Annotated in this window: 105 protein-coding genes, 1 tRNA gene and 3 pseudogenes (1 of these 109 running past the window's edge); 47 read left to right on the top strand and 62 right to left on the bottom strand. The window is 43.5% G+C overall.

Annotated features, from left to right (window positions below; translation table 11 throughout):
* From VHA01S_RS07150 to VHA01S_RS07140, 3 genes are all read right to left on the bottom strand, one after another.
* Positions 1 to 47, bottom strand: the 5' end (the start) of a protein-coding gene (locus VHA01S_RS07150; RefSeq protein WP_023403684.1) for a 4Fe-4S dicluster domain-containing protein. The gene continues 1,624 nt to the left of window position 1, outside the view; the window shows 47 of its 1,671 coding nt (coding positions 1–47); the start codon lies at positions 45 to 47; its stop codon lies beyond the left edge, outside the window.
* Positions 48 to 246: 199 nt separating this feature from the next.
* A complete protein-coding gene (locus VHA01S_RS07145) occupies positions 247 to 1,014 on the bottom strand; it encodes a DUF3306 domain-containing protein (RefSeq protein WP_023403683.1) in 768 nt (255 codons plus the stop codon).
* Positions 1,015 to 1,050: 36 nt separating this feature from the next.
* On the bottom strand, positions 1,051 to 1,476 hold the full coding sequence (locus VHA01S_RS07140; RefSeq protein ID WP_023403682.1) for a DUF3305 domain-containing protein: 426 nt from the start codon (positions 1,474 to 1,476) through the stop codon (positions 1,051 to 1,053).
* 130 nt (positions 1,477 to 1,606) lie between these two features.
* Between VHA01S_RS07140 and VHA01S_RS07135 the strand changes: the two genes are divergently transcribed.
* From VHA01S_RS07135 to VHA01S_RS07105, 7 genes are all read left to right on the top strand, one after another.
* Positions 1,607 to 2,458 carry a formate dehydrogenase accessory sulfurtransferase FdhD gene (locus tag VHA01S_RS07135; RefSeq protein ID WP_023403681.1) on the top strand — a complete coding sequence of 284 codons (852 nt, stop codon included), beginning with the start codon at positions 1,607 to 1,609 and terminating at the stop codon, positions 2,456 to 2,458.
* 3 nt (positions 2,459 to 2,461) lie between these two features.
* Positions 2,462 to 3,298 (top strand): ABC transporter substrate-binding protein, encoded by an 837-nt coding sequence (locus VHA01S_RS07130; protein WP_023403680.1) that lies wholly within the window; start codon positions 2,462 to 2,464, stop codon positions 3,296 to 3,298.
* Positions 3,298 to 3,996 (top strand): ABC transporter permease, encoded by a 699-nt coding sequence (locus VHA01S_RS07125; protein WP_023403679.1) that lies wholly within the window; start codon positions 3,298 to 3,300, stop codon positions 3,994 to 3,996. Before VHA01S_RS07130 ends, VHA01S_RS07125 begins: the two co-directional genes overlap by 1 nt.
* 12 nt (positions 3,997 to 4,008) lie before the next feature.
* Complete coding sequence (locus tag VHA01S_RS07120) at positions 4,009 to 4,737, top strand: ABC transporter ATP-binding protein (protein WP_023403678.1); 729 nt, start codon at positions 4,009 to 4,011, stop codon at positions 4,735 to 4,737.
* On the top strand, positions 4,734 to 5,303 hold the full coding sequence (mobA, locus tag VHA01S_RS07115; protein ID WP_023403677.1) for a molybdenum cofactor guanylyltransferase MobA: 570 nt from the start codon (positions 4,734 to 4,736) through the stop codon (positions 5,301 to 5,303). The genes VHA01S_RS07120 and mobA overlap by 4 nt, the downstream gene beginning before the upstream one ends.
* A gap of 3 nt (positions 5,304 to 5,306) precedes the next feature.
* Positions 5,307 to 7,115 (top strand): bifunctional molybdopterin-guanine dinucleotide biosynthesis adaptor protein MobB/molybdopterin molybdotransferase MoeA, encoded by a 1,809-nt coding sequence (locus VHA01S_RS07110; RefSeq protein ID WP_023403676.1) that lies wholly within the window; start codon positions 5,307 to 5,309, stop codon positions 7,113 to 7,115.
* 204 nt (positions 7,116 to 7,319) lie between these two features.
* The gene (locus tag VHA01S_RS07105; RefSeq protein ID WP_023403675.1) at positions 7,320 to 9,017 is read left to right on the top strand and encodes an RluA family pseudouridine synthase; all 1,698 of its coding nucleotides are present in this window, start codon (positions 7,320 to 7,322) and stop codon (positions 9,015 to 9,017) included.
* A gap of 30 nt (positions 9,018 to 9,047) precedes the next feature.
* Here VHA01S_RS07105 and recQ read toward each other — a convergent pair whose 3' ends face one another.
* The 3 genes from recQ to VHA01S_RS07090 form a co-directional block, all read right to left on the bottom strand.
* Entirely contained in the window at positions 9,048 to 11,267 is a 2,220-nt protein-coding gene (gene recQ / locus VHA01S_RS07100) for a DNA helicase RecQ (protein WP_023403674.1), read from the bottom strand.
* 163 nt (positions 11,268 to 11,430) lie between these two features.
* The gene (locus VHA01S_RS07095) at positions 11,431 to 11,775 is read right to left on the bottom strand and encodes a rhodanese-like domain-containing protein (RefSeq protein ID WP_023403673.1); all 345 of its coding nucleotides are present in this window, start codon (positions 11,773 to 11,775) and stop codon (positions 11,431 to 11,433) included.
* A gap of 20 nt (positions 11,776 to 11,795) precedes the next feature.
* Positions 11,796 to 12,089, bottom strand: coding sequence for a hypothetical protein (locus VHA01S_RS07090; RefSeq protein WP_023403672.1), 294 nt, complete (start codon positions 12,087 to 12,089; stop codon positions 11,796 to 11,798).
* A 381-nt stretch (positions 12,090 to 12,470) separates the two neighbouring features.
* Here VHA01S_RS07090 and artP point away from each other — a divergent pair, with 381 nt between their 5' ends.
* From artP to VHA01S_RS07045, 9 genes are all read left to right on the top strand, one after another.
* A complete protein-coding gene (gene artP, locus VHA01S_RS07085) occupies positions 12,471 to 13,199 on the top strand; it encodes an arginine ABC transporter ATP-binding protein ArtP (protein WP_023403671.1) in 729 nt (242 codons plus the stop codon).
* Positions 13,200 to 13,256: 57 nt separating this feature from the next.
* Complete coding sequence (locus tag VHA01S_RS07080) at positions 13,257 to 13,991, top strand: arginine ABC transporter substrate-binding protein (protein WP_023403670.1); 735 nt, start codon at positions 13,257 to 13,259, stop codon at positions 13,989 to 13,991.
* Between the two features lies 1 nt (position 13,992).
* A complete protein-coding gene (gene artQ, locus VHA01S_RS07075; RefSeq protein WP_023403669.1) occupies positions 13,993 to 14,682 on the top strand; it encodes an arginine ABC transporter permease ArtQ in 690 nt (229 codons plus the stop codon).
* Positions 14,679 to 15,350 carry an arginine ABC transporter permease ArtM gene (artM, locus tag VHA01S_RS07070; protein WP_023403668.1) on the top strand — a complete coding sequence of 224 codons (672 nt, stop codon included), beginning with the start codon at positions 14,679 to 14,681 and terminating at the stop codon, positions 15,348 to 15,350. Before artQ ends, artM begins: the two co-directional genes overlap by 4 nt.
* 183 nt (positions 15,351 to 15,533) lie before the next feature.
* Entirely contained in the window at positions 15,534 to 17,198 is a 1,665-nt protein-coding gene (locus VHA01S_RS07065) for a long-chain-fatty-acid--CoA ligase (RefSeq protein ID WP_023403667.1), read from the top strand.
* 248 nt (positions 17,199 to 17,446) lie between these two features.
* The gene (locus VHA01S_RS07060; protein ID WP_205530074.1) at positions 17,447 to 18,346 is read left to right on the top strand and encodes a MipA/OmpV family protein; all 900 of its coding nucleotides are present in this window, start codon (positions 17,447 to 17,449) and stop codon (positions 18,344 to 18,346) included.
* Between the two features lie 8 nt (positions 18,347 to 18,354).
* Positions 18,355 to 18,741, top strand: a complete 387-nt coding sequence (locus tag VHA01S_RS07055; protein WP_023403665.1) for a DUF3019 domain-containing protein — start codon at positions 18,355 to 18,357, stop codon at positions 18,739 to 18,741.
* Complete coding sequence (locus VHA01S_RS07050; RefSeq protein ID WP_023403664.1) at positions 18,738 to 19,430, top strand: response regulator; 693 nt, start codon at positions 18,738 to 18,740, stop codon at positions 19,428 to 19,430. Before VHA01S_RS07055 ends, VHA01S_RS07050 begins: the two co-directional genes overlap by 4 nt.
* An 18-nt stretch (positions 19,431 to 19,448) precedes the next feature.
* A complete protein-coding gene (locus VHA01S_RS07045; RefSeq protein WP_023403663.1) occupies positions 19,449 to 20,750 on the top strand; it encodes an ATP-binding protein in 1,302 nt (433 codons plus the stop codon).
* 471 nt (positions 20,751 to 21,221) lie between these two features.
* Here the strand turns inward: VHA01S_RS07045 and VHA01S_RS07040 are convergent, their stop codons facing one another.
* The 3 genes from VHA01S_RS07040 to VHA01S_RS07030 all read right to left on the bottom strand — a co-directional run bounded on the left by VHA01S_RS07040 (position 21,222) and on the right by VHA01S_RS07030 (position 23,148).
* On the bottom strand, positions 21,222 to 21,680 hold the full coding sequence (locus tag VHA01S_RS07040; RefSeq protein WP_039970348.1) for a CC0125/CC1285 family lipoprotein: 459 nt from the start codon (positions 21,678 to 21,680) through the stop codon (positions 21,222 to 21,224).
* A 14-nt stretch (positions 21,681 to 21,694) separates the two neighbouring features.
* A complete protein-coding gene (gene ompV, locus VHA01S_RS07035) occupies positions 21,695 to 22,471 on the bottom strand; it encodes an outer membrane protein OmpV (protein ID WP_023403661.1) in 777 nt (258 codons plus the stop codon).
* A 422-nt stretch (positions 22,472 to 22,893) separates the two neighbouring features.
* On the bottom strand, positions 22,894 to 23,148 hold the full coding sequence (locus VHA01S_RS07030; protein WP_023403660.1) for an HP1242/YdcH family protein: 255 nt from the start codon (positions 23,146 to 23,148) through the stop codon (positions 22,894 to 22,896).
* Between the two features lie 202 nt (positions 23,149 to 23,350).
* Here VHA01S_RS07030 and VHA01S_RS07025 point away from each other — a divergent pair, with 202 nt between their 5' ends.
* From VHA01S_RS07025 to VHA01S_RS06965, 13 genes are all read left to right on the top strand, one after another.
* A complete protein-coding gene (locus tag VHA01S_RS07025) occupies positions 23,351 to 23,701 on the top strand; it encodes a hypothetical protein (protein WP_023403659.1) in 351 nt (116 codons plus the stop codon).
* A 103-nt stretch (positions 23,702 to 23,804) separates the two neighbouring features.
* Positions 23,805 to 24,395, top strand: a complete 591-nt coding sequence (locus tag VHA01S_RS07020) for a hypothetical protein (RefSeq protein WP_023403658.1) — start codon at positions 23,805 to 23,807, stop codon at positions 24,393 to 24,395.
* A 96-nt stretch (positions 24,396 to 24,491) separates the two neighbouring features.
* On the top strand, positions 24,492 to 25,181 hold the full coding sequence (locus tag VHA01S_RS07015) for a pseudouridine synthase (protein ID WP_023403657.1): 690 nt from the start codon (positions 24,492 to 24,494) through the stop codon (positions 25,179 to 25,181).
* A gap of 596 nt (positions 25,182 to 25,777) precedes the next feature.
* Positions 25,778 to 26,659 (top strand): hypothetical protein, encoded by an 882-nt coding sequence (locus tag VHA01S_RS07010; RefSeq protein WP_023403656.1) that lies wholly within the window; start codon positions 25,778 to 25,780, stop codon positions 26,657 to 26,659.
* Between the two features lie 28 nt (positions 26,660 to 26,687).
* Positions 26,688 to 27,692, top strand: coding sequence for an ABC transporter permease subunit (locus VHA01S_RS07005; RefSeq protein ID WP_023403655.1), 1,005 nt, complete (start codon positions 26,688 to 26,690; stop codon positions 27,690 to 27,692).
* Positions 27,692 to 28,735: an ABC transporter permease gene (locus VHA01S_RS07000; protein WP_023403654.1), complete on the top strand. Its 1,044-nt coding sequence runs from the start codon at positions 27,692 to 27,694 to the stop codon at positions 28,733 to 28,735. The genes VHA01S_RS07005 and VHA01S_RS07000 overlap by 1 nt, the downstream gene beginning before the upstream one ends.
* 4 nt (positions 28,736 to 28,739) lie before the next feature.
* Entirely contained in the window at positions 28,740 to 30,611 is a 1,872-nt protein-coding gene (locus VHA01S_RS06995; RefSeq protein ID WP_023403653.1) for an extracellular solute-binding protein, read from the top strand.
* 9 nt (positions 30,612 to 30,620) lie between these two features.
* The gene (locus VHA01S_RS06990) at positions 30,621 to 31,610 is read left to right on the top strand and encodes an ABC transporter ATP-binding protein (protein WP_023403652.1); all 990 of its coding nucleotides are present in this window, start codon (positions 30,621 to 30,623) and stop codon (positions 31,608 to 31,610) included.
* Positions 31,610 to 32,572: an ABC transporter ATP-binding protein gene (locus VHA01S_RS06985; RefSeq protein WP_023403651.1), complete on the top strand. Its 963-nt coding sequence runs from the start codon at positions 31,610 to 31,612 to the stop codon at positions 32,570 to 32,572. The genes VHA01S_RS06990 and VHA01S_RS06985 overlap by 1 nt, the downstream gene beginning before the upstream one ends.
* A gap of 19 nt (positions 32,573 to 32,591) precedes the next feature.
* Entirely contained in the window at positions 32,592 to 36,482 is a 3,891-nt protein-coding gene (locus VHA01S_RS17805; protein ID WP_023403650.1) for a zinc-dependent metalloprotease, read from the top strand.
* Positions 36,483 to 36,554: 72 nt separating this feature from the next.
* Positions 36,555 to 37,625 (top strand): M42 family metallopeptidase, encoded by a 1,071-nt coding sequence (locus VHA01S_RS06975; RefSeq protein ID WP_023403649.1) that lies wholly within the window; start codon positions 36,555 to 36,557, stop codon positions 37,623 to 37,625.
* A gap of 547 nt (positions 37,626 to 38,172) precedes the next feature.
* On the top strand, positions 38,173 to 42,273 hold the full coding sequence (locus tag VHA01S_RS06970) for a zinc-dependent metalloprotease (RefSeq protein WP_023403648.1): 4,101 nt from the start codon (positions 38,173 to 38,175) through the stop codon (positions 42,271 to 42,273).
* A 208-nt stretch (positions 42,274 to 42,481) separates the two neighbouring features.
* On the top strand, positions 42,482 to 42,865 hold the full coding sequence (locus VHA01S_RS06965; RefSeq protein WP_023403647.1) for a hypothetical protein: 384 nt from the start codon (positions 42,482 to 42,484) through the stop codon (positions 42,863 to 42,865).
* Positions 42,866 to 43,018: 153 nt separating this feature from the next.
* Here VHA01S_RS06965 and VHA01S_RS06960 read toward each other — a convergent pair whose 3' ends face one another.
* Positions 43,019 to 44,986 carry an ORC-CDC6 family AAA ATPase gene (locus tag VHA01S_RS06960; RefSeq protein ID WP_023403646.1) on the bottom strand — a complete coding sequence of 656 codons (1,968 nt, stop codon included), beginning with the start codon at positions 44,984 to 44,986 and terminating at the stop codon, positions 43,019 to 43,021.
* A gap of 531 nt (positions 44,987 to 45,517) precedes the next feature.
* Positions 45,518 to 45,605, bottom strand: a tRNA-Ser gene (locus tag VHA01S_RS06955).
* Positions 45,606 to 45,792: 187 nt separating this feature from the next.
* Between VHA01S_RS06955 and VHA01S_RS06950 the strand changes: the two genes are divergently transcribed.
* Positions 45,793 to 46,392 (top strand): UPF0149 family protein, encoded by a 600-nt coding sequence (locus VHA01S_RS06950; protein WP_023403645.1) that lies wholly within the window; start codon positions 45,793 to 45,795, stop codon positions 46,390 to 46,392.
* A 95-nt stretch (positions 46,393 to 46,487) separates the two neighbouring features.
* Here VHA01S_RS06950 and nadA read toward each other — a convergent pair whose 3' ends face one another.
* The 15 genes from nadA to aspS all read right to left on the bottom strand — a co-directional run bounded on the left by nadA (position 46,488) and on the right by aspS (position 60,925).
* Positions 46,488 to 47,549 (bottom strand): quinolinate synthase NadA, encoded by a 1,062-nt coding sequence (gene nadA, locus VHA01S_RS06945; protein ID WP_023403644.1) that lies wholly within the window; start codon positions 47,547 to 47,549, stop codon positions 46,488 to 46,490.
* A gap of 114 nt (positions 47,550 to 47,663) precedes the next feature.
* Positions 47,664 to 48,443 (bottom strand): tol-pal system protein YbgF, encoded by a 780-nt coding sequence (gene ybgF / locus VHA01S_RS06940; protein WP_023403643.1) that lies wholly within the window; start codon positions 48,441 to 48,443, stop codon positions 47,664 to 47,666.
* Between the two features lie 18 nt (positions 48,444 to 48,461).
* Positions 48,462 to 49,016: a peptidoglycan-associated lipoprotein Pal gene (gene pal / locus VHA01S_RS06935; protein ID WP_023403642.1), complete on the bottom strand. Its 555-nt coding sequence runs from the start codon at positions 49,014 to 49,016 to the stop codon at positions 48,462 to 48,464.
* A gap of 46 nt (positions 49,017 to 49,062) precedes the next feature.
* On the bottom strand, positions 49,063 to 50,412 hold the full coding sequence (gene tolB, locus VHA01S_RS06930; protein ID WP_023403641.1) for a Tol-Pal system beta propeller repeat protein TolB: 1,350 nt from the start codon (positions 50,410 to 50,412) through the stop codon (positions 49,063 to 49,065).
* Between the two features lie 10 nt (positions 50,413 to 50,422).
* Positions 50,423 to 51,457 (bottom strand): cell envelope integrity protein TolA, encoded by a 1,035-nt coding sequence (gene tolA, locus VHA01S_RS06925; protein ID WP_023403640.1) that lies wholly within the window; start codon positions 51,455 to 51,457, stop codon positions 50,423 to 50,425.
* A 13-nt stretch (positions 51,458 to 51,470) separates the two neighbouring features.
* Positions 51,471 to 51,914, bottom strand: coding sequence for a protein TolR (tolR, locus tag VHA01S_RS06920; RefSeq protein WP_023403639.1), 444 nt, complete (start codon positions 51,912 to 51,914; stop codon positions 51,471 to 51,473).
* Positions 51,915 to 51,917: 3 nt separating this feature from the next.
* Complete coding sequence (tolQ, locus tag VHA01S_RS06915; protein ID WP_023403638.1) at positions 51,918 to 52,601, bottom strand: protein TolQ; 684 nt, start codon at positions 52,599 to 52,601, stop codon at positions 51,918 to 51,920.
* A gap of 1 nt (position 52,602) precedes the next feature.
* Positions 52,603 to 53,013 carry a tol-pal system-associated acyl-CoA thioesterase gene (ybgC, locus tag VHA01S_RS06910; protein ID WP_023403637.1) on the bottom strand — a complete coding sequence of 137 codons (411 nt, stop codon included), beginning with the start codon at positions 53,011 to 53,013 and terminating at the stop codon, positions 52,603 to 52,605.
* 337 nt (positions 53,014 to 53,350) lie between these two features.
* Positions 53,351 to 53,461 carry a cytochrome bd-I oxidase subunit CydX gene (gene cydX / locus VHA01S_RS18050; protein ID WP_017032438.1) on the bottom strand — a complete coding sequence of 37 codons (111 nt, stop codon included), beginning with the start codon at positions 53,459 to 53,461 and terminating at the stop codon, positions 53,351 to 53,353.
* A 13-nt stretch (positions 53,462 to 53,474) separates the two neighbouring features.
* Complete coding sequence (gene cydB, locus VHA01S_RS06900) at positions 53,475 to 54,611, bottom strand: cytochrome d ubiquinol oxidase subunit II (RefSeq protein WP_023403636.1); 1,137 nt, start codon at positions 54,609 to 54,611, stop codon at positions 53,475 to 53,477.
* A gap of 15 nt (positions 54,612 to 54,626) precedes the next feature.
* A complete protein-coding gene (gene cydA / locus VHA01S_RS06895; RefSeq protein ID WP_023403635.1) occupies positions 54,627 to 56,216 on the bottom strand; it encodes a cytochrome ubiquinol oxidase subunit I in 1,590 nt (529 codons plus the stop codon).
* A gap of 542 nt (positions 56,217 to 56,758) precedes the next feature.
* Positions 56,759 to 57,769, bottom strand: coding sequence for a Holliday junction branch migration DNA helicase RuvB (ruvB, locus tag VHA01S_RS06890; protein ID WP_023403634.1), 1,011 nt, complete (start codon positions 57,767 to 57,769; stop codon positions 56,759 to 56,761).
* Between the two features lie 3 nt (positions 57,770 to 57,772).
* Positions 57,773 to 58,387 carry a Holliday junction branch migration protein RuvA gene (gene ruvA, locus VHA01S_RS06885; protein ID WP_023403633.1) on the bottom strand — a complete coding sequence of 205 codons (615 nt, stop codon included), beginning with the start codon at positions 58,385 to 58,387 and terminating at the stop codon, positions 57,773 to 57,775.
* 170 nt (positions 58,388 to 58,557) lie between these two features.
* Positions 58,558 to 59,079, bottom strand: coding sequence for a crossover junction endodeoxyribonuclease RuvC (gene ruvC, locus VHA01S_RS06880; protein WP_021712729.1), 522 nt, complete (start codon positions 59,077 to 59,079; stop codon positions 58,558 to 58,560).
* A 70-nt stretch (positions 59,080 to 59,149) separates the two neighbouring features.
* Positions 59,150 to 60,925: an aspartate--tRNA ligase gene (gene aspS, locus VHA01S_RS06875; RefSeq protein ID WP_023403632.1), complete on the bottom strand. Its 1,776-nt coding sequence runs from the start codon at positions 60,923 to 60,925 to the stop codon at positions 59,150 to 59,152.
* 300 nt (positions 60,926 to 61,225) lie between these two features.
* Here aspS and cmoA point away from each other — a divergent pair, with 300 nt between their 5' ends.
* Positions 61,226 to 61,951, top strand: coding sequence for a carboxy-S-adenosyl-L-methionine synthase CmoA (cmoA, locus tag VHA01S_RS06870; RefSeq protein ID WP_023403631.1), 726 nt, complete (start codon positions 61,226 to 61,228; stop codon positions 61,949 to 61,951).
* 519 nt (positions 61,952 to 62,470) lie between these two features.
* On the opposite strand, the gene VHA01S_RS06865 is transcribed toward cmoA, so the two are convergent.
* Positions 62,471 to 63,364, bottom strand: a complete 894-nt coding sequence (locus VHA01S_RS06865) for an AraC family transcriptional regulator (RefSeq protein WP_039970364.1) — start codon at positions 63,362 to 63,364, stop codon at positions 62,471 to 62,473.
* 193 nt (positions 63,365 to 63,557) lie between these two features.
* On the opposite strand from VHA01S_RS06865, the gene VHA01S_RS06860 reads away from it, so the two are divergent.
* Positions 63,558 to 64,505 (top strand): SDR family oxidoreductase, encoded by a 948-nt coding sequence (locus tag VHA01S_RS06860; RefSeq protein ID WP_023403629.1) that lies wholly within the window; start codon positions 63,558 to 63,560, stop codon positions 64,503 to 64,505.
* Positions 64,506 to 64,603: 98 nt separating this feature from the next.
* Here the strand turns inward: VHA01S_RS06860 and torA are convergent, their stop codons facing one another.
* Genes torA through torE form a run of 3 tightly spaced genes read right to left on the bottom strand, consistent with a single transcriptional unit; the run spans position 64,604 to position 68,491 of the window.
* The gene (torA, locus tag VHA01S_RS06855) at positions 64,604 to 67,069 is read right to left on the bottom strand and encodes a trimethylamine-N-oxide reductase TorA (protein WP_023403628.1); all 2,466 of its coding nucleotides are present in this window, start codon (positions 67,067 to 67,069) and stop codon (positions 64,604 to 64,606) included.
* Between the two features lie 19 nt (positions 67,070 to 67,088).
* On the bottom strand, positions 67,089 to 68,273 hold the full coding sequence (gene torC, locus VHA01S_RS06850; protein WP_023403627.1) for a pentaheme c-type cytochrome TorC: 1,185 nt from the start codon (positions 68,271 to 68,273) through the stop codon (positions 67,089 to 67,091).
* Positions 68,274 to 68,314: 41 nt separating this feature from the next.
* Entirely contained in the window at positions 68,315 to 68,491 is a 177-nt protein-coding gene (torE, locus tag VHA01S_RS06845) for a trimethylamine N-oxide reductase system protein TorE (RefSeq protein ID WP_023403626.1), read from the bottom strand.
* A gap of 498 nt (positions 68,492 to 68,989) precedes the next feature.
* Here torE and VHA01S_RS06840 point away from each other — a divergent pair, with 498 nt between their 5' ends.
* Together VHA01S_RS06840 and VHA01S_RS06835 are read left to right on the top strand one after the other, a co-directional pair.
* Positions 68,990 to 69,223: a TIGR02647 family protein gene (locus tag VHA01S_RS06840; RefSeq protein ID WP_023403625.1), complete on the top strand. Its 234-nt coding sequence runs from the start codon at positions 68,990 to 68,992 to the stop codon at positions 69,221 to 69,223.
* 1 nt (position 69,224) lies between these two features.
* A complete protein-coding gene (locus VHA01S_RS06835) occupies positions 69,225 to 70,058 on the top strand; it encodes an NAD(P)H-binding protein (protein ID WP_023403624.1) in 834 nt (277 codons plus the stop codon).
* Positions 70,059 to 70,153: 95 nt separating this feature from the next.
* Here the strand turns inward: VHA01S_RS06835 and mukB are convergent, their stop codons facing one another.
* The 4 genes from mukB to cmoM are packed head-to-tail and all read right to left on the bottom strand — an operon-like array spanning position 70,154 to position 77,470.
* The gene (gene mukB, locus VHA01S_RS06830; RefSeq protein WP_023403623.1) at positions 70,154 to 74,608 is read right to left on the bottom strand and encodes a chromosome partition protein MukB; all 4,455 of its coding nucleotides are present in this window, start codon (positions 74,606 to 74,608) and stop codon (positions 70,154 to 70,156) included.
* Positions 74,605 to 75,342, bottom strand: coding sequence for a chromosome partition protein MukE (gene mukE / locus VHA01S_RS06825; RefSeq protein WP_023403622.1), 738 nt, complete (start codon positions 75,340 to 75,342; stop codon positions 74,605 to 74,607). Before mukE ends, mukB begins: the two co-directional genes overlap by 4 nt.
* Positions 75,323 to 76,675 (bottom strand): chromosome partition protein MukF, encoded by a 1,353-nt coding sequence (gene mukF, locus VHA01S_RS06820; RefSeq protein WP_023403621.1) that lies wholly within the window; start codon positions 76,673 to 76,675, stop codon positions 75,323 to 75,325. The genes mukE and mukF overlap by 20 nt, the downstream gene beginning before the upstream one ends.
* Entirely contained in the window at positions 76,676 to 77,470 is a 795-nt protein-coding gene (cmoM, locus tag VHA01S_RS06815) for a tRNA uridine 5-oxyacetic acid(34) methyltransferase CmoM (protein ID WP_023403620.1), read from the bottom strand.
* A 178-nt stretch (positions 77,471 to 77,648) separates the two neighbouring features.
* On the opposite strand from cmoM, the gene elyC reads away from it, so the two are divergent.
* The 5 genes from elyC to VHA01S_RS06790 all read left to right on the top strand — a co-directional run bounded on the left by elyC (position 77,649) and on the right by VHA01S_RS06790 (position 81,552).
* A complete protein-coding gene (gene elyC / locus VHA01S_RS06810) occupies positions 77,649 to 78,416 on the top strand; it encodes an envelope biogenesis factor ElyC (RefSeq protein WP_023403619.1) in 768 nt (255 codons plus the stop codon).
* Between the two features lie 105 nt (positions 78,417 to 78,521).
* Positions 78,522 to 79,172, top strand: a complete 651-nt coding sequence (torD, locus tag VHA01S_RS06805; RefSeq protein WP_023403618.1) for a molecular chaperone TorD — start codon at positions 78,522 to 78,524, stop codon at positions 79,170 to 79,172.
* Between the two features lie 164 nt (positions 79,173 to 79,336).
* Positions 79,337 to 80,353: an HTH-type transcriptional repressor PurR gene (purR, locus tag VHA01S_RS06800; protein WP_023403617.1), complete on the top strand. Its 1,017-nt coding sequence runs from the start codon at positions 79,337 to 79,339 to the stop codon at positions 80,351 to 80,353.
* Between the two features lie 157 nt (positions 80,354 to 80,510).
* A complete protein-coding gene (locus VHA01S_RS06795) occupies positions 80,511 to 81,197 on the top strand; it encodes a TVP38/TMEM64 family protein (protein ID WP_023403616.1) in 687 nt (228 codons plus the stop codon).
* Positions 81,198 to 81,225: 28 nt separating this feature from the next.
* Positions 81,226 to 81,552 carry a putative signal transducing protein gene (locus VHA01S_RS06790; RefSeq protein WP_023403615.1) on the top strand — a complete coding sequence of 109 codons (327 nt, stop codon included), beginning with the start codon at positions 81,226 to 81,228 and terminating at the stop codon, positions 81,550 to 81,552.
* Between the two features lie 24 nt (positions 81,553 to 81,576).
* Here the strand turns inward: VHA01S_RS06790 and VHA01S_RS06785 are convergent, their stop codons facing one another.
* The 10 genes from VHA01S_RS06785 to htpX form a co-directional block, all read right to left on the bottom strand.
* Positions 81,577 to 82,386 (bottom strand): alpha/beta fold hydrolase, encoded by an 810-nt coding sequence (locus VHA01S_RS06785; RefSeq protein ID WP_023403614.1) that lies wholly within the window; start codon positions 82,384 to 82,386, stop codon positions 81,577 to 81,579.
* 166 nt (positions 82,387 to 82,552) lie between these two features.
* The gene (locus tag VHA01S_RS06780; protein WP_023403613.1) at positions 82,553 to 83,089 is read right to left on the bottom strand and encodes a DUF3833 domain-containing protein; all 537 of its coding nucleotides are present in this window, start codon (positions 83,087 to 83,089) and stop codon (positions 82,553 to 82,555) included.
* Positions 83,090 to 83,091: 2 nt separating this feature from the next.
* Complete coding sequence (locus VHA01S_RS06775; protein WP_023403612.1) at positions 83,092 to 83,691, bottom strand: hypothetical protein; 600 nt, start codon at positions 83,689 to 83,691, stop codon at positions 83,092 to 83,094.
* Positions 83,672 to 84,214, bottom strand: a complete 543-nt coding sequence (locus tag VHA01S_RS06770; protein ID WP_240432733.1) for a DUF2878 domain-containing protein — start codon at positions 84,212 to 84,214, stop codon at positions 83,672 to 83,674. Before VHA01S_RS06770 ends, VHA01S_RS06775 begins: the two co-directional genes overlap by 20 nt.
* A gap of 20 nt (positions 84,215 to 84,234) precedes the next feature.
* Positions 84,235 to 85,473, bottom strand: coding sequence for an SAM-dependent methyltransferase (locus tag VHA01S_RS06765; RefSeq protein WP_023403610.1), 1,239 nt, complete (start codon positions 85,471 to 85,473; stop codon positions 84,235 to 84,237).
* Between the two features lie 25 nt (positions 85,474 to 85,498).
* A complete protein-coding gene (locus VHA01S_RS06760; RefSeq protein ID WP_023403609.1) occupies positions 85,499 to 86,275 on the bottom strand; it encodes a DUF1365 domain-containing protein in 777 nt (258 codons plus the stop codon).
* Complete coding sequence (locus VHA01S_RS06755) at positions 86,272 to 87,567, bottom strand: NAD(P)/FAD-dependent oxidoreductase (protein WP_023403608.1); 1,296 nt, start codon at positions 87,565 to 87,567, stop codon at positions 86,272 to 86,274. Before VHA01S_RS06755 ends, VHA01S_RS06760 begins: the two co-directional genes overlap by 4 nt.
* Positions 87,564 to 88,334: an SDR family NAD(P)-dependent oxidoreductase gene (locus VHA01S_RS06750; protein ID WP_023403607.1), complete on the bottom strand. Its 771-nt coding sequence runs from the start codon at positions 88,332 to 88,334 to the stop codon at positions 87,564 to 87,566. Before VHA01S_RS06750 ends, VHA01S_RS06755 begins: the two co-directional genes overlap by 4 nt.
* Entirely contained in the window at positions 88,331 to 88,753 is a 423-nt protein-coding gene (locus VHA01S_RS06745; protein WP_023403606.1) for a nuclear transport factor 2 family protein, read from the bottom strand. Before VHA01S_RS06745 ends, VHA01S_RS06750 begins: the two co-directional genes overlap by 4 nt.
* Positions 88,754 to 88,950: 197 nt before the next feature.
* On the bottom strand, positions 88,951 to 89,826 hold the full coding sequence (htpX, locus tag VHA01S_RS06740) for a protease HtpX (RefSeq protein ID WP_023403605.1): 876 nt from the start codon (positions 89,824 to 89,826) through the stop codon (positions 88,951 to 88,953).
* A 320-nt stretch (positions 89,827 to 90,146) separates the two neighbouring features.
* Between htpX and VHA01S_RS18465 the strand changes: the two genes are divergently transcribed.
* The gene (locus VHA01S_RS18465; RefSeq protein ID WP_023403604.1) at positions 90,147 to 90,305 is read left to right on the top strand and encodes a hypothetical protein; all 159 of its coding nucleotides are present in this window, start codon (positions 90,147 to 90,149) and stop codon (positions 90,303 to 90,305) included.
* 61 nt (positions 90,306 to 90,366) lie between these two features.
* Here the strand turns inward: VHA01S_RS18465 and bioD are convergent, their stop codons facing one another.
* From bioD to bioB, 4 genes are read right to left on the bottom strand one after another with little or no spacing between them, the layout of a single operon-like run.
* On the bottom strand, positions 90,367 to 91,044 hold the full coding sequence (bioD, locus tag VHA01S_RS06735) for a dethiobiotin synthase (protein WP_023403603.1): 678 nt from the start codon (positions 91,042 to 91,044) through the stop codon (positions 90,367 to 90,369).
* Complete coding sequence (gene bioC / locus VHA01S_RS06730) at positions 91,041 to 91,835, bottom strand: malonyl-ACP O-methyltransferase BioC (protein WP_039970357.1); 795 nt, start codon at positions 91,833 to 91,835, stop codon at positions 91,041 to 91,043. Before bioC ends, bioD begins: the two co-directional genes overlap by 4 nt.
* Entirely contained in the window at positions 91,835 to 93,019 is a 1,185-nt protein-coding gene (gene bioF / locus VHA01S_RS06725) for an 8-amino-7-oxononanoate synthase (RefSeq protein WP_373277885.1), read from the bottom strand. The genes bioC and bioF overlap by 1 nt, the downstream gene beginning before the upstream one ends.
* Positions 92,991 to 94,043, bottom strand: a complete 1,053-nt coding sequence (gene bioB, locus VHA01S_RS06720; RefSeq protein ID WP_023403600.1) for a biotin synthase BioB — start codon at positions 94,041 to 94,043, stop codon at positions 92,991 to 92,993. Before bioB ends, bioF begins: the two co-directional genes overlap by 29 nt.
* 121 nt (positions 94,044 to 94,164) lie before the next feature.
* On the opposite strand from bioB, the gene bioA reads away from it, so the two are divergent.
* The 4 genes and pseudogenes from bioA (at position 94,165) to VHA01S_RS06705 (ending at position 97,543) form a co-directional block, all read left to right on the top strand.
* Positions 94,165 to 95,445, top strand: a complete 1,281-nt coding sequence (bioA, locus tag VHA01S_RS06715) for an adenosylmethionine--8-amino-7-oxononanoate transaminase (RefSeq protein ID WP_023403599.1) — start codon at positions 94,165 to 94,167, stop codon at positions 95,443 to 95,445.
* Between the two features lie 437 nt (positions 95,446 to 95,882).
* Positions 95,883 to 96,776, top strand: coding sequence for a DUF2971 domain-containing protein (locus tag VHA01S_RS06710; protein ID WP_023403598.1), 894 nt, complete (start codon positions 95,883 to 95,885; stop codon positions 96,774 to 96,776).
* A 273-nt stretch (positions 96,777 to 97,049) separates the two neighbouring features.
* A pseudogene (locus VHA01S_RS18340) lies at positions 97,050 to 97,249 on the top strand (type II toxin-antitoxin system RelE/ParE family toxin); the annotation flags it as partial.
* Complete coding sequence (locus VHA01S_RS06705) at positions 97,229 to 97,543, top strand: helix-turn-helix domain-containing protein (protein ID WP_023403597.1); 315 nt, start codon at positions 97,229 to 97,231, stop codon at positions 97,541 to 97,543. The pseudogene VHA01S_RS18340 and the gene VHA01S_RS06705, both read left to right, overlap by 21 nt.
* Positions 97,544 to 97,615: 72 nt before the next feature.
* On the opposite strand, the gene serS is transcribed toward VHA01S_RS06705, so the two are convergent.
* The 6 genes and pseudogenes from serS to lrp all read right to left on the bottom strand — a co-directional run bounded on the left by serS (position 97,616) and on the right by lrp (position 104,838).
* Complete coding sequence (serS, locus tag VHA01S_RS06700) at positions 97,616 to 98,923, bottom strand: serine--tRNA ligase (protein ID WP_023403596.1); 1,308 nt, start codon at positions 98,921 to 98,923, stop codon at positions 97,616 to 97,618.
* 85 nt (positions 98,924 to 99,008) lie between these two features.
* Entirely contained in the window at positions 99,009 to 100,355 is a 1,347-nt protein-coding gene (locus VHA01S_RS06695) for a replication-associated recombination protein A (RefSeq protein ID WP_023403595.1), read from the bottom strand.
* A gap of 9 nt (positions 100,356 to 100,364) precedes the next feature.
* Entirely contained in the window at positions 100,365 to 100,967 is a 603-nt protein-coding gene (gene lolA, locus VHA01S_RS06690; RefSeq protein ID WP_023403594.1) for an outer membrane lipoprotein periplasmic chaperone LolA, read from the bottom strand.
* A gap of 32 nt (positions 100,968 to 100,999) precedes the next feature.
* Positions 101,000 to 102,628, bottom strand: a pseudogene (locus VHA01S_RS18830) (DNA translocase FtsK); the annotation flags it as partial.
* Between the two features lie 1,014 nt (positions 102,629 to 103,642).
* A pseudogene (locus tag VHA01S_RS18825) lies at positions 103,643 to 104,224 on the bottom strand (DNA translocase FtsK 4TM domain-containing protein); the annotation flags it as partial.
* Positions 104,225 to 104,346: 122 nt separating this feature from the next.
* On the bottom strand, positions 104,347 to 104,838 hold the full coding sequence (lrp, locus tag VHA01S_RS06680) for a leucine-responsive transcriptional regulator Lrp (RefSeq protein ID WP_021712683.1): 492 nt from the start codon (positions 104,836 to 104,838) through the stop codon (positions 104,347 to 104,349).
* 156 nt (positions 104,839 to 104,994) lie between these two features.
* On the opposite strand from lrp, the gene ald reads away from it, so the two are divergent.
* Positions 104,995 to 106,119, top strand: a complete 1,125-nt coding sequence (gene ald / locus VHA01S_RS06675) for an alanine dehydrogenase (RefSeq protein ID WP_023403592.1) — start codon at positions 104,995 to 104,997, stop codon at positions 106,117 to 106,119.
* A 6-nt stretch (positions 106,120 to 106,125) separates the two neighbouring features.
* Here the strand turns inward: ald and VHA01S_RS06670 are convergent, their stop codons facing one another.
* Positions 106,126 to 107,316, bottom strand: coding sequence for a methyltransferase (locus VHA01S_RS06670; protein ID WP_023403591.1), 1,191 nt, complete (start codon positions 107,314 to 107,316; stop codon positions 106,126 to 106,128).
* A 50-nt stretch (positions 107,317 to 107,366) separates the two neighbouring features.
* Positions 107,367 to 108,341 carry an HTH-type transcriptional regulator CysB gene (gene cysB / locus VHA01S_RS06665; RefSeq protein ID WP_023403590.1) on the bottom strand — a complete coding sequence of 325 codons (975 nt, stop codon included), beginning with the start codon at positions 108,339 to 108,341 and terminating at the stop codon, positions 107,367 to 107,369.
* Between the two features lie 158 nt (positions 108,342 to 108,499).
* Here cysB and miaE point away from each other — a divergent pair, with 158 nt between their 5' ends.
* Positions 108,500 to 109,270, top strand: a complete 771-nt coding sequence (miaE, locus tag VHA01S_RS06660; protein WP_023403589.1) for a tRNA isopentenyl-2-thiomethyl-A-37 hydroxylase MiaE — start codon at positions 108,500 to 108,502, stop codon at positions 109,268 to 109,270.
* 93 nt (positions 109,271 to 109,363) lie between these two features.
* On the opposite strand, the gene pyrF is transcribed toward miaE, so the two are convergent.
* The 6 genes from pyrF to cmk form a co-directional block, all read right to left on the bottom strand.
* Positions 109,364 to 110,056 carry an orotidine-5'-phosphate decarboxylase gene (pyrF, locus tag VHA01S_RS06655; protein WP_023403588.1) on the bottom strand — a complete coding sequence of 231 codons (693 nt, stop codon included), beginning with the start codon at positions 110,054 to 110,056 and terminating at the stop codon, positions 109,364 to 109,366.
* A 90-nt stretch (positions 110,057 to 110,146) separates the two neighbouring features.
* Complete coding sequence (gene lapB, locus VHA01S_RS06650; RefSeq protein ID WP_023403587.1) at positions 110,147 to 111,316, bottom strand: lipopolysaccharide assembly protein LapB; 1,170 nt, start codon at positions 111,314 to 111,316, stop codon at positions 110,147 to 110,149.
* An 8-nt stretch (positions 111,317 to 111,324) separates the two neighbouring features.
* Complete coding sequence (locus tag VHA01S_RS06645) at positions 111,325 to 111,630, bottom strand: lipopolysaccharide assembly protein LapA domain-containing protein (RefSeq protein ID WP_023403586.1); 306 nt, start codon at positions 111,628 to 111,630, stop codon at positions 111,325 to 111,327.
* Between the two features lie 201 nt (positions 111,631 to 111,831).
* Positions 111,832 to 112,116: an integration host factor subunit beta gene (gene ihfB / locus VHA01S_RS06640; protein ID WP_023403585.1), complete on the bottom strand. Its 285-nt coding sequence runs from the start codon at positions 112,114 to 112,116 to the stop codon at positions 111,832 to 111,834.
* An 80-nt stretch (positions 112,117 to 112,196) separates the two neighbouring features.
* The gene (gene rpsA / locus VHA01S_RS06635; protein ID WP_021712674.1) at positions 112,197 to 113,867 is read right to left on the bottom strand and encodes a 30S ribosomal protein S1; all 1,671 of its coding nucleotides are present in this window, start codon (positions 113,865 to 113,867) and stop codon (positions 112,197 to 112,199) included.
* 121 nt (positions 113,868 to 113,988) lie between these two features.
* Positions 113,989 to 114,666, bottom strand: coding sequence for a (d)CMP kinase (cmk, locus tag VHA01S_RS06630; protein ID WP_023403584.1), 678 nt, complete (start codon positions 114,664 to 114,666; stop codon positions 113,989 to 113,991).
* A gap of 346 nt (positions 114,667 to 115,012) precedes the next feature.
* Between cmk and VHA01S_RS18335 the strand changes: the two genes are divergently transcribed.
* Positions 115,013 to 115,180 carry a hypothetical protein gene (locus VHA01S_RS18335; protein ID WP_023403583.1) on the top strand — a complete coding sequence of 56 codons (168 nt, stop codon included), beginning with the start codon at positions 115,013 to 115,015 and terminating at the stop codon, positions 115,178 to 115,180.
* Positions 115,181 to 115,343: the final 163 nt, after the last annotated feature.

Genomic DNA, 115,343 nt, shown 5'->3' with positions numbered 1-115,343 from the left:
GCTTGACCGTTGCTTGACGTTGATTGGGCCAAAAATTCCTTTAGCATTCTGATTCCGTAATTTAATGAAATAAGCGTGCCTAATATAAGCGCATCGTTTCATTAAGAATTGCAGATTTTTTGCATAAGGTTGTTAAATCCTTAATAAATTTGAGGTGTTAAACGGATAAAATTGTTAACTATGTGATTTCATAAGCATTTTAATTTAAAAAAATTTATTATTATAGATAATAATTCTCATTTAGATTTAATGCTTATTTTGTTTAGTCATAGGCTCGTTATCCGCGATTTCATCCGAAGCATCTTGCTCTTGGTACTCCTCTTTGACTAACTGTGACGATGACGCCTCGTCCTCAAGGGTAAGTTCTACTTCTCGCTCTTCGCTAAGCGATGGTTCTTTGTCTACGTTCGGTTGATTATCTTCAGTTAAAACGCCATTGCTCGCGTCAGCTGTTGACGGCTCAATCAGGTCTTCACTTAATTGATTGGCTTTTTCAGTCGTCCAGTGCCTTAACTTACTGGCAACCTCTGAGCTTAACGGTTTGATTTGACTAAAGTCTTGGTGATAATCATTTAGCTCATCTACTTCACTAAACTGCCCACTAAAGAATAAACTGCGTAACGCGCGCTTTTTAATTTCTGGCGCTGAATCTGAAGCAAGTAGCGCAGACATCGCATTGCCTTGCTTACGTTCTTCATCTTCAACATCTTCGCTTGCTAATTCATTATCAATGCCTTCACTTGCAATGACTTCACTTGCAATGGCTTCTTCTGTATCCATCGTTTCTAATGAAGCCTGCTCTGCAGGAGCAGTCACTTCTGAAGGATCAACAAAGTGCTCAATTTCATCTGTGGCTGAATTATCGAGAGCAAGACTGTCAAGCGGCCGTTCATCATCAGTCGCAAGCTCAACTTGCATGGCAGGTTCGATATCGTCACTTGTTTGCTGTTGCTCTTCGATATCGACGGGCGAAGCATGCTTATGTAGCAATCTTTCAAACAGACCTCTACTCATCGTAACTCTCCAAAGATAAACGGGTTTGATAACAAATTATTGACTGGCACGCCCTGCTCCCTTGCGTTTTTTACGCTTATGTTCGATTAGCTCGCCATGGCGAGCTAAATAGGCTTCCATCCACACCTGCACAGGCAAAGGAAGATCAACCGATAACACGAGATAATCACCGTCCAAATAGCTGCCCGCAACACTTTGTGAAACCGTGACGCTGACCAGACTTAACGTTTCGATGTCATTTTCCAGTACCACAAACAACTTGGGGTTGTCGGAATTAAGGTTAAAACGGTAATCCGTGCGTTCGTCTTTGAACAATTGGATCTCAGACTCTACTCCAAGGTCGCTAGCACAAGGGTCTAAAAATATCTCATCAACCTGCCAATTACTGGTTTGCCATTTAGAATTTTGTGTCTGATGTAGAATAATCTGACATCGAACAGGCCAATTATCTTCCGTTTTCATTACTACCTCGTTAAGCTAACTTATTATTATTTATATAGTTCTACATGAGTCACCGTGATTGTGTGCAAGCCGATTTCCCTTCCTTGCCACATTTCTTCAATCACTATTCAGTATAGAAAAGGATATTCCAATGCCCCAAGCTCCTAACATCGTAGCGGTTGGCCAGCCCCCCTCGCAGACTCAAACTGTGACTGTTTTTGATGAATACGGAGAGCCTTTAAGTAAAGACATTGCGTGTGAATGTCCTCTTACTGTGCTGCTAAACTGGCGCGAAATTGTCACTCTGATGACTTTAGGTTCCCACCCCGGCCAATTGGTTCTGGGATATCTCAAAAACCAAAGCTTCTTAACAGACCCTACCCAACTTGATTCCGTGTTGATAGATTGGGAAACAAACAGTGTGGCAGTGGTCACCAAAGAAAACACAGATTTTCTGGAAAAAGCCTTAAAAAAGAAAACCGTCACCTCTGGTTGTGGTCAAGGCACCATGTACGGCAACGTCATGAAAAGCTTAGAAAACTACCAAGTTCCTCAAACTAACATTAAACAAAGTGGCTTATATTCGACACTGATGGCTCTCACTCACTACAACGACACCTACAAAAAAGCTGGTGCTGTGCATGGCTGTGCAATTTGTAAGGAAGGTGAAGTGATCTCTTTTGTGGAAGACGTTGGTCGGCATAACGCAGTAGATACCTTAGCCGGTGAAATGTGGCTCAACCAAGAGTCAGGACACGATAAGATTTTCTACACCACTGGCCGTTTAACCTCAGAGATGGTGATTAAAGTGGCGCAAATGGGTATCCCTACTTTGCTGTCTCGCTCAGGGGTCACACAAATGGGTTTAGAGCTTGCTGAACGTTTTGGTATCACCATCATAGCTCGCGCTAAAGGACTTCGTTTTCAGGTTTATCACGGCATTGAAAAAATAGAATTTGACGGCAAATCTGCCACTAACGACACACTCAACAAGGATCAATAAGCTATGTCTTTACATGCTCTTCTGCAACGCAGTAAAACCATCACGCTCACCTTAGCCTGTGCATTATTTTTTACTCTGCCAGCGCATGCCGACTCAAAAACACTGAAAATGGCTACCACTACCAGCACCTATCATTCTGGATTGCTCGATTACCTATTACCTAAATTTAAACAACAAACGGGTTATGAAGTGCAATTGTTGGTTACCGGTTCTGGAAAAGCGTTAAAAATGGGCGAAATGGGCGATGTCGATATTGTACTGACCCACTCACCAAAAGCTGAAAAAGCCTTTTTAGACTCACATTTTGGTGTAGATCCTCATGGGGTAATGTATAACGACTTCATTATTGTGGGCCCAAAAAATAATCCCGCCAAGTTAACCGATGCTGACAATGCCGCGCAGGCTTTACAGAAAATCGCTGACAGTAAGTCCGTGTTTATTTCTCGTGGTGATGATTCTGGCACCAATAAAAAAGAACTGGCTCTATGGGCAATCAATAATACCGCACACGACTGGTCTAATTACCGCTCAATTGGTCAAGGTATGGGGCCAACTCTTAACATGAGCTCTGAATTACAAGGCTATACTCTTACCGATAGAGGTACTTGGCTTGCGTATCAAGAGAAACTTGACCTTGCGATTTGGGTACAAGGTGATCCGGCTTTGTTCAATCAATATCAAATCATTCGCGTTAATCCTGAACGCTACACTGGGTTAAATGTTGCGGGTGCTAAAGCATTAAGCCAATGGTTTATTAGCGACAAAGCACAAAAGCTTATCAATGACTTCCAAGTAAAAGGACAAAAACTGTTTACGGCTAACGCTAAAACATCTCAATAATGGATATTGGTGAAACAAGTATAGAAGCAGTCAGGCTGCTTCTAAATTTTGACCCTACACTGTGGAAGGTAGTTTCTATCTCCTTCAGTGTGTCTTTGTTTGCGTTGAGTTTATCGCTATTGCCCGCTATTGGACTGGCATTGGTGCTCGCTTATGTACCTTTCCCTGGCCGAAATTTTGTCACCTCAATCATTAATACACTGCAAGCCGTACCTACCGTAGTGATAGGGCTGCTACTGTATATGACCTTATCTCGCTCTGGGCCTGTTGGTGATTGGCAATGGCTATTTACACAAAAAGCGATGATTCTTGGGCAGATACTTATCGCAATGCCTATTCTTATTTCTATGCTTCAAGCTGGATTTCAAAGTGTCGACATGCGCAATGTTGAAACCTCTATCACGCTTGGGAAATCTTATCCGCAAATTTTTAGAGCATTGATGTGGGAAACCCGTTTTGCATTAATTGCCGCTGTGGTTACTGCATTTTCACGCATTGTCACAGAGGTTGGCTGTTCTATGATGGTGGGAGGGAATATTCTGGGTCATACACGTAATATTCCAACCGCCATTGCATTAGAGAGTCAACGTGGTGCGTTTGCACAAGGGGTTGCTTTGGGCATCGTGCTTTTGTTGCTTGCATTGATATTAAATTTTGTCTTAACCGCAATGCGCGGACAAAGTCATCTACGAGTCTAGAGGCAAGAATCAATGACCATACAGTTAAGAACTCAAGACTTATCCAAACGTTATGAAGACCGCGTATTATTTCACATTCCTCATTTGCAAATTGGCCCGAGTAACGCCATTTACTTAAAAGGACAAAACGGTGTGGGGAAAACCACTCTGCTGAAAATTTTGGCAGGCTTAACCACGCCCAGTACAGGAACAATCAACGGCATTGAGATCTCGACCTTTTATCGGCTTTTTTCCCGTAAATTATTCCGAGATGTGGTCTATTTGCACCAATCCCCCTATATGTTTGATGCCACTTTACTGGAGAATATTCGCTATGCACTGCCCTTTGCCTCAAAACGTGGCTTACACAGTCGCAGTCAAGCAATTAATGCGCTTAGAATGGTAGGGCTTGAATCCCTTGCCGATGAACATTGCTCGGTATTATCGGGCGGCGAAAAACAACGTTTGGCGATGGCGAGAGCTTGGATAGTCAATCCTTCTATTTTACTCATGGATGAGCCTAGCGCCTCGTTAGATCTTGAGTCAACGCAAGGGATCATAACTCTGGCAAAAGATCTATTAGACCGAGGCGCAAGTATCGTGATCACTAGCCACCAGCAAAATGGGCTGACTAATCTTTGTGACACTCAATGGACTATTGAAAATCAAGGTCTAACGGTAACGCCTCACCTTAGAGTCATCGATGAAGAAACTAAAAAAATAAAATCAATAACAAATAATAAATTAGGTAACGAAACATGAAGTCAATAAGTTGGGTCGTTTTGGCCGGTGGTCAAGCCACACGAATGCAGGGACAAGACAAAGGGTTGGTCGAATTAAATCAAAAACCCCTTATCGAATATGTTCTAGAAGTTTTAAAATCGCACACTGATTCTATCTACATCAACGCCAATCGTTCACAAGAACGTTATCAAGAATACGCACCGGTATTTGCCGATCATTATCAGGGCTTTGTCGGCCCAATGGGTGGTATTCACGCCGGCTTAACCCATGTTGACAGTGAATGGGTGGGATTTGTGCCTTGTGATTGTCCGCAAATTTCGCCAACGCTTATCCAGCGCATGCAACAAGAAATCAGTGATGACGATGAGATCCTTGTCGCCCACGATGGTGACTTTGTTCAGCCCGTATTCACCGTTTTCCACCGTCGCGTGCTGGAGCGTTTACAGCAATTTTTAGACGATGGTGAACGCAAAATCATTCTCTTTTACGACCGCTGTAACACGCGCCAAATCGATTTTAGTGACATCAAAGGCAGCTTCGTAAACCTTAATTCTCAACAAGAACTCCAACAATTTAAGCAGTAATCTATGAAGACGATTCGTAATACTCCCATCCTTGGCTTTGCTGCTTTTAGTGGCACCGGAAAAACCACCTTACTTGAGCAGATCATTCCTAAATTGACTCAAGCAGGGCTAAAACTCGGCGTACTAAAACACGCGCATCATAATTTTGATATCGACCAACAAGGCAAAGACAGTTATCGCTTGCGTAAAGCGGGCGCAACACAAATGTATATTAGCTCGCGCTACCGTCATGCCATGATCAGCGAAACCCCTAACGAAGAAGCGACATTTGAAGAGTTGCTAGAGCAATTTGATCACAAAAACCTGGATATGATTTTAATCGAAGGTTTTAAAAGTCAGTCATTTCCCAAAATTGAACTGCGCCGTCAAGCGCTAGACAATCCATGGATGCACCCTAACGACGACAATATCATTGCCGTTGCCACCGATATTGATACCGAAAAAGAACTCAGTAAAGGCTTTAATGCCGCGCTACCTCAGTTTGATATCAACGATCTTGATGCAATAGCGAGCTTTATCATCCAAACCGTAGCGCCTTCCAAACAAAGTAACGCTGACGCCAGTGCTGCTGCGCAATGCTGCGATACCCTGTCACCGGCTTTTCTGTCGGTAGAACAAGGGATTGAGCGCATCTTAAATGCGGTATCGCCACTGACCCAAAGTACTACCGTAACAATCGACCACGCCTTACATCACGTATTAGCGCAAGACATTGTTTCGAGTATCAATGTGCCTCAGCACACCAACTCCGCAATGGATGGCTACGCGATTCGTGACCAAGATGTGGCGCTGGAAAGCTTTAAACTGGTTGGTGAAGTGATGGCAGGCCAAAGCTATCCATCTGAACTTAATGCCGGTGAAGCGGTAAAAATCATGACTGGCGCACCAGTGCCAAGCAACGGCACCACCGTCATCATGCGCGAGCAATCCGATACCTTTGAAAAAGACGGGCAACACTTTGTCACTTTTAACAGCGCATTAGTGAAAGCGGGACAAAATGTACGCTTAGCCGGAGAAGATCTTACCATTGGGCAAGCCGTATTTAGCCAAGGCCAAAAAATTGGCGCCGCCGAAATGGGCATGATTGCCTCTCTTGGCATCAATGAATGTGCGGTGATACGCAAGCTAAAAGTGGCGATTTTCTCCACCGGAGATGAAGTGCAGCACCCAAGCCAGCCGCAACAACAAAACTGTATCTATGATTCAAATCGTTACGCTTTGATGGGACTACTCAGCCAACTTAATTGTGAAATTATCGATTTAGGCATTTTAGAAGATGATCATTTAGCGATTGAACATGCAGTCTCTAAAGCCGCGGTAAGCGCCGATATGGTGCTGACTACCGGCGGCGTGTCTGTAGGGGATGCCGACTACATCAAAGATGTTTTAGAGCAAAACGGCAATATCGATTTTTGGCGCATCAATATGCGACCGGGTCGCCCTCTCGCTTTTGGCACGATTGGCGATACCCCTTTCTTCGGATTGCCGGGAAATCCTGTTGCCACTATGGTGTCCTTTATTAATTTCGTGCGCCCCGCTATCCATAAAATGCAAGGTGAAAGCAACTGGCAACCGACCAAATTGCGCGCTATTGCCAGCGAAGCTTTGCGCTCTCGCCATGGCCGCACCGAGTTTACTCGCGGTATCTATCAATTGAATGAGTTTGGGCAATTGGTGGTATCGAGCACAGGAAAACAAGGCTCTGGAATTTTACGCTCGATGAGTGAAGCGAACTGTTTGATTGAAATTGATCCGCTATACGCCAAAGTTGAGCCGGGTGAATTAGTCACCATCATTCCGCTTAATATCTAATCCATTTGCTAAAGGTTTATGGGGCTCTATTGATAGAGCCCTTTTTTATGCCGCTCAATTTCTAATATCTTAAGGAATATCAACATAGAGAATATCAACATGGGAATCATCAACATACACTGGCGGTTCTCGATTGGATTCAATACAATCAGCTAAAACCGCATCTTCACGTGCCAACGTACATAAATAGGTAGACCTTATCCCATGAGCAGCGACCCGCTTTTCACTCCATTTGAGCAATCCATCGCAGGAGTTGCGCTGCCAAAGCGATTCACATTCCCCTTTTATTATGAGCCTCACCCGCTAAGCGTGTTAGCTTCCGAGCAATTGCAAAAACAGCTGCACTCGGCTTTTGACTGCCAATTTGATTTAGAGCCAAGCTCGGCATCAAGCTCCCCCCAAAAACAAGGCAAAATGTTTGGCGTGCTAGTGGTAAAAAATCGCGACGGTGAGCTGGGTTTTTTAAGCGCTTTTTCGGGCAAGATTGATGATTCCAATCATCATCAGGGCTTTGTGCCACCTGTGTATGACATGCTCAACAGTGAAGGCTTTGTGAGACACGAATTTGACAAGATCAATGCCGTATCAAGTGAGCTAAACGCATTTACAAGCAGCGTCGATATAGCTCAGTTAAAAGCGCAGCTTGCCGAGATTAACCGCCAAGCCAGCGCGCAAATTCAAGCTCAGCAAGCGCAAATGGCAGACAGCCGAAAGCTGAGAAAGCAGCAGCGCTCACAAGCCAAGCAAGATTTAAGCTTTGATGATTACCAACAGCTAGAGCAGCAACTTGCCAAACAAAGTGTGTTTGAGAAAAATCAGCTCAAAGCAACTAAATCGCAGTGGGCGGAAAAACAAGCCAAGTTAACATCAGAGATAGAAGATGTTGAGCGTCAAATCAGTGAGCTTCGCTCACGCAGAGCGCATCTTTCTAACCAGATGCAACATAAGCTGTTCACTCAATATTCGTTTTTAAATGCCGATAATGAGCGCCAAGATCTCAATCAAATCTTTGCTCAAACGGCGTCTAAAGTGCCACCCGCAGGTGCCGGTGAATGCGCCGCGCCAAAGCTGTTGCAATACGCCTATTTAAATCGCTACGCCCCGATTTCACTGGCGGAATTTTGGTGGGGACAATCCCCAAAATCTGAGATACGTCAGCATAAACAGTTTTATCCCTCGTGCATGAGTAAGTGCCACCCTATTTTGTCGCATATGCTAAAAGGGTTACTGGTGGATGATAATCCGCTATTGGAAAACCCAGCCAAAGACAAGCCTCTGCCTATCATTTATGAAGATGAGCATATTGTGGTGGTCAACAAACCGGAAGGCTTTTTATCTGTTCCGGGACGCCATATCCAAGATTCGGCGTGGCATCGTCTGCAGCAGATCTATACCGATGCAGAAGGCCCGTTTGCCCTGCACCGCTTAGACATGGCGACCTCTGGGTTATTGGTGTTTGCACTGACCAAACGTGCCAACAAACATCTACAAAAACAGTTTATTGCCCGTGAAGTGACCAAGCGCTACGCGGCGCTCATTGATGGCGTAATCGATGGCACTCACATCAAAAATGAGGGAGATATTGAATTGCCAATGTGTCCCGACCTATTAGATAGACCAAGACAAAGGGTGAGCGTTGAACATGGAAAGCCCGCACATACTCATTATCAATTAATCGAGGTTGTGGACGGGAAATCAAAGGTATTTTTATACCCAAAAACCGGACGCACTCACCAACTTCGCGTTCACTGCGCACACAAAGATGGTCTTAACATGCCCATCATTGGCGATAGCTTATACGGCAAAAAAGACCTTAGACTGTATTTACATGCTCAACAATTAAGCTTCACCCACCCCGTCACTAAGGAGTGGATGACATTTACTGCGGATATTCCGTTCTAGCTTTTTCTTCGTTTTCTATTTATTTGCTTTCTATTTATTTGCTTTCTGCTCAGCAGACTGCTCGGATAATTGCGTCAATTGTTGCTGATAGGAAAAGTGCGCAACGATGCAGCGCAATACGCCGTAGTCGTATTTGCCTTCAAAGTGCTCAAATAACGGCTTTAGCTTTTGCTCGCTCAAGATATTAAGCAAAACAATCGCAGAATCTAACTGCTCAAGGGTTGAGTCATCCAGCTCAATCACTTGTTGTAGTGGGCACAAACCAAGCTCTATCGCACTTGCCAGATGACTCAGCACCGTATTAGCCGCAATAGCGCGCTCTGCGGCAACCTGTTCAACGCTTTGATATTGATTGAACAGCGACAAACTGCTTTGCTCAGTGGCGCTTAACGTAGGCGCAGGTTTAGGCTGCTCATTAATAAGCTGCACAATTGCCTCACCATATTTCGCCAGTTTTGCCTCACCAAAACCAGAAATTTGCCCTAATGCGTCTAGGCTATCTGGGCGCTGCAGTGCAATTTCGGCAAGGCTAGCATCGTGACAGATAATATAGGCCGGTACATTCTGCGTTTTTGCCAAACTGGCTCTAAGCTCACGCAATTTTTCAAACACGCCTGAATCTTGTTCAGACAAAGCAGTGCTTTTCTTCGTGCTACTGGCTTTTTTCTTTTTGCTCTTACGCAATTCACGAAATTCGATGCTTTGCTCACCACGCAGCACGGCGCGACAAAGCTCAGTCAGTTTTAGGTTGTTGTACATGCCTTCAACTTTTAGATAATTCATCGCAATGAGCTGGCGGAACACACCTCGCCACTGCTCAGCAGTCAGTTCAGTACCGATACCAAAGGTGGATAAATTGTCATGCCCAAAGCGTTTAATTTTGTCATCGGATTTGCCTAGCAAAACATTCACTAAATGGGTCACGCCAAATCGTTGCTCAGAGCGATACACGGTTGAAAGGGCTTTTTGCGCCGCTTGAGTGCCGTCCCAGGTTTTTGGCGGATGCAAACAGTTATCGCAATTGCCACACGGCTGCGCAAGAGTTTCACCAAAGTAACCAAGCAATGTCTGGCGACGACAAGTACTCAGCTCACAATAACCAAGCAATGCATTAAGCTTACCCACCTGCACTTGCTTGTATTGCGCACTGCCATCGGAGCTTTCTAGCATTTGCTTTTGCATCACTAAGTCTTGTAAGCCATACGCCATCCACGCATTAGCAGGTGCGCCATCACGCCCTGCACGACCGGTTTCTTGATAGTAGGACTCGATACTTTTTGGCAAACTTAGATGACCAACAAAGCGTACATCGGGCTTATCTATCCCCATCCCAAAGGCAATCGTCGCAACGATAATCACCCCATCTTCACGTAAAAAGCGTTGCTGATTTTGATTTTTTTGTTCAATGGACATGCCCGCATGATAAGGCAAGGCCACTCGGCCTTTTTCGGCCAGCCAAGCGGCGGTTTCTTCAACTTTCTTTCTCGATAAGCAGTAAATAACCCCTGCGTCTTGCGGATGGTTGTGTTCAATAAAATCCCATAACTCATGCTTAGCATTGGATTTTTCGCTGACGTGGTAACGGATATTGGGTCTATCAAAGCTGTGTACAAACACCTTTGCATTACCAAGTTGCAGCTGACTGATGATCTCTTGTCTGGTGCGCTCATCGGCGGTGGCGGTTAAGGCAATGCGCGGCACATTAGGAAAGCGTTGCGGCAAGATAGACAGCTGTTGGTATTCAGGTCTAAAGTCGTGTCCCCATTGGCTTACACAGTGCGCTTCATCAATAGCAAATAGGGAGAGATTCGATTGCTCCAATAAATTTAACGTGCGCTCCATCAAGAGACGCTCAGGAGAAACATACAGCAGTTGTATCTCGCCACGGGTGACTAAGGCTTCCACTTCCATTTGCTCATATCTGTCTTGAGTGGAATTTAAAAACGCGCACGACACGCCCACTTGTCTTAATGCATCGACCTGATCTTTCATCAGAGCAATCAGCGGGGATACCACTACCCCAACGCCTGAGCGCACAATGGCCGGAATTTGATAACAAATCGATTTACCACCACCGGTTGGCATTAAGGTTAGAACGTCTTGCCCACTGACTACACTATCCACAATCTCTTGTTGCTGATGACGAAAACTGTCATAACCAAACACGTTTTTCAACACGTCTAACGGTTGCAAAGAGTTTGGCTGTGAAGAGTGGCTGTATTCGGTATTAGTGTGTTCAAAGTGGCTCAAAGCGCGTCATCCTAATCGATGTGATAGAAAGGTAAGCATACCAATCGCAATTATTAACTGATCATTCTAGCGAGTTAGAATGATCAGTTAAACACTGTCTTGGTACAAGAAAAGATAGCAATGAGACACTATTGCCAAGACTGGCAATAGTGTGAATTTAGGGTTATTCAGGCTTTACTGACAACATTTCTTGCAATCCGCCGCCATTATGCACTTGTTTATAGCCTTGCGTAAGCAACAGTTGCTGCGCTTTTGCAGAGCGATTGCCACTTCGGCAATACACCACCAGCTGATCGCGACTTTTAATGAACGAAAGATCGGCGTGTGCCAGATTTTGCACCGGAATGTTAATCGCATTCTCTAAATGCCCGGCGGCAAATTCCTGCGGCGTTCTGACATCAATCACTACTGCCCCAGAATCAATCCAATCCCAAGCCATTTGCGCTCGTTCACTGGCGAGCGCAAATGTGGAAAACAATAGCGCGCACAATCCTAAAAATTTAAACATATTTGACTAATTAACCGTTATTAGTAAATTTCCATAACCCAAGAGCCTAGCTTCTTCTCTTGCCATAGCTGGATAATAATCGGCTCTAACGCCACGATCACCCGTTGAAAATCTTCTGCGGTTTTATTGGAATTAAACCAGCCATTAATCGAGTCTAAATTAAACGCGAGTTGTTTTAAGTTGCCAGAGTTGGTCAACAGCTCTTCACCATTGGTGGCTTGCTCTTGCTCCGTTAATTGAATGCTCGACTCAAAATACTGGTCTCCAGCACGGTATAGATTCCAATCGTCGTTACGGGTTGCGATAAGGCGCATGTTCATTTCCCTGTAAAAAGTGGTGATTGGTTTAATAACACCATAGACACGCATCTAAGCAAAGGATGTATCTCACATTTACTTCCGTGCACAGATAAATTTAAAATAAAGGGGTAAACAAGATCCTGCAAAGTTGCTATTTACAGCACTGTAAAGAGTGCGACTTTTGTAGAAATTGGATAAAAACCTTAGTGTTTTATTATGAAATAAATCACACACACAACAGACTAAGTTATTGGCTAATATATAACCACATATACTAGCTTTTTATTCATAAGTAGTTAATGAAACCAAATTTTTCGTTTTTTTATACATTTTATTTGCATAAACAAGCGAAATTGGTAAGATGCTGACTGAAGAGATATAGGACAGTTTTTTAGCATGAGTATTCAAGTCAATCAGGTCAATAAATTCTACGGTGATACACAAGTACTGCACGACGTAAGCTTTACGTGCAATAAAGGTGACACTCTAGTATTACTCGGTCCAAGTGGAGCTGGTAAAAGCTCACTGCTCCGTATACTGAATCTGTTAGAAAGTGCTAACAGTGGCGATATGTCAGTAGCAAGTATGTCTTTTGATTTTGCAAAAGGCGTGACCGAAAAACAAGGTCTGCAACTAAGACACAAAGTGGGCATGGTATTTCAACAATACAACCTATGGCCGCATATGACCGTCATTGAAAACCTGATTGAAGCGCCAGTGCGCGTAACAGGTCTTTCTAAAACCGCTGCCAAAGAAGAAGCCAAAAGAATTTTAGACATGCTGCAATTGGGTGATAAATCCGATGCATGGCCACTGCAATTATCCGGTGGTCAACAGCAGCGTGTCGCTATTGCTAGGGCCTTGATGATGAAACCCGATGTACTGCTGTTTGATGAGCCTACGGCAGCACTCGATCCAGAAATTACATCTCAAGTCGCCAAGGTTATCAATGACCTTAGCAAAACCGGAATTACACAAGTTGTTGTTACTCATGAGGTCGAATTTGCCCGTAAAGTAGCGAGTCATGTGTTGTATTTAGAAGATGGAAAAGTTGTGGAAAATGGCACTAACGAAGTGTTTAATAAGCCAACGACACAAAATTTCGCAGATTACCTTACCCACTAATTATACGCCTACAGACGCTGACAAGTTTTAGGCAGCGCAATGATTGGAGAAATACAAATGAAAAAAATCTTATTAGCATCCTTGATTGGTCTTACGTCAGCACATGCGATGGCAGCTCAACAAGAAATTAAATTTGTAATGGAAGCGACTTACGCACCATTTGAATACGTAGATGCAAACAACGAAATCCAAGGTTTCGACGTTGATCTTGCAAATGCTCTATGTAAGCAGATTGAAGCGAAATGTACGTTCCACAACCAATCTTTTGATAGCTTGATCCCTGCCCTTAAGTTCAAACGTTATGATGCAGCTATCTCTGGTATGGATATTACTGAAGCGCGTCAACAACAAGTGAACTTCACTCAACCTTACTACGATAACTCAGCGGCTTTCATCGCGGTTAAAGGTAAAGTTGAAAACCAAGCTGCACTGAAAGGCAAACGCGTTGGTGTACAAAATGGTTCTACGCACCAATCATACCTAATTGAACAAAAACCAGGTGTGACTGCGGTTCCTTACGCAAGCTACCAAGACGCATTCATCGACATGCAAAATGGTCGTATTGATTCTGTATTCGGTGACACTGCAGTTGTGGCTGAATGGTTTAAGAAAAACGATAAACTTAGCTATGTTGGCGAGCAAGTAACCAACAAACAATACTTCGGTAACGGTTTTGGTATCGCAGTCAATAAAGATAACCAAGCCCTGCTTGACCAACTTAATGCTGCACTGAAAACTGTAAAAGAAAACGGCGAATACAAAGCCATCTTTGAAAAGTACTTCGGTAAGTAATATGGAATTGACGGGTTACTCCGCGTCTCTCGCACAAGCAAGTTGGACTACGGTCCAACTTGCTTTTGTTAGTTTATGCGTGGGCTTAATTTTAGCCGTATTGTTTGCTTGTGGTGAGATGTCTCGCCATAAGTGGTTGGCATGGCCAACGACTCTATTTATCACCATTGTTCGAGGACTACCTGAGCTTCTGGTGGTGCTGTTTATCTTCTTTGGTTCTACTGAAGTTATCTTCATTATAACGGGAGAATTTGTCGACATTAGCCCCTTCATTTCTGGGGTAATTGCACTGGGTTTAATTTTTGCATCTTATGCATCGCAAACCATTCGTGGCGCATTAAAAGCAGTGCCTAGCGGACATATAGAAGCGGCAAACGCTCTAGGTTTGAGCCGTTCTCGCACCTTTATTAAAATCGTATTGCCACAAGCGGTACGTCACGCTATGCCGGGTTTGATGAACCAATGGCTAGTGCTATTAAAAGACACCGCATTAGTCTCTTTGATCGGCGTAACCGATTTGATGAAGCAAGCTCAGCTTGCCTCTGCAACGACTCACCAAGCCTTTACTTGGTATGCAACTGCGGCAGCCATTTATTTAGTTATTACGATTATTACTCAGAAAATAGTTAAGATCATAGATGCGCGCTTCTCTCTTCAAGACGCTTCTTCGAGTGCAGGAACAAAAGCATGAATTCACAACATTTCTACCAAATGCTTGACGGGTTGATGACCAGTGTACACCTCACTGTGGTTTCACTGATTGTTGGCTGTATTCTTGCGCTATTGATGACGCTAACCCTAATTCTGCGTACTCCAGGTGTTCATTGGTTGAGCCGTGGCGTCATTACCCTGTTTACCGGTACGCCATTGTTGGTACAAATCTTTCTGATCTATTACGGCCCAGGACAATTTGAAGCGATACATAACAGCTTTATTTGGCAATGGTTAAGTCAGCCGTGGTTTTGCGCTATGTTGGCATTGGCACTTAACACAGCCGCATACAGCACTCAATTGTTCAAAGGCGCATACAATGCGATTCCATCAGGGCAATGGCAAGCCTGCCGTGCACTGGGCATGAACAACGCACAAAGCCTTAGAGTATTGCTACCCTACGCGATTCGTCGCGCTATCCCAGCCTACTCCAACGAAGTGATTTTAGTATTTAAAGGCACATCCCTAGCCAGTACTATCACCATTATGGATGTTATGGGCTACGCACAACGCATCAACGCACAAACCTACGACACCCTCACCGTGTTCGGTGTCGCCGGTGTGTTCTACCTCAGCGTAAACGGAATACTCACTCTGATCTTCCGCCACATAGAACGCAAAGCCCTTGCCTTCGAAAACGCTCGCTAGCTAAATGCGGGGTCAGGTCTTGAAATTTGCACGCGTTGCGTGCAAATTTCAAGACCTGACCCCGCTCATATTTGCTCACAAAATAATCTAACAAACTGATTATTATTTGAATAATCACTAAATTAATTCCTTCCTTAGAATAATCTATTAAAATACACGTATACAAAAAGCGTGAGAATACCAATGAGCACAAGCCATAAACCATGGATAAACACTTATCCTAGCGACGTCCCAGAATTTATAGAGCCAAACAAATATAAAAATATTAATGAAATGTTTGATGACTCGTTTAACCGATTCGCAGATAAAACCGCGTTCATTAACATGGGTCACTCGCTCACCTATCAAGAATTGAATGATAAAAGTGACGCCTTCGCCGCGTATTTACAAACTGAGTTAAAAGCGAAAAAAGGCGACAGAATTGCGCTAATGATGCCAAACCTTCTTCAGTATCCAATCACTATCCTTGGCGCACTGAAAGCGGGATTGGTGGTGGTGAATGTAAACCCACTTTACACTCCAAGAGAGCTTGAACATCAACTTCGAGATTCTGGCGCTAGCATCATTGTCGCGGTGACAAACTTCGGTGATAGCTTACAAAAAGTGATTGACCAAACTAGCCTTAAACACGTCATTTTAACCAGTATTGGCGACCAGTTAGCGCCACATAAGCGCACCTTAGTCAATTTTGTGGTGAAGTACGTCAAGAAAATGGTGCCAAAATATCACCTGCCTAGCGCAATCTCATTACGCCGCGTGTTAACCGAAGGCAAGCGCATGGAGTTTAACGCGCCTAATATCGAACATGACGATCTTGCCTACCTGCAATACACAGGTGGTACCACTGGGGTTGCGAAAGGGGCGATGCTTACCCACAAAAATATCATTGCCAATGTACTGCAAGTGTTCGCCCACTTTGGCCCAAGAACTGCCAAAGAGAATGAGCTTGCGGTTACTCCCCTTCCTCTTTATCACATTTTTGCTAACTCTGTGAGTATGATGCTAATGATGTATATGGGCGGTACAAACCTGCTTATCACTAACCCTCGTGATTTAAAGAGCTTTGTTACCGACCTTGGCAAATACCCGTTTACCATGATTTTTGGTCTCAATACCTTATTTGCAGCTCTGCTCAACAACAGTAAATTTAAAGCACTGGATTTCTCTAGTGCCCAATTTACCATCGCTGGCGGAATGGCGACTCAAAAGCACACTGCTGATGAATGGCAAAAAGTAACAGGCATGCCCGTTATTGAAGGCTACGGCATGACAGAGTGCTCTCCAGTGGTTGCAGGCGGCGTTCACACCCAACAAGAGTATGTCTCTGCGGTAGGCGTGCCACTGCCAAGCACAGAGCTAAGAATTGTCGACGACAACGGACAACCTCTAGCCACCAATGAAGTCGGTGAAATTCAAGTACGCGGCGCACAAGTTATGAAAGGCTACTGGAAACAAGACGCTGAAACCAAAGCGGTTCTTACTGCCGATGGATGGTTAAGCTCTGGTGATATTGGCCGAATGGACCAAGATGGCGTTTTCTATATCGAAGATAGAAAAAAAGACATGATCTTAGTGTCAGGATTCAACGTCTTCCCAACCGAAATAGAAGAAGTCGCCACCCTACATCCCAAAATCGTAGAAGCCGCTGCAGTAGCCGTTGCCGATGACGTAGCAGGAGAACGCGTAAAACTAATCGTAGTCACAAGTGACCCTGTCACTGTCGACGATATCAAAAAGCACTGCCGCCAACACCTCACCGGCTACAAAATCCCTAAAGTCATCGAATTTAGAGACGAACTACCCAAAACCAACATAGGCAAAATCCTACGCCGCGAACTGCGTGACTAATTGCGGGGTCAGGTCTTGAAATTTGCACGGATGCATCTTTATCAAGCCACCGGATAATGAAAAACAGCAACTTTAGTTTATCGCTAATGGTTGCTGTTTTTTTATTGAAGAAGAAGTTATCCGAGCTATTTAACTGGGGATTTGTCTGATTTATGCAAATATCAAGACCTGACCCCCCCATTATATTGGACTCACATTTAACACACAGTCATAATAGTTAAATGCGTTAAGAAATAGTTTGGAACAAGATGAAACCGTATTTTGTTGTTCAACAGAAGATGCCCCTTTTACTACGTGATTTCGTTAGGCCATCAACCCTAGCTGCTCTGCTATTGGGGCTGGTTGTCACTATGCCTAGTATGGCTGAAGATATCACGGCTAACTCAACACAAAATGGCGGACGCCATGAAAATGGCGGTTATTTTGAAGTAGGCGCATCTGGTCTTGTGACCAATCAAGTGGATATTCGCGCTACTGAACACAAAGACTTTCAACCGATGTTGCTGCTCAGTGGTGTGTATCAATATAAAGGCCTATTTGCTGAACTGGTACACCTCTCTCAAGACGGTGCTAACCTTGGTTATAACTTCTGGAATTCTGAAGATTGGTCTGTTGATTTTTTAGCGGCTAATGTTGAAACCACTTGGCTACGAGACAAAGACGTCAATCTTAGCGCGCTCAATGAGGCTCAACGTAATAATTACCTAATGGCCGATGAAGGCATTTATGTTGGTGCGGGTCTTCGTGCTACCCGTTATTGGGATGACAATTATGTGTTCCAATTTCGCATTGTCAGTGATTACACTGACAATTTGGGCCTACAAAGCTCGATTAAACTCGGTAAGTCTTGGCAAGTTAAAAACTGGAACCTATACACTCTCGGTAGTGTTTCCTATCTCTCTAGTAAACTCACCAACAATATTTATGGCGTAAGCCGTGAAGAAGCAACCACGCAATTTGAACAATATGAAGCTGGAGCAGCTTTTAACTACGGCCTTGAATTTGGCGCAGCCTACCCTATTACTCAAAATGTGGTGTTCCGTTCGACCTATCGCGTAACCGCGTTGTCCGACGAAATAACGGATAGTCCCTTTATCAAAGCTGATTACAACTCGTTATTCAACGTGTCAATTAGTTATGTGTTTTAGGGGGCGATGTGAATAGACTACTCTACTGCTGTTTATTGTCGCTAGCTGGCACAACTCCGGTAATGGCGAAAGAAAAAGACGTCTCTTTTACTGCGACACCGGAACAATGTGTTGCACTACATAAGGGACAGACCTGTTATCAAGATATTGTTTTTCAATGGAAAACTCCGGCTGACGGCAAATTTTGTTTATTGCAATCTGAGACTGGTAAGCAAGTGATCTGTTGGCAAGGTCGTTTGATGCAACAATATCAATACAGTTTCAATAAAGATAAAACCACAAAGTTTCGCTTAATTGATCAAACTACAGCGCAGCCGCTCGCTGAAGTAAAAGTGGTGGTCACTTGGGTATATAAAGCCCCTAAGCAATCACAATCTGGATGGAGACTATTTTGACCGATAAAAAACACATATTAGTGGTTGAAGACGACGCCTCTCTTTCAGAATGGATTGGCGATTATCTTCTTGATCATGACTACAACATCACCATTGCCAGTCAAGGTGACTATGCACTAGAAATGATTGAAGAAGAAACACCGGATTTGGTATTGCTGGACGTCATGTTACCAGTAAAAAACGGCTTTGATGTCTGTAAAGAAGCCAGAAAATTTTATTCCGGCCCTATCCTATTTATGACCGCTTGTGTGGAAGACGGTGATGAAATCAAAGGCTTAGAAGTTGGCGCTGACGATTATTTGACTAAGCCCATCCACCCTAAAGTAATGCTTGCTCATATTAAAGCCTTGCTGCGCCGCGCCAGTGATGAAGTGCCAAAAGAGCTTTTACAATTTGATTCTCTGACTTTAAATGCCACAGCAAAGTCGGTCACAATTGATGACCATCAACTGGATCTAAACTCTAACGAATTTGACGCTTTTTGGGCACTGGCCTCCAAAGAAGGCAGTGTTGTACCCAGAACTGAGCTTATTACCCAATTGCGCGGCATAGAATATGATGGCTTTGATCGCTCAATCGATATTCGCATTTCTCGTTTGCGTAAAAAACTGCAAGAAGCTCCCGCACAGCCTTATAAAATCAAAACGATTCGAGGTAAGGGTTACTTATTTTGTCGTGAAGACGAATAACCAAGTAGAAGTATTAGTATGAGAAAACTCATTGTCTCACTGGTAATAGCTGTTCTTGCATCGATAGTGATCTTAGGGTGGTCGATCAGTCAGTATGCACAGCAACATGATAGTAAAGTGGCCTCAGTGACTACCTCTGAACGCATACAGGCGCTTAGACTGGCCGGGAGTAGCTTCGCTCAAATACTTGATGATCAGCTGGGATATCCCCCAACAAATCTTATTGATACTTGGAATGAACATAATCAAGAACAGCTTTCACTTATCTCGGAAGCTCAGTTCCCATTACCTGCATCATTAAAAGCACAATTTGAGAATGACGGACAATTGCTGTTGCAATCCGATGAAGGGGTGTCTTTGCATTATCGACTGCCTAAAACCCATCAAGTACTCAATATCCAAACTCAATTAATACCACCTGAAGATCAGGGGCTAGATCTTAATAAGATGTATACCGCCCTCTTTTATACCGGAATAGTCGTTATATTACTGCTTTGGGTATCACCATTAATTAAGCAACTATTAAATTTGAGTAAAGCGACCAAATCTTTTGGTATGGGTAATTTACAACACCGCATAAAGATACAAAAATCCTCTTATATTTCCGAGATTGAGCAAGAATTTAATGGCATGGCAGACCGCATACAACAATTGGTCGACGACAATAAACTGTTAAGTCGCGCGGTGTCCCATGATTTAAAAACCCCGATTGCCCGCCTAAGGTTTGGTATTGAAGCATTAGAAGAAACCGACAATGAAAAGCTCAAACTTAAGTATTTTTCGCGCTTAAATCATGACCTTAATTCTATGGAAGAGCTTGTATCGACTCTCTTAAGCTACGCTAGACTTGATCAAGCCAATATTAAGCCAGAATTAGAGCCTATTGAACTCAATAGTTGGCTGCAAACAAAGCTAGCAAGTTACTCAATGGATAAACATAATCTCATCTTCAACCCTGATGCTGACCCTATTTGGGTGCAGAGCGATCCTATGTATCTCTCTATGCAAGTGGGCAATTTATTGAGCAATGCGGAACGTTTTGGGCAAAGTACCATCAAAGTTCAGATAACAACGACAGAGCATACCGTCATACTCAGTGTCGATGACGACGGCAAAGGCATTGATGAGCAAGAAGCAGCACAAGTGATAAAACCTTTTGTACGCGGCCAACAAAGCCGAGGCAACGCTGGCCACGGTATGGGACTGGCAATAGTCAACCGCATCGGTCACTGGATGGGCTCCCCTCTTACCATTCACCGCTCAAAAGAACTTGGCGGTGCCAGCATGCGCTTAACCTTCCTAATTAATAACAACAGTTGATGGGGCAAGGTGATGGGGTCAGGTCTTGAAATTTGCAGGTACGAGTCACTGAAACGAAACAGCGTCTATTTTTCCTTGCCTCAATAGTTAATTAACAGCCCTTAACTCTCTCCCTGTGACAGGCAAGCTAGAAACTTAATAAACCATTGAGTAATTGAAAGATAAATAGAAATTAAAGTATTAGGTTGATGTAGAAGACGTCTATTTTACGGCTCTATGACTGAACTAATAAATACTGGGTAACACCTCTTTGGCATTCTAAATACGTCTAACCTTTCTCAATATCTGATCCACTAATCCATCAATCCATCAATCCATCAATCCATCAACAGTGACTCTCGCTATACAAAAGCCTACCCTCTTCAATCATGCAAATTTCAAGATCTGACCCCAAGAGATGGCCCAAAACAAAAAACGCCATATTAAGAAATATGGCGTTTTAGATATTATAAGTTATCAGTCAGGATGAAACTATTCGTTTACTTTTAGATGCTTCAACAAAAACTCAGTATCGTAAACGCGACCTGTTGGATTTGCAGGTTTTGTTTTTAGGCCGGTAACCTCGACAATACTTGTTCCTTCTTGCAACGTACTTGACGTGTTGAACATAAAGTCTTTGTTAATTTTAGTTCCTACTCCTACACCGCCTACAGCATCACGAGTCGTCTGCTCAGTGGTATAGATAAAGTATGGGAAACCAGCATCATGACATAATTTAGCTGATTTATGCATGACGTATTTTCGCATCAAGGCTCTATCAGTGTGATCATTACCTACAAAACTAATCTGCCAGCTATCTGGTGCTATTTGCGTAGTTTCAAAACCTTGACCAAAGGTCCAAAAGCTTTTTTGAGTGTTGTACGGCGTAGCACACGCCGACAACATACAAGCAAATATGGCAATGACTGATATACGTTTAAATAGTTTCATCATTCATCCTCTACTTAGAATGTGTAATTCACACCTAGTGTTGTTGCCCATTGATTTTGAGTATCAATCAGTGGCGAGTCAGCAAAATCAGATGAGATGTATGAGTAGCCAGTTGATTGAGTAATATCAACGTGCTCAGTAACAGGGACTACCATTGCGTAACCTACTTTATAAGCAAATGCTCCGTCGCCTTTATATTCATGACGCTCAGCAGTCGCATCAGCAGCAGAAACACCGCCATAGTAATTAACAAATTTTTCGCTGTAGTAGTGAACACCAGCATAAGGAACAAAATCAACGCTACCGAATGCCAATGGGTGGTAGTAAGTTAAGTCCGCTTGGAAGCTTTCGTATGCACCAGTAACATCTTGTTGGAATTTACCCGCAAGAGTCCCTTGACCAAGATGAACGTCAGCGTTCAAACCTAAATCAGCACTCATGTCACGGTCTTTCATGCCTTTAAGAATAGTGGCATCATCCGCATCCAAACCAGGGTTAGTTGTAACAAATACACTCATGTTAAATGTGTCTTCGTTAGTACCAAGGAAACGATAGTTAATACCGGTTAAATCCGCATTGAAGTCGACACCATGGTAACCACCATTGATGTAAGCACTGGTTTGATCTTTTTGACCTTTATACATTTTGCTACCGGTAATGACACCACCACCGATTACTGCATGGCCTTCGTGTGTGTAGATGTTACCGTTACGAATGTATGTGTTGCCAGTATCAGCTAATGCTGCATGTGATAATAAAATTGCAGAGATTGCTAAGCTAATTGTTTTCATAATTGATGCCTTTTTCGCTCGATTCAATTTACGTTGGAAACACTATATTTCATCGCGAGAAAAAAGTTTGTAACCGAATGTATCTTGGGGTCAGGTCTTGAAATTTGCAGGACCTTGGGGGAATTTAACTGCAGGCAGTTTATCGAGATAGCGATTAGTATAATCAAGGGGTATTAAGCCTCACTATAAGAAGCCACCCCACAACAAGCATAACCGATTGATTTTAGATAAGATTAATAGATGAAGTGAAAAAATGAATCTGCTTTTAAAGACATTTAAAATTATCAAACCCATTCAGAGTTAGTCGATAAGCAGAAAAGCGCCATTAAAGATTGTTAGTGTAACTTACACTTTTCTGCTTACTTTTACTGTGTCACTCACATGCTCAGGTATAAAGTTTCGTTATACCAATCATGCAAATATCAAGACCTGACCCCATGGTGCTGAGTCAATTGGAGATACAAACTGTCTTTTAACTCCATGCGTTTTAATTTGAGATCATGCATTTCATTGTCGTCTATTGGGCTACCTGAAACTTCAAGTTCGCGGATTTGATAATCGAGTTGATGATATTCCTCAAGCTTAGCTTTAAACACGGGATCATCATGATTTAACTGAACGATATCGAGTTTTAACTCAGGAAAATCAATAATAAAGGCGTGGTTTTCATTCAGCATTTTAAATCTCTCCTTTGATGTTATTCAACAAAGTATAGAAGCATTTATCCGACTATGATCTTGTTTGCAGCGACAGAGGATCGATTGGCTTTATTGGTATCTACTTCGAGCATAACTACACTTGTAAAAACTAGCTGTGCAAATTTCAAGACCTGACCCCGCACTTCTTATATACTGCGCTTCTTTCAAAGGAATTATCGTTATGGAAATGCTTATTGTTTCATCGGAACAACAGAAACGTATGATTATGCTTTTTATTCGTAAGAAAGCATCAATGTCAGACAAAGCACTATTAAAAAATCTGGATGCCCATCAAGTTAACTCTTCAGTTTATCCCGCTTTTAAGCAGGCTTCTGATTTGCGTGTGGAGCGTATTGCTCTGCCTTTATATGATGAGAGAACCGCTAAACAAGAAGGTGGGGATTTCTTATATCGTTATCTTTCAAAAGGCTATATCTGCTTGGGTAACTATACCGGCGAGCCTAAACCTGACCTAACCCCATGGGGCGTGCGCTCGGTGCGTATGTTACCTAAAGTGGGCTTTGGTTTATAAGCCTTGTAAACCATCTCTCTATTTTCAACTTTACTTTAGCGTGCTTAAAGCACACATTGAAAGACAGAATACCGTTACACCACAGTTTAAGGATCAAGACACAATGAGTGAGCTAACCCCTCAACAAGAACACGCCATTGCCACATTTAAAGCCTGTATGCACTTCCCTGACAATGGATTTCATGACTTAATCATTGAACTGTGCAAAACCTATCAACTTTCATTTCAAAAAGTTCGTAAAGCGTTAGTAAGCTCGCAAGTAAAGCTGGAAAAGAAAATCCGCCATCACTTTGACAACGTTACCCCAGAAGAACTCACCAAGCAGGCATGGCTTGAGAGTGTTCATACGCAACTGAAAGAATTGGCCAAAGAAAATATCCCAGTGATGTCAGGCCTGCAAGGCAACGCTCACTACCAAAAAGCGCTGGCCTCTATCCAAGCGTCAATCCAAAGTGAAAATGAACGTGAAGCCACACTAGAAGATCTGTTTTTAGCTTATGAAAAACAAGTGTTTAAACCATTAGCTACTATGCTGCACACCACCCCGCTGTATTGGAAATTAATGCGCGCTGAAGAAATACAGATTATGACGCCAGAGTATCAAAAGCACTTTATTGATTATCCTGATTATATGGAAGCGACTAATCACCTATTTGAACTGGAACAACAAGTAAGAGATCAAGTATTTAACTAATATACAAATTAATTAACACTGAATACTTAACAAAGCTTCCAACAGTAGCGTATTGATAATTAAGATAAAGGTTACGAATAATGCATTGTGATATATATGCGTCTTGATAAATTTGTCTGTAAAAGCACCGAGTTAAATAAAACAGAGGCATTGTTTCATATTCATAATGGGCATATTTCTGTCAATGGAACTATCGAGACAAAAGAACAAACCCAAGTACATGAAAACAATATCATAAAGTTAAATACTCATGTTCTTACACCTCGGCCGTTTCGCTATATTATGATGAACAAACTCAGTGGCACTATTTGTTCTAATATCGATGAAGTGTATCCATCATTATTTAATTCAATGCAAATTGAAAAGGTCTCTGAACTTCATATCGCAGGACGTTTAGATGCTGATACCACAGGAATGGTATTAATCACAGATAACGGCCGTTGGTCATTTGCTATCACCAATCCGCAGCAAAAGTGCCCTAAGGTATATCGTGTCACGCTTGCTAAGGATATCGCCGAGGACGCCAAATCACGATTCAAACAAGGGCTATTACTACAGGGAGAGTCAGTTCTTACCCGGCCATCGACATTAGAAATATTATCAGCAAAAGACGTACGCCTAAGTATTATTGAAGGGAAGTTCCATCAAGTGAAACGCATGTTCTCTGCAATAGGCAATCGAGTGGTTGCTCTACACCGAGAGCAAATAGGCACACTGACTCTAGATGTTGAACCAGGGCAATGGCGTTACCTTTCGCAGGAAGAAGTTTGCTCATTTCAAAAATAATCACTGTTATTCACCAATTTAAATAAATTCCAAATTAGCTCAATAATAATTCAAATAATAGAAATCAAGTTACATATCGACTTATAAATAGAATTAATTTCTCGTAAATATAAAAATGGTTTTTAATATTTCATTTTTAATGATTGAATTCATCCCAACCCAGCCCGTACTGGTTATTAAATGACGAAAAATGAAAGTTTTGTTCTTATATATGGACGATTTTGATTTTTTTATATTGATTTATATCAAAAGCATAAGTGAGTCATATACTATAAAATTTAGTAACACGCGTGTGAGGGAACTAACTCGCATAGATATGATTCAATTTTACGATCACCTTTATTAACTAAGTATTATCGTTTATTGGCTTATAGCTATTTGAGTTATCGCTAGTTAGGTTTAATGAGTTTGTTCGCTTTATAGTTAGTAAGGATTGCTGATTCTATAACTACTCAGAATATTCAACTGCCCGTATATAAATCTGCAGAAACTGCCGATTGCATTAAGAGTGGTTTATTAACCTTTGTATAGTGCTATTGGTTGTTTCCCAACCCCTCTCAATACGTACACACTTTCATTTTTATTGAGATATCAAATTGAACAGATCAAATCTAGTGGTAAAAAACGGAGTTTTACTTGCCCTACTTTCGCTAACTGCGACAACAACTTTGGCAAATGAAACGACTATAGCTAATACTCAAAATGCAGACGCTGATTCAAGCCAAACTTTCCAACCAGCGTTTACTGGTTATGTCGCGGGTACCTACTCCGATGATTGGGCAAGCGACTATAGAGACGATCGTAGCTTCTCTATTGACCTAAAATTAGGTTATCAGTTCACACCAAATTTCAGCGCGGGCGTTATTACTGGTGCCTACTACCTAGATACCGCTTACTGCTCTACACACACCAAAGATTACTGGTGTATGTCATCAACTTCTTTGTATGCAAAATACAATAACCTTTACAGCTTCTTTGATGATTTCACCACTATTGGTGTGCAAGGCCGTGTCATTTTACCAACCACACAATACTCCCAAGACACTAATCTGTACTTTGGTTTAAAAGGCTATGTGCCAATTTCATTTGATGTAGACCGCTATGTCGATGGTTTAAGCCTGTCTCTAACACCATCGGTCACGAAGTATTTTAATAAGTACAAAACTGCCGGCGGCCAAAACTTAACTGAATACACTTTGGCGTTAACCCTTGATACAACATATCAAATCTCTGACAAGTTTTACTTTACGGTGAGCTTAGATGACTACAACTACATTACCTATCAAGGTTCCACTACCTACCCAACCATCAGTCATACTGAAGAGTTAGGCTATCAAGCTACCGACAACATCTACGTCGGTGTGGGTTATACCAACAGTGCGCAGTATTATGATCCTGAACACGGTCCAAGCCCAATATCAGATCTGTTCGATGATAAAGACCCCCATTTTTACCTAACAACCTACTATTCGTTCTAGGCAGTCAATACAAAGTAAGGAAATTAAATTGCTAGGTTATTTTATTAAGAGACTTTTACTGATTATTCCTACCTTTTTAGGAATAACAGTACTGATCTTTTGTTTGACTCGTTTCGTTCCAGGTGGACCTGTTGAACGAATGATCTCACAAATGCAAATGAGCGGTGGGGCTAAAACAGCCTCTCAAACCCTTTCAGAAAGTGAAATCAACGAGTTAAAAGCACTGTATGGAATGGATAAACCCGTCTATATCGCGTATTCAGACTGGTTGAAAGACTTGGTTCATCTCAACCTAGGCGTATCAACTCGTTACTATGATCCGGTGTGGAGCATGATTAAAGAGCGTATGCCGGTGTCTTTATTCTACGGTGTAATAGCGTTAATTCTTAGCTACGGTATCGCAATTCCTCTGGGGATCTACAAAGCGATTCACCATGGTAGCAAAGGCGACAATATCAGCTCGGTTATCATTTTCATTGGTTATTCGATGCCAAACTATGTGCTCGGGGTGCTATTGCTCTCCTTACTCGCCTTTTATTTTGATGTACTTCCTCTCGGGGGGTTCACCAGTAATAACTTCGAAGAGCTCACCCTATTTGGCAAAGTACAAGACTTGTTTTCTCATGCCATTTTACCGGTCATTTGTTACACCATTGCCGATGTTGCCATCTTGACTATGACAATGAAAAACAACTTGCTTGAAAACTTGTCAGCCGATTACATCAAAACAGCAGTAAGCAAGGGCTTAACCTACAAAGACTCGGTTTACAAACACGCATTAAGAAACAGCTTAATTCCTATTGCGAGCCATTTTGGCTCAGTAATTAGCGTATTCCTTGCCGGCTCATTCTTAATTGAAGTGGTATTCAATATCGACGGTATTGGACTGCTTGGCTACGAAGCTATTATTCAACGAGATTACCCTGTTGTAATGGGTATTTTGTCTCTCTCTGCACTGCTGCTTATGTTCGGTAATATCATATCGGATCTGTGTGTAGCGGCCGTTGATCCTCGCGTTAAGTTTGGTAAATAATGTTTAACTTTGATGAATTAACTAAAAAGAAAATTGCACGCTTTTGCTCAATTAAGCGAGGCTACTTTTCTCTTATATTTTTAGTACTGTTAGTTGTACTGTCACTGTTTTCAGAGGCTCTGATCAACAGTAAAGCCTTGGTGGTTTCTTACCAAGGACACCTTTACTTCCCAACGTATTCTAAGATGCGTACCGGTGAAGATTTTGGCGAACAATATGGTTACGAAGCAAACTATCGCGACCTACAAGCTAAATTTGAAAAAGCCGACAAGGGCGACTGGGTCATCATGCCTATCGTACCTTGGAATCCGCTAGAGCAAGATTACTCGAACGGTTTCCCACCTAGTGCACCCAATGCACACGCGCAACACTATCTTGGCACTGATAACTCAGGACGAGATGTACTGGCGCGCTTGGTGTACGGTTTCCGTATCGCTATTTTCTATGCCTTCATAACACTGGCTATTTGTTACTTTATTGGCGTAATTGTCGGCAGTGCCATGGGGTATTTAGGCGGTAAATTTGACCTTATCATGCAGCGTATTATCGAAGTTTGGTCGATGTTACCTATGCTGTACGTGATCATGATTTTAGTGTCGATAATGAAGCCAAACTTTGCTTTATTTGTCTTTATCAACGTTCTGTTTGGTTGGATTCCCATCACTTGGTACATGCGTTCCATTTCTTACAAAGAGCGAGCGCGTGAATACGTACTGGCGGCCAGAGCACAAGGTGCTGGCACATGGCGCATCATCACCAAGCACATTCTACCGAACACGCTAGTAATGATTGTCACTTTGGCGCCGTTTACCATCGTTGCCAACATTTCAACGCTGACTGCTCTCGATTATTTAGGTTTAGGCTTAACTCCCCCTACCCCAAGTTGGGGTGATTTATTGCAACAAGGTAAATCCAACCTTGATGCATGGTGGATCATGAGTTCCGTAGTGTTCTCGATTGTGGGAATTCTCACCATGATTACTTTCATCGGTGAAGCTATTCGTGAAGCCTTCGATCCTAAGAAACAAACTAAGTACAGCTAATATCATGAATCTAAATACACTAAAACTATCAACGTTATTGGTTGCGCTATTAGGAACAACGCTATTAGCGCCTGTTTACGCCAATGCCGCGCCAGCTACATCAGCGCCAGCAACGACTCAACAGGCAAAACAAGCTCCGCAACTGCCTAAAGACTTAAAATGGATATCAAATCCTGATCTGCCTTTGTTTGCCAGTGAAAAAGCAAAACGTGGCGGCACGCTTAATTTGTATGTTCCGTCATACCCATTGACTATGCGTACTATCGGCCCAGACTCAAATACGGCATTTCGTTCATATCTAATGGATAATCACCCGGGCTTATTGGGCATTCATCCAAATACGCTACAACCTTATCCTGAGCTTGCTGAGCAGTGGGCATTTGGTAAAGACGGTAAAACGATGTATTTCCGTTTAGACCCAAAAGCGACTTGGTCTGATGGTGTGCCAATCACCGCAGATGACTATGCGTTTCTGTTTGAATACGTAAAAAACAAGAACGTACACGCGCCGTTTTATAGCAACTATTACACCGAAAAAATCGTTAATTTAACCGTCTACGACAAATACACCATTTCGTTACAGTCGTCTGATGCGTTACCAGAAGCGCTACTTATCGACCGCATTAACTTGCAACCTAAACCAAGACACTTTTTCAAAAATGGTATTGGTAAAAACTACATCCGCGAATACAACTGGAAAGCAGAGCCGACCACTGGCGCTTACTACGTATCGGCACTTAAAAAAGGCCGTACAATTGAGATGTCACACGTTAAAGATTGGTGGGGCTATCATAACCGCTACCTAAAAAATCGCTTTAACGTAGATAAGATTCGTTTCTCTGTCATTCGTGACCCTGATTTAGCGTACCGCTACTTTGAAAAAGGCGAGTTAGATGTGTTTAACATCAACTCTCAGAAATTATGGTTTGATAAAACCAACTCTGAACCTTTCCAAAAAGGCTACATTGTAAAATCTATGCTTAATAACGAAGTGTCTGTGGGCGCTTCAGGCTTGTGGCTTAACATGGTCGATCCTCTGCTTAAGGACAGCGAAGTTCGTGAAGGCGTCGCATACGCCATCAACTTCGAATCTGTGATTAAGCACGTACGTCATGGTGAAGCTACACGACAAAATGGCTTTGGTACGTTAGTAGGCGCTTATGCCACGCCAAAAGATGTCGGTGTTAAGCCCTTCTCCCCTGTCGAAGCGAAGAAACACTTCGCAAAAGCCGGTTACAACACTTTAGGTTCGGATGGACTGCTGTACAACAAACAAGGCAATTCACTACAAGTGACCTTGACTTACCTAAGTCCGCGCAATACCGCTGATGTTATCATCCTCAAAGAACAAGCAAAAAAAGCCGGCTTAGATCTTGAGCTTAAATTGGTTGATGGCTCTACAGGATTTAAATCGCTATTAGAGAAGAAATTCCAAATGGCTTACTTGTCTATGTCATCAGGCTTATATCCTGCATACCGACAATATTTCCACTCCAGCAATATTGTTCCGCAAACCAACAACTTTTTCAGTTTTGCTGATCCAAAAATGGACAAGTTGATTGCCAAGTTTGACCAAGCTTCTACGGTCGCAGAGCAAGTGAAACAATCGAACAAAATTCAACGCATGGTAATGGCATACAACTGCTTTATCCCTGGAACTGTGTCGCAATTCACTCGTGCGGCGCATTGGCGTTACGTTCGCCTACCAGACAAAGTAGGTACTGCACAATCTCGATTCTTATTCGACGAAAGTGGCCTTGATCTGGGATTAATGTGGATCGATACCGATCTAAAACATGAAGTTCTACAAGCAAAAAGTGAAGGTAAAACCTTCCCTAAAATGACGCATTTAAGCACTCAAGTCATCGGTCAATAAGGTCTAAGTATGTCAAATAAAGTATTACTGTCACTGCACAACGTGACTACTAAGTTCAATACCGATGAAGGCGATATTACTGCACTCAACGGCGTGACGTTTGATGTTATCAAAGGTCGCACCCTTGGTATCGTTGGTGAGTCAGGCTGCGGAAAAAGTATCACTGCAGCGTCAATCATGAACCTGCTACCACAACCGTACGGTCGAGTAACCGAAGGTGAGATTATCTTTGAAGGTCGTGATATTACTAAACTTAACGAAGCAGAGCGCTGCAAACTTCGTGGTCACGATATCTCGATGATCTTTCAAGATCCAATGACAGCTCTCAACCCTGTAGTTCGTGTCGGTAAGCAAGTGGAAGAAGTGTATGAACTGCATAGTACTAAATACACCACTGAGGCTACCCGTCGTCAGGCCGCTCTTGAAATGTTCAAAAAAGTGGGCATTTCTGAGCCAGAAAAACGTTTAGATGTTTACCCGCATGAGCTTTCAGGTGGTATGCGTCAACGTGTCATGATTGCGATGGCGCTGGCCTGTGAGCCAAAAGTATTAATCGCTGATGAACCTACTACGGCATTGGATGTGACCATTCAAGCGCAAATTCTTGAGCTGATGAAACGCATGCAAGACGAATTGGGAATGGCGATTTTGTTCATCACCCATGACTTGGGCGTAGTGGCTGAAATTTGTGATGACGTTGCGGTTATGTATGCCGGTAATGTTGTTGAACAAGGCGATGTTTATCAAATCTTTGGTAAACCTACCCACCCTTATACACAGGGATTGTTGGCATCAATGCCGACCGTCTCTTCTATACCAAAAACGCAGCTCATTACCATTGAGGGCAGCGTACCACAATTAAAAGATATGCCGTCTGGTTGTCGCTTCGTCAACCGTTGTACTAAAGCAATGGATCATTGTCATAGCACTAGACCCGAGCCGGCATTGGTTGAACCTGGCCATCTTGTTTCTTGTCTTGCTGTTAAAGAGGTTATGTAATGACTCAAGCAACTCCTTTACTCCAAATTAAAGATTTGAAACAGCACTTTTTGGTCTCCAACAAACTGTTTCAACCCAAAAAATACGTATATGCCGTGGATGGCGTCTCTTTTGACCTCTATCCCGGCCAAACCATTGGTCTTGTCGGCGAATCTGGGTGTGGTAAAAGCACCGTAGGGCGTACCTTGCTTAAATTGTACGAGCCAACTGCAGGCAGCATCTTCTTTGAAGGTCGTGACATCACGAACTTAAATGCCAAAGAGATGACTTCACTTCGCAAAGAAATGCAGATCATATTACAAGACCCTCTTGAGAGCCTAAACCAACGCCATACTGTCGGGGACATCATCAAAGAACCCTTCGAAATTCATGGCATAGGCACAGCAAAAGAGCGAGACCAATGGGTTTCAGAATTGTTAGTCAAAGTAGGATTGCGACCTAACGCCGCTTCACGTTTCCCACATGAATTCTCTGGTGGCCAACGTCAACGCATTGGTATCGCAAGAGCAATCGCGCTAAAACCTAAACTGATCGTGTGTGACGAATCAGTTTCGGCCTTAGACGTTTCTGTTCAGGCGCAAATCGTGAACCTACTTCTTGACCTACAAAAGGAAATGAACATCGCATTAATTTTTATTGCGCATGATCTTTCTGTAGTCCGACATGTTTCGGACGTAATTGCCGTAATGTACTTAGGAAAGTTTGTGGAAATAGGCAACGCTGAAGATGTTTTCAACACGCCTAAACACCCTTACACAGAAGCACTGATTTCTGCCATTCCTCAACCCGATCCTTGGGCGAAAAAAGACAGGATAATCCTTAATGGTGATATTCCTTCTCCAATGAATCCACCAAAAGGGTGTGCGTTTTCAACAAGGTGCCGTCTTGCTGAAAAAGGATGTTTTGAACGCTCCCCTACTCTAAGTTGCGACGAGCACAAAGTAGCATGTCATTTAGTATAATTATTACCAGGATATAATAATGAATAAGAGCTTATTAGGTTGCAGTATTCTTGCTGCAACCATAGGACTTGTAGGCTGTGGTCCCAAGGATGAAGCGTATGACAAGGTTGATCGCTCCCCTTACGAGCTGAAAGTTTCAGATCTCAACACTCTATCAGCGAAAACCTTTCTATACCGTCGTATGCTAGGCGAAACACCACGTTACCTCACTGCGGTACGTGGTAAAGTGCCTAATGACGTCAAGCTAGTAAAACTTCGTATGACTGAAAACGGAATTCAAGTTGTACAACTCGACACCGACGATGTAGGTGATGGACACAGTGGTCGTTTTGACACAGAAAACAACTATCGTCCAATTCTGACCATTGGCGGTGAATACGTAGACTACAAATGTTCTGAAGACAGCTACGATAAATGTACTAACAAAGAAGAAGTGGATTCAAGCGACTCATTGACTTGGGACCAAAAACATTACTTCGTACCTGACTTCTCTGACGTCAGCATTGCAGAGCAAGATTACAACGACTTGTTCTCTCTAAGCTGCGCCGTAAACCCTGTTAGCTCTGTATTGGCAAAAGTACCTGCCGAGCAGTGGAAAGGCTATCTTCTTGATCTTAAGAACGGCGTAATCAACTTTGAGTTGAAATCGGTTTACTCTGTACCTAGTGCGAACTGTATCCCTAAATTCGCCAGTGATTGGGACGTGGATAAGCTCAGCTTTGAAACTACTGAATACTTCTCAATGGTTGAGCGTGATAAGATCGTTTCTAAAGACTACAAAGCGATCCCATACCAAGAAGAAGACGGTAACACCTTTGGTTTCTTTACCACTTCACACACATATCGTGATAATGAATACCAATCAGGTCAAACTGGCTACAAGCGCACATATCTAAACCGCTTCGATCCAAATAAAGAAGAAGTAAATTACTACTTATCTAACAACTTCTGGGATGAAGATAACGCCGTATTCCTTGCCGCAGCTAAAGAAGCGGAAGCTATCATCAACACCCAAAACAGCATGTACCACACAGGGTTGCCTCACATCAACTTTGTCCAAGCTAAAAACAAACGCTACGGTGATTTACGTTACAGCTTCCTAAGACTATTTGACCAACCTTTAGACAATGGTCTACTGGGTGTAGCAAACAGCAGTGATGACCCACTAACGGGTGAAATCGTCAGTGGTGGCTTTAACCAATTTAGTGGTAACTTCCTAGGCAATGCTGCGTTCTCTTACGATATTTTCGTACGTGACTATAACCTTGGTCGTTTAAACCCAACTTCTGTAACAGAAGCAACCGGTGCAACCTACCCTGAGCCTGCGTTACAAAATACTAAGTTAGAAGGCGTAACTGATTACACCCACGCTATCAACTCAGAAGCAAGTATCACAGCAAATGCGGCTCAAGCTCCTGCTGATATTGCCAATGCAATTGACAATGCGGCTAAGCCACATAATCAAGATGATTTGATTAAAGAAGCTGACGCACGCCTGGCTGCTGCACTGCAAAACGGTTCAAATCTGCTGCCAATGATGGAAGACACAATGACTCGAGTTGCTCAACAGCCACTTAAGTTTAGTGAATTGCAAGATCTATCAGAGAAAGTAAATGCTGACACTAGTAATATCCAATCAAACCAACAAGCAGTAGCGCACGCTAACAATATACTTAAATTGTATAACGAGCGTATGGACTACAACTCTCAGCACAATATTTTAACTGCTGACGCAATGAATCTTGGCGGTAACTATGGCGTGCTACCAAAAGGCGTTAAAGGTTATGCGATTGATTGGAAACAACCTGAACTTTGGGTTGACGGCATTGTAGGTGGCAAACTTAAGCAACTTAAAAAATTGCCTAAAGATCTTCGCCACGACATCGTTGTTAAAACCGCGGCGGTTGGTTTTGTAGGTACTATTATCCATGAGTTTGGTCACAGTATTGGTCTTCGCCATAACTTCAAAGGCTCAACGGATTACAAACACTTCTACACCAAAACAGCTATTGCTAAGCAAAAAGCAGCGCTGGCTAAACTAGGTTATCCAAATGTAAGCCTTTCTACGTCAACCAGTACTCAAATGGAGTACATGAACGACATGTTTGGCATGGGCTTTGGTCCATACGATTTAGCGGCAATCCGTTTTGGCTACAGCCGTGAAATCCAAGACAACCGTGCAACTACTGTTGATGATTGGGATAAGGCAAGCTACTGGCACTCACTAAAAGATCTTGACCAAAAACGTCGTGATGAGTGGGCGCAAGACATCAACAATGGTAAAACTCGCACCGGTTCTGTGAACTTATTAAGTGAACAGCTAGCAGGTAAAGTTAATGGCAAATCTGACGACAATGGCTACAGCAACTTCTTTGGTTGGAAATACTGTACCGATGGTCATGTTGACTTAAACAGCGACTGTAACCGTTTCGATATTGGCTTTAACTATGACCAAATCGCGCAATACTACGTTGAACGTTACTTGAACTACTACACACTACGTAATACTCGTTCAGATCGCGCTAGTTACTTTAATACCAACTACAACAGCTACATCAGCTCGCGTAAAAGTGGCTTTTCGAAAATGCATGAGTTCATCGAAGATGTTGGTGGACTTGAAAAACGCATCAACCTTCGCGATAACTCACTAGATACTTGGTGTGCCAACGATAGCTCTGCTTGGTATTGTGACCGCGTAAATGCTAAAAACCGTATTGCGAAGTTCTTGTTACAAGTAGCAAGTCAACCCGATGCGGCAGTATTGATTAACTTCAAAGATAACAATGGCAACCTTATTTGGTCTGATCCTATTGTAAGTAACCTTAGTTACCTATTAAGCAAGTACGACGACCTTGACCTATCACGTTTAGATGACGCAGATAAACTGCAACCTGGACAAGTCATTAGTCAGTACTCTGATGCGCCGAAACTGCTTGACCTTATGGCTGTTCAGCTTGGTATCAAGAACACTTACTGGGATAAATACTACCAGTACACTCCTGTGATTAAGTTTGTTGGCCGTAGTCTAAACAGTTCAAGTGCTAAGGTGTCCGATCCTGAACATCCATATTCAAACGAAGTGGATAAACTGGGTATCTGGCCTGATCGCTTAATTGCAATCCAACAACTGGTGACTCGTCATACTGACCGTTATACCGATTCATTGACTCACCAAGCCATGGTTGACTTTGCGCCAATCAACAGATTGTTCAAAGGCATGTTATGTCGTATGGCAATGGCTGATGTTGATCACACCTATGCTAAAGCAATGTCTGACATCGATGGTTCTGACATCGCTAAAGTAGCGGGCCCTGAAGCAAACTGTAATGCATTGGCGATTGATCAAATCACTAATTCATACCCACAACTGCCAACTGACTTTGACCTGACTACTGGTGAAAGCTCAAGCAGCCATTGGAAATGGGAAGGTATCTCAAGTGTTGATGATTTCTACCCTGCTTATGATGATGTGGTATATCAAAACATCGAAGCACTAAGCCCAGATGTTACTAGTGCCGTTCTTGGTTTTGGTTTTGACCGTAATAACGGCGTAACTAAAGGTGAAACAAATCTGTTCCACGCTTTACTTAACCAAGTAGCACTATATTCAACAGATAGTGATACCAACAGTAAAGATGATGCGCGTCTATTGCGTGAATTTGTAGGCATTCACTTAGCCTCTGATTACGTACAAGGTAAAGATCATCTGATCAATGGTAAGCACTACACCATCACCAGTGAAAATATCTTGGCTCTTAGCTTGTTGCATGAGATGACTACATTGAACGCTAAATTAGCAGCGTTGAATTTATCATCTGCAACACCAGACCAAATCGCAGCATATAAAACACTGGCTATGCGTAAAGCACGTGATACTAAAGCGTTGGAACAACTTCCTGTTGTTGAATAAACCTCGCTGATCTATATAACAAAGTCGCCTTAGGGCGACTTTATTTTTTTAACCCAAATGAGTTAGAAATCGATGGAAAATAAAATTCTAGAACTTAAAAAACTGACCGAGCTAAACGCCGTACCGGGCAACGAAGGTGAGTGTCGCAAATACATGGCGCAACGCTTTGAAGGCGTTGCAGACGACGTTGTATTGGACAATATTGGCAGCATTATTGGTAAAAAAGTGGGCGTAGAAAACGGCCCTCGCATTATGCTGGCTGGCCACATGGATGAAGTGGGCTTCATGGTCACTGAAATCAACAAAGACGGTTTTGTAAAATTCACCCCACTCGGCGGTTGGTGGAACCAAGTTATGTTGGCGCAACAGCTGACAATTACTACCGGTGCTGGCGAACATATCCACGGCGTTATTGGTAGCAAACCACCCCATATCCTTAAACCTGCAGAGCGTGCTAAACCTGTTGAAATTGACGCTATGTTCATCGATATCGGTGTTGCGACAAAAGAAGAAGCTGAAGCTCTAGGTATTAAACCTGGCGATATGATCACCCCTTATATCGAATTTCGCGAAATGGCGAACAAAGACTACCTACTAGGTAAAGCGTTTGATAACCGCATTGGTTGTGCTATTGCTTTGGATGTTATGGACAACCTAAAAGACGTTGCTCATCCAAACCAATTGTTCTCGGTTGGCACAGTACAAGAAGAAGTAGGCCTGCGCGGCGCGCGCACTGCATCTAACTTAGTTCAACCAGAAATCGCGATTGCTGTCGATGTAGGTATTGCCGATGATACTCCAGGATGTGACAACAAAGGCGTAATGGGTAAAGGTCCGCAACTGACATTAAAAGATGCATCAATGGTCGGTCACAAAGGTCTGCGCGAACTGTGCATTACTATTTGTGAAGAACTTGATATTCCGTTCCAATACCAAGTATTAAACGGTGGCGGTACTGACGCAGGTATGATGCACGTATCTGGCAATGGTGCACCGTCTATTTCAATCGGTATTCCATCACGTTATATCCACTCTCATACTTCGATGATCCATAAACAAGATTACAACGCGACCACTAAACTTATCACTGAACTAGTGAAACGTTTAGATCGTGACACTGTCAATCGTCTATTAATGGACTAATCACACCAGCGGCGCCTTTTAGGTGCCGCTTTGCTTTATTTAATGTAGATTTCTCCTCTTTAATACCTTCAATCTCCCCCCTACTCATATTTCAGATTTAGCCATTTCACCCTTAACAAAACCTTGTTTATGGGTTTGTCAGCGCATAACAAAACCTTACTTTGAGTTCCAGTGAATTTCGTAATCTTATTTACCGATTTGAAATGCAACACATGTAATGCGCTAACATAGCGTGTCACGATTTTTTTGCTTTAACGCTTAGCTCGATTTAAGTGCTATCCAACAATTTTTATAAAGTCGTGACCATAAGTAGAGCTCAATAAGGAAACACCTCCTTTTAGCTCACTTAATATCGCAACTTTTGAGCCGTATTTTCGTCTTTAAAAGTCAGATAAGAATTACGTAACGTTGAGTGTAACCACATGCAAGTAATGCTGTCTCAAGGCGAAGCCGTTTCGCACCTAGTAACTGCGTTCAGTAAGCTCTTGTATAGGGATATACATCCAAGTGGATTAACACTTATGGCAAGTTTAAATAGGAACAAAATATGAGAAAAAGTCTGCTGCATTGCAGCTTAATACTTGTTTCCGCCAGCCTTTTTGGTTGTGGCCCAGGTAATGAGTCTTATGACACGGTCGCCAAAGACCCTGACATGATTTCAAGCGCTGACATCGAGCAAACCGTCACAGCTGCTGATGGCTTAACACATGCTCGTCGTTACCTTTACCTACGCACTATTCGTAAAGCACCGCGTTACTTTGCTTCTTTAGGCAGTAACACGTGGTACAACGATACCAAACTTGTCACTTTACAACGTTCTGAAAACGGGATTGAAGTGTTACAAGAAGACAAAGGTGCTATCGGTGATGGCCAAGAATATTCTCCATATAATAATCCTGAAGATCTTCGTCCATTAGTGACTATCAACGGTAGCTACATTGATTATAAATGTGCGACTGACAGTTATGATAAGTGTACTAACCAAGAAGAAGAAAATACTGATGCCGATGTGAAATGGGATCAGAAAAAGTACTTCGTTCCTGATTTAGCTAACATTACCGTTAAAGACCTTGGTTTCAACGACATGGATATTAGCCGCTGTCTGACTGAAGTTGGCGATCCACGTATTGTTCACCGCACCGAAGAAACTGCAGACGGCAAAAAGGTCACTTGGAACGGTCATGAAATCGATCTAAAAAATGGCGTTATCAACTTAGAAATCGCGCAAGATTATACGGCAAGCACATCTGCTGCCTGTGCAGGTTTCTCGCCACAAGACAGCCTAGACAACTACTCTCTCACAGTAACTAGCTTTGTTTCGATTGTGGCACTAGATTCTCCTCGTAAAGATGGCGACGCTCATTCGCGCACTCTAGTTTCAGAAAACTACAAACCAGTTCCTTACGCAGAGCAAGAATCCTCTACATTTGGCTTCTTTAAAACGCGCATTGATCACAACGATACCTTTAACGAAGACGACCAAAATGGTCAGTTCCGTCAATACTTAAATCGTTGGAACCCTGAAAAGGCAAAACTGCATTACTACTTATCAAACAACTTCTATGAAGCGAAGAACGCACCGTACCTAGCGGCAGCGACTCAAGGCATTGCCTTAATCAACGCAGAAAACGAAGTGTTTAATACTGGCGTTCCTCAAATTGAATTGGCTCCAGCAGGCAATCGTCAATCTGGTGATTTACGCTACGCAATCATTGAACTTGCTGATGAACCATTAGCGAATGGTCTATTAGGTTACGCGCCAACAGCAGTTAACCCACTGACCGGTGAAATTGTTTCGGGTGTAGTAAACCAATATAGCGGTAACGCAATCAATGTGGTTCCACCTTATTGGCAACGTCTGCGTCGTGCATACAACCACGGCAAAATGTCACAAAAACAATTTGATGAGCTCGTTGCAAATCCAATTAAATACAAAGCGACCAAATCAGGCTTAACCGCTAACCAAGCTCGCTATGTTATCACCCCTGTACTGCCTGGTTCGAATGGTAGCTACTTATTCGGTGAGAAGTTAAACCATTTGGCTAACGTACTTGCTGGCGGTTTTGATGCGCTGTCTAACAGTCAAGTGATGGAATTAGCTCGCCACAAAACACAAAGCGATATCATTGCTGACCGTGAAATGGGCGAAACAGTATCCCTAGAACGTCAAGCACAAGCCAAACAAGAAGACATGTACACTCTTGGTCGTAACAACATGTTAAGTGTTCAAGCGCTAGAGCATACTGCATTTGGTAACGGCGATTATCGCACGCTGCCACAAGGCGTACGTGAATTACCTGGTGAGGCGGCAAACAAGTATCGCATCGACTGGAACAGCGATGGCTACTACACCGATGCTACCCATACTAAGTTGAAAAACTTCAAAGATTTGACTGTTGCTCAGCAACAAGATCTGAAAGTGAAACTATCAGCGGCAATTTTTGCAAGTACACTAACTCATGAAATGGGACACAGCTTAGGCCTACGTCACAACTTCTTAGGTAGTGTGGATGCAGAAAACTACAACTTCAATGACGCGCAAATGGCTAAATTGAAGCAAAAGCTAGCCTCTGTGGGTTATCCAAACATTGAACCGCATTCAAACTCTAGTAGCCGTATGGAATACAGCCTAGACGCTTACTCTACTGGTTACGGCCCTTATGATATGGCGGCACTACGCTTTGGTTATGCGCGTAAAGTTGAACTTTCAAGTGCTGCACTAACCGCATATAAAGGTGCAAAAAACGCAGGACTAGAAGACACACCAATTGAAGGTAACTACATCTCGCTAAAACCGCGCGATCAAAAACGTCGTGCTGAAATTGCCGATCTTGACGGTCGTGGTGAAGGCTACGGTCATTACTCACGTGGTGTTACTGACGCTAAACTGAAGAAAGTGCTTAAGAGCTTCCAATTCTGTACAGATGAGAATGTTTTCTTAGGCAACACTTGTAACCGCTTTGACGCAGGCTTCACCAGCGCACAAATCGTGCACAACAAAATTGACGATTACGAAGCCAGCTACACCAGAAACAACACCCGTAATGGTCAAGAAGACTATGGTATGGCTTACCTAACGTCTTACATACTAGGTCGAATGAACACCTTCAACTCGCTACACGCGTTTATTGAAGATTCACACGATCTATTAGGCTCTGGTGAAGATTCTATGAGTCTTGATCACCAAAATATTATTCACAGTATTATTACGCAGTGTCGTACTCAAGATCCTGATACTGGTAAATACGATCCAAGCAACCTATCTATGCTGATGGCCACCTACAACGATGAACATATCGCATCGTTAGTATGTGACCTAGTTGCAGGTACCGATAACGCACGTCAATTCTTATTGACTACTGCCCTATCGCAAGTGAATCGTAACATTTCAGCCTACTATGAAAGTGAGACTACTGATTCAACAGGTGCTACTGTTCCGACTCCAGGTCTTTTGAATCTTCCATTTGATCTCGTTAAGTCAGAGTATGTTAAAGCACACGGTCCATTAGACCTTGAACCAGGTGAAGTGATTGTTGATGGCGATACTCATCAAGAGCTATTAAACAAAATGGTGCAAAGTGCGCTAGATCAATTAGGTCCAAACAACCGTTTACTACCTAAAGGACCTAGCAAGCACTATACACTTGATGGACAAAGTATTGATATTACGCCTAAAGGTGTAGAATTTACTGGACACTCATTAAATAGTTTAACTGCAGACGTTGCTGATCCTAACCATCCATACATTAACGATCGTGATGTATTGGGCGTATGGCCAGACAAACTGCTAGCGGTGAGAACACTACTGGGTCGTTTCCACCCACGCTTAAAAACGTCAAGTACAACAGCTGCATTAGCAGATAGTAACTTTGCCGGCGAAATCTTAAAAATGGGTATTTGTCGTCAAGCATTAGGTAATACATTTGGTAACTCTAATGATCCTAACGAAGCGCAATGTTACCAAGTACTTAGCGGTGATATTTATAATAGCGGTTCAGCTGCAACCAATGGTGTAATTGATAATGACGCAATTACAGCGGTAGTGACTGGCTACGCGGCACAAAATATCAATTACAACGTATCGGCTGACTGGGCAACAACGAACATAGAAACTATGCCAACGTTCGCTTACGATGCAGCGCAATACTTCAACCTTCCTATTTCAGGAAATATTAGTATTTTGCGCGCTATGCTTAACCAGTTTGTGCTTGGTTCAACCACCAAAAACACAGATGTTGGTCTGCAGGCAGCAAGTAAAGGTTACCGTGAGTTTGCAAGTGTTTACACAGAAGATGCCATTTATTCTTATGAAACACCTGTCACGTTTGATTTTAACGATACAACAACCTTTGCTAGTGCGGCTGATGACTTTTCGAAGTTATTACACCATACAGCAACAGCTCAAAGCTTAATTGTTCGTCTTCCTAACTCAAATAGTAAGTTCGTTCTTAAAGAGAACAACCGTTTAGGTTTGGTATTGTTAAATGGATATATTCAAACATTTATGGCAAGAGCGCAGAATAAAGTTGCAGCAGAACAAGCTGTCCTTGACGCTAAGTTGGCTCGTTTGCAAACCATCTTAGAGACTATGCCTCGCACTGATAGCGATGCTCAATTAGATGATACGTCTGTTCTAACCAACATATAATTTGTTGATTCTAAGATAGACTAGAATGGAAGCGACGCCCTAGGGCGTCGCTTTTTTGTTTGGGGACAAACTCTTCTCAGTACAGAGATAGTTTTCAAAGAATTAACCAACTCAATACAAAACATGAACCCTACTGACAAACCTGTTCATGGTTATTCTCTCCATATTTGATAAGTTTTACCTCTAAACCAGAGGAAGAGTAACAACTATGAAATTTCTTACATTCATATTTATATTCATCATTGCTGGTCTTATGGGCACAGCATTTAGAGCAAGCAATAGAGCCCTAAACAGAGCTGAGAATAACTTTAAGCGAAAACATGATTTAGGCAAGTATCGTCATAACAAAGGCAAGCCTGATAATGAGAAGACCATGAGTGATAAAGAGTTCAAAGAGTTTATGGAACAACAACTAAATCCGACAAAAGTTACACCGGAGTATCAAGAGTACCTTCAAACTAAAGAGTTGGTTAGAAATATGAATGATGCAGAATTTAATGCATTTGTGACCAATCTAATAAGTCAATGTCAATCGAAACAAGAATTAAAAGAAACTGCATTATTAATTAAAGATCTAAGAGGAACAGCTTAGCCAACTCAGCGGATGACTTGATATTCTATCAAGAAGAGAGTCCGTTCATGGGGCTTTTCTTTTGTGTTATTTAGATGTACTAATTCAGATATAATCTGACAGGCACCAAGTAAAAAGTGGGTAACTGTCAGATCAGGTCTGAACTAATACAATTTAGAGCCTAGGTGGCTGACACTTAAAGTACTCAGTCCAGTACCCCTCCCAATCATCAGACAAACTAAATAATGGAATAACTCCTTTATGTGCTATGTCTAACCAACCTTCACTAACTAGCGGTTCCTGCCTCAAAGCACGAGATATGTTATTAGGAGCTTTTATGTTCTTAGGGTCGGTGACGATATACGTGTTAATTGCCTTTGTTATCTCACTACCGCTACTTGAGTTATATCCCTGCTTAGTGCGAACTACAAGCCCTGCAAACACCAACGGGAGATAGAGTGTTCCTTTGACTTTTCTAGCTTCCAAGAACTTAGGAAGTTCCTTAAGAATCGTATCATCAAAATCCAATGCTCTAATTGGTTTAGAGTAGAATTGCTTGGGAAGACTAATTTCCGAAGTATTTTCGAAAAAAGGTAATAATCCCGCCTGATAGTATCTTTCCAAATCAAGGATAGAGTTCCGGTTATACATATTGTCGATTCGAGGGACGGTTATGTAACTAGAATCATCACATAGAAGCCCTTTAGGCTCATCTTTAGTATTTATTAAATGTGCGTAACAGCCATAGTCTAACGAATACAGGTTAAACTTCTGACTTTGTACCGTACTCACAGATACACCTTGTTTAATCAAATGAATCACCCTTGCGTCAAACAAGAAATCGATTAACGAGTCATTTGTGTCGCTTTGGACTAAAAACGCTCTAGTTTTCTTATCAGCTATGACGGCGCTGACAATCCACTCAAGTAATTTAACTGCTTCTGTTCGAGAATTGATGTCTTTGCTTTTTGAAGTCGTGTACCAGTGTCTAGCTGCGTTACGAATACCCGTGACTCCGATTTTTCTTCCGTCTGCATACAGTGAGGCTTGGGATATGATATGAATAGCATCTCTTGGAACACCTTCACTGGCTCTAGTAAACTCTTCTAGAGCGGGCTTATTCGTAAAAACCTGAGAGATAAAAGCCTCCACATTGTCAGGAACAACACCACATTTATCTGATGCCTGTACATGCTTATAAATCAGGTTTTTAAAAAATTGTACTGACTTCTCACTGTCACTATCAAAGACCATAAACTGGTCTAAGTTAATAGAGGTTGATGCATCTGAGGCAACTTCCAAGCCAATAAATTCACCGCTGTCATAACATGTGCGAAAGTTAGAACGATGCGTGATTGCCGCAATTTTTACCGTAACAGACGGGATAGAAAAAACTATCCGCCTAAGCATATCCGCTAAGTATGGCTGAAGGTCTAGTGGAATCTCACTCCACTCATCTATCAATAAATAGAGACTCTGCCCTGGTAAATGCTTAACAATACGAGTCAATATCCTCGAAAGAGCACCGAAGTGAATTCGCAAGGTTCTTTTACCACTTTCTCTTGTTGTGGATGACCCTAAGCAGCTTTCTTTTGTTCGGTCAGTGTATGAGCCTCCCAGTTGTGGCGTTGTTGATAATGTAGCATTTAGACCGCTAGTGGATTCTTGAGAAACTGAATTACTTGAACTAGTCTCGACTTCAAACTGACCTTGCACAGTCATATTCGTTGCTTCTTCAACAAAGCTGTCCAAGAGCGGAACTAGGACAGAAAAGTCACATTCATCGTTATTGTAACTTTCTTCTAGAATCTGTTCCCTAACCTCACAAAGGGTATCTGATAGCAGTCTTGAAGCCCTTTCACTGAGGCTCAAATTCGTATCAGAATACATTCCTCCCGTAGAGCCCATGGTTCTCATGTCTAAACTGACAGTAATAATGCCTTGCTCTTGAGTATCATTCTTCAAATATCTAAGAAGGTGAGTCTTCCCTGTGCCTCGCCGTCCGTAAATAATTTGGTTTTCAGCACAAGAAAATAGTGAAAAGACTGAACCAACATGAACAAATGATTTAACTAAGTAATCATCTGGCTTGCGCTCCGCTCGCCTCGGCATAGTCACAAGTATTTCACTCAGAGATTTCATTCAGCTAGCCCTATTATTTTTATGTCACCACTATCATATAACGAAAACTAAATGATTACTTTTGTGTTGAATCAAACTAATAAAGGTTGAAACCTAGACTATCAAGCTTTTTGCGGGGGACTTTCTCTTTTTACTGAACTCATACGCGCACCGTTCATGCATATTTTAAACAATCAAATCCATGAGTGATGTATGCACAATGAAAAGGAAAATAAATGACATAGATCTCTCTGATTAATCTTTTCCTTTTGTTCTAAACAATTGAGAGCCGATAAGCATTTTTGGTAACTGAAGCCATTCATATAGCATTAGTCAAGATAACGGAATGGTATCTAGCTTTGCGCTTACACTTGGTTCTTTAAGATAACTTAGGTTGATGCTGTATACCGTTTCTTCTAACAGTAAATCTAAAGTAATAGATACCATAGTTAGATTTGGTTAAATACATTGTGTCTGTGTCCTGTGTCCGTGTTAGAGAAAACAGGTAGACCTAAAACGACAAAACCCTCGCCGAAGCAAGGGTTTCTAATGTGGCGGTGAGTGAGAGATTCGAACTCTCGATACGTTGCCGTATACACGCTTTCCAGGCGTGCTCCTTCAGCCACTCGGACAACTCACCGAATTTGATTGGGTTGACTGTGTCAGTCAACGAGGCGCTAATTTAATGATTTGTGGGCGGTTGGTCAAGTAGATTTGGGGTGTTTTTGCTTAGTTTTGGTCTGTTTGGACAATTATTGTCTAGTTCGTTGGAAATTGATGCTTTTGCTACTAATTAGCATTCCAGTTGTTGGGTAAGGCTTGATACAATGAGGAAAACCTTTATTTGGACGAATATTTTGGATTTAGCACAGATTATTGCTCAACCTGAGCTGGAAGACCGCCTTCTTCCTTATCATCAAACTCTTGGGTTTATTACTGCTGTTGCGGCTGCACCTCATGTGCTTGATCCCTCGCAGTGGGTGGCGTATTTATGGGGTGGTGAAGAAACGGCACCTTTTAGCGATGGTGAACAGTTAGAGGCGTATTTAGAAGCGGTAGTGGGTTCTTGGAATGCTACCCGCCCTGCTCTGTTTGACGACTCTTGGCAGTGGCCTATTGAATGTGGCTTGAACGATCAAGAGATCGTGACTGAAGCGACTAAAGAGTTTTGTGAAGGTCTGCTACAAGGCTGGCAGTTGGCGCAGGACGATTGGCAAACGCTGATGCCTGAAAATAGCCAAGATAATGCATTGCTTGGCGGTGTATTGCTTTCTATTAGTATGCTTTACGATCCTGAGACTTCACTGGCGACCTTGTCAGAAGAAGGCATGAATGGCTTAGATCAGTTTGTAGAGATCTTTAATGCTGTGCCTATGATGTTGTGTGGATTAACTCAGCGTGGCGCTGTACTGGCTTCTGAGCAGTAATTTTCTACACTACTAATAAGACTCATATAAATAAAAAAACCTCGACGCTGTGCGTCGAGGTTTTTTATTTGGTGCCGGTAAGCAAGTAGTAACTACTAAGCGTTACCCTTCACTTTAATGTTCAACTGCTCAGCAAAATCTAGCATGCGATTGAGCGGAATCAGTGATTTAACGCGAACTTCTTCGTCGACAAAGATCTCGTGATCAGCGCCGCCAAATTTAAGTGCCGATTCAATGGCTTTTAGGCCGTTCATCGCCATCCACGGGCAATGTGCACAGCTACGACAGGTTGCACCTGCGCCTGCAGTTGGTGCTTCAATCAGCTCTTTCTCTGGCACAAGTTGCTGCATCTTAAAGAAGATACCTTTGTCGGTAGCAACGATTAATTGCTTTTGTGGAAGCTCTTTGGCCGCTTTGATCAGCTGGCTGGTTGAACCGACAGCATCGGCAAGTGCAACTACGCTAGCAGGTGACTCAGGGTGTACAAGAATAGCCGCATCTGAGTAAACCGCTTTCATGTCTCTGAGTGCTTTGGCAGAAAACTCATCATGGACCACGCATTCGCCGTTCCACAGTAGCATCTCTGCGCCAGTTTGGTTGGCGATGTAAGAGCCTAAATGACGGTCTGGACCCCAAATGATTGGCGTACCTTCTGCATCCAAGTGCTCGACGATTTCTAAGGCGATACTGGACGTTACTACCCAATCAGCGCGCGCTTTAACCGCTGCTGAGGTGTTTGCGTAAACTACAACCGTATGGTCAGGGTGTTCATCACAAAACTGAGTAAATGCGTCTTCAGGACAACCTAGATCAAGAGAACACTCTGCTTTTAGGGTTGGCATCAAGATGGTTTTTTCTGGGGTCAAGATCTTGGCAGACTCTCCCATGAAACGTACGCCTGCAATAATCAAAGTTTTTGCAGAGTGACGATTACCAAATTTAGCCATCTCTAGTGAGTCGCCGACAAAACCGCCGGTTTCTTCTGCTAGGGCTTGGATCTCTGGATCGGTATAGTAATGGGCAATCAAGACCGCGTCTTTTTCTTTAAGAAGCGTTTTGATGCTCTCCTTATAAGCCTGCTTTTGATCTTCGCTCAATGGAACAGGTTTTGGAGGGAATGGGTATATTGTTGGTGCTGTTTCTAATATTTGGCTCATTGCAATGCTCGGGCAACTTCCTCTAACTCAGGGCATTGTACACTGCTTTGAGTCTGGTTGCCAAAAGCAAAAAAGCCCAACTAAAAAGTTGAGCTTTTACTAATCAATTTATGATTATTTCAGTTTCGACAATTTTTGCTGAGCTGAACTGGCGGACGCTGTGTTTGGATACTCATCAATCGCTTGTTGATAGTATTTCTTAGCGGCGCTGGCACTGTTATTACGCACAGCAATATCACCAAGCTTAACCAATGCATCAGCACGTTTGTTCGACTTCTCGTGAGAAACCACAGACGCAAATGCCTTGGCTGACTCTACGTCGTTCTTTTTCGAGAAGTAGAGCTGTCCTAGCCAATAGCTGGCGTTGGCCGAATAAACCGATTCAGGGAAGTCTTTCTTGAACTGTTCTAGGGCAACGGTGGCGGCGTCATAGTCTTTATTTTTTAGAATAAGATCCACGGCGCTTTGATAAGCCTGCTGCTCACCTTGGTTAGAAGAGTACTTTCCTTCCGGCGCAGCTTGAGCTGGCTGAGCTGGGGCTTTTTTAAGTTCGACTAATTCGGTACGAATACGGTCTAACTCAATAAACAATTCTTTTTGTCTTTCGACAAGTTGTTCTCTTTCGTGCGTGCTTCTTTCAAGTTCACCGTGTAATTGGCTTAAATCCATCGACAAACCGTCGACTTGTTGTTGCAAATTAGCTTGAACTCGGTTGCTGTTTCTAAGCAAACGCTCCAGACGTTGTGTCTCAGTTTCTTTAGAGGCAGTGGAAGATTTTGACGTCGAGACACTGCTAGAGTTGAGATCAGAAACGGGAGCTGGTGCGGCGAATGAAACACTCGCCGCACTTGCTAGTAACGTAAGCGCAACTGCTCGCTTATAGTTACTGATCATGTTTACGTCTTCCTAAGATTAGTAAACTAGAACCGCACGACGGTTTTTCGCGTACGCTTCTTCTGTTTGACCTAGTTGTAGAGGCTTCTCTTCACCGTAGCTTACGATAGAGATTTGGTCAGCTTGAACACCAGAAGCTTGTAGGTAGTTAGATACTGCGTTAGCACGACGCTCGCCTAGTGCGATGTTGTACTCAGGAGTACCGCGCTCATCAGCGTGACCTTCGATAGAAACTTTAACATCTGGGTTTTCGCTTAGGAATTTAGCGTGAGCTGAAAGCATTTCTTCGTACTCAGAGCTGATTGCAGAGTTGTCGTATGCAAAGTAAAGAGTAGTGTTTTCACGTAGTGCTTTTTCAGCAACTTCACGTTCTTCAGCCAATTTTTGCTCATCAGTCATTGGAGATACTACTGTTGTATCTGTAGTTTCTGCTGGCGTAGCTTGTTGAGTTTCTTGGTTAGTTGTTTGTTGTGCATCTGATGCATCCGTAGCATCGTCAGATGAACTACAAGCTGTCATAGCCAGTACAGGAAGTGCGATTAGCAGTCCTTTCAAAACTTTATTAAGTTGCATTATAAATTTTCCTTATTGTATAAAAAGTAACGTTGTTGCGAAATGATTACAAAAACGGTGACCAAGCGGGTGCTCTTACACGCCCATTGGTTGCTGGTAGTCTGGCTTTAAAACGCCCATCAATAGAGACCATTGATAGTACATTATTTTTGTTATACATCGAGCTGTATATCACCATTCCGCCGTTTGGAGCTATGCTCGGAGACTCATCTAGTAGTGTTTTTGTTAACACTTGAACCGCCCCAGTCTCCAAATCTTGTTTCGCCAAATTAAAGCCTGAACGAGATTGATTCACCATAATCATGAAACGTCCATCTGGTGTAATTTGACCACCCAAGTTTTGGTTACCTTGCCAAGTCAACCTCTTACTTGCGCCGCTCGCTAAATTTACTTGATAAATCTGAGGCTTACCACCCCTGTCAGAAGTGAATATTAGCGATTTGCCATCTGGATGCCAAAATGGTTCAGTATTATTTGCGCGACCACGAGTAATTTGTTTTAGCTTTTTAGTCGCCAAGTCCATTGTATACACTTGCAGACTACCGGTTTTAGAGAGTGTTAAAGCCAAAGACTTCCCATCAGGGGAGAATACTGGTGCACCATTGTGACGAGGGAATGACGTTAGCTTCTCTCTTTTGCCAGTATAGATATTCATTAAGTAAATTTCTGAGTGTCCGCTTTGAAAACTGACATAAGCAAGCTGTCTACCATCTGGTGACCAAGATGGGGACATTAGCGGTTGTTTAGAACGTAACACTAAGCGTTCATTGTAGCCGTCGTAGTCTGCGATTCTCAGCTGATACGGGTAGCTGTCTTTATCATTAACCACTACGTAAGCGATGCGAGTTAAAAATGCGCCGCGATCGCCCGTTAACTGCTCGTACACTAAATCTGAAATTCTGTGAGCGTACTCGCGTAAACGGGGGCCTGGCACTGTCGCTTGTTTATTAAATAAAATGTGATCTTTCGAAAGCACTAATTTGCCGTCTTGCAGTGATTTCGACTGGCCATTGGTCAACGCGCCGCGCACCACATCAATCAGTTTGTACTGGACGCGGTATTTGCCATCCCCGGCATCGGTAATTGTGCCGGTTAGCAACGCATCAACGCCCATTGCTGTCCATGCCGAATAATCCACATCCTTATCTTGATACGGTGTTTGTGGCATTTGGTTAGTTGGGATTGGGCTAAATTTGCCACTGCGCTGTAAATCGGAGGCAATCACAGCCGAAACATCGTGCGGAAGTTTACCCGGCCCAGCCCATTTAAATGGCACTATGCCAATGGGACGCGCAGAATTCACGCCCTCTGTAATCACCAATTCAAGTGAAGCATGGGCAACAGATACGCCCAAACTGCACATCATTACTAAACTTACTAATAATCGTTTAATCACCGGGGTTTCCTTATTCAGGTGCAACGGTTAAGTTAATATTCTTGAGTTTATCAATGGCCGCTTTATCTTTTGGTAGCGGAAAGCTAGCCACTTTTGATACGGCTGTTTTTGCCGCTCGACATAAGCTTGAGTCACCCGAAAGCGTTCTAAGATCGCTAACCATGAAGGTGCTGCCCGCTTGGATCAAGCGTAAATTGACCTTACACTCTTTGCCTTTAAAAGAGTCATCTAACAACAACTCTCGTTGAATCATCTGTTTATACACCTCACCCATACGCGAAATCTCATCGGTGATGGCGCGACTACGGGCGCTAGAGTTACTCGCCGCTTCCGCTTCAAGACCTGAGAAAATGTCATTCAGCGCCGCTTCTTTCTCTTTACGCTCTTTCTCAAGTTGAACTAAACGTGCTTTCTCTTTTTTCGCCTTTTCAGCCGCTTCTTTGGCTGCTTTCTGTTGAGCTATTTTTTTCTGTTCGGCTTGGCGGGCTTTTTCCGCAGCTGCCTTGGCGGCTTTCTCTTTAGCTACCCTATCAGCTTCGGCTTTGGCTGCTTTCTTCTTCGCTTCTGCGGCCGCTTTTACTTTGGCCGCACGTTCTGCTTCAGCTTTTTTCGTCGCTTGCTCTTTCTTTAAACGCTCAGCTTTAGCCACTTTTGCGCGCTGCTCTTCTTCTTTGCGTTGACGCGCTTTAAGCTGACGATGTTTCTCCGCTTCGCGGGCTTTCTTTTCCGCTTGCGCTTTTTGTTCCGCTAAGCGACGAATGCGTTTCTCTTCTGCTTTGCGATTTTTTTCCAGCTGTTCACTTTGTTCACGTAGCTTACGAATGCGTTGCTGCTCGGCCTTTGCTGCCGCTTCTCGCTGCTGACGAATTTGTCGCGCTTGTTGGTGAATCACATTAGGGTCAATGACCACCGCCTCAACCATGTTTGGTTTAGGTTCAGGCTTTGACATATTAAATTTTGTGCCCCAAATCAAAGCAATCACTAGCAATAAGTGAATTGCTAGTGATATGACAAGTGATTTCATGAACTTCTTATCTTGTTTCATCGGCTACTGGATTCTATTCCTTGATATCCGTTAACAGGCCAACTTTCGCAATACCTGCTTGGCTTAATTCATCGAGAACTAGAACCACATCTGAGTATGGAGTAGCGGCATCGCCACCCACAGCAACTGGAGAGTTTGGAGAAATGGCTCGTTCTGCTTTTACTCGCACCACTATATCTTGCAGATTCATGCCACGTTGCATCTCTTGGTCGTTAACACTCAAACCAAGCTCACCTTTAGAGTTTATCTCAATAATGATAAAACTGGCTTCGCTGTCTCCAGCAAGCTCTGAGGCTGGCGTGGCGCTATGCGTCTTAGGCAGATCAACATCGACACCTTGGGTGACAAATGGAGAAGTCACCATAAAGATAATCAGCAGTACCAACATCACGTCGATATACGGTACCACGTTGATCTCGGCTGTCATCTTACGTTTTTTAGGTTGATAACCCGCCATTAATTAGTCCCTTTCGCTCATTGCTTGACGGTGCAAAATAGCATGGAACTCTTCTGAGAAAGTTGCGTATGAATGCTCAAGTTTACCCACGCGATTACTTAAACGGTTATAAAACATTACCGCTGGAATCGCCGCAAATAGACCCATAGCCGTTGCTATCAATGCTTCTGCAATACCTGGTGCAACCATGGCAAGCGTCGCTTGCTTTACCTGACCAAGAGCAATAAAGGCATGCATGATGCCCCATACCGTACCAAACAAACCGATATACGGGCTGATAGAGCCAACCGTGGCCAAAAACGGTAAGTTTGTTTCTAGGTTGTCGACTTCTCTAGCCACTGATACACGCATGGCTCGGCCAGTCCCTTCCATAATGAAGTCTGGAGAGTTAGCGTTGGTGCGGCGAAGACGAGCAAACTCAGTAAAGCCTGAGTAAAAAATCTCTTCAATGCCAGATAAACTGCCTTTGCGCGCTTTCACTTCGTGATAAAGTTTGCCGAGATCTTTACCAGACCAAAACTTATCTTCAAAACGTTCTGTGTGAGCATAAGCGGCAGAGATAACCTTGCTACGGCTGATAATCATCGCCCAAGAGGCTATCGACATACCAACCAAAGTTAGCATAACCAACTGAACCAGCAGGCTTGCTTCTAGAATAAGATCAATAAAATTGATTTCTGCGGACACTTTACGATAACTCCGTGATCATGAAACTGGGTATGGCCTGAGGCCTCATTTTAGCGGTATTGATACATGCTACCTTAACCGTAGCTTTGCACAATACTCTGCCTTCTAGATTGACTATCTCTTGACAAAAATCGAGAGAAGCACGCTTAATTTGAGAAATATGTGTTAGTACTGTCAACTCTTGGTCGAGTTTTGCACCTTGCAAAAAATCGATATCCATATGTCGAACAACAAAACCCAATTCCTGTTGTAAAAGAACCTCTTGCGATACACCAATCACCCTTAACATTTCGGTGCGTGCCCGCTCAAAATACTTCAGATAATTCGAGTGGTAGACTATCCCACCCGCATCAGTATCTTCATAGTAAATTCGTATTGGCCAGCGAAATAATGTCTTTTCGGCTTGTGGCATCGTTTAGGTCCCTGATTTTCTCGCCTGTAATATACACAATGTATCGCTTTATTTTTTATGCAACACTCTTTTTTTGACGCATACGGCAATTTCGTGGGTTAACTGAACAAAATTTGACTTTATTTAACCAATTCAGAGTGTTTCTGATATAGATAGTTCAATTTTCAAAACCAAGTTGTGCTCTACTACAGAAATTATTTGCCCTAGAAATAACGACGCTTGATTATACAGTCATCCGTTCCTACAAGGGATGTTTATTGCGCTTAGTAATAAAATTATACAAAAAAGGCCAGAGCGGAAAACCCAACTCTGACCTTCTTTAGTAACAGTTAAAGACTTAGTCTTGCTTGTCTTTATCCATCATTTCTGTGTGCTCTAGCCATAGAGCATTGATGATGCCGAAAGCACACGCTAGCAACACACCCAATATCCACGCGAAATACCACATACTTTATCCCTTCTTAGTAAAGTGAATTCTTGTTTTCTTCGATGAATTTAGCATCGATGCGACCAAACATTTTGTAGTAAGTCCAACTGGTGTAAGCCAAAATTACTGGAACCATGACAAAAGCAACCGCCGTCATAATATTCATAGTCAGTTCACTTGAAGTTGAATCCCACATAGTTAAGCTCTGTGAAGGGTTCAAGCTTGAAGGCATGATGAACGGGAACATTGACAAGCCTGCGGTAAAGATAATGCCCGCACAAGCCAAGCTTGAGCATAAGAATGCCACAAAGCCTTTTTCACAGCGTGAAGCAATCACAGCCAATAGCGGCATCAATACACCGATAATAGGCGCTGCCCACAATGCTGGGTATTCAGCAAAGTTGTTCAACCAAGCACCCGCCTCTAGCACCACTTCTTTATTAAGAGGGTTAGATGCAGCGTTGTGGTCCATTTGGCTAGTAATGACATAGCCGTCCATACCATGGATGAAGTAACCGGCGATAACAAACAGCAACGCAGTGGTAATACCGGTTAGCTGCGCCACTTTACGTGAACGAGCGTGTACTTCGGTAGTGGTCTTCATTTGCAACCAAGTTGCGCCTTGCAAAATGATCATAGACAAGCTGACTAAACCACAAAGCAGTGCAAATGGGTTTAATAGACCAAAGAATGAACCGTGGTAGCTAGACATCATAAATTCGTTTAGCTGGAATGGCAGTCCTTGTAATAGGTTACCAAACGCTACACCGAAGATAATTGGCGGTACGAAACCACTGATTGAAATCGCAATATCCCAGCTGCTGCGCCACTTTGGATCTTCGATCTTTGAACGGTAATCCAAGCCCAGTGGACGAAGCCACAATGCCGCTAGGGTCAAGATCATCGCAAAGTAAAAGCCAGAGAATGACGTGGCGTACACTGTTGGCCATGCCGCAAATAGCGCGCCACCAGCGGTAACCAACCAAACTTGGTTGCCATCCCAGTGCGGCGCAATACTGTTTATCATCACGCGACGTTCGCTGTCTGATTTACCGATGATAGGCACTAATGCGCCTACCCCTAGGTCAAATCCATCGGTCACAGCAAAGCCAACAAACAATATGCCAACTAGCAACCACCATATAAATCTTAAAACTTCATATTCAAACATAATTTCGCTCCCTTATTATGCTTCAACTTGACGGTCGATTTTTGCTTTCGCTTCATCATTGTCTTGTTGTTCGAAATGATAGCGACCTGTCTTCAAGCTACTTGGTCCCTTGCGAGAGAATTTCACCATTAGATACACTTCAGCAATCAAGAACACTGTGTACAGCGCTAATATAGCGGCTAGCGATGCCCATAATTGGCCAATTGTGAGTGATGACGCTGCCACGTGAACCGGCAAGATTTCACCTACTGCCCAAGGCTGACGTCCAAATTCGGCCACAAACCAACCGGCTTCAATGGCAATCCACGGCAGTGGAATACTCCATAGAGCGGCTTTCAGCAACCAAGGTTTTTGTTCGATTTTTTGACGGCAAGTTTGCAAGAAAGACATGCCAAATACGAACAGCATGATAAATCCACAACCCACCATTAGACGGAATGACCAGAATAGAGGCCAAACTGTTGGGATGGAATCATCCGCAGCCGCTTGGATTTGAGTTTCGGTCGCATCCACCACTTTATCGGTGTAGCGTTTCAGCAATAAACCATAACCAAGGTCATGTTTTACTTCGTCAAATGCGGCTTTGTTTTCAGCAGAGCGATCCCCTGCGCGCAGTTTTTCAAGCAGTTCATAGGCGTACATACCGTTACGAATACGATCAACGTGCTGTTCGCGAAGATCGCGTAAACCCGTTACCTGAGTGTCCGTTGAACGAGTTGCCACGATACCCATTACGTATGGAATCTTAAGCGCGTAATCGGTTTCCATGGTTTCTTGGTTTGGAATACCAAATGCAGTAAAGGCAGCTGGTGCTGGCTCAGTGTGCCATTCAGCTTCAATTGCGGCCAACTTCACTTTCTGCACGTCACCTAACTCATAACCAGACTCATCGCCAAGTACGATTACCGAAAGGATGGCAGCCATACCAAAAGAGGCTGCGATAGCAAATGAACGACGAGCAAACGCCACATCACGGCCTTTCAGTAGGTAGTAAGAGCTGATACCAAGAACGAACATTGCACCTGTGGTGTAACCTGACGCCACAGTATGGACGAATTTAACTTGAGCAACTGGGTTGAATACAACATCAGCAAAGCTCACCATTTCCATACGCATGGTTTCAAAGTTAAATTCTGCGCCCACTGGATGTTGCATCCAGCCGTTAGCGATCAGAATCCACAGTGCAGAGAAGTTAGAACCTAATGCGACTAGCCAAGTCACCACTAAGTGCTGGCGTTTAGATAGACGTTCCCAACCAAAGAAGAACAGACCAACAAAAGTGGATTCTAAGAAAAAGGCTACTAGGGCTTCAATGGCAAGAGGTGCGCCAAAAATATCGCCTACGTAGTGAGAATAGTACGCCCAGTTTGTTCCGAACTGGAACTCCATGGTCAGGCCGGTTGCAACACCGAGGGCAAAGTTAATACCGAATAACTTACCCCAAAATTTAGTCATATCCTTATAAATCTGCTTACCTGTCATCACGTAAACGGATTCCATGATTGCAAGCAGGAAGGCTAGACCTAAAGTAAGTGGTACAAATAGGAAGTGGTACATTGCTGTCAACGCGAATTGCAGTCGCGACAGATCAACGACATCTATCATAAGAACTCCTTGGGTGTCTTCCTAGACACAGGTTCAATTCCATACCAGTCCAGATAAATAGTGACTCATCATTGAGAGTTAAATTACCCAAAACAGCATCGTGGAGTGTTTGATAGAAGAAATTTCTAGCGGCAATCCATGCTGCGTTCAAAAAAATAATTAAATATCTATTTTCAAGAACTATTATTAGGCAATTTTAACCAAGCAATAATCTGAATCCTAACTTATTCGGATTAGCATAAAGCGCAAAAGTTAAAATTAAACAAGAGATGTTAAATAACTGAGTTAATTATTAATTCACTGATAATTAATAATTAAACATTTGTTAAGCATCCCCTAATATATCCAGGCGCTATAGTATAGGTTTAGCTTGTTGGTTTCAAAGGCTTTATTTAAGAAAATTACATTGATACAAATCAAAGAGAATGAATTGATAAAGGGTTTTTATTAAACATAGTCGGTGTAATTTGTAAGCAAAGTTAACAGCTTGGCGGGAGTATTGTCGTACAAATAAAAGGGGGTAACACCCCCTTAACTTTATATTAATCTTTTATATCAAATCCAAAGTGTAAATAAGCGCGGTCTGTTACAATTCGACCTCTTGGGGTTCTTTGTAAATATCCTTGCTGAATTAAATAAGGCTCTAATACATCTTCGATAGTGTCTTTTTCTTCACCTATGGCAGCGGCCATATTATCGAGTCCAACCGGACCACCATTAAATTTCTCTATTATGGCAAGCAGAAGTTTTCTGTCCATATAGTCAAAACCAAGGCTATCTACGTCGAGCATGTCGAGCGCTTTATCGGCGATGTCCGAATCAATATGACCATCACTTTTTACTTCGGCGTAATCACGAACGCGTCGTAATAATCGGTTAGCAATACGCGGCGTACCACGAGCACGTCTTGCAATTTCCAGTGCGCCTTGCGACTCCATTGACAAATTTAAGCAATCAGAACTGCGCTGCACAATGTGTTGCAGATCTTCAACCTTGTAGTATTCAAGGCGCTGGGTAATACCGAAACGGTCTCGAAGCGGAGAAGTTAATGACCCGGCACGAGTGGTTGCGCCAATTAAGGTAAACGGCGGCAGATCGATCTTGATAGAACGAGCGGCAGGCCCCTCTCCTATCATGATATCAAGTTGATAATCTTCCATTGCCGGATACAGCACTTCTTCCACCATAGGGCTTAGACGGTGTATCTCGTCAATGAACAGTACGTCGTTCTCTTCAAGGTTGGTCAGTAGCGCGGCTAAATCGCCGGCTTTTTCTAGCACAGGGCCTGAGGTGGTGCGAATATTCACATCCATTTCGTTTGCCACAATATTGGCCAGCGTGGTTTTTCCTAAACCTGGAGGACCAAAAATAAGAAGATGATCTAAGGGTTCGTTACGCATTTGCGCCGCTTTGATGAATATTTCCATCTGACCACGTACGTGATCTTGACCTTGATAGTCTTCTAATTTTTTAGGACGAATCGCTCTATCGACCGCCTCTTCGTCTTTAAAGGTTGGGTTATCAGGTGCGATCAGTCGGTCTGCTTCAATCATCAATTACACCATAGCTCGCAGAGCTTCTTTAATCAGCGACTCGCTGGTCATATCAGGTTTCGCAATTTGTGAAATCGCTTTGGAAGCCATTTGCGGTTTATAACCCAGAGCCAATAATGCACTCACCGCCTCATCAACCGCATTTTGATCGCTAGACATAGCGCTATCCATTGGTGCTGCATCGGTTGCAGGAGTAAACAAGTCACCCGCGCCCCAGCCTTTGAGTCTGTCTTTCATTTCGACGACCAGACGTTCGGCCGTTTTCTTACCTACGCCCGGTAATTTAACTAAGGTAGAGATATCTTCGTGCTCAACACAGCTGACAAATTGACTGGCGGTCATGCCAGATAAAATGCCAAGCCCCAATTTAGGGCCAACGCCATTGGCTTTAATGACTTCACGGAACAGCGCGCGTTCACTAACGCTGTTGAAACCATAAAGCAGTTGCGCATCTTCACGCACAACGAAATGAGTATAAATAATGGCTTCTTGGCCAATCTCTGGTAACTCATAAAAACAACTCATTGGCATTTGTACTTCATAACCAACGCCAGCGACTTCAATCAGTAACTCAGGAGGTTGTTTCTCAATAAGGGTTCCACGTAGACGTCCAATCACGGTCTCATTCCAATAGCTGTTTGTAATAGTATTGATGATAATAAATAACTGGACGGATAGCCAGTACTCAACATCAATAGCGGATAATGATTATGCTTTAAATTCGATGCGGTAAACGATCAAAAAACATAGAGAAAGGCTTGTAGACAATAAAACTGATACCCGTCGAATTAACGATATCGTCCACGTCTTGCTGAAGTGGCTTTGCCTGCCAGAGCGATCAACGTTTTATTGGTGTTTGCATGACAAATGGCAACGCCCAAAGCATCGGCCGCATCGGCTTGCGGTTTTGCTGGAAGCTTGAGCATTTGTTGAACCATGTGCTGTACTTGCGCTTTGTCGGCGCCGCCCGTGCCCACTACCGCTTGTTTGATCAATCTTGCCGCGTATTCATACACTTCAAGATCGGCGTTTACTGCAGCCACAATCGCACTGCCTCTGGCTTGGCCAAGCTTTAATGCTGAATCGGCATTTTTAGACATAAACACTTGTTCAATAGCAAATACATCGGGCTTGAACTGAGTGATGATTTCACTCACCCCTGCGTAGATTTGCTTTAACCGCCCCGGCAACGCTTTTTCCGACATGCGGATACAGCCACTGCCTAAGTAATGTAGATGGCGGCCATTTTGACGAATCACTCCGTATCCGGTAATTCTTGAGCCCGGATCAATGCCTAAAATTATCGTCATTGATGTTTTCTCTCCCTCAAACAAAAACTCCCGCAATAGAGCGGGAGTTTAAACTCATTAACAGTTAACGTTATTCGCTGTCTTTTTTCGCAAGTTTCACTGCAATCGCTAACTCTTCAAGGGCAGCAGGGTTTGCCAGACTTGGTGCATCGGTCAGTAGACAAGAAGCATTGGTTGTTTTAGGGAATGCAATTACGTCACGAATGTTTTCTGTGCCACATAGCAACATCACTAGACGGTCAAGACCAAACGCAAGACCGGCGTGAGGTGGCGTACCGTATTTTAACGCTTCTAGTAAGAAACCAAATTTAAGTTGTTGCTCTTGCGCATCAATACCAAGAATATCAAATACTGCGGCTTGCATTTCTGCATTGTGAATACGAACAGAGCCGCCACCCACTTCGTAGCCATTGATAACCATATCGTAAGCGTTAGAGTTAACGTTAGCTGGATTTTCTTTTAACTGTTGCGCTGTGATGCCCAGAGGAGAAGTGAATGGGTGGTGCATTGCGTGCAAGTTACCTTCGCCATCTTCTTCAAACATTGGGAAATCAACAACCCATAGTGGTTTCCATGCTGATAGATCGGTGATTTCAAGATCAACACCCACTTTCAGACGCAGTGCGCCCATCGCTTCAGCAACAACGTTGGCTTTATCTGCGCCAAATAGAATGATATCGCCAGACTCTGCGCCAGTGCGCTCAAGAATGCTGTTGATCACTTCTTCGTTTAAGAATTTAGCCACTGGAGACTGAATGCCTTCCATGCCTGCAGCACGGTCATTCACTTTCATCCATGCCAAACCTTTCGCGCCGTAAATACCAACAAATTCAGCATAGCCGTCAATTTGTTTACGAGTTAGCTTAGCGCCACCCGGTACACGAATAACAGCAACGCGGCCTTTCTCATCGTTAGCAGGGCCAGCAAAGACTTTAAATTCAACGTCTTTTAAAATGTCTGCAACGTCAACAAGCTCAAGTGGGTTACGTAGATCAGGCTTATCTGAACCAAAACGGCGAATCGCTTCGCTAAATGGCATCACTGGGAACTGACCAAGGTCAACATTAAGCAGTTCTTGCCACATGCCGTGTACCATTTTCTCGGTAGTAGCACGAACTTCGTCAGCACTCATAAATGAGGTTTCGATATCAATTTGCGTAAATTCAGGTTGACGGTCTGCACGTAAATCTTCATCACGGAAACATTTTACGATTTGGTAGTAACGGTCAAAACCAGACATCATCAGCAGCTGTTTAAATAGCTGTGGTGATTGAGGAAGCGCGTAGAAGCTGCCTTTTTGTACACGACTTGGTACTAAGTAGTCGCGTGCACCTTCTGGTGTCGCTTTCGTCAGTACAGGTGTTTCGATGTCTAGGAAACCGTTGTCATCAAGGAAACGACGCACGTAGCTAGAAGCTTTTGCACGCAGTTTGATGCGATCGCTCATCTCAGGGCGACGCAAGTCTAGGTAACGGTATTTTAAACGTTGCTCTTCAGAGTTGGTTTGGTTGAAATCAAGTGGCAGCACTTCAGAACGGTTGATGATTTCTAGACCTTTACAGATCACTTCAACTTCACCCGTTGCCATGTCTTTGTTTACTTGGCTGTCTGGACGAACGCGCACTTCACCGGTTAGCTTAATGCAAAATTCGTTACGCAGTTGGCTTGCCACTTCATGTGCCTGCGCCATATCAGGGTCAACAACGACTTGAACGATACCTTCGCGATCTCGCATATCGATAAAAATAAGGCCGCCTAAATCACGGCGACGGTTTACCCAACCGCAAAGTTCTACAGTTTGTCCTGCAAGGGACTTGTTCAGTTGACCACAATAATGGCTACGCATATTGAATTTCCCGACTATTTTCTAATGACTATATAAGGTTCTGTCGAGAGACTAAGATCTCGACGCAATTAACCGATATTTATACTCGGAAATAGCCGTAAAATCGATACTCAATGCACTTTTTTATTCAGTTAATGACGGCTTTGCTCTGTTTTTAAGCAAGATAAGCGTTTTTAAGGAACATTAGCAGAAAACAATAGCTGTAAAGTCATAACAGTGAAGGTCACTGATCTCGACTAATGACAGTTGGCCGACTTTTCTCTAAACTTAGCGCTGTTATGAATTACCCAGCAAGATCCCATGAGCACAGATAAGATTTTTTCCGCCCCAATTGAAAAAATTGGCGACTTTACTTTCGATGAACGCGTAGCCGAAGTGTTCCCAGATATGATTCAACGTTCTGTACCTGGGTACAGCAATATCATCTCTGCCATTGGCATGCTGGCTGAACGTTTTGCCACTGAAGGCTCCAATTTATACGATCTTGGTTGCTCGTTGGGTGCGGCAACACTATCGATGCGTCGCAACATTACCGCTGACAACTGCCACATTATTGCTGTTGATAATTCATCGGCGATGGTGGAGCGATGCAAATTGCACATCAATGCCTATAAAGCCAAAACGCCGGTCGATATTCGGGAAGCCGATATTCGCGAGATAGAAATACGCGACGCCTCTGTGGTGGTGCTTAACTTCACTTTGCAGTTTCTCTCGCCTGACGATCGTCAAAAACTACTAGAGAAAATCTATCAAGGTTTGTTACCCGGTGGCATTTTGATTCTGTCGGAAAAATTCATCTTTGAAGATCCGACTTCGCACGAACTGCTTATCGACCTTCATCACGACTTTAAACGTGCCAATGGCTATAGCGAATTGGAAATCAGCCAAAAACGCAGCGCTATTGAGCATGTAATGTTGCCCGACAAAATCGACACTCATAAAAAACGCTTTGCCGATATTGGCTTTAGTAGCAGTGAAGTGTGGTTCCAATGCTTTAACTTTGGTTCTATGTTCGCTATCAAATGATCTAAGCCAAACATTCTCACTGAAAATATAAAGCAGGTTGTCTCATAAATGAGCTCTCCTGCTTTAACGCAACACTTAATTGACTCACCCTGCCTATTTCACTGCCAAGTTTGTCTGCAACAACGCTCTTGCGACTAGTTTGATGTGCCCATTTCTATACATAAGTGCATGCAAACTGGACATCTATCGCGCTATCTGAAAGCAAATTAATAGCAACATTACATTTTGCTATGCAAAGAAACACACATGCAAATATCAAAGTTTCGTTGCATTTTGCAAATGCATAATGCGAAGTGCATTTATTTCCCCACTATTAACCTTAAATAACAATGACTTACCATATGTACATTATAGTTGGCACACATCATGCATAAGGAGATTGATCCTTTTAAGCCAAGGATCACCTAGCCAACTGACGTTGTACTTGTTCACAAGAATACAAGCCGATCGCACGTTTTTTCGTGGTCGGCTTTTTTTTCGTCATTCACTTGCGGCTATTTACTTATCATTAATACTCGTTTACGCCATCATTCCTAGATGCCCTTGCGATGACACCCACTGTTTCGGTGATTGTCCATACAAACGTTTAAATTCACGACTGAACTGGGATGAACTGACATAACCGACACTCATGGCGGCTTCATTGACATTCATTCCTGTTGCGATATTCATTGCCGCATTGTTTAAACGCATCGATTTCATAAATTGAATGGGTGACAGTGAGGTTGCCTGCTTAAACTTGCGATGAAACACTGCGCGACTCATCCCGACTTTAGAGGCTAGCTCATCAATCGTTACGCTTTGATCAAGGCGATGTGATAAATACTCAATAGAGCGCGCAATTTCATTGCCGACACCAAAAGAGCGTCTTACTGAAGCACCTGCTTCGCCTTTTAATACCGCATAATACAACTCACGCAAGCGGCTTTCGCCCAATATGGCGCTGTCTACCGAGTCGTCGCCCAGTTGCAATAAGCGCAACAGCGCATCGCAAAATGCATCATCCCATGATGCAAAAGAAAGCCCTTTGGGTAATTCGGCTCCCTTTGGGGTTTTAACCGAACCTGCCACGTTTTCCATCTCCAGTGCCAGCTCAGTCATTACTTTACTGTCTAAGGTGATAGAAACCCCGAGCAATGGGTTTTCAGGCGATGCATTTGGCGTACCCGCTTCTACAGGCAACGACATGGTGCAACACATGTATTTAGCGTTGTCGTAAAGGTGTTTATTGCCATCTAATATCGCTTCTTTCGTACCACTGACAATAGCAATCACTGTCGGTTCATACACCGCAGGTGCGCACTGAATTGACTCCGACACCTTAAACAGTCGTACGCCGTTTATCCCAGTTTCATGCAAACCGTCTTCACTGAGTTGCTTTTCTAGTAGCATTTTTATTTTATTCTTTGTCATTACCAAACCACCCGCACAAACACAAAAGATACAAATAGGCATGTTTTAAAGATTATATCGCCTTTTTAACTACCAATCTGAGAGTTATAGTTCTTTTCCAGAAAAGGTTACTACTGCAAACAACGTTTAGCAAATCTTCTTTTGCAGACCCTTTGCAAAACGCATGGTTAATATAGCGAATAAGGTTTTTATAATGACAACAAAGCAATTTGGCCCGAAAGGTTGGACTCCAGAATTGATGCCCTCTCTAAAGGGTAAAACATATTTGATCACAGGCGCGAACACTGGCGCAGGGTTTGAAGCTTCACGCATTTTGTTGTCCAAGGGCGCTAAAGTAGTGATGCTGAATCGAAACCCTAATAAATCTAAAACGGCTATAGAGGCATTAAAAACACAACTCGGTGCAAACGCTGAGGTCAGTTTTATTACCTTAGATCTTTCTAAACTGGATTCCGTGCGCAAAGCTGCGACGCAAATTCTTAACAGCATCCCACAAATTGATGCGCTTATTTGTAATGGCGCAATTGCCCAAGTAGCAAAACAAGAATTTACCGCTGATGGATTTGAAAGCCAGTTGGGTGTCAACCACTATGGACACTTTTTATTGTGTGGCATGTTGTTTGAACGCATTGATGCTTCTCAAGGACGAATCGTCGTGGTAGGTAGTGAAGGCTATAAAATGGGTATCAAGAAAATTCAATTTGATGATATGAATTGGGATAACAACTATCACCCAAACAACACCTATTGCCACAGTAAATTAGCGCAAATGATGTTTGGTTATGAATTGCAAAACAGAATCAAGCAGGCAAACAAAAATGTACAAGTGTACGTTTGTCATCCGGGCGCATCAAAAACTTCGCTGATTAACAACAAAGCGAATGGCATTACCCGCATTGCATTCTCATTAATGGCAATGACTCCGATTGTGCAATCGGCAGAGAAAGGCGCTTACCCTGAACTGATGTGTGCGACACAAGCTAACTTATCTGAGCAAGCTTACTATGGGCCCACTGGATTCAATTATTGGGTCGGCCCAGTTGATCAGCGCCAAATAGAGTCCTTTGTGAAAGACAAAGCGAGCGCACAACGTTTATGGGCACTGTCAGAACAAGAAACAGGGGTTCAATTTCCCCTTTAAACAGATGTTTCATCAACTCACTAAAAAGCCTTGGAACATTCAATGTCCCAAGGCTTTTTCATGCCACTTTGTCGCATATTAATCAAATAGTCATGCTATTAAGACATTTCTAGCGGCCCACCAAAGGACGTGACTGGCGGCACCTCTCCTTTAAACTTCTCAATATCCACAATACAGGTATTCGCCGATGTCGCTTGAGCTAACTCAGACGATGGAATATCTTGAGTTAAGGTGTTCGGATCGCCATAAGTATCAATAGCACCCACTTTCTCATTTAACGGCCCATACCAAGCACCCTCTTCAATGCGAATTACGCCTTGCGGATAATGGTCACTGACTACCGCACCAGCGAGTAACTGACCACGGTCATTAAATACCCGAATCAAGTCACCGTCTTTGATGCCTTTGGCTTTGGCATCCGTAGGGTTGATATAACATGGTTCTCGGCCTTGCACCGCATACGTCGCGCGAAACTCTTCGGATTCACACATTTGTGAATGCAGGCGTTTATCTGGGTGGCAAGATTGTAGCCAAAATGGGTGTTTTTGCGACCCAGGACCACCGTGCGAACGCTCAGTTTTTTCAAACCACATTGGGTGTTCTTGGCAGTGTTCGTAACCATAACGGCCTATGGTTCTACTGGTAATTTCAATAAAGCCAGAAGGTGTGCCTAATGCGCTGATTTCAGGGTCTTCACGGAAATCGGCATGACGAGTCCATGGCTGGCCTTTACCAAAGTCTAAAAATCCTTTTTGCCAAAACTCATCAAATTCAGGCAAATTGAATTTAGCATTGGCCGCTTTACAGTCGTTATAGAGTTTTTGTACCCACTCCATCTCGGACATGCCTCGGGTGTAGTCTTTTGCTCGCCCCCAACGTGCCGTAAGTTCAGTCATGATGTCAAAATCGGTTTTCGATTGAAACAGTGGATCGACTAACTTATGCATTGCCACTAAACCGCGCCCTGAATATGAACCATAGCCGTCAATATCATTGCGTTCATACTGGGTACAGGCGGGAAGCACAATATCGGAGAAGCGACAGGTGGCAGTCCATGCAAAATCGATAGTGACCAAGGTTTGTAAGTTTTTGAATGCCGCTTTCATGTTATTGCGATCTTGATGGTGATGCCAAGGGTTATTACCACTCACGACCATCATTTTAAAGGGAGGTAAAGTTACCTCTTTGCCATTCGCTTGAATTTTTTTACCCGGTTCTTTGAGGCAATCAATCCACCTTGCTACCGGAATCACACTGCTATAGCCTTTATAATCTTTATTGGTATATTTTGGCGTTTGGCCTGTATCAATATTAAGCGGATACGAGCCAGGTGCGCCAAAGCCTGTCGACGATACGCCGATACCAGAATAGTGATGGCCATAAGAGACCCCACCACCGGGCAGACCAATTTGACCTATCATTGCCGCTAATACCGCACCCATCCAGTACGGCTGCTCGCCATGCTCTTGCCTTTGAATGCACCAACCAAATAAGATCTGAGTGCGTCCATTAACCAACATTCTGGCAAATTCACGAATTTTATCCGCAGGCACACCACAAATTTCTGCAGCCCACTCTGGCGTCTTCTCGACTCTGTCTTTAGTTTCACCTTTCAAATAAGCCGTAAACTCTTTAAAACCTAAACAATAAAGCTCAATAAATTTGCTATCGTATAATTCTTCTTTATACAGGGTGTGCGCAATGCCAAGCATGAAAGCAACATCGGTTTGAGGGTTCACATACCAATGTTCATTGCCTAAATATTGCTGAGTTTTGTTTTTTACTGGATCAACTGAGATCACATTGATCTCTTTATTAGCCACTTTTTGTTTTAGCTTTTCGAGGTACTCAAAAGATTCATGGGTTTCACAAGTCCAACCTACTTGCAGATTTTTAACCGGATCATTCGCCCAAATAATAATATTTTTACTGTTATCTAAGATAAGATCCCAAGAAGTCCCTTGCGCATACACCTCCGTTGAGCCTAATACATAAGGTAAGATGGTTTGCCCCGCTCCGGTGGAGTAATCGCCCACTTTTTTTACTGAATATCCATGTAATCCAATGGCGCGCTGCATATGGTTATTACAACTGTGCATCTGCCCTGTTTGACGCCAACCGGTTTGTCCGGCATGCAGTGCCCACGGGCCATAATCTTTTTGTACTCGCTCTAACTCTCGATAGAACAGATCTAATGCTTCATCCCAAGTCACGCGTACAAAACGGTTGTTGCCTCGAGTATCCGCTGAGTACTTATGCTTTTTCAGCCAATCCAAACGCACCATAGGGTAGCGGACTCGCGATGGACTGTAGATAATTCCTTTAATGCCGTTTAGCATCTCAGTGGGATATTTATCCACCTCTAGCGGTTTTATTTCTTGCACTTTCCCAGCCCAAACTCGGGCTCGAAATGCCCCCCAGTGCGAACCTGAGGTTTTCCATGTGCCTTCCGTTTCCATTGCCGCATTCGCTGAACTAGAAACTAATAAACTTGGGCCAATCACTGAGGCAGCAGCACCTGATGCCCCTAACCCTTTCAGAAAGTTTCTTCTTGATAATGACATGTTCTCTCTCCGTCAAGAATTAGTGATTTTGGTCAGAAAAATCAGAGGAATGTTTTTGTAGATATTTCAGCACTAAGGCTTCGCTATCAGTGTCTAAATTGACAAATGCTGACATACCATTAAACATACCTGGCCACGCATTCGCAGTGAAATGCGCAGGGGCCGGCTGAGTGTGACAGGTCGAACAGTTTACTTTGTACGACTCACCGGCTCGCTTCCAAATATCGTCATAACCCGTCACTAAAGATTCCGGCTTCATCCAGACCGTTGCCACTACTCGGCTCCACGGCAAACCAGTAAGCTCATCTTCTTTCTCTTCAAAACTCTGCACTACGGCATCATTTTGTGCTGATTCTTTTAACAATGAGCCGACGGCGATGTTCATACCAAAATCTTCTTGAATTACCCGACCAAAGCCTTTGTCTTTACGCCAACCATTAATCTCAACTTGCAATGCTTTGTCTGTGACTTGCAATACTTTAATTTGTGATGCGGGATTAAGCAGGCCAGCTTCTACCGTTAAGTTTTGATCTTCGTAGAGAGGTAGATGACGAACAGAAACATACGCCGTGTCTTTAGCAAATGATGTTGAGTGTGCTATCTGTTCAAGCTCTCCTATCAAACCACCCGAAGAGTCCATATTTTTAGGTAAGCTGTGCGCAATACCTTTATGACAATCAAGACAACTTTGATCTCGCTCTGCAGCATGCTTCATCTGAATACGCGCTGTTGGAGACATAGCCTCAAAGTCCATTGAGTCGTATTGGTGACAGTTTTTACACTCTAAAGATTTGTTCGCAGAAAAGCGGTTCCATTCATGACGTGCTAATTCAAAACGACGTGCCTCGAATTTTTCCGGTGTACCTAAATCACCAAAAATTTGTGCATACACCTCTTTTGAAGCTTGCATCTTACGGGCTATTTTAGCAGTCCACTGGTGAGGTACATGACAGTCAGGACAGGTTGCTCGGACACCTGCATGGTTTTTCCAGTGCACAGTGGTTTGCAGCTCTTGGTATACATTGTCACGCATGGTATGACAGCTAATACAAAACTTTTCGGTATTGGCCGCTTCTAAAGCGGTGTTAAATCCACCCCAGAATATCACCCCAGCTAAAAAGCCCCCTAAGGTGAGGATACCCAGACTAATGTGCTTTGCAGGACGACTCATAGTCGTCCACAGTTTAATAATCAGTGATTTCATTTTCGTCTCACTCTTTCATTTTTTGTTGGTCTTTCAAGTAGTTATCCATGCGCACCAGGGGGGCCCAAAACAAAGACTTGTAGCATCCACACAACAAAGCCGTATCCTCCTACAAACGCCACACTTAAAATAGGAAAAAGAATAACGGCTATAAAAAGAAACGCTTTCCATTCCAGAGAGTGTTTTTCTTCTTCTGGGATTGCTTTCGTATCACTCATTGGCAACACCTTATTTGTCCTGAATAACACAACTATTCAACGGTTAATCGATAGTAATAATTTAGACTATATCCTCAATCTATCTAGGGAATTAACTAAGAAATTAACTTCATATCAATTCAACAAACATTGATGCGATAAATTATTTCACTCTGTATTTAACAAGGCACTTTCTATGCTAGGTTATATAAATGATTAATTTTCAAGCTATTACTCCAACTTAACATGCGTGTTATTTTTGAAAATCAAGAATGCGGTTATCCACAATAATTGTGGATAAAAAGTGTAAAGACTTGCCTCGTCTGGGATAGCGGAGAGTCAATAAAAAACTTCGTTTTTTTACTTGCTCATGACATTAATCATATTTCCGCTTTCTTATAGCCAAAAGCGGCTAACAAATAGGCGTGCATCCGATAGAGGTAACGTTTTTCACTGTTTGTTGTTGATTCACTTGCATTCCAGTTCTAATGTGTTGGAAAGAATCAAAAAGGAAAGAGCATGAAATTTAATCAATTATTGGTCGATGAACTGAACTTGCTAATGCAATTCAACTTAGATAGTGCGGCTACAGGTATTAAGGTTCGCAGTGATGCTTGTGACGCTACTCAAGTAGCAATTAAAAGCTTATTTGAAAAAGGCTTATGTACACTCAGTGATGGTGGTTACCTGACTGATCAAGGCGTAGAAATCGCTGAGTCAGCAGACAAAATTCTAAGGGCGCTTAGCCACTAATATGGCTTCCGTTCTAATAATAGGCGCAGGTTGGCTTGGTCGTCCTTTAGCCAAGCAACTTAGCGCTTCTCATCATCAAGTTGATGTCACCAATTCCCAATTAGACACCGTCAAACAAAGCTCCACAGAAGGCTTACACGCGCATCATTTATCGCTACCGTTAGAAGCGCCTCATTCGCTCACAGATCTGCTACAACAATTAAATACCGATACCATTATTGGCTGTTTTACGCCCGGATTTCGTCGCACAGCAACGCCAAATTGGGACAGCTATGCACAAAACTGGCAGCAAATCTGTCAAAGTGCCAAACAAGCGAAAATCAATAAGATCATCATGATCAGCTCAACAGCGGTCTATCCTGCCATTGCTAAGCCCATGCAAGAAAGCGATGCTGATTTTGCGCAATCTATTGTCGATAACCAATTTTCAGAAAAGAGCCGAGCGCTATTAAAAGCGGAGCAACAAGTGCTTGATAGTGGATTGAATTATGCCGTTATTCGCTGCAGTGGACTCATTGACCAACATCGCCACCCTTCTCGCTTTGCCACACGTTTGCGTTCAGTCAGTCGCCATGCGCCGGCTAACATGCTGCATAAAGACGATGCCATTGGGATTATTGAATTTGCGCTTAATAAGGTCACTGACCAAGTACTGAATGCCTCTACCCCAGATACATGTGATAAGGCGCAGTTTTATCAAGCCGCCATTGCCTCTCGACAACTGGATATTGCGCTTCCAGAAATCGTCGATACACCTGATAAAAGAATCGACAGCACCCTGTCACAAAAGCTCGGCTATCAATACCGTTATCAGCACACGTTAGATTTACTCTAATCCCCAGCTTCGTTTATCAATTAAATTGGACATAAAAAAACCACCTGTCATGAATCATGGTAGGTGGTTTTTATTTCACTTAATAAAGAGAAAGTCTAGATCACTTCCGCTTCATCAATTTGCTGGCTGTCTAATGATTTTTGACCAAAGCCGCGCAGACCCACCACATGTACATGTTCATGATCTTTAAACACTTTACGCACCAGTTTATAAGTCGTCCCTTTTTCAGGGCTGATGTTTTCTGGAGCGGCAATCAACAATTGCATGTTCAAGCGATCACACAGTTCAAACAAGGTGGCAATGGATTTGGCATCCAAGCGCGCCGCTTCATCCAAGAACAATAAACGACAAGGAACAATGTCTTTGCTGCGCAAACGACGTGATTCTTCTTCCCAGCTTTGTACCACCATCAATAGAATGGATTGACCCGTACCAATAGCTTCACCTGTTGACAGTGCGCCAGACTCGGCTTGCAACCAACCTTCTGAACCACGGTTAACTTCTACGCCCATTTCTAAGTAGTTTCGGTAATCCAGTAGCTCTTCACCCAACACTTGCGGTGAACGCTGACCCATATCAATATGTGGGTTAACGCGTTGGAACAATTTCGCCATCGCTTCTGAGAAGGTCAGTCTTGAATTATCAAACAGTTGTTGGTGCGCTTTATCAGGGCTTGCTAGGCTATCTAACAGCACTTGATGGCTTTCGCGAATTTGCACATTCAAACGAACCCCTTTCACCTGACCAAAGTGGATGTTCGACAACCCTTGGTTCAAGATGCGGATGCGGTTTTGCTCACGCTGAATGGTCTTCTTAATGATGCTAGAAACAGACTCTGAGCTGATTGCCAGACGAGTTTCACGTTGATTAAGCTCTTCGGTTAGACGCGCCAGCTCCACTTCCATCTCTTCGATGGCTTCCACAGGATCGTCAGTGCGAATAATATCTTGGCGAATACGCTCACGTAGATATTGATACACCGCAATGTAGAACAGCACCTTACGTTCAGGATACGCCGTATCTTCAGAAGCGCGCAGTGAATCACGTAAGTCGTCTTCATTGGCTACTGCAAGGCGCAATGCCCCCAACGATTTATCCGACATCGAGCGCAACTCACCTTCTGAAAGGTAAGCCAACTCACGTTTGTGCAGACGACGTTCTACATCGTGCTCTCGAGCCAGTTTCAATACTGAGCACCAACCCGCTTTTGCTGTCACTACAAAGGTGCGCAGCTCGTTGTACTCTTTTTGCTGCTTCTTCAACGCTTTAGTAGCGGTGCGAAGCTCCATCTCAGTCGCGGTTAAGGTTTTCTGCATTTGAGATTGCGCGGTGCGCGAAGTTTCAATGCGCTGATGCAGATTTTCTTTGCGAGATTGCGCACGCTCTAAAATGCCGTCATCTAAAGTTACGCCGGCATCGGTGAGTTCTTGGCGGAACTCTTGTACGGTTTCAGACTTCGCTTGATGAGAGCTTTTTAGGGTTGCCAGCAATTGATTATATTGTTGGAACTGCTTTTGCGCCTGCTTTAAGCCTTCTTTAGCGCGCTCTTTTGCCGCTTCTGCGCTTACTAGTTTAAGTTTCAGCTGATCGCTCAGCTCGTTACTTTTATCCAGCAATTGCACTGAATCTTGGTAAGCAAAGTGCGCTTTACGTCCCAATACGTTCGACAGTGCAAAACTCTTAGTTTTGTTTTGCTGCAAAGCCTTATCAAGAGCTTCGTATTCGGCTTGAATCGCATCAAATTGCTCAGGGTCGGCATCAAGGGCATCCACAATAGGCTCAAGCTGTTGCAGGGTTTTGCCACACTGGTCAAGGTAGCGCTTACTTTCAGTGAGCGCTTCTAACTTGTGCTCAACCTCTTCTAGACGCTCAGCAAGGCTGATGTCTTCCAGAAGATGTAACGATGGCGAAATTTTATCTAATGCCGAGAGCGCTTTTTTCGCTTTGGCTAAAGTGATTTTATGTTCACTTTCTGCCGCTTGCAGTTTTGATAACTGCTCTGCCAACGCACTGCGCTGACTGCGTAATTCGCGGATGCTATCTTCTGGATCGTCTTCAAAGGCGACTTGTGCATGATTTGCCACAAAGTCATTAAACGCTTGGTACAAACGCTGCGCTTTTTGCGCATCAAATGAGGCTTTTGCGTAATCTTCGATTAATTGGTCGCGCTCTTCACGCAAGGTATCAAGGCGAGATTCACGCGCAGCGCGTCCAAATAATGGCACTTTCGGGAAGCGTGAGAAACGCAATTGTTTGTCGCTGACTTGAACGCACACAGCGCCTTCAAATTCTTCCACTTCAAATTGGCTATCGTCAAAGGCATCAACGTCACCTTCTAAAAGATAAACATCATCAGGACAATCATCAAATTCGACCAATCGCTCTTTAATGCCGCTCATGTCGGACACGACAATCGCGTGACGCGCAGGGCCGTACATGGCGCTAAAGTAAGGCGCGTCATCTAAGGTGATGTCATCGTATATTTCAGAAAGAAGCACGCCGCCTAAGCTATCCGCTAACGCTTTCAGACGAGCATCGTTTGCTCCGCCCGGTGCACCTAACGCTTCGATCTCTTTGTCAACTTGAGTGCGACGAATGGCAATCGCATCTTTGCTCGATAACAGGGCTTTCTCTGTTTCTAGCACTTGCTGCATAGACGCCATTACCGATTGAGCATCAATGAGTTCAGCATCGGTTTGCTCGGCAATTTTCGTCAAGGCGTCATTGGCTTTAATCCAGCTTGGCGCAATGGACTCAAAACGGGCAATCTCAGAATTGATTTGCTGTTCGTTACGACGCATCTCAATTAAGTTGTCACGCCCTGACTCAATGTTTTGCTCAGCCGTTTCAATGGCTAGAGCTTGACGCTCGTGCTCAATTTCTAAGTCTGCTTCATCGGCCAACTGCGAGGCAAATTGCTGTTGGTACTCAGTGACCAACGCACGCACCGCTTTTTGTTTTGCCAGTGCGCTGCTTAATGCTTGTTTTTGTGACTGCCAGTGTGGCAATTGAGACACATCGTTGTTGGCCGATACCGCTTTAGCCAGTGCGCTTTTGGCAAAACTTGCTGCTTGCTGGCGAGAGCAAGTGTCATCGAGTTTTTTCACCAATTCAAAGGCATGGTTGAACTGCTCAACGCCTGCTGAATTGATGTCTAATTTGTGTTTTAGCGATAAGATTTGCTGAGTTTGACTTTGTTGCTGCTCAGCCAGTTCGCTGACAATGGCTGGGATCTCGTCCACTGAATCAATGTCTAAACCGCACAGTTCACGCGCCTCAGCAAAGGCTTTAATGGCTTGCTGATATTGCAATGCACGAGTTTGCTGAACATCCAGTGCTTGCTGATAATCCGCGAGCTGAGATTTAAGGCTGTCGACCTCTTCTTCGGTTAAGGTGCTTTGCTCTTCGGCGGCAATTAATAGCTCTTGCGCCTCTTCGACCACCATGATTTGTTCTTCAAGGCGTTCGCTTAGCTCAACCAAGTCATCTTCGTAACGAGCGATTTTTTGTTGTTGCTGCAGTGCATTTTGCACTAGCTGAACATAATCGACCGCGGATTGATGGTCTTGCTCTAGCGCTGAGTACTCTTCGACAACCGCTTCTAATTGCTGCTGCGTTGAGTTAAGCAGTGCATTGTTATCAATGATCTGCTGACGATTGCCAAATAGCTCTGCGCGCATAGCCAGCGTGCTTTCTAATTTCGAGCGGCGCTGATTAGCATGACGCATGTAGTCGGCGGCAACGTAGTTGGTTGACTCAGTTAACAGGTGCTTAAACAGGTCACGATCCGCTTGGGTATTTTTAATCGCTTCCAAGGTGGTGCGGTTTTCACGTAGCGCCGCTTCCATATCCTGAAAGGCTTTTTTCACCCCGCCATTTTGTGGCAATAAATAATCGCGCAATGAACGGGTAATAGTGCTTGAGATGCCGCCGTATAAAGAGGCTTCAATTAAGCGATAGAATTTAGAACGGTCACTCGAGTTACGCAGTTTTTTCGGCACTACGCCAAAATCAAACATCTGTGCGTGGTAATCGGTAATAGAATTAAAGGCTTTAAATTGCGCCCCTTCGATTTCCGCCACTCGCTCTTTTACTTCATTGAGCTGACACACTTTCGCTTGCGTATCATTGATGGTTTCAATGAACAAGTTTGCTGCTTTAATCGAGCTTGGCAGACCTTGAATTAAGAAAGGCTTAATATCCACTTTCTTATCACGACCGGCAATTTGTTGCAGTTTAACCGCAAATACCAGACGTTGATTACGAGAGTTGACCACTTCTAGCGCCGCATAACACACGCCCGGTTGCAACTTACCGTACAAACCTTTATCACGAGAGGCTTGCGAGCTTCCCGCTTCGGTGGTGTTTCTAAAGTGCAGTAGGCTTTGATCAGGGATCAATGTGGTAATAAATGCCGCCATAGTGGTGGATTTACCCGCACCATTACCGCCAGACAATGTAGTAACAAGACCATCGATATCAAAGGTACGTGCAAAAAAACCGTTCCAGTTGACCATGGTCAGTGATTGATATTTACCGCGTTCAATCATGCTTGTTCCTCATTATTTGACTCATCACCAGTTTGCTCATCAGAGCTTGTTTCATTGTGGTTAGGCTCATCAAGCAAACTGCCTTGTTGTACTTCTTCTGAAGGGACAGCTTCACCATCTCTAATTAAGCGTATTTGCGCTTGCTGTACATCATCACCGACTCGAACATCGGCGCCAAAGCGAAATACCGCTTCGCTGATGCGGAATTTTTCACCTTCGCCTATTGGCAATAGCATGCCCAGACGTTTCAGTCTGCGCAAAGAAGTGCGCACTTTGTCGTACAGTTTTTCTTTATCTAAATCGGTACCGGTCGCTTTATTGGTGACAAATTTCATCAAAGTGCGATGGTCGGCAATAGAAAGCAGTTCATCAAACATTTCTTGGTTGCTGAATATGCCTTCTTGCGCCAGACGCTCTGGGCTTAAATAAAGGAAACACAAGACCTTACCCACCAGCATATCTAACTCAGAGAGTACGCTACGGCTAATTAAGGTGGTTGAACGTGGGCGCAAGTAGAAGAAGCCTTCTGGCGCGCGCACCAATTCGGTGTTGTATCTTTGGTAGAACAGCATCAAGTCTGTTTCAAAGTCGCACAGCAGTGCATGGTTATCCATGTCGTCTTGAGTAATATGACGACCAGAGCGAAGTAAGCTATCTAACGCTGGAAACAGCGGATTTGCTATCGCTCGAACCAGATTCTCTGGCATATATGTATCAGAATTTATTGATGACATTCGCTTGTACCTTTGCGCCATATTCATTAATTGATTGCCAATCCGGCTGTATTGCTGCGTAGTCTTGCTCTGAGTAACCCAAGCGCACCGCTTGGTCTACCACTAATCGAGCCAGATCAAAGTGACTTGCCTGTGCGTGAGTGGCGAGATAATTACGCAGCACTTCACCAAGGTCGATTTTAGCCCCTTGATCTTTATGACGTTTCAACATGGCTGTGACTTGTTCGGCCAACTCATTGCTGACCTGTTGCATTTCTTGATATTCCACTTCTGGCGGCAATTGCCCCAAGGCTTCATCGTTTTTCAACACCAGAGATTCATCTCTTAAGTCTCGTAAACGCTCCGCATCGGCAAAGGTCAATAGCCATGAACTGGAGGAAAAATCTTGGATGGATTGACGCAGCCTTTGACTGAATGCTCGGTTCTTATCCATGTCAATCGCAGTACGGATAAATTTATGCACGTGACGGTCATAACCTATCCATAAATCTATCGATTGTTGTCCCCAACTGATGATGCGATCGAGCTTGACTTGCAGGCTAAATAACACCGCATCGATGTAGTCTAAATCTTCTTTGCCATACACCAATTGTTGTAAGGTCAATAGCTGAGATTGCAGCTCATCGCCTGCCGCTTGCAAGGAAGATTGCAGCTCGGTTAAGGTATCTGAGGTTGCAGAAAGCAAGTCTTCACAGTGAATAATCGCCTCACGCCAATCTTGGTTTAATAGCTCAGCAATCTCGGCTTTTACCTGATGCTGCTCTTCGTCCATGACCCTTTGGTTTAAGTCAATTTGGTCAAAAATTTCGGCTACCGAAAACTTCAATGTGCCGTATATGTCTCTACGCCAACCTTCATCAGTTGGCGTCTGCTCAGCAGTAGCCACAACATTTGCTAGCTCTTTGCCGGCTAAAGTCAGTTGGATAGACAATTTCAATTTCGAAAATTGACGGTGGCGCAGGTAGTACTCAGAAATGCCTACAGCAAGGGGCGAAAGGCGATAAATGCTGCTTCCGTCTTGTCCTTCACTGGTAAATCGGCTCAATAATCTCTGTGCGACTAAGCTATTAATAGCGTTATTGGCTTTGAAAGCGATGTTGCTGACGCTAGCATCACCATTAAATTCTCGCTGGACAATAGCGAATGCATCATGCAATTCGCCTTCTCCTAACTCTTCATCAAAACGTTCACGACTGAGTAGCGCTATCGCGACTAAAAAACTCAGATGTTCACTATTGAGGTTAAGGGAGAAATCGTGTTGTTTAACCCACCCGACCAGTTCATCGACTGTGACTTGATCGTCATGTTGCCCTTCTTGGGAGAGTTGACTCATTCAGTTCCCTACTGTCATTTCTTTTTGAACCCATACGTGTATGTATCTTCCTAGAGAAAGATAAGGTTCAGTTCTACATAATTGTCGTTCTAGCTGCATCAGTTCTTCTTGACTATAGTCGCCCACATATTGGGTAAAACCGATATAGTCATGAAAAGAGCGAATCCCTGATTTTCCACAAATGCGTAAGTTGCATTCTTCTAACCAGTGATAAACGTCTTCGGGTAATAACCCTTTCTGCGGCTGCAACTTAAATCGTTTACGATGGGGCATTCCCTGCAATACATGTGGAATGTTGCCACATATTACGTTTTTCATTACCAATCCATGGTGGTTATAAAACATGATTGACGCCATGCCGCCGGGACGAACATGTTGCATCAATTTTTCGAGTACATCTTTAGGATCAGCTAACCACTCCATGACCGCATGAAACAAAACCAGATCCACCGGTTGCTTGAGGTGCTGATCTAACTCTTGGATAGGCGCATGGATAAACTGATACTGCTCTAGCAAATCTTGTTGTGCAATCTCTTGCTTAGCTAAAGAGAGCATTTCGCTAGAGACATCACACAATATAATATTGTGACCAAGCTCGGCCAACTTTTGTGACATTTGTGCTAAGCCCCCTCCCGCATCCAGAATGGTGAGAGGTTTTGCATGGCCTGCTATTTGGGTTATGATTTGCTGCAAATCTTCCCAGACGATAGTCTGACGTATATTGCCTTTGTCTGAGCCATAAATATTTTCGGCAAATTTGTGGGCAATGTCGTCGAAATTACGATCTTGTGTCACTTTTAATTAATGTATGATGTTATTTGAGTGAGTTTCGTATTGTGTCACAAGGACGTCAAGAATAAAGAGCGGTTGTCGATTTGCCCCTCCGATCGACTAAAAAACCGACCGATAACACGACATTTTAACTCGTGACACCAATTTACCCTACAGAACTTAGGAAATGGTTTAACCCAATATGTTTGAATTGAAAAAAATCATTACTGCCTTTCTTATGCCATTACCTGCAATGCTACTTATTGGTTTCTTTGGCCTAGCACTGGTAATGTTTACCCGTAAACATAAATCTGGCTGTATCTTTATTTTTATTTCATTAGCATCTATTTTTGCTATTTCATTCCAGCCTGTGTCTACCTCGTTGCTCAAACCATTAGAGCGCAAATACACCGCCTTTTTACCACCAGCAGAAAGCTTAGACTATGTCATGGTGCTAGGCAGTGGACATGTCATTGACCCGCAAATTCCGCCAACCTCTGAATTAAGCCGCACTGCATTAATGCGCCTAAGTGAAGGCATTCGTATATTGCGCATGTATCCCGGCGCAAAATTGATTTTATCTGGCTATGATGGCGGCTCAGAAATGAGCCAAGCGCGAATGATGGCCACGGTGGCGCTATCGTTAGGTGTGGCGAAATCGGATATTATTTTATTAGAAACGGCGCAAGATACTTGGGAAGAAGCCCGACAAGCCGCCGGCTTTGTTGGCGAAAAACATATGTCGCTGGTTACCTCTGCCAGTCATATGGAACGTGCATTGCGCGAGTTTCACAGTGCAGGTCTAAACCCTACCCCGGCACCGACCAATTACTTAGCACAATCTAACATTAATCAAGCATGGCAAAAGTACACGCCGCAAGCGCGATACCTAGAGCAAACGGAACGTTATTGGCATGAAACCATGGGTAAGTGGTGGAAAACCATACGAGATCTTGTCAGTAGCAAATAAGTGACTCATAATTTAATCAACGGATAGGTTGTCGCCAGCTTAGGCGCTGATGTTTTGGTTTGCTAAGCTGATGTTGTGGTTTGCCAAATAGTTATGGATTGATTAATGCAAGAACTCAAACAGTTTAATGAACAGCGAGCAGAGATTTATTGGTGGTTTTCAAGCTTGTTTTCGAAAGAGCTGACCGAAGACGATCTTATCGCTTATCAAACTCCAGAGGTGAGAGCGTTCATTCATGGCTTAGCCGAAAATGAATCATTAGCAGTGGCGGCCAAACGTTTGATTGACGCCCTGGATAGGTTGCAGCAACGTCCTGACGCGCAACTTGAATTATCAGCAGACTTTTGTGACTTGTTTTTAACTTCGGACAAACATGCAGCTCTGCCCTATGCATCTATTTATCTTGATGAAAACAAACTACTCAACGGCGTTCCCGCGCAGCAGATGACTCAAATTATGTTAGAGCATGGTATTGAAGTGGATAAATGCTTTAATGAGCCCGCCGATCATCTTGCCATCGAGCTCGACTTTATCGGTAATCTAATTATTCGTTCAAACGCATTAGAAATGGAATCGCATTTAGAGTCGGCTCTGACTAAACAAAAATCATTAATTGAACAACACTTGCTTAGTTGGATTCCGCAATTTTCGGCAAACTGTACCAAATATGATGAATTTGGCTTCTATTCTGCGGTGGCCGAGCTATTGGTTAATTTTTGTGAAATTGATTGTCGTTACTTGAGTAATGAGCAATAACCCAGTTATCAAAAATAGATTCACATTATCGTCATAAATGCGTTGTCAGTTTCACGATTTATGGCTAGACTCCCCCGCAATCGTTTGCAGTGGAATTTTGAGCGCAACTTACTCTATAATTCGCCGCATTTTAATAATCATTACTTATATTTACAAGGTCTCCCATGGCAACCATAAAAGACGTCGCTAAACTGGCTGGTGTATCCACCACAACAGTTTCACACGTTATCAATAAAACACGTTTTGTGGCTGAAACAACACAACAACGTGTTATGGAAGCTGTAAAAGAGCTGAACTATGCGCCAAGTGCGGTTGCTCGTAGCTTAAAATGCAACACCACTAGAACTATCGGCATGTTGGTGACTCAATCGACTAACCCCTTCTTTGCCGAAGTGGTCGATGGCGTAGAAAGTTACTGTTACCGTCAAGGCTATACGCTGATCTTATGTAACACTGGCGGACTGTACGAAAAGCAGCGCGATTACATTCGTATGCTTGCCGAAAAGCGCGTAGATGGAATATTAGTAATGTGTTCTGACTTAACCGAAGAGTTGCGTGAAATGCTAGATTCTCACCCAGGCATCCCTAAAGTGGTGATGGATTGGGGTCCAGAATCTTCTTCTGCAGACAAGATCATTGATAACTCAGAAGAAGGTGGCTACCTTGCCACTAAATATCTGGTTGAAAATGGACATACGAAAATTGGCTGCTTGACCGGTCAAACTGAAAAACTTGCTTGTATTGAGCGTATGTCTGGCTACAAAAGAGCATTAGCTCAAGCCAATATCCCGTACAACGATGATTTCATTTTTGAAGGCAACTTTGAGTGTGATACCGCAGTTGAAACGGCTGACAAACTGGTCGCCCTAGCAGAAAGCGAACGCCCTACGGCTATTTTCTGTTTCAACGACATCATGGCGCTAGGCTTGATTAGCCGCCTGACACAACATGGTATTGCTGTTCCTGAGGATATCTCGGTGATTGGTTACGATAATATCGATTTAGCCGGCTATTTTGCGCCGCCTCTAACTACCATACATCAGCCAAAACGTCGCGTAGGTAAAACCGCCTTTGAGATCTTGCTAGAGCGCATTAAAAACAAAGAACACGACCGCCGCATTTTTGAAATGCATCCAGAATTGGTAGAGCGCTCAAGCGTGAGAAACCTAAACGCTAGTTAACGTGACCATTTAACTGAATAAGGCTAGATATCTTAATGATTTCTAGCCTTTTTTATTTGTATCTGCTGAGAATAAATCAAATAAAATACTCAATCGCTGAAAGTTTCCTATTACTGATCCTGTCTCTATACTTACTCTGGATGATAAGGACGCTCTCATGAATAAGAAATTGATAATCGGGCTAATTTTAGTTGCAGCGATTGTATTACTCGGCATCAACTTCGGTCAGTATTTCACCTTAGAAAATGCCAAAGCTCAGCAGTTAGCACTCAATACGCATATTGAAAATAACTTCGTATTATCTGCCGCTATTTACTTTATTGGCTACGTGTTTGTCACTGCATTTTCCATTCCAGGAGCGGCGGTGGTGACTTTACTTGGCGCAGCACTGTTTGGCTTTTGGACGAGCTTATTACTGGTCTCATTTGCCAGCACTATTGGCGCAACCTTAGCCTTTTTAAGCAGTCGCTATTTATTACGTGACTGGGTGCAAGCTAAGTTTGGCTCTAAACTTGAGGCCATTAACAAGGGCGTGGAACGTGATGGGGCCTTTTACCTGTTCTCGTTACGTTTGATTCCTGTGTTCCCGTTTTTCTTGATTAACCTGTTAATGGGGCTTACCCCTATCTCGGTAGTGAAATACTATGTATTTAGCCAACTCGGCATGCTAGCGGGGACTATGGTGTATCTAAATGCCGGGACGCAACTGGCAGAAATAGACAGCTTATCCGGCATTGTTTCGCCTACCGTATTAGCCTCTTTTGCTCTATTGGGTTTATTCCCGCTTATTGCTAAATGGATCATGGGTAAGATTCGACCGCAAAATGGCTCTAGTCCTGCTTAATCATCACAGTCATTGTTTAAGGATATGAATGAAGTTATACGTTGCGCAAAATCCGCCTCAAGCTCATATTTTATGTGAGCTTTTGCGTAGTCATCGCATTCAGGTTGAAGTGCGTGGAGAAGGGTTATTTGGTCTGCAAGGAGAGCTCCCGATGGATGACTCTAGCCTGCCCTACCTCTGGCTAATAGATGAGCACAAGCAACAACAAGCCAAAACCCTGATTGCGGAATTTGAAAATAGACACAATCACAGCCCAGATTGGCGCTGTGATGATTGTGGGGAGATAAATGAAGGCCAGTTTGCCTTATGCTGGCAATGTGGTGCTAGCACCACTGATGAAGCGATATTGATTTAGCTCTGTATTTATTGAGTGCGACATTTAACTTTGTGAGCGGATAAACTCGATAGATTTTTGATTGAACTCTTGCGGTTTTTCCACGTTACACACATGACCGCAACCTTCAATTTCCACCAATTGGCTGTTTTGATGAACCGAGACCATCTCTTTGACCGGTTGGATAAACATATAGTCCTTATCCCCCATTAAATATAGGGTCGGAATATCAAGCTCTTTATCTCTAAAGTAACGCATTAAAGGGTTCACATCTGCCGCGAGTTTAAACCAACGTTTAAACTCTTTTTGGCATAATTTTCTTGCCTCTCGTATAAACATCAAACGAGATTCCACTTGCCCTTTTTGCGGCATCACTATCCAAGCAAACAAGCTATATAACCACATATAAGGGATAATGTTCTTACACAAATCGCCCATTTTCACTAAGATTTGCGAACGCGTATTAAAGCGCGTAATTGCCCCACCAAGCACCATAGACTTAACGCGCTCAGAAGCGAGTTCTGCTAATGTACGTACAATAATGGTACCTAAAGACATGCCGACAAAATGCGCTGATTTGATTTTAAGATGATCCAGAACGTGCAATATATCTTTCGTCACAGCTTCAAAGGTATAGCGCTTACTGATGATATCTTGAAATAAGGTATTGGATTTACCGTGCCCACGTAAATCAACCAATAATACGTTAAAGTGTTCTCGGTACGCTTTAATTTGTTTAAACCAAATTGACGAACTGCCACCCGCACCATGCACAAATACTACCCACTCCTGAGATTCACAGTGTCGGTAAGTTTTATGAAATAGCATTGGATTGGATTCAGCAATAGCGGTCATTGATCACACAAAAGGAAATATAAAGGGATTTGATAATAACATAATTGACCAAAGGCCAGATTGTCCTAGTCGTTGATTTTGTAACAAATAGTGAGTGACAGTGCAAATTGTGCGCCACTAACCGCACAAAGCATCAGCACATCATCAAACAAATCACGATTAAAAATTAAGGGTTCTTTTGGAAAAAGAGCGTTAAGGTTCCAAACTCTATGCCCAACTTCCTGATCGAAGTAAGATTAAACACGTGCCTCTCATCTTGTCGGTATAGCCAATCATCAAAATGAACAACAACCGTAGAATCCCCTCGAGGTAATTCAAAGTCATAACGCCAGCGCAATGCATTACCGACTTCCTCTCCGGTAGCAACGCCCACTATATCATCCGCTTTCCCCTCATAACTGCCATCAGGTAAACGTGTGATCACCCATATACGAGTTGATTGCTCACCATCTGCAAATACAAAATCTTCATGTAGCGTCAATACATTGCCTTGCACGCTTCCCTGTAGTGCCACCTCAAATCGTCGCGTTTGCTTGCCGCTTCTGTCTTGCACCATGCCCCACGCCGTGACACTACCTTCAAAGTAACCAAACAAATCAAAGTTAGGGCCTTCACCTTGATACTCATTCACGTCTGCTGTACATCCCAACATAGACAGGGAAAACACAGTGCTCATCATCAATACTTTCAGTGCTTTTATCATCGTTAATTCAACCCGATCAATTGCTGTCTGTGTTTAGGATATTCGGTGTTTGGCGATAACCAAATCGCTAGAAAAGCATCATTTAACGCTTCATCGCTGATCTCGCCTCGCCATTGCGCTAATCCGTCTTTTTCAATGTATACAAATGCACCTGACAATCCGTCGGTGATGTACACCAACTGATCACCTAGCGCCACGTCAGGATAGATGTTGTTTAATCGGTCAAGCCACTGGGATGATTGCGAGTGGTGATAACCAAGGTGCTCCCACTGCTTTTTGGTCTCTTTAAGCAAATGGTTTTTAGAGATGTTGCGCTCATAAGTAATTGCCAATGCAACAGGATGAGGGGATATATCATTTCCAACTTGGTATTGACCTTTTGGCGAGCGCAGCTCTGAGGTGTACACATCAAAAAACATAAAATCTAAATCAGCTGAACCAACCGTTGGCCATTGGTGCCATTGTTGTAAGGTACTTTTACTGGGCGTGGCAAAGCTTAGTGTACTGATTAGAGCAAGGCCTATGAGCGCCATACCTTTAAAGATTGAGGTTTTAAAGGTATTCGCTTTAAAGAATAGGGGTTTAATTTGGACGAGTCTCATGTGGTTTTACTCCATGGCGCCGTTTTTCCAACACGTTTAAGGAGTAGATAATCAATGCAAAAACCAATGCCCATTCCAATGTAATAATCACGAAAGTCATTGTATTTGAGTATGGCCATTGCACCGCACCTAATTGCAAACCTGCAAAATAACTGGCAGCAGCTCCTAACGCTCCAACCATACATACGATGGCAAACGGAAAACGGATCAAAAGAGTGCGCATATGATAGGCATACCAAGCAAAACTAATCCATAGCAGCGCTAGCCACAGTGGAATCCCTGCTGTTGGTGTAGAAGAAAACACAAATAACCCTGTGAAACCATGCATCACATCCATCGCAACGCCTACGCTAACAATCATAAAGAGCCAGCTCAGCGGTATGCCGCGATAACGATAGGACCATACGACCGTTGCAATAACGCCGACCAGTAACAATAGTTGCGTGCTTTGTTGCCCTATTACGGCTAAAAACCACAAGCATTGAAACCAAACAGAAATCAGTAGAAGTTGCTTATTCATCATAAACCTCATTGCCTAGCAATTTACGCAGGACATCTAAAGGTAAGGTGTACGGTGCTAATTCGGCGAGCTAGGAAACCGCCCTCGCAATAGCACAAATAGTAACGCCACATACGCATGAAACGTTCGTCGTAACCAAGCTCTGACAACTCTCGTTCAGCAAGCTCAAAGCGATGTAACCACTCTCTTAAAGTGCGCGCATAATCCAAACCAATGTCATGCAGATCGTGCACTACCAATTGGCTATGTTGGGTAGTTTGCTGTAATAGATGCGAAACCGAAGGCAAGAAACCACCGGGGAAAATATACTTTTGAATAAAGTCGACACCTTTGCTGTATGACTCAAATCTCTGATCAGCAATGGTGATCGCTTGAATTGCCATCAAACCGCCGGGTTTAAGCAATGCTTGGCATTTTTGGATATAAGAAGGTAAATACTCACGCCCAACCGCCTCAATCATTTCAATGGAGACGAGCTTGTCGTATTGCCCTTCTAAATCACGATAATCTTGTTGCAGCAGGGTGATTTTATCGGTTAGACCTGCTTGCTGTATTTGTTGTTTGGCATACAAAAACTGCTCTTGGGAAATGGTGGTGGTGGTTACTTGACAGCCATAGGTTTGCGCCATGTATATCGCCATGCCTCCCCAACCAGTGCCAATCTCAATCACACTATCGTCAGCACAAAGCTGCAATTGTTGGCACAATCTTTCCATTTTATTAATTTGCGCTTGCTCTAAACTGTCTTCTGGGTTGTGGTAAACAGCAGAGGAATACAGCATATTTTTATCCAAGAAACGCTGATATAACTCATTGCCTAAATCGTAATGCGCACTAATGTTTTTCTTCGAATTTGATTGAGTGTTGCGATTAAGCCAATGTCCTAACTTATAAGCTAAACGCGTTAACATATTTTGCTTGCTGTTCATGTCATCCAGAGCATTAAGGTTAAGCGCCATTATTTTCATTACTGCCGTCAAATCAACGCTTTGCCACCAACCATCCATATAGGCTTCGGCGGCAGCAATACTTCCGCCACTTAACATTCGAGAATAAAAGTCTGGATGCAACACTTCGATACTGCCGTTTAGCGACTGCGATGGCTGACCAAATTTATGCTCTGATGAGTAAGAATCAAAGCGCTCATTGATGGTTAAATGGCCATGCTTTAAATTCTGAAGCTGCTTAAATAGCATCGCTCTGGCTGAACGCTGCAATGGTGAGAATTCCTTTTCGATCACTAAAGATTGAGAGTTGTACATTACAAAAAGCCTCCTGCTTCATCTTTTACTTATTTTTGGCCGGATGCGGGTATAAAGGAACTTTCTTCATCCACAATTTAAAGGCGTGCCAATAAATACCGATAACTACTTTTACTGCCATTATTGGCGTTGAGATCAATTGTTTGAGTAAATTTTTTGAATTAAAAGTCTGTGCTTTCATGGACAGTGTTGCGTCGAACTCTTTACCTTCTCGATGGCACTCTAAATGCACCATCAATTTTTTAGATAAGGGTTTTAGTTTCCATACATATTGTTGGTCAATAGGATTAAACGGCGACACATGAAAGGCTTTATCGTGTTGCCAATTCTCTCCGTGCTCACCTTCATTGGCATCAACGGCGTAATAATGATGTTCATTCCACGGCGTATTGCTCACTTCTGCCAGCAAGGTTCTCCATTGCCCCTTATCATCAAATACATAATAAAAATTCACTGGACTAAAATAGAGCCCCAAATAACGAAGATGCACCACTGCAATCACTTTGCCAGTATGTCGCTCTCCGGTCAGTGCAAATACTTTATCTTGCACCGCTTTTTTTAGGCAGCCTGTCCCTAGATAATCAGCACGGGAAAATCTCGCCCAATGCCACCAACGCTCACCAAAGCCCCATACCGACTTTTTTAAACAAGTCAGTTCATCCAAATCAATGCTGGGCATAAACAAAGGGTAATTAAGTGCGTGTTTTACTGGCGAAAAACGTCTATGTCGTACCTCGCCAACCATGATTGAGCTGTTTATAGCGTGCTCTTTTGCAGAATGGTTAATTGAGGCTTGACTCATGCAGCGCCCTTTTGAGCCATAATCACGGGTGTTACTGGCGCGATTTTGTCAATTTCTCGAACCACATTCAAAGCGCTAACTACACCATCTTCATGAAAGCCATTACGCCAATATGCGCCGCAAAACCAAGTATTATTTTGACCTTGCACTTCTGCGCTACGCTGCTGCGCGGCAATAGATTCACGAGTGAAAACGGGATGGTGATACACGAAAGATTTTAAGATCTTGTCTTTATCAATATTAGGACTGTTATTTAACGAAACACAGAAAGTATGCTGTGACTGAATATGCTGCAGTATATTCATGTCATACGTTAAAGTCGGTAGACGAGCTTCTTGATCGCTTGCTCCTTCTAAGTAGTAATTCCAAGATGCCCACGCTTTAGTGCGCTTAGGTAATAGGCGAGTGTCGGTGTGTAATACCACCTCATTGGCTTGATAGGTCATAGCCCCTAAAATATCGGATTCAGTGGCTGTGCTCTCTTCACCTAAAATGCGTAATGCTTGGTCGCTATGACAGGCAAAAATAACCTGATCAAAATGCTGATATTGCCCTTTGACTAAAATACTCACCCCGCTGTCACTTCTTAGTACTTTCTCAACCGGCGAATTAAGGTGAATCTTGTCTGCAAAACCTGCAATTAACGGCTTAATATACGCCCTAGAGCCGCCGTCGATCACATACCACTGCGGGCGATTTTTAATATCCAACAAACCATGATTTAAGAAAAAGCGTAGGAAGAATGACAATGGAAATGCGCGCATATCCGCAAGGGTAGACGACCAAATCGCCGCGCCCATTGGCAAGATGTAATTCTCACAAAAATAATCGCTGAATTGATGCTGATTTAGAAAATCGCCTAAAGTATCATCTTGCACTGAGTCATCAGCAGCAAACGCTTTCGCTAATTTATTAAAGCGCAAAATCTCCAAGATAAAGCGGTAAAATTTAGGGTTCAACCAATTACGTTTTTGCGCAAACAGGTTCGAAATACCGTGTCCGTTGTACTCCAAACCATTGCTGTCATTACGCACACTAAAGCTCATTTCAGTGGGATTACCCGGCACACCAATTTCATTCATCATTTTAATGAAATTAGGATAGGTTCTGTCGTTATAAACAATAAACCCTGTATCCACGCTATAGGGCTTTCCATCCACTTCAACATCCACAGTTGCTGTGTGCCCGCCAATATAATGGTTGGCTTCAAACAAAGTCACATCATGAGTTTTATGTAAGTGGTAACCACAGGTTAAACCGGAGATCCCAGTGCCAATAATTGCAATTTTCATTCGGCATTATCCTTAATTAATTTGCTTGAGAGGCGTTGCTGTATTGAGTACGGCAAGCTGCCAAGTAGTCTTAAAATCCATGTAAAACGTTTCGGGAAATAAATGTGGGCTTTTTTATCCGCAATGCCCTTTTGAATCGCTTTGGAGGCTTGTTCTGCGCTGATCATCATCGGCATTGGAAAATCATTTTTGTCGGTAAGAGGTGTTTTAACAAATCCGGGAAAAACCGTACTAACCAAAATACCTTTTTTGGATAAATCGAGTGCCAGCGTCCTGGCTAAATAACTGACCGCGGCTTTAGAGGCGCCATATGCTTCGGCTCTCGGTAGCGCTAATTCACTGGCAATCGAACCCATCACCACCAAATGTTGACCTGCTGTAAAGTGGTGTTGCGCGGCTTCTATCGTATTGGCAAGGCCCACAACATTAATCTGCATGACTCTTGCCACCAGCGCGGCGTCCATCACGCCATCATCAATATATTCACAGCTTCCTGCGTTTAATATCCAAGTACGGGGAACGGGATCAAGAGATTTGAGTGTTTCTTTGCAGGCGGCTAAGTCGGTAATATCGAAGTTAAGAGGGACTACATGGCTACCAAGCTCAGCAAGTGCTGCCAATTTGGCTTGGTTTTGACCACAGACGTAGACCACAGGCATTTGTACTTCACTTTCTAAAGAATGGCTCGATGCATACAATTTTGCATAGTCGTAAGCCAGTTGCTCTCCTATGCCGGAGGTGGCGCCAGTAATAAGAATCGGGCTCATAACTCACCCATACGCTTTTTAATGGCCTTTACCACTGAGCCCAGAATAGGCAAGTTTTCATACAGCATTTCACCCATATCAAAATAATCTCTGTGGTGGATGATCTTGCCGTCACTAAACTGCAAGTGACTAATGCCTTTAACGGCCACCTCACTGCCGCCTTTTAATTTAGGGTGACGTAAACGCATGGTCCAAATAATAAAACCCGCTTCGCCAGCTTGATGCTTACTCTCAATCTCAAAGCGACAATCAATCACATTTTGATAAAGATTCTCAAAATATAACGATAAAGCTTCCCAGCCATTTAATTTATGTACGGCATCTTCAAAGATGACATCTTGGTGATAAATTTGAGTTAAATCACTTAACGTCTCTTTGGTCAGTTTTTGGTATACATCTGCTACGCTATCAATGCTCATTGTCTATTCCTAATAACCGTTATAGGGAGTCCGTTCCTATCAGCTTAATACCTAATCTGTGACCACTTTATGGGAGCGCTCAATTTAAAGGTAGAGTATCTTTCTCTCCTTAACTACGTGATTTAAGTGAATTAAGATCAAAAAAAGCTCAGTTTTAACGCCAAGCTTTCTCGTTATTTTTTTTAAATACTCAAAGATCAGAAATTTTGAGTATTTCTCAACGCTTCAATGCGCTTATCTAATGGTGGGTGTGACATTAGAAGCTCTGTCAGTGAGCGTTTACCATTGATACCAAATGCCATCATAGAACCTTCAAGTTGAGGCTCGTGGCTGGTTTTTAGTCGTTCAAGAGCGGCAATCATTTTATGTTTACCGACCAATTCAGCTGCGCCTGCATCGGCATGGAATTCACGTTTACGGCTGTACCACATAGTGATAAAGCTCGCCAAAAAGCCAAACACCAGCTCTAACGCCATAGATACGCCAAAGTAAACCATCATGTTAGAGCCGCCTTCCCCTTCGTCGTTATTGTTATTGGCCACAATGTTGGCAATAAAACGAGAAAGGAAGATAACAAAGGTGTTCACCACGCCTTGCATTAAGGTCATAGTGATCATGTCGCCATTTGCGATGTGGCTGACTTCGTGAGCCAATACCGCTTCGGCTTCATCTTGAGTCATGCTGTTTAGCAATCCAGTGGACACCGCTACCAATGAATCATCACGCTTTGCGCCTGTCGCAAAAGCATTGATATCCGGCGCGTCATAAATCGCAACCGTTGGCATGCCAATCCCCGCTTGTTGCGCTTGGCGAGATACGGTTTCTATTAACCAATGCTCAGTTTGATTACGAGGGCTTTCGATAACTTGTCCACCCACAGAGCGAAGCGCCATGCCTTTGGACATCATCAAAGAAATAATAGACCCGCCAAAACCAAATACAGCAGCCAACACAAGCAAACCTGAAAGGCTACCAGATTGAATTCCGGTAAAGGCATACACAAGGTTTAACACCACACTCAATACTGCAATTACAGCAAGGTTGGTAAGTAAAAATAACGCTACGCGCTTCATCTGAGTTCTCCAAGTAAGAAGCTAAATCTATGTAATTATTAGGGTCAATCGATATTGTAGACAAAGAAAACGACTCTTTGTTCCCACGTGAGTGCTAGCGACTGATCGCTTAGGTAGCAACAACCCCTTATCAGAGCATTGTATACAGGAGCACCGGTCACGCAAACTTAATAGCAGTAACAAATTGCTACAATAATGAGACTTTAAGCTAAAGTTGACGCATTTTTTATCGAAGTATCTTGCTTAAAATCAATGAACGAGTATAAATATTAAGCATAGAATAAATAGATTTAACTATTTTTTAACAAAGGGAGTTGATTATGATGGATAGTTCAAATCATGAAATGGCAGTAGATATGCTTCGTTGTCATCTAGGGATGAGTAAACAAGAGGCATTAGAAGAGCTTGGACTAGAGGATATGCCTAGCATTGACCAACAAGTGGTCAATAGTCAATCTCAAGTCGCCAATGACGCTTAGTCCTGACTCTGTTCAATAAAAACGCCCAATAATGGGCGTTTTTTTGTTGAGTCGACATTAATTACATAATGGCATCAAGGTTGATGTATTCGCTAATGTCCTTTTTCTTCACACTGCGCATGTAAGGGATCTCTCCCACTTTTGGTGCGCCAATTTGTGCTTCTAAAAAGGCAATAATGTCTTGATAGTGCTCTTCACAAGGGTTAATACGGTTTGCTACCCAACCCACAACGTCTAAGCCGTCGTTGCGAATGGCTTCAGCCGTTAACACTGCATGGTTTAGACAGCCAAGTTTCACGCCCACCACCAAAATAACAGGCAGTTTTTCAGTTACAGCCCACTGTGAAAGATAACGGTCAGCGCTGATAGGCACACGCCAGCCGCCCGCACCTTCTACTAATACCACTTCGGCATTTTGTTGATGTTGATGAAGCTTTTGCGAAAGAAATTCAGTATCGATTTCGATGTTATCAATCTCAGCTGCAATATGCGGTGAAGCAGGTGTCAACAAGGCGACGGGATTAACTTCTTCATACGGTAAATCGACAGTGGCAGCCGCTTGCAAATACAGTGCATCTGAATTTCTCAGACCTTGCTCTGTTTCTTCGCAACCTGCGGCAATGGGCTTATAGCCAATAGTGGAAAGCCCTCTGGCTTGAAATGCTTGTAGTAAACCTCTTGAGACAACGGTTTTACCTACATCGGTATCTGTACCTGCAACGAAAAATGTCTTCTTCATTTCTTTATTAACCCTAGGCAAACACGATAAGTTGCCGGTAATTTGAGATTATCTTGAAACAGACTTTGATACGCATCTTCTACTTTAATCAGCGCACTTCTCTTGGTTAACCCTTGAGAGCGCCCATCCAGTTGGGTTGCGCCTATGCCTTTAAGATCTTTCATCAAGCTAAACGCACTGTCGTACCAATATGTCATTTTGATCGAGTCTACTTGATATCGATTACCATTCGCTTGAGCTAACGCAATATTTATCGCATTTTCAGAAATGAACTCTTTGACATGCTGGTGATTATCCACACATTGCCACGCTTCTTTTAATTCAAACAAGGAGCCTTCCGCCAATGTCGAAAACAGCACTTCACCACCTTTTTTACAAACTCGGAGCAGTTCAGTTGCCGGAACACTCAAATCACTGCACCACTGCAAGGCTAAGCTTGAGACCACGTAATCAAAGTGATTATCCGCAAATGGCAAGGCTTCGGCATCACCTAAACAATAAGTCGCTCGCGCTTGGCAACGTAAACGCGCCTGTTGCAACATCTGTGAAGAGAGATCAAGAGCCACCACCTGCGCCCCACGTGCTAGCAGTTTTTCAGTAAAGTAGCCGGTGCCGCACCCAACATCTAAGATGCGCATACCCGTCAGGCAAAGTGGTAATTTTTGTAATAGTTTCTCTATCACATCTCTTTGCAACTTGGCGTGCTTGTCATAATGTGTGGCGGCTCGACCAAACGCATAAGCAATGGCCGATTTGTCTGCGCTAAGATTCAAACATCCCTGTTCTGACATCATAGTGAGTCCTCATTGGGATACTGCTTTTCAAAGCGTTCAATCACTTCGGCAAGTCCCTTGATCTGATGGGGCTGATGCTTTGCTGATAAGGTAATGCGAATTCGCGCACTGCCTTGTGGCACTGTAGGCGGGCGAATGGCTGTTGTCCAAAAGCCCTGTTCACGTAAGTATTGCGCAAGGTGCATCGCTCGATTCGATGAGCCAACCAAGTAAGGCTTAATCGGCGTGCTTGTCGCAATATATCCCGGAAGATGTCCAAGGTATTCGGTATAACTGTTTTGCAGATTGGCTAAAGCGGTATGACGCCATGCTTGTGTTTGGATTAACTGGATAGAATGGTCAATCGCCACAGCTTGCGCCGCAGGCATCGCCGTCGAGTACACAAAATGGCGTGCATATTGATACAGGTACTCACCCGTTTGTGCGTCGCATAAAATGGCCGCGCCTTGCACGCCCACCGCTTTACCAAAGGTGACCACTAAGATATTCGGTTTTACGCCCAAGGCATGACAACTGCCACGACCTTGCGCGCCTAATACGCCAATGCCGTGCGCATCATCGACCATCAGCCAAGAGTTGTGCTGCTGACAAAGCGTTGCGATGTCATCCAGAGGAGCGGTATCGCCATCCATGCTAAACACCCCTTCCGTCACCACTAAGCTACTGCCATTTTTTTCTAATAAAGTACGCAGTTTATCAGTGTTGTTATGGGGAAAACGCTGCATCTTAGCTGGGCTTAACATGCCCGCTTCCATTAATGAGGCGTGATTGAGCTTGTCTTGCAATAAAGTGTCGTTCTTTTCTAACAAGGTAAATAGCGCCGCTTGATTGGCGCTAAATCCAGAGTTAAACAGCACGGCTTGCTCGTAACCTAACCACTGGCATAAACTCTGTTGCAATGCTTGGTGAGCCAATGAATGCCCAGTGACCATTGGCGACGCAGCGCTGCCTACGCCGTAATCATCAATGGCCAATTTCCAGACACTTTTGATGCTCTCGTCACTCGCAAGCCCTAAATAATCATTGCTAGAGAAATTAACAAACGCTTTATCATCGGTAATGATTTGCTCGGTATTGCCTCCGGCAACAGGGTTTAACGTTCGCAGAAGGCCCTGCTCTTTACGCAGTTGCAGTGCCTCATCTATACGAGACTCAAACGGTAGCATCGTAGAATAAGTCATCTTTTGTTGGTCTGGCTGCCACGCGCTCGTTCACTTGCTCAAGCAAATCTTGCTCTTGAATTTCATCCGGCTTTTGACTGGTAGCAATGGTATTAATGCCAAGCTTTTTAAACAGCTGCATGTCGCTGTCTTCATCTGGGTTTGGCGTAGTCAGCAACTTACAACCGTAAAAGATGGAGTTTGCGCCCGCCATAAAGCACAGCGCTTGCATTTGCTCGTTCATGCTTTCACGGCCTGCTGAAAGACGTACCGCCGATTGCGGCATAATGATGCGAGCAATCGCGATAAGTTTGATAAATTCAAATGGGTCGACATCTTCCACGTTTTCCAGTGGCGTGCCTTTGACTTTCACTAGCATATTAATTGGCACACTTTCAGGGTGCACAGGTAAATTGGCGAGCTCCACTAACAGCCCTGCGCGATCGGCTGAACCTTCACCCAAACCAATAATGCCACCAGAACAGATTTTCATTCCGGCATCACGCACATGAGAGAGCGTGTCTAAACGGTCTTGATAAGTGCGAGTGGTAATGATGTTGCCGTAATATTCTGGAGAAGTATCCAAGTTATGATTGTAATAATCAAGGCCAGCGGTGGAGAGCTCAGAGGCTTGCTCTGGGGTTAACATGCCTAGCGTCATACAGGTTTCTAAGCCCATAGATTTCACGCCTTTGATCATGTCCGTCAATAACGGCATATCTCGCGCTTTTGGGTTTTTCCATGCTGCGCCCATACAAAAACGCGTTGAACCGGAGTTTTTTGCTTTCTCAGCGGCTTCAAGCACTCGCTCAACTTCCATCAAACGCTCTTTATCAACGTCAGTGCGGTAATGGGCACTTTGCGGACAATACTTACAATCTTCAGGGCAAGCGCCTGTTTTTATTGAAAGTAAGGTACTGACCTGCACATAGTTATGTTGCTGGTGCTTTCGGTGAACGGTCTGCGCTTGATAGAGCAAATCCATAAAAGGGAGATTAAGTAATTGTTGGACCTCTGCAACTGTCCAATCATGGCGAACTTCCACGCTGTTATCCTTTTGGGCTGTTTTGATGCTTGGCTAGTCTAACCCGAAGCGATACACTGTCAACATTACAAAGGTAACTTTGTTTACTAACGAACATTAATTGTACAATTTGAGCGCTTTTATGGATTTAGACTTCGACAAAAACCACCTTTGGCACCCGTATACCTCAACCATTAACCCTCTCCCCTGTTACCCAGTCACCTCAGCTTCTGGCGTCAAATTGACCTTAGAAGATGGGCGAGAGTTAATTGATGGCATGTCTTCTTGGTGGTCAGCGATTCATGGTTACTCACATCCTGCATTAAACGAGGCGGCTCATCAGCAAATCGATGCTATGTCGCATGTGATGTTTGGCGGAATCACCCATCAGCCGGCAATAGAGCTGGGTAAAAAGCTATTAGATCTCGCCCCTGATAATCTTGAGCATATCTTTCTTGCCGATTCAGGTTCAGTCGCGGTGGAAGTCAGCTTAAAAATGGCATTGCAATACTGGCACGCAAAAGGCGAAAAACGCGCTAAGTTTCTCACTCTCAGACACGGCTATCACGGCGATACTTTTGCTGCCATGTCCGTCACCGACCCTGATAATTCCATGCACTCGTTGTATAAAGGCTTTTTGCCTGAACATATCTTTGTTGAGTCGCCAAAGACGGGCTTCTTTGATACATGGGATGAATCTGATATCGCTCCGCTAGTTGATGCATTAGCACAGCATCATCAAGAAGTCGCTGCCATCATCCTTGAGCCTATTGTGCAAGGTGCTGGCGGAATGCGTATTTACCACCCCACCTATCTCAAGCGAGTTCGTGAGTTATGCGACCAATATAATCTGCTGCTGATCACCGATGAAATCGCCACAGGTTTTGGCCGCACTGGCAAAATGTTCGCCGTTGAACACGCCGATATACAGCCAGATATCTTATGCGTAGGTAAAGCGCTAACGGGAGGCTACATGACGCTCTCTGCCACCCTAACCAGCAAAAAAGTTGCTAATACTGTCTGCTCAGGTGAAGCGCAATGCTTTATGCATGGCCCAACCTTTATGGGCAACCCACTCGCCTGCGCCGTGGCAACCGCAAGTTTGTCGCTATTGCAAACGGGAGAATGGCGCAAGCAAGTCACGCAAATTGAATCCATCTTTGCCAAATCACTGCCCAAGCTAAAAGCACAACCGATGGTGAAAGATATTCGTTATTTAGGCGCGATTGGCGTCATCGAAACTCATCAAGCCGTCAATATGCAACGTATTCAAGCGCACTTTGTGGAGCACGGCGTGTGGATACGTCCGTTTGGACGACTTATCTATATGATGCCTCCTTACATTATCCAGCCAGACGAATTGGCGCGCTTGATAGATGCTGTTGAAAGTGCGGTCGCTGATCCTGATAATTTTCAGTTGTAGTGGTTGCTTAGCAACACACATCGCTAAACAAAAAGCTCATCCCCTATCCATCTAAATAAACTGCTATTAGCAATATTTGATGGCAGAACCTTATTCCGAACAAGGTTCTGCCTATGTAGTACCGTGATGTATTTTAAAAATCATTGGGACGCTTGAATCGAGTCACTAGCCTCCCCTTAACAAAGAATGCAATCGCAAGTTAACCAATTGAATTATAAAGATTAGCTATGGAATTGGCGTTATTCTTCCAAGATAATGTCCACTGTTAAAAAGTGACAGCACGAACGCTCGTTTTTATGTAGAGACAGAATGCAAAATGTGATGTATATGCGTTATATTTCATTGACTTATGGTAGATTAAGTGAACCTCAGGCAAGCAGAAAAACGAGCAGGCCTGTTATTAACAATGTTAGCAAGTATGTATCATCGGAGGTGCAATGGGGCTATATAAATATGTTTCAATTGATACATTATTTAAAATTTTAGAAGGTAATATTAGACTTACTCAGCCTAGTGCGTTTAACGACCCATTTGAGCTATTACCTGAAATAAATATCCCCGAGGGATTAGGCAAACAGGATTTGGATATGCGCTTTGACTTAATGAGTCCCGCACGAGTTCCTCCTGTTGGAGAACTGCCTTATGACTTTCAATCTCCAACTTGTAACGATTATACTGCCAGAACTATTCGGAATGACTTAGACAAGTCAATCGGAATATTATGTCTAACTAAAAATCCAAGCTCTATTCTTATGTGGTCACACTATGCTGAAGAGTATGCTGGAGTCATGATTGAATTCGATAGAGATCATGAATTTTTTCAAGGTTTATTTGAAGTTGATTATAGAAAAAACAGGCCAATCAAAGACTATTCCTTTTTCACTAACTCTGAAGAGCCTATAAGGCTTTCAGAATTATGCATTAAGCCGAAAGATTGGGAATATGAAGAAGAGGTAAGAATCGCAAGAAGCCTCGCTGATTGTACACTAGTCAATGACAGTCCTAAATATCCAATATATGTGCAGGAGCTTCCAATTCAGTGCATTAAATCAATTACATTTGGTGAACGAACGTCTGTCGAAAATCAAATTAGTATTTTTAATAAAGTTAAAAATACTAATATTGCTTTGTCACTTTCAGCCATTTCAAACTGGGGGTTTAACTTTAGACCTGAACTAATAAAATATGATATTCCAGTTTCTGAACAAAGCCCTGTTATAAGCCCAAGATCAGCACATATTTTTAAAGATCTTCCCGGTGATTTTGGTGAAATAGCTAGATGGCAAATTAAGAACAATAGATTTTCAGAAGTAGTAAATAAAACGGTGTAGCTTACTAACAAAAAATTAAATAAGGATAAAAAACAGTTGATTTGTGCCTTTGTTTAACCGACTATTTTTTGCCTGTCAATTAGGCGTTATGTTCCAGAGGGAAGTAAGTGGGGTCAGGTCTTTCTTTTTGCACAAGCTAAACCTTCAAAGCAAAATTCAAGACCTGACCCTATTTTAGCCAATTATCTTATTGCCGTTTAACAAAGCATGATAGCTCGGGTCAGACCAGTCTTCTTAAAAATCATCTATACGTTATTTGCGTACACTTTGCATATGAAAAGTATATTTGTCGAATCGACCATATTTGAAAAGTACCATAATGAATATCTCAGCGATGATGAGTTTAGGTTTTTTCGATCTGAGTAAATGCCTAACCCGAAATGAGGTAACGTGATTCAAGGTACAGGTGGTTTGCGGAAATTCGTGTTGCAAATAAAGGTAAGCGTGGCGTAATGAGCAGTCGTGATCTGTTTACAGAGTTAAGTTCAGCTCTTATTGAGGCTAAAGAACATTCTGAGGGTAAGTTAACCCTTAAAACCTACCAAGTTAACGATATCAGTGAGTTAGATATTTCACCTAATGAGATCGTGCGTATTCGTGAACAATTTAATATGTCTCGTGGTGTGTTTGCGCGTTTATTGCATACCTCATCTCGTACATTAGAAAACTGGGAACAAGGGCGTAGCGCACCCAATGGACAAGCGATAACCCTTCTAAAATTGGTTCAGCGTCATCCAGAAACTCTGTCACAGATAGCAGAGCTATAACAAAAAAAAACCACCTAACAATACTGCTAGGTGGTTTCAAATAAGTCAGCCGGTTTTTACAACCTAGCAGAATTAACCGATATGAGTTAATCCGCCCATGTACTGTTGTAGTACCGCAGGGATCTCGATGCGACCGTCTGCTTGTTGGTAGTTTTCAAGGATAGCTACCATAGTACGACCTACTGCAAGGCCTGAACCGTTTAGTGTGTGTAGCAACTCTGGTTTCTTCTCGGCTTTACGACGGAAGCGAGCTTGCATACGACGTGCTTGGAAATCCCATGTGTTTGAACATGAAGAGATTTCACGGTATGTTTTTTGCGCTGGAACCCAAACTTCTAGGTCGTAAGTTTTACGAGCGCCGAAGCCCATATCACCAGTACAAAGAACCACTTTACGGTAAGGAAGTTCTAGCAATTGCAGTACTTTCTCAGCGTGGCCTGTTAGCTCTTCTAGCGCATCCATTGAATCTTCTGGACGAGTGATTTGCACAAGTTCCACTTTGTCGAATTGGTGCATGCGGATAAGACCGCGAGTATCACGACCGTAAGAACCTGCTTCTGAGCGGAAACATGGAGTGTGTGCTGTCATCTTGATTGGCAGGTCTGCTTCATCAACGATGGTGTCACGTACCATGTTAGTCACTGGTACTTCTGCTGTAGGAATCAAAGACAGTTTACGTGGCTCTTCATCGTTTACTTTTTCAGTCAGTGGTTCTGTGTGGAATAGGTCTTCACCAAATTTAGGTAATTGACCTGTACCAAATAGGCTGTCTGAGTTTACTAGGTACGGTACGTACATTTCTGTGTAGCCGTGCTCTTCGGTGTGAAGGTTTAGCATAAACTGAGCAATCGCGCGGTGTAGACGCGCAAATTGGCCCTTCATCACGATGAAACGAGCGCCAGTGATTTTGGTTGCGCTTGCGAAGTCTAGACCGCCTGCAAGTTCACCAAGATCAACGTGATCTTTCACTTCAAAGTCGTACTCTTTTGGTGTGCCCCAACGAGTCACTTCAACGTTTTCGTTTTCGTCTTTACCGGTTGGTACAGAGTCGTCTGGCAAGTTTGGAACAGAAAGAGTGATGTCTTCTAGCTGAGAAAGCACTTCTGCTAGCTCTACTTTCTTCGCATCTAAATCTGAGCCTAGAGTACCGATTTGTTTTTTGATTTCGTCAGCGCCTGCTTTATCGCCAGCAGCCATCTTTTGACCAATTTGCTTGGAGATGGAGTTACGCGTGGATTGCAAGTTCTCAACATCAACTTGAATAGCTTTACGCTGTTCTTCCAGTTGGCGAATGGTATCAACGTCTAAGGTGTAACCTCGACGGGCTAGTTTTGCTGCTGTTTCGTCCAGCTCTGTACGAAATAATTTAGAATCTAGCATTGCTAATCCTGCGTGTAGTTAACGATAACTCTCAAGGAGCCAAAAAATGGGAAAATTTCAACCGAACAAAGATAGCGAAAAACCACTACTTTTTGTAGCGCTTTCGTGTGCTTTTTTCGTCTAATGAATGCAGATAGTTCAGCTTTTCAGCAATTTTGCTTTCTAAGCCACGGTTTTCTGGAAAATAGTAACGGGTGTCGCGCATCTCTGGCGGGAAATAGCTCTCGCCTGCGGCATACGCGCCCGGTTCATCATGAGCATATCGATACCCTTCCCCATAGCCTAAATCTTGCATTAGCTTAGTGGGCGCATTGCGTAAGTGATGAGGCACTTCAAGCTCAGAGGTATCCTCAGCATCTTGCAGGGCTTGTTTCCATGCTTTGTACACCGCGTTACTTTTAGGTGCACAGGCCAAATACACCACCGCTTGCGCTAAGGCACGCTCACCTTCGGCAGGGCCAATACGGGTAAAGCAATCCCATGCACTGATTGCCACTTGCATCGCTCTTGGGTCGGCGTTGCCAATATCTTCAGAGGCAATAGCTAATAAACGGCGCGCAATATATAGAGGGTCGCATCCCGCTTTGAGCATGCGTGCGCTCCAATACAGAGCGCCATCGGGATCAGAACCGCGAATGGATTTATGCACCGCAGAAATGAGGTCGTACCAAATATCGCCTTTGTTATCAAAGCGAGCTACCTTAGAGCCAGCCACCTGCGCCAATAACTCAAGGTCTATCTGTTTGACCGAATTCTTTTCTGGTGCCATATCAAAAAGCAATTCAAGATAGTTCAGCGCCATACGCGCATCGCCACTGACAAGCTCGGCAAGACGTTTATCACTTTCGTCGATAAACTGAGCCTGTAGCTTGCCTAAGCCTCGCTCTTGGTCATTTAAGGCTTGCTCTATCACCTGTTCAATATCTTGGGTGTTTAACGAGCCTAGCTTGTACACGCGAGCGCGAGACAGCAGTGCGTTATTAAGTTCAAAAGATGGGTTTTCGGTGGTTGCGCCAATAAATGTCACTGTCCCATCTTCGATGTGTGGCAAAAAGGCATCTTGCTGACTTTTATTGAAGCGGTGTACTTCATCGACAAATAAGATGGTGCGATGACCGGCAAGTTTATTATCACGGGCTTTTTCGATGGCGGCGCGGATGTCCTTCACCCCAGAGGTCACCGCAGAGATACGCTCTACACGAGCATCGGCATAACTGGCCGCCACTTCGGCTAAAGTGGTTTTACCTGTGCCTGGAGGCCCCCACAAAATCATGGAGTGCAGTTGACCGGCTTGTAAGGCTCTGTAGAGGGGTTTACCCGGCGCCAACACATGTTGCTGACCGATGTACTCTTCAAGGGTGCGAGGACGCATTCGAGCGGCTAACGGGCGAAAGTCTTCACCCGATGAGAAATCAAACTGCATATTGCTCATGATAGCGGCTTAGTTTCGCTGATCATCAACTTCTACCCCATTTGGGATAGTAAATACAAAGCGGTTTTTCGGTGATACTTGCGAGTGATAATCACTGAACGTGAATTTACTGCGCTGACCGTCTTGCTCAATCACGTTAAAGCCTGAGATCTCACCGGCTTTATCGATGTTTAGCTGGAACTGACCTTGTGTTGAAGCTTTATCGGTTGGCGTTAAGGTGAAGCTGTCACCGTTTTGTTCCACGCTATATTTATCCCAATCGCTGGCTTTGTTGCGAGTTAGCAATACAAACGGCGTTTGCTCAGAGGCTTGCTCTTGTTTGTAAATGCTCACTTGCTCAATGAATGGGCTGTAATACCAAAGCGTTTCACCATCTGACACCAACAGGTTTTCATCTGGCGAGTTCGTAGACCAACGGAACATGCTTGGTCTGGCAATTTCAACGGTACCAGTGCCTTGCATGACCACTTCGTTGTCAGGGCTGACCACAGTTTGCGCAAAGTTGGCGGTAAAACCATCGGTTTTATCAAGACGCTGAACCAACTCTTGTTGAGGGTTGGCAAAGGCTGCGCTGGAAACTAACACTAAAACGCTAATTAATAGTTTTTTCATATTACTCTCTGAAAACTGGGCCAAGAGGCCCATTACATATCTTTAATTGGAGGTGGCGCAAGCACCTCACGATTACCGTTGTGTGCTGGCGCCGAAACAATACCTTGAGCTTCAAGTTGCTCAACAATACGTGCCGCTCGGTTATAACCGATTTTGAAGCGACGTTGCACGCCTGACACTGAACCGCGACGCGTTTCTGTGACATGCTCAACCACTTGGTCAAATAATGGGTCGGTATCTTCTGCACCTTCCATTTTCTCACCCGGTAATAACGTATCTGGTGAAGGCTCACCTTTGGTGATTTCTTCAATGTAGCGCGGTTTACCACGCGCTTTCCAATCGTTCACAACCGCATGCACATCATCATCTGAGGCAAAGGCACCGTGTACACGAATGGTATGGCTTGAACCCGGTGGTAGGTACAACATATCACCCATACCGAGCAAGGATTCAGCGCCGCCTTGATCCAAAATGGTACGTGAATCGGTTTTGGTCGAAACCGTAAACGCCACACGAGTTGGAATATTGGCTTTAATCAAACCGGTAATTACATCGACCGATGGACGTTGCGTTGCCAGTACAAGGTGAATACCTGCCGCACGCGCTTTTTGCGCAATACGAGCAATCAACTCTTCGACTTTTTTACCAACTACCATAATCAGGTCGGCAAATTCATCCACCACCACTACGATATAAGGCAGTTTTTCCAGCATAGGCGCTTCTTCGTCCATGCTATCGCCCGGCTTCCATAATGGATCTTGGATTGGGTAACCTGCATCGGCCGCCATTTTCAGTTTGTCGTTGAAACCTTTTAGGTTACGCACGCCCAATGCTGACATCAGTTTATAACGACGTTCCATCTCGCCAACACACCAACGCAATGCATTAGATGCATCTTTCATATCCGTCACAACTTCTGAAAGAAGATGAGGAATACCTTCGTAGATGGATAGCTCAAGCATTTTTGGATCGATCATGATGAAACGAACGTCTTCTGGCGTTGATTTATACAACATACTCAGAATCATTACGTTCACACCCACCGATTTACCCGAACCTGTGGTACCGGCAACCAATACGTGTGGCATTTTCGATAAATCAGCGACGACTGCATCACCTGCGATATCTTGCCCTAATACCACAGCCGTTGGTGAGGTATTTTCTTGGAATTGCGGACTGCTAATAACGTCAGATAAATACACGGTCTGACGGGTCATATTTGGCAGTTCTAAACCCACATAAGGTTTGCCCGGAATAACCTCAACTACACGTACCGCTAACGCAGACAGTGAACGAGCTAAGTCCATAGATAAACTTGAAATTCTAGAAACTTTGACCCCAGGAGCGAGATCAAGTTCAAAGCGAGTGATTACCGGACCTGGGAAAATGCCTGCCACAGTCGCTTTTATCTTATAATCCGCCAGTTTTGATTCCACCAAACGAGCGATGCCTTGTAAGGCTTCCCTATCAATATTGTTGGCACGCTTCTCAGGGTGATACAACAATTCTAACGTTGGCAGTGGTGTGGTCACCGCTGGCAAATCTTCGTCTTGGCGAATTAAGAACGGGTTTTGCGATGCCGCGTCGCGCGCTCTGGCTCTTTCAACTTGCTTAGCAAAGGCTTCCGCTTCACTCATTTCTTCAACAACGGGTTCGTCTTCAAGCACAGGCTCTTGAGCGATTGCCGCTTCTTCAACCATTGTTGCTACCGCTTCAGGCTCAGCCGTTTCGTGAGGTTCGAATGCCGCTTCCGTAGAAACGTGTCCATCAAACTCTGGGCTGTGTTCTACGTGCGATTCAGCCGTGGTCTGTTGCGCTAAAGCATCAACAGAAACAGGTTGTGGCTCAATAGGTGATTGAGTGTGCTCGTCAAAGGTCATTGCTGGCGCAGTGGCCTCGTCTAACTCATCTTCTAATTCAATCGAATTGGTAGTGTCTTCAACTTCATCAAAGCTGTGCGAAGAGAAACTTGGCGTGACTTTTTCACCTTCTTCGATATCAAAATCGGTAAATCCGTCCTCAAACTCAATATCATCCGCTTCTATATTGGTCGCTTCAAACTCAGCGTGATTGACTGGAGCTGACGAGCCTTCATAAATTGGTGGTTGCGTCGTTGGCGCCACTTGCGATGCAACCGTAGCGGCAACACCAGCGACAGCACTTGTAGCCGTACTTGCAACAGCATTGGCTGCGTGAGGTTGTGCAGGGTTTGGTATGGCGATGTCAGGTTGTACTGATGCTTGTTGTGGCGCTTGTGTTTGTTCAGCATTCACCGCTGTCTGTGTGACATTTGGCGCCGTCTCCTCTAGCGGAGGCATTACATCCATTAATGGATCTAAATCGACGTAGTCGTTCGCCAATTGTGCGTCACGCTCGAGTTGGTCTATCGGGGCGTTTAAGTTATTTACGCGGTCAAAAGCAAACGTATCATCGTCGCTGCTCTCTGGCATGTAGATTTTGTACGGCTCATCGTCAGAGGCGGTATCAGCATTGGCTGTAGATACATTAGGCACTGACTCATCGGTATTCATTGGCGCTGTGACTTCTGGCGTAGTATCAGCGTAAACCAGTTTTTGATCATCAAGACGAGTGGGCTCTATTACTTGTTCTTTATCGCCACGGACAAAGTTCAAGCATGAGCTGATAAGGGACATTGTGCCCTGACCGATATGCTCAACTAGCGATAACCAAGAGATACCTGTAAATAGCGTGAACGATGCACCCCAGATAAACAGCAGTGCTAACGTAGTACCTAAAGTATTTAACGTTGGTAGAGCTAGGCTTGCGATCACATCGCCCGCTACCCCACCTGATGAGAAATACCAGATATCATCAAAATTGAGATCCGCTAGACCACAGCTTGTCACTATCAATAATGCGCCGCCAAGCAACCTTGTTGCCCACAGCATCAAATCAATAGGTTCGGAGTGAGAACGTTTACGGAAAACAATCCAAGATAGCAGTACGATAACGGCGGGAATAAAGTAAGCCAATACGCCAAAAGTAAATAACAGCGTATCCCCTACCCATGCGCCTAGCAGTCCACCGGCGTTGGACACATCACTGCCCCAAGCGGTCTGAGACCAAGAGGGATCAGCTGGGCTAAACGACATCAAAGATACCGCCATTAAGACGGCCATGAGTACCCCAATAATTAAGCACCCTTCACGCAGGCGTTGTATGCCTGAAAGATGAGTGTTCGATTTTTTTGGAGACGTGTGAACTATAGTTCGAATTTTAGGATTTCTTTTCAACATATCCATTGCATGTGAGTCTAGGTCGGACAAAAATGACATGAGCGACTACTGTCGCTCATGAGTATCTTCATTTAAACACATGCAGAGGCAAAAACCCAAATAGAACCTTGGGTAATAGTCATTTAACGAGTCTTAATGACCAAGTTGTTGCTCTGTTTTACTTCTTCCATGACAACATATGTGCGAGTGTCATTAACACCCGGTAAACGAAGAAGAGTATCTCCTAACAATTTACGATAAGCTCCCATATCTGACACTCGAGTTTTTAACAAGTAATCAAAATCACCGGAAACTAAGTGACATTCTTGAATATCATCCAGTTTTTGCACGGCTTCATTAAATTGTTCGAACACATCTGGCGCACCACGATTGAGAGTAATTTCGACAAACACCAATAATGATGCGTCTAAATATTGTGGGTTTAACTGCGCGGTATATCCTAAAATATAATTTTGACGCTCTAAACGTCGCACCCTTTCCAAGCAAGGGGTTGGAGATAAACCAACACGCTTAGACAGCTCTACATTAGAGATTCGACCATCTTTTTGTAATTCACTAAGAATATTTCTGTCTATTCGGTCCAGTTCCTTGGACGGTTTACTCGCTTCTATCATGCTTTGCTCCACCTTTTTACTTCCTTGCAACGACATACACTACAATATTAAAATATTCAGCATTAAATTTTATATAAATAACATTATACTAGTAAATAACACCCTACAGGCGTTAGATATACAGCTTATATAACTATAAAACAATAAGGAGTCAGGATGATCATTGGTATCCCTAAAGAGATCAAGAACCATGAATATCGTGTTGGTATGGTCCCAGACAGCGTAAGAGAAGTTACCTCTAACGGACACCGAGTTATAGTTGAAACACAAGCCGGCAGCGGCATCGGTTTCAGCGACGATGATTATATCGCAGCAGGTGCATCCATTCTTCCAACCGCAACGGAAATTTTTGCTCAAGCAGAGATGATCGTGAAGGTAAAAGAACCTCAAGCCATCGAGCGAGCAATGCTTCGCGAAGGGCAAATATTGTTTACTTATTTACACTTAGCTCCTGATTTTCCACAAACTGAGGAACTAATCAATAGCAAAGCGGTATGCATTGCTTATGAAACCGTGACCGACCACTTAAATCAGCTACCTCTTTTGGCTCCAATGTCAGAAGTTGCTGGCAGAATGTCTATTCAAGCAGGTGCGCAGGCTTTAGAAAAATCTAACGGCGGACGTGGATTATTATTAGGTGGAGTGCCCGGAGTTGAACCGGCTAAAGTCGTCGTCATTGGCGGCGGTGTTGTGGGATCAAACGCAGCTAGAATGGCGGTCGGTATGCGTGCTGACGTGACTATTTTAGATCGCAACATTCACACATTGCGCACATTAGATGAAGAATTTCAAGGACGTGCTAAACTGGTTTATTCCACCGAAGAAGCATTAAACCGTCACGTTCTTGACGCTGATTTAGTGATTGGTGCGGTACTTATACCCGGCGCAGCAGCGCCAAAGCTTGTAACAAAAAGACACATAAAATCTATGAAGCCGGGCGCGGCAATTGTGGATGTGGCTATCGATCAAGGCGGCTGTTTTGAAACTTCACACGCCACAACCCATGCTGATCCTATCTACATTGTCGACGATGTGGTTCACTATTGTGTGGCAAATATGCCGGGCGCAGTAGCAAGAACCTCTACTTATGCGCTAAATAACGCGACCTTGCCGTATATTCTTCGACTGGCGAATATGGGCTACAAAGAAGCCTTAACTCAAGATGCTGGCTTCTTAAACGGTTTAAACGTCATTCATGGCATGGTCACATGCAAGGAAGTGGCGGAGAATTTTAACCTTGAATACGTAGATCCGACCGAAGCTATCGCAAAAGTCCACTAATTCTGTTTATCGAGATAACACCGCGTGTATTAAAATATTACGCGGTGTTATTTTTTTATCGCAAAACTCGGTTAAGCCTACTTGATAGCCACGCTCTTCCAAAAAGAGTGCCTTGTCCAATATCAACCACATTTCTAACGGACGATGAAACGCCATTTGAATTAAACTGAGCTTTTCCATTCGAACAAAACGTTGCTCGCCAAGAGTTTGATAGTGAATAAAATCGCACTTAGGTAATGCAAGCCCTTTTCGCTCAGCCGCCCATTGGCAAAAGGCTTCAAAACCCAACTGCAATTGTGATTTTTTTACACTTGGGATCGGTTGATATTCCGCAAACCCTAGTTCTTTGCGCAGTAATTCATCTAAGCCCAATCGATAACTCATTTCTAAGAAGCGATGTTTTAATACCCTCTCCCCTCCGGTGACGGTCTCTTGCAGAGGAATACGCAGTTCGGTTTTTGACAACGCTAAATTCGATTGTTGACCCAAACTAGACAAAGGTTGATAACGGTCTGCTTGGATAAGGTGATAGCAACAAGGGGCAATCGATAGCGTAGGAAGTTGATATTGAGTGGCGTGCTGCATCAAAGAGACATGTAAGTCTCCGCAGGCATGCAAGGCCACTGCATGTTGATTAGAATTAAATACACTTTGATGATCGCAAGCAAAGGCATCGCCCTGCACAAAATGCACGGGTAACTGCTGTTTATCCGCGTCAAGTTGCCCTTGCTGACACAAAGACTCTTGCCATTCAAAACTGGTGACAGCTTGCTGGCTATGATGGGCCAATATTCGACCTAAAAAGCCTTTACCTGCACACCATTCAAGCCATTCGCTACCATGATGAGTCGCCAACGCCTGTGAGCCCATGGCGGTAATTTGCGACAGCTTTCGCCCCGGAATACCTGAGCTTAAATGCGAATCTAAAGTTAACGAAGTCAGCGCACTTTTATCTAGTTGGCAAAACTGTGTCAGCTCTGTGAGCTGTGGCAGATATTCGGTTAATTGGCTTAATAAACTCGGGAGATCTTGCTTAAAACCTTGCACATCAGACATGCTAAGGCCATCGAGCCATGTTCCAAGCTCGGTATGAGTAAAACGGTGTTCTAATGTTTGACTGGCATGAAAAGGCTCAAAGCGCCAATAGTGTTGGTGCTCAAGCAATAGATGGTCAAGTTGTTTATATTGTGTGCGCATGCTTCCCCCTAGACGGCTATTCTAGAGGGAAGTCCGTCAATTAGGAATGATTAACGAATTGGAAGGTCGATATCTTTAAACATTTCAGAGACTTCATGATTATTTTTCAATGAAATCGCTTGTTCAACTACAGGTCGAGTTAAGTGGGGCGCAAAACGCTCGACAAAATCAAACATGTAACTTCTCAAGAAAGTACCGCGTCTAAAGCCAATGCTGGTGGTACTTGCACCAAAGATATGGCTAGCATCAATGGCAACCAGATCTTTATCTTGTTCTGCATCAATCGCCATGCTGGCAATTACGCCGACACCAATGCCCATACGTACATAGGTTTTGATGACATCTGCATCCGTTGCGGTAAATACGATTCTTGGCGTTAATCCTGCGGCGTTAAAGGCGGTATCTAACTCTGAGCGCCCAGTAAAGCCAAACACATAAGTCACTAGCTGGTAGGCGGCAAGGTCTTCAATCGTGACATGAGATTTAGACGCTAAAGGATGGTCACGAGTTACAACGATTGAACGGTTCCAGTGGTAGCACGGCAACATGATGGCGTCGTGATACAAATGCAGGGCTTCGGTGGCAATCGCAAAGTTGGCGGTGCCTTTGGCAATGGCTTGCGACATTTGTGACGGCGTACCTTGGTGCATGTTAAGAGACACTTTAGGGTAGCGAGTGGTAAAGCCTTTAATCACATCCGGAAGTGCATAACGGGCTTGAGTATGAGTGGTGGTGATGTTTAAAGTCCCCATTTCGGGATGGGTATGCTCTGAGGCAACCGACTTAATGGATTCAACGCGCGATAAAATCTCACGTGAAATCTTGATAATTTCGCCACCAGCGGGAGTCACTTGAGTTAAATGTTTGCCGCTTCGCTCAAATACTTGAACACCCAGTTCATCTTCAAGCAATCTAACCTGTTTACTAATACCCGGCTGAGAGGTATAAAGACTTTCAGCAGTAGCGGATACGTTCAGGTTATGATTAACAACTTCTACTATGTATCTTAGTTGCTGTAGCTTCATATTATGCCTCGGACTCCTTTATATATAATGATTAGTTATAACGCTTTTTGTTTATATTGAATAGTAGTTTCGTAAATTATCACAAACAATTCGCCACTATAGACATACTAGATCAAATTTCTTAGGCTACACCTAGCTGTAATCACCTTGGATCTCACATGTATCAACAACTGCTCGCTCCTATTCATCAATTTCTCAACTGCGCCACTCCCACACAATGGATAGACGAAGCAAAAAAACCTGAGCGCTTACCGATTGTGCTGATTGATCACCTGTTATGTGAATTAAAAGCAGGTCAATCGGCGATGTTTTTAATTCGTAAATACGCGGCCAATAATGACAGTAAACAGCAGCTTCTGAATTGGTTTAAACCATACGAAGAGTTTGCATATAAAGGCGTTGGCGATCTGGCAAGTTTAAAAGGCAAAAGTAATATTTCAAAGGGGATCATTGCGCAGTCAGACTCTCCCTACAGCCAAGATCTTATCGATAAAATGGTATTGCTGATAAAAGAAGAGTTGCATCATTTTTATCAAGTATTAGAAATAATGGTCGATAGAGGCATTGAATACCAACACGTACCTGCCGGTCGTTACGCGAAAGGCCTACTGAAACACGTTCGCACTTATGAGCCGCAAACCTTAATTGATAAACTGATTATCGGTGCTTTTATCGAAGCGCGTTCTTGTGAACGATTTGCTGCCCTCGCCCCTTATATGGATGAAGATATTCGCACTTTCTATATTTCGTTACTTCGCTCAGAGGCGCGTCATTATCAGGATTACTTGAGTTTAGCTGAACAAATTGCAGGGGAAGATATCAGCGAACGTATTGAATATTTTGCGAAAGTAGAAGCGCAGCTTATCAGTACTGATGACCATGAATTTAAATTTCATAGTGGCGTACCGGTTAATGAAGCGGTTTTATAGAGAAGCGGTTTTATAAATCAGAACAATAAAGATGAAATGAGCATGCAGAGAAACTCTGCATGCTTAGTATAGGTTTGTTCGCAGTGCTAGCAATTAAGCCAGAGTGGCATTAATTTGCGCTAGTACTTGCGCAGGATCAGCCGCTTGAGTAATTGGACGACCGATCACAAGGTAATCAGAACCGGCTTGGATAGCATCAACTGGAGTCATGATGCGTTTTTGATCGCCAACATCAGCGCCTGCAGGACGAATGCCCGGAGTCACCAATTTAAATTGTTTACCCAGTTCGGTTTTTAAGAAGTTAGCTTCTTGTGCTGAACATACCACGCCGTCTAAACCGCTATTTTTAGTCAGATTCGCTAAACGCAATACTTGCTCAGCAGGCTCTACATTTAAGCCAATACCGGCTAAATCGGTTTGTTCCATACTGGTTAGAACAGTCACACCAATTAATAGCGGACGGTCTTTACCGTAAGGTTCTAAGATTTCACGTGATGCTGTCATCATACGCTCACCACCACTGGCGTGAACATTCACCATCCATACACCCATTTCAGCGGCCGCACGAACGGCTTTTGAACACGTATTTGGAATATCATGGAATTTAAGGTCTAGAAATACAGAAAAGCCTTTCTGATGGAGTTGTTTTACAAACTCAGGACCAAATAAAGTAAACATTTCTTTACCCACTTTAAGGCGGCAAGAAGCTGGGTCAATTCGGTCAATAAAGTTTAAAGCGTCGGTTTTGTTGTCGTAATCTAAGGCAACAATCACTTTTTGATCCATCGAAGGGTCTCCTAATTAGAGGGGGCATAAAGAGTAAAGCGCGCCTATTCTAACCTCCTATCAAACAGAATGTTAGATCTAGCAGCGCTTTTATTCTCCGTCTAAGCCACGAATAGGCTTGATGCTGCCCCAACTGCGACAAGAAGGACAGTGCCAATGTAGCGCGTGGGTCGAATAGCCACATTTACGGCATCGATGATGAGGTTTTACTTTTAACTGCTCACCCACCATAGCTTGCAGATGAGTCAGGCTATCTTTTGCGTTGCCCTCTTCAGCTTCTGATGCGTGATAACCAATAAGGCGATAAAAACCTTTCATGGTTGGGTTTTTGGTGAGCTGACGGGTTAGTAAGGCTTGCGCAGCAACGCTCCCTTCATGTTGAGCAACAATTTGTGCCAACATCAATTCAACCGAGACACCTGCGTCTTTTTCCATGCACTTTCTTAAAAAGGAAAGTAAGTCAGACTCTAAACCTAAATGGTGATAACAGTCAGCAATATTTGGCAGCACTTCGCTAATATAATCGACGTCTTGCGCTAAAATCGCTTCTAGGTATCGAAGGGCTTTCGGGTACTCTTCGGTTTCCATATAAATGCGCCCCAAAGAGATATTGGCACGTACGCATTTAGCGTCTTCAGATAGTGCTTTTTTGAAATATTGAATGGTTTTACTGCGCTTGCCAAACGCCTTCTCGTGAATGGCTAATTCACACCAATAATGCGAGATACTGGTGCGCATCTTTTTGCGCCCCATTTTCACCAACATACCGGCGTAGTGAATAGCTTTATTCCACTCTTTGGTTTGCTGATAGATAGCCACTAGCTGTTGTAGTGCAGGCTCTTTATGATCGGGTTCATCCACCAGCTGCTCGTAAATCTTCTCGGCACGGTCTAGGAAGCCCGACACCATATAATCTTTTGCCAGCTGTTGTAGCGCAATATTTTTTTGATCTATGGTCAGCTCGGTACGAGAGATCAAACTTTGGTGAATACGGATAGCCCTATCCACCTCGCCCCTTGAGCGGAATAAGTTACCTAAAGCTAAATGCGTATCAATGGTCTCGTCATCGACCTGTAATAGCTCGATAAAGTGGTCAACCGCTTTATCTGACTGTTCTGACAGTAGCAGGTTTAAACCATGAACATATTGGCGTGAGATCTGATTGGAATGTCTCTGATTATCTTGACGTGCACTGCGCTGCCCCATGTACCACCCATAGGCTGCTGCAATTGGTAAGAGTAGAAACAGTAACTCAAGCATTTAACAGATTACTTATTTAACTTATTTGTCGCAGGGACAGGAGCTGTCGTCGTCGTTGCGGTCATTTGAGGAGTCAATTTTTTCAACTTACGATTTAGTTTTCTTACTTGAAGTCTAGATTTAAAAAGCATGCTACCGAAAATAACACCCGCAATGACAAAGCCCACCACAAATACTACGCCAATCAAGGTTGACAGATGGAAGGTGCCTTCTGCTAATAAATAGTCAAAGGTGACAACTTCTTGATTTTGTGCGCCTAATGCTAAGGCAATCAGAAACAGAACCAACACTAACGCTATCTTCAAAATTTTCACTAGGATGACCCTTTTTTAAATCAATGTAATAGCTTTGATTATGCAGTAATTCGCCACTCTACACCATGTTAAATCAATAATTATCATCAACTTGAGTATCCAAAAATGAAATTTTTGACGTCAAATTTGCATCCAGTGAGCAAAGCTTAAAGAAAAAACGGCACTTCAAGAGTGAAGTGCCGTTTTATTTAATAGGTTTGACTATAAGCCATCATTTACACGTTCGCGTAATGCTTTTCCTGGTTTAAAGTGAGGAACAAATTTTCCGTCCAACTCAACTTGATCGCCTGTCTTAGGATTACGTCCCATACGTGGCTCACGATAATGAAGAGAAAAACTACCGAAACCGCGAATCTCGATTCGCTCACCCGTTTCTAGGGTGTCAGCCATATGTTCAATAATTTCTTTTACAGCATCTTCAATTTCTTTGGCAGATAAGTGTGCCTGCTCTGCACACAGTCTTTCTATCAACTCAGACTTAGTCATAGTTTCCCTCATTCACAAATCAAAAAAAAGGGAGCCTTGTGGGCTCCCTCTTAGCGTCTAACTTTTAATTAAAAAAGTGATTATTCGCCTTTAGCAGCCTTGAATGCATCAGCCATAGCGTTACCGAAACCGCCGTCTTCAGCTTTGTTCAGTGAAGCCATTGCTTCTTGCTCTTCAGCTTGATCTTTAGCTTTGATAGATAGGTTGATTACGCGGTTCTTACGGTCTACACCGGTGAACTTAGCTTCAACGCTATCGCCAACGCTTAGGATTAGAGACGCATCTTCGATACGGTCACGAGATACTTCAGAAGCACGGATGTAACCTTCAACGCCGTCTACAAGTTCAATTGTAGCACCTTTTGCGTCAACTGCAGTTACAGTACCAGAAACTAGAGCACCTTTTTTGTTGTCAGCAACGTAGTTGTTGAACGGGTCGTTTTCCATTTGCTTAACGCCAAGAGAAATACGCTCACGCTCTGCATCTACTGCAAGAACAACTGCTGAGATTTCATCGCCTTTCTTGTATTCGCGTACTGCTTCTTCACCAGCAACGTTCCAAGAAATGTCAGATAGGTGTACTAGACCGTCAATGCCGCCTTCTAGACCGATAAAGATACCGAAGTCAGTGATAGACTTGATCTTACCAGTAACCTTGTCGCCTTTCGCTTGAATTTCAGCGAATGACTGCCAAGGGTTAGCTTTACATTGTTTTAGACCTAGAGAGATACGACGACGTTCTTCGTCAATCTCAAGAACCATAACCTCAACTTCGTCGCCTACGTTAACAACTTTAGAAGGGTGGATGTTCTTGTTAGTCCAATCCATTTCAGAAACGTGTACTAGACCTTCAACGCCTTCTTCGATTTCTACGAAGCAGCCGTAATCAGTTAGGTTAGTAACGCGACCAGTCAGTTTGTGACCTTCTGGGTAACGCTTAGCGATTGCTACCCATGGATCTTCGCCAAGTTGTTTAAGACCTAGAGAAACACGAGTGCGCTCACGGTCAAACTTAAGAACTTTAACTAGGATCTCGTCACCAACGTTTACGATCTCAGATGGGTGCTTAACACGTTTCCAAGCCATATCAGTGATGTGAAGTAGGCCGTCTACGCCGCCAAGGTCAACGAATGCACCGTAGTCAGTAAGGTTCTTAACGATACCTTTAACTTCAGTACCTTCTTGTAGAGTCTCAAGAAGTTCGTCACGCTCAACACTGTTTTCAGATTCGATAACAGCACGACGAGAAACAACAACGTTGTTGCGCTTCTGGTCAAGCTTGATAACTTTGAACTCTAGCTCTTTGTTTTCTAGGTGAGCAGTGTCGCGGATAGGACGTACGTCTACTAGAGAACCAGGTAGGAAAGCACGGATACCGTTTAGTTCAACAGTGAAACCGCCTTTAACTTTACCGTTGATGATACCAACAACAGTTTCAGCTTCTTCGTAAGCTTTCTCAAGTACGATCCAAGCTTCGTGACGCTTAGCTTTCTCACGAGAAAGTTGAGTTTCACCGAAACCATCTTCAACAGCGTCAAGCGCTACGTCTACTTCAGAACCAACTTCAACTTCAAGTTCGCCAGCAGCGTTCTTGAATTGTTCAGCAGGGATAGCAGATTCAGACTTAAGGCCAGCGTCAACAAGAACGAAACCGTTCTCGATAGCTACTACAGTACCTTTAACGATGCTGCCTTGTTGGAATTCAGTTTCGTTTAGAAACTCTTCAAAGAGTTGAGCAAAAGATTCAGTCATTAATTTGATCTTCAATATTTAAACGTCCACGGGCATCCTGCCACGAGGGGTTGATAAATTCGCCGGTCATCATCCTTGCAACCAACGTACCTTAATGTCTCGATAGCCTAAATAAAGACGATCAAGACAACTTAGATTCTATAAATTTTAAGGCTTCTTCTACCACTTCTTCAATAGAAAGTTCAGTAGAATCAAGCACTAAAGCGTCATCCGCAGGACGTAAAGGTGCAACCGTTCGGTTACGATCTCGGTCGTCGCGCTCTTGGATCTCGCTCAAAAGGTGGTCAATACTAACCTCTAAGCCCTTACCTTGCAACTGATTAAAGCGTCTTTGGGCACGCTCTTGCGCGCTCGCATCAAGGAAAATCTTAGCTACGGCGCTTGGAAAAACCACGGTTCCCATGTCACGGCCATCAGCCACTAAGCCAGGCTCGGTTTGAAAAGCGCGTTGACGACGCAATAATGCTTCTCGAACGCGAGGCAGTGCCGCCACTTTAGAGGCCGCCATTCCGGTCTCTTCTTTTCTGAGTTCACCGGAAACATCTTCACCTTCTAACACTACCTGCACTAGATCGCCTTGGGCGATAAACTGCACGTCTAAATGCGTCGCAAGTGGTACTAAAGCGTCTTCAGATTCCATATCCACACCGTGGTGAATCGCTGCTAGAGCCAGAACACGATAAATTGCACCAGAATCAAGCAACTGGAAGCCTAACTTTTCAGCCAACATCATACATAAAGTGCCTTTACCTGCCCCACTTGGGCCGTCGACGGTAATGACAGGAGAAAGAGAAGACATAATTACTCCAGATGTTTCTTGTGATTGTGGGTCTTTGCCCGTGTACCTCTCTATCGAGAGCGCGCATATTATAGTGGTTATTAGGCGGTGGTGCGAGGAAAGTTTGTCAAAGATTAGCAAGCAAATTAGCGTGATACCGCTCGCCCGTGACCGCATGCCTGATTTATACGCTACTTAACGACAATGATGGGATGATGATGAGTTCGTAAATGCATTTTTCTAAGTTGCATAAACAACAACCCATGAACTCTTGGCTCCAAAGAGACTGTCTACCCACACACATCCAACCTATAAACAGAACCGTAAAAGAGAGTGATTATCATTTACTGCGATTTGGACATTTAGTTTGGCCTACTTAAGTGCGGTGCTTTATAAACAAATCACCAGCTTTAACCAACACCCTGCATACAGCAGTAGTTGGATAGCCGCGATTCTAATTATTGGTTTGGCTACTTTCTTTGGCTTGAAGTGGAAAGCAAGCAAAGACGAAAGTTTAAACATCGAAACTATATAATCAGACCGTATAATCAGGCTATATAAACTGAGATAAGCGAAAACTCCCCTAGCTAAACAAACTAGGGGAAAAACTTAAAAGGCTGCATATAAAAGGGCTCTAGATGTCACCATCTAGAGCCCTACGTTTATTTTAAAGTCAGCTTGTGTACTAATACCAATCG

Source organism: Vibrio halioticoli NBRC 102217, assembly GCF_000496695.1.
GTDB lineage: Bacteria > Pseudomonadota > Gammaproteobacteria > Enterobacterales > Vibrionaceae > Vibrio > Vibrio halioticoli.
Note: the sequence above shows the minus strand (reverse complement) of the source record. Positions and strands in the feature narration are given on the sequence as shown.

Excerpts from the sequence above, each read along its gene's own strand:
- VHA01S_RS07145 (WP_023403683.1), bottom strand. The coding sequence starts at position 1,014 with ATGAGTAGAGGTCTGTTTGAAAGATTGCTACATAAGCATGCTTCGCCC.
- VHA01S_RS07140 (WP_023403682.1), bottom strand. The coding sequence starts at position 1,476 with ATGAAAACGGAAGATAATTGGCCTGTTCGATGTCAGATTATTCTACAT.
- VHA01S_RS07135 (WP_023403681.1), top strand. The coding sequence starts at position 1,607 with ATGCCCCAAGCTCCTAACATCGTAGCGGTTGGCCAGCCCCCCTCGCAG.
- VHA01S_RS07130 (WP_023403680.1), top strand. The coding sequence starts at position 2,462 with ATGTCTTTACATGCTCTTCTGCAACGCAGTAAAACCATCACGCTCACC.
- VHA01S_RS07125 (WP_023403679.1), top strand. The coding sequence starts at position 3,298 with ATGGATATTGGTGAAACAAGTATAGAAGCAGTCAGGCTGCTTCTAAAT.
- VHA01S_RS07120 (WP_023403678.1), top strand. The coding sequence starts at position 4,009 with ATGACCATACAGTTAAGAACTCAAGACTTATCCAAACGTTATGAAGAC.
- mobA (WP_023403677.1), top strand. The coding sequence starts at position 4,734 with ATGAAGTCAATAAGTTGGGTCGTTTTGGCCGGTGGTCAAGCCACACGA.
- VHA01S_RS07110 (WP_023403676.1), top strand. The coding sequence starts at position 5,307 with ATGAAGACGATTCGTAATACTCCCATCCTTGGCTTTGCTGCTTTTAGT.
- VHA01S_RS07105 (WP_023403675.1), top strand. The coding sequence starts at position 7,320 with ATGAGCAGCGACCCGCTTTTCACTCCATTTGAGCAATCCATCGCAGGA.
- VHA01S_RS07095 (WP_023403673.1), bottom strand. The coding sequence starts at position 11,775 with ATGTTTAAATTTTTAGGATTGTGCGCGCTATTGTTTTCCACATTTGCG.
- VHA01S_RS07090 (WP_023403672.1), bottom strand. The coding sequence starts at position 12,089 with ATGCGCCTTATCGCAACCCGTAACGACGATTGGAATCTATACCGTGCT.
- artP (WP_023403671.1), top strand. The coding sequence starts at position 12,471 with ATGAGTATTCAAGTCAATCAGGTCAATAAATTCTACGGTGATACACAA.
- VHA01S_RS07080 (WP_023403670.1), top strand. The coding sequence starts at position 13,257 with ATGAAAAAAATCTTATTAGCATCCTTGATTGGTCTTACGTCAGCACAT.
- artQ (WP_023403669.1), top strand. The coding sequence starts at position 13,993 with ATGGAATTGACGGGTTACTCCGCGTCTCTCGCACAAGCAAGTTGGACT.
- artM (WP_023403668.1), top strand. The coding sequence starts at position 14,679 with ATGAATTCACAACATTTCTACCAAATGCTTGACGGGTTGATGACCAGT.
- VHA01S_RS07065 (WP_023403667.1), top strand. The coding sequence starts at position 15,534 with ATGAGCACAAGCCATAAACCATGGATAAACACTTATCCTAGCGACGTC.
- VHA01S_RS07060 (WP_205530074.1), top strand. The coding sequence starts at position 17,447 with ATGAAACCGTATTTTGTTGTTCAACAGAAGATGCCCCTTTTACTACGT.
- VHA01S_RS07045 (WP_023403663.1), top strand. The coding sequence starts at position 19,449 with ATGAGAAAACTCATTGTCTCACTGGTAATAGCTGTTCTTGCATCGATA.
- VHA01S_RS07040 (WP_039970348.1), bottom strand. The coding sequence starts at position 21,680 with ATGAAACTATTTAAACGTATATCAGTCATTGCCATATTTGCTTGTATG.
- ompV (WP_023403661.1), bottom strand. The coding sequence starts at position 22,471 with ATGAAAACAATTAGCTTAGCAATCTCTGCAATTTTATTATCACATGCA.
- VHA01S_RS07030 (WP_023403660.1), bottom strand. The coding sequence starts at position 23,148 with ATGCTGAATGAAAACCACGCCTTTATTATTGATTTTCCTGAGTTAAAA.
- VHA01S_RS07025 (WP_023403659.1), top strand. The coding sequence starts at position 23,351 with ATGGAAATGCTTATTGTTTCATCGGAACAACAGAAACGTATGATTATG.
- VHA01S_RS07020 (WP_023403658.1), top strand. The coding sequence starts at position 23,805 with ATGAGTGAGCTAACCCCTCAACAAGAACACGCCATTGCCACATTTAAA.
- VHA01S_RS07015 (WP_023403657.1), top strand. The coding sequence starts at position 24,492 with ATGCGTCTTGATAAATTTGTCTGTAAAAGCACCGAGTTAAATAAAACA.
- VHA01S_RS07000 (WP_023403654.1), top strand. The coding sequence starts at position 27,692 with ATGTTTAACTTTGATGAATTAACTAAAAAGAAAATTGCACGCTTTTGC.
- VHA01S_RS06995 (WP_023403653.1), top strand. The coding sequence starts at position 28,740 with ATGAATCTAAATACACTAAAACTATCAACGTTATTGGTTGCGCTATTA.
- VHA01S_RS06990 (WP_023403652.1), top strand. The coding sequence starts at position 30,621 with ATGTCAAATAAAGTATTACTGTCACTGCACAACGTGACTACTAAGTTC.
- VHA01S_RS06985 (WP_023403651.1), top strand. The coding sequence starts at position 31,610 with ATGACTCAAGCAACTCCTTTACTCCAAATTAAAGATTTGAAACAGCAC.
- VHA01S_RS17805 (WP_023403650.1), top strand. The coding sequence starts at position 32,592 with ATGAATAAGAGCTTATTAGGTTGCAGTATTCTTGCTGCAACCATAGGA.
- VHA01S_RS06975 (WP_023403649.1), top strand. The coding sequence starts at position 36,555 with ATGGAAAATAAAATTCTAGAACTTAAAAAACTGACCGAGCTAAACGCC.
- VHA01S_RS06970 (WP_023403648.1), top strand. The coding sequence starts at position 38,173 with ATGAGAAAAAGTCTGCTGCATTGCAGCTTAATACTTGTTTCCGCCAGC.
- VHA01S_RS06965 (WP_023403647.1), top strand. The coding sequence starts at position 42,482 with ATGAAATTTCTTACATTCATATTTATATTCATCATTGCTGGTCTTATG.
- VHA01S_RS06960 (WP_023403646.1), bottom strand. The coding sequence starts at position 44,986 with ATGAAATCTCTGAGTGAAATACTTGTGACTATGCCGAGGCGAGCGGAG.
- VHA01S_RS06950 (WP_023403645.1), top strand. The coding sequence starts at position 45,793 with ATGAGGAAAACCTTTATTTGGACGAATATTTTGGATTTAGCACAGATT.
- nadA (WP_023403644.1), bottom strand. The coding sequence starts at position 47,549 with ATGAGCCAAATATTAGAAACAGCACCAACAATATACCCATTCCCTCCA.
- ybgF (WP_023403643.1), bottom strand. The coding sequence starts at position 48,443 with ATGATCAGTAACTATAAGCGAGCAGTTGCGCTTACGTTACTAGCAAGT.
- pal (WP_023403642.1), bottom strand. The coding sequence starts at position 49,016 with ATGCAACTTAATAAAGTTTTGAAAGGACTGCTAATCGCACTTCCTGTA.
- tolA (WP_023403640.1), bottom strand. The coding sequence starts at position 51,457 with ATGAAACAAGATAAGAAGTTCATGAAATCACTTGTCATATCACTAGCA.
- tolR (WP_023403639.1), bottom strand. The coding sequence starts at position 51,914 with ATGGCGGGTTATCAACCTAAAAAACGTAAGATGACAGCCGAGATCAAC.
- ybgC (WP_023403637.1), bottom strand. The coding sequence starts at position 53,013 with ATGCCACAAGCCGAAAAGACATTATTTCGCTGGCCAATACGAATTTAC.
- cydX (WP_017032438.1), bottom strand. The coding sequence starts at position 53,461 with ATGTGGTATTTCGCGTGGATATTGGGTGTGTTGCTAGCGTGTGCTTTC.
- cydB (WP_023403636.1), bottom strand. The coding sequence starts at position 54,611 with ATGTTTGAATATGAAGTTTTAAGATTTATATGGTGGTTGCTAGTTGGC.
- cydA (WP_023403635.1), bottom strand. The coding sequence starts at position 56,216 with ATGATAGATGTCGTTGATCTGTCGCGACTGCAATTCGCGTTGACAGCA.
- ruvB (WP_023403634.1), bottom strand. The coding sequence starts at position 57,769 with ATGATTGAAGCAGACCGACTGATCGCACCTGATAACCCAACCTTTAAA.
- ruvC (WP_021712729.1), bottom strand. The coding sequence starts at position 59,079 with ATGACGATAATTTTAGGCATTGATCCGGGCTCAAGAATTACCGGATAC.
- aspS (WP_023403632.1), bottom strand. The coding sequence starts at position 60,925 with ATGCGTAGCCATTATTGTGGTCAACTGAACAAGTCCCTTGCAGGACAA.
- cmoA (WP_023403631.1), top strand. The coding sequence starts at position 61,226 with ATGAGCACAGATAAGATTTTTTCCGCCCCAATTGAAAAAATTGGCGAC.
- VHA01S_RS06865 (WP_039970364.1), bottom strand. The coding sequence starts at position 63,364 with ATGACAAAGAATAAAATAAAAATGCTACTAGAAAAGCAACTCAGTGAA.
- VHA01S_RS06860 (WP_023403629.1), top strand. The coding sequence starts at position 63,558 with ATGACAACAAAGCAATTTGGCCCGAAAGGTTGGACTCCAGAATTGATG.
- torA (WP_023403628.1), bottom strand. The coding sequence starts at position 67,069 with ATGTCATTATCAAGAAGAAACTTTCTGAAAGGGTTAGGGGCATCAGGT.
- torC (WP_023403627.1), bottom strand. The coding sequence starts at position 68,273 with ATGAAATCACTGATTATTAAACTGTGGACGACTATGAGTCGTCCTGCA.
- torE (WP_023403626.1), bottom strand. The coding sequence starts at position 68,491 with ATGAGTGATACGAAAGCAATCCCAGAAGAAGAAAAACACTCTCTGGAA.
- VHA01S_RS06840 (WP_023403625.1), top strand. The coding sequence starts at position 68,990 with ATGAAATTTAATCAATTATTGGTCGATGAACTGAACTTGCTAATGCAA.
- VHA01S_RS06835 (WP_023403624.1), top strand. The coding sequence starts at position 69,225 with ATGGCTTCCGTTCTAATAATAGGCGCAGGTTGGCTTGGTCGTCCTTTA.
- mukB (WP_023403623.1), bottom strand. The coding sequence starts at position 74,608 with ATGATTGAACGCGGTAAATATCAATCACTGACCATGGTCAACTGGAAC.
- mukE (WP_023403622.1), bottom strand. The coding sequence starts at position 75,342 with ATGTCATCAATAAATTCTGATACATATATGCCAGAGAATCTGGTTCGA.
- mukF (WP_023403621.1), bottom strand. The coding sequence starts at position 76,675 with ATGAGTCAACTCTCCCAAGAAGGGCAACATGACGATCAAGTCACAGTC.
- elyC (WP_023403619.1), top strand. The coding sequence starts at position 77,649 with ATGTTTGAATTGAAAAAAATCATTACTGCCTTTCTTATGCCATTACCT.
- torD (WP_023403618.1), top strand. The coding sequence starts at position 78,522 with ATGCAAGAACTCAAACAGTTTAATGAACAGCGAGCAGAGATTTATTGG.
- purR (WP_023403617.1), top strand. The coding sequence starts at position 79,337 with ATGGCAACCATAAAAGACGTCGCTAAACTGGCTGGTGTATCCACCACA.
- VHA01S_RS06795 (WP_023403616.1), top strand. The coding sequence starts at position 80,511 with ATGAATAAGAAATTGATAATCGGGCTAATTTTAGTTGCAGCGATTGTA.
- VHA01S_RS06790 (WP_023403615.1), top strand. The coding sequence starts at position 81,226 with ATGAAGTTATACGTTGCGCAAAATCCGCCTCAAGCTCATATTTTATGT.
- VHA01S_RS06785 (WP_023403614.1), bottom strand. The coding sequence starts at position 82,386 with ATGACCGCTATTGCTGAATCCAATCCAATGCTATTTCATAAAACTTAC.
- VHA01S_RS06780 (WP_023403613.1), bottom strand. The coding sequence starts at position 83,089 with ATGATAAAAGCACTGAAAGTATTGATGATGAGCACTGTGTTTTCCCTG.
- VHA01S_RS06775 (WP_023403612.1), bottom strand. The coding sequence starts at position 83,691 with ATGAGACTCGTCCAAATTAAACCCCTATTCTTTAAAGCGAATACCTTT.
- VHA01S_RS06770 (WP_240432733.1), bottom strand. The coding sequence starts at position 84,214 with ATGATGAATAAGCAACTTCTACTGATTTCTGTTTGGTTTCAATGCTTG.
- VHA01S_RS06765 (WP_023403610.1), bottom strand. The coding sequence starts at position 85,473 with ATGTACAACTCTCAATCTTTAGTGATCGAAAAGGAATTCTCACCATTG.
- VHA01S_RS06760 (WP_023403609.1), bottom strand. The coding sequence starts at position 86,275 with ATGAGTCAAGCCTCAATTAACCATTCTGCAAAAGAGCACGCTATAAAC.
- VHA01S_RS06755 (WP_023403608.1), bottom strand. The coding sequence starts at position 87,567 with ATGAAAATTGCAATTATTGGCACTGGGATCTCCGGTTTAACCTGTGGT.
- VHA01S_RS06750 (WP_023403607.1), bottom strand. The coding sequence starts at position 88,334 with ATGAGCCCGATTCTTATTACTGGCGCCACCTCCGGCATAGGAGAGCAA.
- VHA01S_RS06745 (WP_023403606.1), bottom strand. The coding sequence starts at position 88,753 with ATGAGCATTGATAGCGTAGCAGATGTATACCAAAAACTGACCAAAGAG.
- htpX (WP_023403605.1), bottom strand. The coding sequence starts at position 89,826 with ATGAAGCGCGTAGCGTTATTTTTACTTACCAACCTTGCTGTAATTGCA.
- VHA01S_RS18465 (WP_023403604.1), top strand. The coding sequence starts at position 90,147 with ATGATGGATAGTTCAAATCATGAAATGGCAGTAGATATGCTTCGTTGT.
- bioD (WP_023403603.1), bottom strand. The coding sequence starts at position 91,044 with ATGAAGAAGACATTTTTCGTTGCAGGTACAGATACCGATGTAGGTAAA.
- bioC (WP_039970357.1), bottom strand. The coding sequence starts at position 91,835 with ATGTCAGAACAGGGATGTTTGAATCTTAGCGCAGACAAATCGGCCATT.
- bioF (WP_373277885.1), bottom strand. The coding sequence starts at position 93,019 with ATGACTTATTCTACGATGCTACCGTTTGAGTCTCGTATAGATGAGGCA.
- bioA (WP_023403599.1), top strand. The coding sequence starts at position 94,165 with ATGGATTTAGACTTCGACAAAAACCACCTTTGGCACCCGTATACCTCA.
- VHA01S_RS06710 (WP_023403598.1), top strand. The coding sequence starts at position 95,883 with ATGGGGCTATATAAATATGTTTCAATTGATACATTATTTAAAATTTTA.
- VHA01S_RS06705 (WP_023403597.1), top strand. The coding sequence starts at position 97,229 with ATGAGCAGTCGTGATCTGTTTACAGAGTTAAGTTCAGCTCTTATTGAG.
- serS (WP_023403596.1), bottom strand. The coding sequence starts at position 98,923 with ATGCTAGATTCTAAATTATTTCGTACAGAGCTGGACGAAACAGCAGCA.
- VHA01S_RS06695 (WP_023403595.1), bottom strand. The coding sequence starts at position 100,355 with ATGAGCAATATGCAGTTTGATTTCTCATCGGGTGAAGACTTTCGCCCG.
- lolA (WP_023403594.1), bottom strand. The coding sequence starts at position 100,967 with ATGAAAAAACTATTAATTAGCGTTTTAGTGTTAGTTTCCAGCGCAGCC.
- lrp (WP_021712683.1), bottom strand. The coding sequence starts at position 104,838 with ATGATAGAAGCGAGTAAACCGTCCAAGGAACTGGACCGAATAGACAGA.
- ald (WP_023403592.1), top strand. The coding sequence starts at position 104,995 with ATGATCATTGGTATCCCTAAAGAGATCAAGAACCATGAATATCGTGTT.
- VHA01S_RS06670 (WP_023403591.1), bottom strand. The coding sequence starts at position 107,316 with ATGCGCACACAATATAAACAACTTGACCATCTATTGCTTGAGCACCAA.
- cysB (WP_023403590.1), bottom strand. The coding sequence starts at position 108,341 with ATGAAGCTACAGCAACTAAGATACATAGTAGAAGTTGTTAATCATAAC.
- miaE (WP_023403589.1), top strand. The coding sequence starts at position 108,500 with ATGTATCAACAACTGCTCGCTCCTATTCATCAATTTCTCAACTGCGCC.
- pyrF (WP_023403588.1), bottom strand. The coding sequence starts at position 110,056 with ATGGATCAAAAAGTGATTGTTGCCTTAGATTACGACAACAAAACCGAC.
- lapB (WP_023403587.1), bottom strand. The coding sequence starts at position 111,316 with ATGCTTGAGTTACTGTTTCTACTCTTACCAATTGCAGCAGCCTATGGG.
- ihfB (WP_023403585.1), bottom strand. The coding sequence starts at position 112,116 with ATGACTAAGTCTGAGTTGATAGAAAGACTGTGTGCAGAGCAGGCACAC.
- rpsA (WP_021712674.1), bottom strand. The coding sequence starts at position 113,867 with ATGACTGAATCTTTTGCTCAACTCTTTGAAGAGTTTCTAAACGAAACT.
- cmk (WP_023403584.1), bottom strand. The coding sequence starts at position 114,666 with ATGTCTTCTCTTTCTCCTGTCATTACCGTCGACGGCCCAAGTGGGGCA.